General features: G+C 42.5%; 127 protein-coding genes, 1 other RNA gene, 1 pseudogene and 3 riboswitches (1 of these 132 only partly in view). Of the genes and pseudogenes, 15 read left to right on the forward strand and 114 right to left on the reverse strand.

Annotated features, from left to right (window positions below; all coding sequences use genetic code 11):
• Positions 1-242: 242 nt before the first annotated feature.
• The 44 genes from EUAN_RS05970 to EUAN_RS12670 form a co-directional block, all read right to left on the reverse strand.
• Positions 243-608, reverse strand: a complete 366-nt coding sequence (locus tag EUAN_RS05970) for a PH domain-containing protein (RefSeq protein WP_071062737.1) — start codon at positions 606-608, stop codon at positions 243-245.
• 140 nt (positions 609-748) lie between these two features.
• A complete protein-coding gene (locus tag EUAN_RS05975; protein ID WP_071062740.1) occupies positions 749-949 on the reverse strand; it encodes a hypothetical protein in 201 nt (66 codons plus the stop codon).
• A 119-nt stretch (positions 950-1,068) separates the two neighbouring features.
• Positions 1,069-1,860, reverse strand: coding sequence for a hypothetical protein (locus EUAN_RS05980; RefSeq protein WP_071062742.1), 792 nt, complete (start codon positions 1,858-1,860; stop codon positions 1,069-1,071).
• Between the two features lie 104 nt (positions 1,861-1,964).
• Positions 1,965-2,810 carry an N-acetylmuramoyl-L-alanine amidase family protein gene (locus tag EUAN_RS05985; RefSeq protein WP_071062743.1) on the reverse strand — a complete coding sequence of 282 codons (846 nt, stop codon included), beginning with the start codon at positions 2,808-2,810 and terminating at the stop codon, positions 1,965-1,967.
• Between the two features lie 2 nt (positions 2,811-2,812).
• Entirely contained in the window at positions 2,813-3,247 is a 435-nt protein-coding gene (locus EUAN_RS05990; protein ID WP_071062745.1) for a phage holin family protein, read from the reverse strand.
• 99 nt (positions 3,248-3,346) lie between these two features.
• Complete coding sequence (locus EUAN_RS05995; RefSeq protein WP_071062746.1) at positions 3,347-3,958, reverse strand: YkgJ family cysteine cluster protein; 612 nt, start codon at positions 3,956-3,958, stop codon at positions 3,347-3,349.
• 189 nt (positions 3,959-4,147) lie between these two features.
• Entirely contained in the window at positions 4,148-4,300 is a 153-nt protein-coding gene (locus EUAN_RS12655) for a CD1375 family protein (protein ID WP_169817349.1), read from the reverse strand.
• 12 nt (positions 4,301-4,312) lie between these two features.
• A complete protein-coding gene (locus EUAN_RS12660) occupies positions 4,313-4,489 on the reverse strand; it encodes a hypothetical protein (RefSeq protein ID WP_169817350.1) in 177 nt (58 codons plus the stop codon).
• Positions 4,489-5,808, reverse strand: coding sequence for a hypothetical protein (locus EUAN_RS12190; protein ID WP_084655778.1), 1,320 nt, complete (start codon positions 5,806-5,808; stop codon positions 4,489-4,491). Before EUAN_RS12190 ends, EUAN_RS12660 begins: the two co-directional genes overlap by 1 nt.
• A 2-nt stretch (positions 5,809-5,810) precedes the next feature.
• The gene (locus tag EUAN_RS06005) at positions 5,811-6,185 is read right to left on the reverse strand and encodes a hypothetical protein (RefSeq protein WP_084655780.1); all 375 of its coding nucleotides are present in this window, start codon (positions 6,183-6,185) and stop codon (positions 5,811-5,813) included.
• A 1-nt stretch (position 6,186) separates the two neighbouring features.
• Positions 6,187-6,480, reverse strand: coding sequence for a hypothetical protein (locus EUAN_RS06010; RefSeq protein ID WP_071062747.1), 294 nt, complete (start codon positions 6,478-6,480; stop codon positions 6,187-6,189).
• Positions 6,481-6,482: 2 nt separating this feature from the next.
• Entirely contained in the window at positions 6,483-7,133 is a 651-nt protein-coding gene (locus tag EUAN_RS06015) for a putative phage tail protein (protein ID WP_169817351.1), read from the reverse strand.
• On the reverse strand, positions 7,126-8,118 hold the full coding sequence (locus EUAN_RS06020; protein WP_071062749.1) for a baseplate J/gp47 family protein: 993 nt from the start codon (positions 8,116-8,118) through the stop codon (positions 7,126-7,128). The genes EUAN_RS06015 and EUAN_RS06020 overlap by 8 nt, the downstream gene beginning before the upstream one ends.
• A 67-nt stretch (positions 8,119-8,185) precedes the next feature.
• The gene (locus tag EUAN_RS06025; RefSeq protein WP_084655784.1) at positions 8,186-8,623 is read right to left on the reverse strand and encodes a DUF2634 domain-containing protein; all 438 of its coding nucleotides are present in this window, start codon (positions 8,621-8,623) and stop codon (positions 8,186-8,188) included.
• Positions 8,623-8,973, reverse strand: coding sequence for a hypothetical protein (locus EUAN_RS06030; protein WP_071062751.1), 351 nt, complete (start codon positions 8,971-8,973; stop codon positions 8,623-8,625). The genes EUAN_RS06025 and EUAN_RS06030 overlap by 1 nt, the downstream gene beginning before the upstream one ends.
• A 1-nt stretch (position 8,974) precedes the next feature.
• Positions 8,975-10,861: a phage tail tip lysozyme gene (locus tag EUAN_RS06035; protein ID WP_071062752.1), complete on the reverse strand. Its 1,887-nt coding sequence runs from the start codon at positions 10,859-10,861 to the stop codon at positions 8,975-8,977.
• On the reverse strand, positions 10,861-11,355 hold the full coding sequence (locus tag EUAN_RS06040; protein ID WP_071062753.1) for a hypothetical protein: 495 nt from the start codon (positions 11,353-11,355) through the stop codon (positions 10,861-10,863). The genes EUAN_RS06035 and EUAN_RS06040 overlap by 1 nt, the downstream gene beginning before the upstream one ends.
• Before the next feature lie 10 nt (positions 11,356-11,365).
• Positions 11,366-13,288, reverse strand: coding sequence for a phage tail protein (locus EUAN_RS06045; RefSeq protein WP_071062756.1), 1,923 nt, complete (start codon positions 13,286-13,288; stop codon positions 11,366-11,368).
• Positions 13,289-13,433: 145 nt separating this feature from the next.
• Positions 13,434-13,832 (reverse strand): phage tail assembly chaperone, encoded by a 399-nt coding sequence (locus EUAN_RS06050; protein WP_071062758.1) that lies wholly within the window; start codon positions 13,830-13,832, stop codon positions 13,434-13,436.
• A 13-nt stretch (positions 13,833-13,845) separates the two neighbouring features.
• Positions 13,846-14,286, reverse strand: coding sequence for a phage tail tube protein (locus EUAN_RS06055; RefSeq protein ID WP_071062760.1), 441 nt, complete (start codon positions 14,284-14,286; stop codon positions 13,846-13,848).
• Between the two features lie 13 nt (positions 14,287-14,299).
• The gene (locus tag EUAN_RS06060; RefSeq protein WP_071062765.1) at positions 14,300-15,370 is read right to left on the reverse strand and encodes a phage tail sheath subtilisin-like domain-containing protein; all 1,071 of its coding nucleotides are present in this window, start codon (positions 15,368-15,370) and stop codon (positions 14,300-14,302) included.
• A 10-nt stretch (positions 15,371-15,380) separates the two neighbouring features.
• Positions 15,381-15,881 (reverse strand): phage tail terminator family protein, encoded by a 501-nt coding sequence (locus tag EUAN_RS06065; protein ID WP_071062767.1) that lies wholly within the window; start codon positions 15,879-15,881, stop codon positions 15,381-15,383.
• A complete protein-coding gene (locus EUAN_RS06070; RefSeq protein WP_071062768.1) occupies positions 15,878-16,300 on the reverse strand; it encodes an HK97 gp10 family phage protein in 423 nt (140 codons plus the stop codon). Before EUAN_RS06070 ends, EUAN_RS06065 begins: the two co-directional genes overlap by 4 nt.
• Positions 16,300-16,647, reverse strand: a complete 348-nt coding sequence (locus EUAN_RS06075) for a hypothetical protein (protein ID WP_071062770.1) — start codon at positions 16,645-16,647, stop codon at positions 16,300-16,302. Before EUAN_RS06075 ends, EUAN_RS06070 begins: the two co-directional genes overlap by 1 nt.
• The gene (locus tag EUAN_RS06080; protein WP_071062772.1) at positions 16,644-17,027 is read right to left on the reverse strand and encodes a phage head-tail connector protein; all 384 of its coding nucleotides are present in this window, start codon (positions 17,025-17,027) and stop codon (positions 16,644-16,646) included. The genes EUAN_RS06075 and EUAN_RS06080 overlap by 4 nt, the downstream gene beginning before the upstream one ends.
• A gap of 14 nt (positions 17,028-17,041) precedes the next feature.
• Entirely contained in the window at positions 17,042-18,268 is a 1,227-nt protein-coding gene (locus EUAN_RS06085) for a phage coat protein (protein ID WP_071062773.1), read from the reverse strand.
• Between the two features lie 17 nt (positions 18,269-18,285).
• A complete protein-coding gene (locus EUAN_RS06090) occupies positions 18,286-18,870 on the reverse strand; it encodes a DUF4355 domain-containing protein (RefSeq protein WP_071062775.1) in 585 nt (194 codons plus the stop codon).
• Positions 18,871-19,115: 245 nt separating this feature from the next.
• On the reverse strand, positions 19,116-20,171 hold the full coding sequence (locus tag EUAN_RS06095) for a minor capsid protein (protein WP_071062777.1): 1,056 nt from the start codon (positions 20,169-20,171) through the stop codon (positions 19,116-19,118).
• Positions 20,158-21,537: a phage portal protein gene (locus tag EUAN_RS06100; protein ID WP_071062779.1), complete on the reverse strand. Its 1,380-nt coding sequence runs from the start codon at positions 21,535-21,537 to the stop codon at positions 20,158-20,160. The genes EUAN_RS06095 and EUAN_RS06100 overlap by 14 nt, the downstream gene beginning before the upstream one ends.
• Positions 21,538-21,551: 14 nt before the next feature.
• Positions 21,552-22,814: a PBSX family phage terminase large subunit gene (locus tag EUAN_RS06105; protein ID WP_211266296.1), complete on the reverse strand. Its 1,263-nt coding sequence runs from the start codon at positions 22,812-22,814 to the stop codon at positions 21,552-21,554.
• A gap of 1 nt (position 22,815) precedes the next feature.
• Positions 22,816-23,325, reverse strand: a complete 510-nt coding sequence (locus EUAN_RS06110) for a terminase small subunit (RefSeq protein ID WP_211266297.1) — start codon at positions 23,323-23,325, stop codon at positions 22,816-22,818.
• 121 nt (positions 23,326-23,446) lie between these two features.
• Positions 23,447-23,881, reverse strand: a complete 435-nt coding sequence (locus EUAN_RS06115; RefSeq protein ID WP_071062783.1) for an ArpU family phage packaging/lysis transcriptional regulator — start codon at positions 23,879-23,881, stop codon at positions 23,447-23,449.
• 268 nt (positions 23,882-24,149) lie between these two features.
• Positions 24,150-24,383 (reverse strand): hypothetical protein, encoded by a 234-nt coding sequence (locus EUAN_RS06125; protein ID WP_071062787.1) that lies wholly within the window; start codon positions 24,381-24,383, stop codon positions 24,150-24,152.
• Positions 24,384-24,386: 3 nt separating this feature from the next.
• Positions 24,387-24,977 carry a hypothetical protein gene (locus tag EUAN_RS06130; RefSeq protein WP_071062788.1) on the reverse strand — a complete coding sequence of 197 codons (591 nt, stop codon included), beginning with the start codon at positions 24,975-24,977 and terminating at the stop codon, positions 24,387-24,389.
• 14 nt (positions 24,978-24,991) lie between these two features.
• On the reverse strand, positions 24,992-25,144 hold the full coding sequence (locus EUAN_RS12665) for a DUF6906 family protein (protein WP_169817353.1): 153 nt from the start codon (positions 25,142-25,144) through the stop codon (positions 24,992-24,994).
• Positions 25,145-25,389: 245 nt separating this feature from the next.
• Positions 25,390-25,776, reverse strand: a complete 387-nt coding sequence (locus EUAN_RS06135) for a beta-sandwich lipoprotein (protein ID WP_071062790.1) — start codon at positions 25,774-25,776, stop codon at positions 25,390-25,392.
• A 3-nt stretch (positions 25,777-25,779) separates the two neighbouring features.
• Positions 25,780-26,193: a RusA family crossover junction endodeoxyribonuclease gene (locus EUAN_RS06140; protein WP_211266298.1), complete on the reverse strand. Its 414-nt coding sequence runs from the start codon at positions 26,191-26,193 to the stop codon at positions 25,780-25,782.
• Between the two features lie 20 nt (positions 26,194-26,213).
• Positions 26,214-27,068 carry a helix-turn-helix domain-containing protein gene (locus EUAN_RS06145; RefSeq protein WP_071062792.1) on the reverse strand — a complete coding sequence of 285 codons (855 nt, stop codon included), beginning with the start codon at positions 27,066-27,068 and terminating at the stop codon, positions 26,214-26,216.
• 53 nt (positions 27,069-27,121) lie between these two features.
• Positions 27,122-27,403, reverse strand: coding sequence for a hypothetical protein (locus EUAN_RS06150; RefSeq protein ID WP_071062794.1), 282 nt, complete (start codon positions 27,401-27,403; stop codon positions 27,122-27,124).
• 13 nt (positions 27,404-27,416) lie between these two features.
• Complete coding sequence (gene recT, locus EUAN_RS06155) at positions 27,417-28,238, reverse strand: recombination protein RecT (protein ID WP_071062796.1); 822 nt, start codon at positions 28,236-28,238, stop codon at positions 27,417-27,419.
• Between the two features lie 15 nt (positions 28,239-28,253).
• Positions 28,254-29,183, reverse strand: coding sequence for a YqaJ viral recombinase family nuclease (locus EUAN_RS06160; protein WP_071062798.1), 930 nt, complete (start codon positions 29,181-29,183; stop codon positions 28,254-28,256).
• Positions 29,184-29,220: 37 nt separating this feature from the next.
• Positions 29,221-29,403 (reverse strand): hypothetical protein, encoded by a 183-nt coding sequence (locus tag EUAN_RS06165; RefSeq protein WP_071062800.1) that lies wholly within the window; start codon positions 29,401-29,403, stop codon positions 29,221-29,223.
• Positions 29,404-29,407: 4 nt separating this feature from the next.
• Positions 29,408-29,677, reverse strand: a complete 270-nt coding sequence (locus tag EUAN_RS06170; protein WP_071062802.1) for a hypothetical protein — start codon at positions 29,675-29,677, stop codon at positions 29,408-29,410.
• A gap of 3 nt (positions 29,678-29,680) precedes the next feature.
• A complete protein-coding gene (locus EUAN_RS12670) occupies positions 29,681-29,848 on the reverse strand; it encodes a hypothetical protein (RefSeq protein WP_169817354.1) in 168 nt (55 codons plus the stop codon).
• Positions 29,849-29,924: 76 nt separating this feature from the next.
• On the opposite strand from EUAN_RS12670, the gene EUAN_RS06175 reads away from it, so the two are divergent.
• Entirely contained in the window at positions 29,925-30,164 is a 240-nt protein-coding gene (locus EUAN_RS06175) for a DUF1883 domain-containing protein (protein WP_071062804.1), read from the forward strand.
• 2 nt (positions 30,165-30,166) lie between these two features.
• Here the strand turns inward: EUAN_RS06175 and EUAN_RS06180 are convergent, their stop codons facing one another.
• From EUAN_RS06180 to EUAN_RS06195, 4 genes are read right to left on the reverse strand one after another with little or no spacing between them, the layout of a single operon-like run.
• Complete coding sequence (locus EUAN_RS06180) at positions 30,167-30,370, reverse strand: hypothetical protein (RefSeq protein WP_071062806.1); 204 nt, start codon at positions 30,368-30,370, stop codon at positions 30,167-30,169.
• A 4-nt stretch (positions 30,371-30,374) separates the two neighbouring features.
• The gene (locus tag EUAN_RS06185; protein ID WP_071062808.1) at positions 30,375-30,596 is read right to left on the reverse strand and encodes a hypothetical protein; all 222 of its coding nucleotides are present in this window, start codon (positions 30,594-30,596) and stop codon (positions 30,375-30,377) included.
• Positions 30,597-30,608: 12 nt separating this feature from the next.
• The gene (locus EUAN_RS06190) at positions 30,609-31,454 is read right to left on the reverse strand and encodes a phage antirepressor (RefSeq protein ID WP_071062810.1); all 846 of its coding nucleotides are present in this window, start codon (positions 31,452-31,454) and stop codon (positions 30,609-30,611) included.
• A gap of 1 nt (position 31,455) precedes the next feature.
• The gene (locus EUAN_RS06195) at positions 31,456-31,695 is read right to left on the reverse strand and encodes a helix-turn-helix domain-containing protein (protein ID WP_071062812.1); all 240 of its coding nucleotides are present in this window, start codon (positions 31,693-31,695) and stop codon (positions 31,456-31,458) included.
• Between the two features lie 182 nt (positions 31,696-31,877).
• On the opposite strand from EUAN_RS06195, the gene EUAN_RS06200 reads away from it, so the two are divergent.
• The 7 genes and pseudogenes from EUAN_RS06200 to EUAN_RS13055 form a co-directional block, all read left to right on the forward strand.
• Complete coding sequence (locus EUAN_RS06200) at positions 31,878-32,210, forward strand: helix-turn-helix domain-containing protein (protein ID WP_071062815.1); 333 nt, start codon at positions 31,878-31,880, stop codon at positions 32,208-32,210.
• Between the two features lie 20 nt (positions 32,211-32,230).
• Entirely contained in the window at positions 32,231-32,383 is a 153-nt protein-coding gene (locus tag EUAN_RS12195; RefSeq protein WP_084655790.1) for a (2Fe-2S)-binding protein, read from the forward strand.
• A 183-nt stretch (positions 32,384-32,566) separates the two neighbouring features.
• Positions 32,567-33,652 (forward strand): type I restriction endonuclease, encoded by a 1,086-nt coding sequence (locus tag EUAN_RS06205; protein ID WP_071062817.1) that lies wholly within the window; start codon positions 32,567-32,569, stop codon positions 33,650-33,652.
• A gap of 35 nt (positions 33,653-33,687) precedes the next feature.
• On the forward strand, positions 33,688-34,140 hold the full coding sequence (locus EUAN_RS06210) for an ImmA/IrrE family metallo-endopeptidase (RefSeq protein WP_071062818.1): 453 nt from the start codon (positions 33,688-33,690) through the stop codon (positions 34,138-34,140).
• Positions 34,141-34,172: 32 nt separating this feature from the next.
• Entirely contained in the window at positions 34,173-35,903 is a 1,731-nt protein-coding gene (locus tag EUAN_RS06215) for an ATP-dependent nuclease (RefSeq protein WP_084655792.1), read from the forward strand.
• A 27-nt stretch (positions 35,904-35,930) separates the two neighbouring features.
• Positions 35,931-36,785 (forward strand): DNA adenine methylase, encoded by an 855-nt coding sequence (locus tag EUAN_RS06220; protein WP_071062819.1) that lies wholly within the window; start codon positions 35,931-35,933, stop codon positions 36,783-36,785.
• Between the two features lie 169 nt (positions 36,786-36,954).
• Positions 36,955-37,938: pseudogene (locus EUAN_RS13055) on the forward strand (recombinase family protein); the annotation flags it as partial.
• Here the strand turns inward: EUAN_RS13055 and EUAN_RS12850 are convergent.
• The 31 genes from EUAN_RS12850 to queG all read right to left on the reverse strand — a co-directional run bounded on the left by EUAN_RS12850 (position 37,831) and on the right by queG (position 72,399).
• A complete protein-coding gene (locus tag EUAN_RS12850) occupies positions 37,831-38,070 on the reverse strand; it encodes a hypothetical protein (RefSeq protein ID WP_071062820.1) in 240 nt (79 codons plus the stop codon). The pseudogene EUAN_RS13055 and the gene EUAN_RS12850 sit on opposite strands and share 108 nt — an antisense overlap.
• Before the next feature lie 353 nt (positions 38,071-38,423).
• Positions 38,424-38,779: a transfer-messenger RNA gene (ssrA, locus tag EUAN_RS06235) on the reverse strand.
• Between the two features lie 9 nt (positions 38,780-38,788).
• Positions 38,789-39,256 (reverse strand): SsrA-binding protein SmpB, encoded by a 468-nt coding sequence (smpB, locus tag EUAN_RS06240; protein WP_097678058.1) that lies wholly within the window; start codon positions 39,254-39,256, stop codon positions 38,789-38,791.
• Between the two features lie 50 nt (positions 39,257-39,306).
• A complete protein-coding gene (rnr, locus tag EUAN_RS06245) occupies positions 39,307-41,448 on the reverse strand; it encodes a ribonuclease R (RefSeq protein WP_071062824.1) in 2,142 nt (713 codons plus the stop codon).
• Between the two features lie 87 nt (positions 41,449-41,535).
• On the reverse strand, positions 41,536-42,708 hold the full coding sequence (locus EUAN_RS06250; RefSeq protein ID WP_071062826.1) for a D-alanine--D-alanine ligase family protein: 1,173 nt from the start codon (positions 42,706-42,708) through the stop codon (positions 41,536-41,538).
• 14 nt (positions 42,709-42,722) lie between these two features.
• On the reverse strand, positions 42,723-44,369 hold the full coding sequence (locus EUAN_RS06255) for a UDP-N-acetylmuramoyl-tripeptide--D-alanyl-D-alanine ligase (RefSeq protein WP_071062827.1): 1,647 nt from the start codon (positions 44,367-44,369) through the stop codon (positions 42,723-42,725).
• 15 nt (positions 44,370-44,384) lie between these two features.
• Positions 44,385-45,155 (reverse strand): alpha/beta fold hydrolase, encoded by a 771-nt coding sequence (locus tag EUAN_RS06260; protein WP_071062828.1) that lies wholly within the window; start codon positions 45,153-45,155, stop codon positions 44,385-44,387.
• Positions 45,156-45,281: 126 nt separating this feature from the next.
• Positions 45,282-45,515, reverse strand: coding sequence for a preprotein translocase subunit SecG (gene secG, locus EUAN_RS06265; RefSeq protein WP_071062829.1), 234 nt, complete (start codon positions 45,513-45,515; stop codon positions 45,282-45,284).
• Positions 45,516-45,587: 72 nt separating this feature from the next.
• Positions 45,588-46,883 carry a phosphopyruvate hydratase gene (gene eno / locus EUAN_RS12420; protein ID WP_071062830.1) on the reverse strand — a complete coding sequence of 432 codons (1,296 nt, stop codon included), beginning with the start codon at positions 46,881-46,883 and terminating at the stop codon, positions 45,588-45,590.
• Between the two features lie 27 nt (positions 46,884-46,910).
• The gene (gpmI, locus tag EUAN_RS12425; protein ID WP_071062832.1) at positions 46,911-48,443 is read right to left on the reverse strand and encodes a 2,3-bisphosphoglycerate-independent phosphoglycerate mutase; all 1,533 of its coding nucleotides are present in this window, start codon (positions 48,441-48,443) and stop codon (positions 46,911-46,913) included.
• Position 48,444: 1 nt separating this feature from the next.
• Positions 48,445-49,197, reverse strand: a complete 753-nt coding sequence (gene tpiA / locus EUAN_RS12855; protein WP_071062834.1) for a triose-phosphate isomerase — start codon at positions 49,195-49,197, stop codon at positions 48,445-48,447.
• Between the two features lie 15 nt (positions 49,198-49,212).
• Positions 49,213-50,406 (reverse strand): phosphoglycerate kinase, encoded by a 1,194-nt coding sequence (locus EUAN_RS12860; RefSeq protein WP_071062836.1) that lies wholly within the window; start codon positions 50,404-50,406, stop codon positions 49,213-49,215.
• Positions 50,407-50,486: 80 nt separating this feature from the next.
• Positions 50,487-51,500, reverse strand: coding sequence for a type I glyceraldehyde-3-phosphate dehydrogenase (gene gap, locus EUAN_RS06290; protein ID WP_071062838.1), 1,014 nt, complete (start codon positions 51,498-51,500; stop codon positions 50,487-50,489).
• A 187-nt stretch (positions 51,501-51,687) separates the two neighbouring features.
• Positions 51,688-52,632 carry an ABC transporter permease gene (locus EUAN_RS06295; protein WP_071062840.1) on the reverse strand — a complete coding sequence of 315 codons (945 nt, stop codon included), beginning with the start codon at positions 52,630-52,632 and terminating at the stop codon, positions 51,688-51,690.
• Positions 52,629-53,705, reverse strand: coding sequence for an ABC transporter permease (locus tag EUAN_RS06300; RefSeq protein ID WP_071062842.1), 1,077 nt, complete (start codon positions 53,703-53,705; stop codon positions 52,629-52,631). The genes EUAN_RS06295 and EUAN_RS06300 overlap by 4 nt, the downstream gene beginning before the upstream one ends.
• On the reverse strand, positions 53,695-55,236 hold the full coding sequence (locus EUAN_RS06305; protein WP_071062845.1) for an ABC transporter ATP-binding protein: 1,542 nt from the start codon (positions 55,234-55,236) through the stop codon (positions 53,695-53,697). Before EUAN_RS06305 ends, EUAN_RS06300 begins: the two co-directional genes overlap by 11 nt.
• Before the next feature lie 60 nt (positions 55,237-55,296).
• Positions 55,297-56,349 carry a BMP family lipoprotein gene (locus EUAN_RS06310; RefSeq protein WP_071062850.1) on the reverse strand — a complete coding sequence of 351 codons (1,053 nt, stop codon included), beginning with the start codon at positions 56,347-56,349 and terminating at the stop codon, positions 55,297-55,299.
• Positions 56,350-56,478: 129 nt separating this feature from the next.
• Complete coding sequence (gene grdD, locus EUAN_RS06315) at positions 56,479-57,645, reverse strand: glycine/sarcosine/betaine reductase complex component C subunit alpha (RefSeq protein ID WP_071062852.1); 1,167 nt, start codon at positions 57,643-57,645, stop codon at positions 56,479-56,481.
• A gap of 11 nt (positions 57,646-57,656) precedes the next feature.
• A complete protein-coding gene (grdC, locus tag EUAN_RS06320; protein WP_071062855.1) occupies positions 57,657-59,198 on the reverse strand; it encodes a glycine/sarcosine/betaine reductase complex component C subunit beta in 1,542 nt (513 codons plus the stop codon).
• A gap of 101 nt (positions 59,199-59,299) precedes the next feature.
• On the reverse strand, positions 59,300-60,610 hold the full coding sequence (gene grdB, locus EUAN_RS06330) for a glycine reductase complex selenoprotein B (protein WP_084655794.1): 1,311 nt from the start codon (positions 60,608-60,610) through the stop codon (positions 59,300-59,302).
• Between the two features lie 41 nt (positions 60,611-60,651).
• Positions 60,652-61,122, reverse strand: a complete 471-nt coding sequence (grdA, locus tag EUAN_RS06335; RefSeq protein ID WP_084655796.1) for a glycine/sarcosine/betaine reductase complex selenoprotein A — start codon at positions 61,120-61,122, stop codon at positions 60,652-60,654.
• Between the two features lie 56 nt (positions 61,123-61,178).
• Positions 61,179-62,465: a glycine/sarcosine/betaine reductase component B subunit gene (locus EUAN_RS06340; protein ID WP_071062863.1), complete on the reverse strand. Its 1,287-nt coding sequence runs from the start codon at positions 62,463-62,465 to the stop codon at positions 61,179-61,181.
• A gap of 100 nt (positions 62,466-62,565) precedes the next feature.
• Positions 62,566-63,510 (reverse strand): thioredoxin-disulfide reductase, encoded by a 945-nt coding sequence (gene trxB / locus EUAN_RS06345; protein WP_071062865.1) that lies wholly within the window; start codon positions 63,508-63,510, stop codon positions 62,566-62,568.
• Positions 63,511-63,596: 86 nt separating this feature from the next.
• The gene (locus EUAN_RS06350) at positions 63,597-63,983 is read right to left on the reverse strand and encodes a GrdX family protein (RefSeq protein WP_071062867.1); all 387 of its coding nucleotides are present in this window, start codon (positions 63,981-63,983) and stop codon (positions 63,597-63,599) included.
• Positions 63,984-64,050: 67 nt separating this feature from the next.
• Positions 64,051-64,123, reverse strand: a riboswitch (glycine riboswitch).
• A 1-nt stretch (position 64,124) separates the two neighbouring features.
• A riboswitch (glycine riboswitch) is annotated at positions 64,125-64,225 on the reverse strand.
• 225 nt (positions 64,226-64,450) lie between these two features.
• A complete protein-coding gene (locus EUAN_RS06355; protein WP_071062869.1) occupies positions 64,451-66,064 on the reverse strand; it encodes a Na/Pi cotransporter family protein in 1,614 nt (537 codons plus the stop codon).
• A 118-nt stretch (positions 66,065-66,182) separates the two neighbouring features.
• Positions 66,183-66,647 carry a tRNA (uridine(34)/cytosine(34)/5-carboxymethylaminomethyluridine(34)-2'-O)-methyltransferase TrmL gene (gene trmL, locus EUAN_RS06360; RefSeq protein ID WP_211266300.1) on the reverse strand — a complete coding sequence of 155 codons (465 nt, stop codon included), beginning with the start codon at positions 66,645-66,647 and terminating at the stop codon, positions 66,183-66,185.
• Between the two features lie 64 nt (positions 66,648-66,711).
• Positions 66,712-67,434, reverse strand: a complete 723-nt coding sequence (locus tag EUAN_RS06365; protein WP_071062871.1) for a DUF2225 domain-containing protein — start codon at positions 67,432-67,434, stop codon at positions 66,712-66,714.
• Positions 67,435-67,443: 9 nt separating this feature from the next.
• On the reverse strand, positions 67,444-68,565 hold the full coding sequence (locus EUAN_RS06370) for a VanW family protein (protein ID WP_169817355.1): 1,122 nt from the start codon (positions 68,563-68,565) through the stop codon (positions 67,444-67,446).
• Positions 68,549-70,597 (reverse strand): cell division protein FtsA, encoded by a 2,049-nt coding sequence (locus EUAN_RS06375; RefSeq protein WP_071062873.1) that lies wholly within the window; start codon positions 70,595-70,597, stop codon positions 68,549-68,551. Before EUAN_RS06375 ends, EUAN_RS06370 begins: the two co-directional genes overlap by 17 nt.
• Before the next feature lie 30 nt (positions 70,598-70,627).
• On the reverse strand, positions 70,628-71,260 hold the full coding sequence (gene nth / locus EUAN_RS06380) for an endonuclease III (RefSeq protein ID WP_211266305.1): 633 nt from the start codon (positions 71,258-71,260) through the stop codon (positions 70,628-70,630).
• An 8-nt stretch (positions 71,261-71,268) separates the two neighbouring features.
• Entirely contained in the window at positions 71,269-72,399 is a 1,131-nt protein-coding gene (gene queG / locus EUAN_RS06385) for a tRNA epoxyqueuosine(34) reductase QueG (protein WP_071062877.1), read from the reverse strand.
• 151 nt (positions 72,400-72,550) lie between these two features.
• On the opposite strand from queG, the gene rodA reads away from it, so the two are divergent.
• Positions 72,551-73,663, forward strand: coding sequence for a rod shape-determining protein RodA (gene rodA / locus EUAN_RS06390; RefSeq protein ID WP_071062878.1), 1,113 nt, complete (start codon positions 72,551-72,553; stop codon positions 73,661-73,663).
• Between the two features lie 52 nt (positions 73,664-73,715).
• Here rodA and EUAN_RS06395 read toward each other — a convergent pair whose 3' ends face one another.
• From EUAN_RS06395 to EUAN_RS06405, 3 genes are read right to left on the reverse strand one after another with little or no spacing between them, the layout of a single operon-like run.
• Positions 73,716-74,327 (reverse strand): GerMN domain-containing protein, encoded by a 612-nt coding sequence (locus EUAN_RS06395; protein ID WP_071062880.1) that lies wholly within the window; start codon positions 74,325-74,327, stop codon positions 73,716-73,718.
• A 16-nt stretch (positions 74,328-74,343) separates the two neighbouring features.
• Positions 74,344-74,541 carry a hypothetical protein gene (locus EUAN_RS06400; RefSeq protein WP_071062882.1) on the reverse strand — a complete coding sequence of 66 codons (198 nt, stop codon included), beginning with the start codon at positions 74,539-74,541 and terminating at the stop codon, positions 74,344-74,346.
• Positions 74,538-75,509, reverse strand: a complete 972-nt coding sequence (locus EUAN_RS06405) for an RluA family pseudouridine synthase (RefSeq protein ID WP_071062884.1) — start codon at positions 75,507-75,509, stop codon at positions 74,538-74,540. The genes EUAN_RS06400 and EUAN_RS06405 overlap by 4 nt, the downstream gene beginning before the upstream one ends.
• A gap of 130 nt (positions 75,510-75,639) precedes the next feature.
• Here EUAN_RS06405 and EUAN_RS06410 point away from each other — a divergent pair, with 130 nt between their 5' ends.
• On the forward strand, positions 75,640-76,101 hold the full coding sequence (locus EUAN_RS06410) for an MltG/YceG/YrrL family protein (RefSeq protein ID WP_071062886.1): 462 nt from the start codon (positions 75,640-75,642) through the stop codon (positions 76,099-76,101).
• Between the two features lie 25 nt (positions 76,102-76,126).
• Here EUAN_RS06410 and EUAN_RS06415 read toward each other — a convergent pair whose 3' ends face one another.
• The 24 genes from EUAN_RS06415 to EUAN_RS06530 all read right to left on the reverse strand — a co-directional run bounded on the left by EUAN_RS06415 (position 76,127) and on the right by EUAN_RS06530 (position 95,073).
• Entirely contained in the window at positions 76,127-76,684 is a 558-nt protein-coding gene (locus tag EUAN_RS06415) for a DUF6648 family protein (protein ID WP_071062888.1), read from the reverse strand.
• Between the two features lie 36 nt (positions 76,685-76,720).
• Positions 76,721-77,236: a CDP-diacylglycerol--serine O-phosphatidyltransferase gene (gene pssA, locus EUAN_RS06420; protein ID WP_071062890.1), complete on the reverse strand. Its 516-nt coding sequence runs from the start codon at positions 77,234-77,236 to the stop codon at positions 76,721-76,723.
• Positions 77,237-77,302: 66 nt separating this feature from the next.
• Positions 77,303-78,025, reverse strand: a complete 723-nt coding sequence (locus EUAN_RS06425; RefSeq protein WP_071062892.1) for a pseudouridine synthase — start codon at positions 78,023-78,025, stop codon at positions 77,303-77,305.
• Positions 78,026-78,037: 12 nt separating this feature from the next.
• On the reverse strand, positions 78,038-78,991 hold the full coding sequence (gene mnmL / locus EUAN_RS06430) for a tRNA modification radical SAM protein MnmL/YtqA (protein ID WP_071063108.1): 954 nt from the start codon (positions 78,989-78,991) through the stop codon (positions 78,038-78,040).
• 91 nt (positions 78,992-79,082) lie between these two features.
• Positions 79,083-79,700 carry a bifunctional phosphoribosyl-AMP cyclohydrolase/phosphoribosyl-ATP diphosphatase HisIE gene (gene hisIE, locus EUAN_RS06435; RefSeq protein WP_071062894.1) on the reverse strand — a complete coding sequence of 206 codons (618 nt, stop codon included), beginning with the start codon at positions 79,698-79,700 and terminating at the stop codon, positions 79,083-79,085.
• 4 nt (positions 79,701-79,704) lie between these two features.
• Positions 79,705-80,466 carry an imidazole glycerol phosphate synthase subunit HisF gene (gene hisF / locus EUAN_RS06440; RefSeq protein WP_071062896.1) on the reverse strand — a complete coding sequence of 254 codons (762 nt, stop codon included), beginning with the start codon at positions 80,464-80,466 and terminating at the stop codon, positions 79,705-79,707.
• A 2-nt stretch (positions 80,467-80,468) separates the two neighbouring features.
• Positions 80,469-81,176, reverse strand: a complete 708-nt coding sequence (gene hisA, locus EUAN_RS06445) for a 1-(5-phosphoribosyl)-5-[(5-phosphoribosylamino)methylideneamino]imidazole-4-carboxamide isomerase (protein ID WP_071062898.1) — start codon at positions 81,174-81,176, stop codon at positions 80,469-80,471.
• The gene (gene hisH, locus EUAN_RS06450; protein WP_071062901.1) at positions 81,173-81,772 is read right to left on the reverse strand and encodes an imidazole glycerol phosphate synthase subunit HisH; all 600 of its coding nucleotides are present in this window, start codon (positions 81,770-81,772) and stop codon (positions 81,173-81,175) included. The genes hisA and hisH overlap by 4 nt, the downstream gene beginning before the upstream one ends.
• On the reverse strand, positions 81,772-82,356 hold the full coding sequence (hisB, locus tag EUAN_RS06455) for an imidazoleglycerol-phosphate dehydratase HisB (protein WP_071062903.1): 585 nt from the start codon (positions 82,354-82,356) through the stop codon (positions 81,772-81,774). Before hisB ends, hisH begins: the two co-directional genes overlap by 1 nt.
• Entirely contained in the window at positions 82,357-83,409 is a 1,053-nt protein-coding gene (gene hisC, locus EUAN_RS06460; RefSeq protein ID WP_071062904.1) for a histidinol-phosphate transaminase, read from the reverse strand.
• Between the two features lies 1 nt (position 83,410).
• Positions 83,411-84,703, reverse strand: coding sequence for a histidinol dehydrogenase (gene hisD, locus EUAN_RS06465; protein ID WP_071062907.1), 1,293 nt, complete (start codon positions 84,701-84,703; stop codon positions 83,411-83,413).
• 2 nt (positions 84,704-84,705) lie between these two features.
• Positions 84,706-85,353 carry an ATP phosphoribosyltransferase gene (gene hisG / locus EUAN_RS06470; RefSeq protein ID WP_245674454.1) on the reverse strand — a complete coding sequence of 216 codons (648 nt, stop codon included), beginning with the start codon at positions 85,351-85,353 and terminating at the stop codon, positions 84,706-84,708.
• A 3-nt stretch (positions 85,354-85,356) separates the two neighbouring features.
• Complete coding sequence (gene hisZ, locus EUAN_RS06475; RefSeq protein WP_071062911.1) at positions 85,357-86,595, reverse strand: ATP phosphoribosyltransferase regulatory subunit; 1,239 nt, start codon at positions 86,593-86,595, stop codon at positions 85,357-85,359.
• 368 nt (positions 86,596-86,963) lie between these two features.
• A complete protein-coding gene (locus EUAN_RS06480) occupies positions 86,964-87,803 on the reverse strand; it encodes a Cof-type HAD-IIB family hydrolase (protein ID WP_071062913.1) in 840 nt (279 codons plus the stop codon).
• Positions 87,804-87,840: 37 nt separating this feature from the next.
• Positions 87,841-88,464, reverse strand: a complete 624-nt coding sequence (locus EUAN_RS06485) for a RecX family transcriptional regulator (RefSeq protein WP_071062916.1) — start codon at positions 88,462-88,464, stop codon at positions 87,841-87,843.
• A 4-nt stretch (positions 88,465-88,468) separates the two neighbouring features.
• Positions 88,469-89,770, reverse strand: coding sequence for a M18 family aminopeptidase (locus EUAN_RS06490; RefSeq protein WP_071062918.1), 1,302 nt, complete (start codon positions 89,768-89,770; stop codon positions 88,469-88,471).
• 12 nt (positions 89,771-89,782) lie between these two features.
• Entirely contained in the window at positions 89,783-90,160 is a 378-nt protein-coding gene (locus EUAN_RS12785; protein WP_245674455.1) for a DUF1292 domain-containing protein, read from the reverse strand.
• Positions 90,161-90,282: 122 nt separating this feature from the next.
• On the reverse strand, positions 90,283-91,152 hold the full coding sequence (sdaAA, locus tag EUAN_RS06500) for an L-serine ammonia-lyase, iron-sulfur-dependent, subunit alpha (RefSeq protein ID WP_071062920.1): 870 nt from the start codon (positions 91,150-91,152) through the stop codon (positions 90,283-90,285).
• 16 nt (positions 91,153-91,168) lie between these two features.
• Positions 91,169-91,846, reverse strand: coding sequence for an L-serine ammonia-lyase, iron-sulfur-dependent subunit beta (gene sdaAB / locus EUAN_RS06505; RefSeq protein WP_245674456.1), 678 nt, complete (start codon positions 91,844-91,846; stop codon positions 91,169-91,171).
• Positions 91,847-91,995: 149 nt separating this feature from the next.
• On the reverse strand, positions 91,996-92,475 hold the full coding sequence (gene msrA / locus EUAN_RS06510; protein WP_071062922.1) for a peptide-methionine (S)-S-oxide reductase MsrA: 480 nt from the start codon (positions 92,473-92,475) through the stop codon (positions 91,996-91,998).
• A gap of 84 nt (positions 92,476-92,559) precedes the next feature.
• The gene (locus EUAN_RS06515; protein ID WP_071062923.1) at positions 92,560-93,351 is read right to left on the reverse strand and encodes a family 1 encapsulin nanocompartment shell protein; all 792 of its coding nucleotides are present in this window, start codon (positions 93,349-93,351) and stop codon (positions 92,560-92,562) included.
• A 34-nt stretch (positions 93,352-93,385) separates the two neighbouring features.
• Positions 93,386-93,748, reverse strand: coding sequence for an encapsulin-associated ferritin-like protein (locus EUAN_RS06520; RefSeq protein ID WP_071062926.1), 363 nt, complete (start codon positions 93,746-93,748; stop codon positions 93,386-93,388).
• 55 nt (positions 93,749-93,803) lie between these two features.
• On the reverse strand, positions 93,804-94,241 hold the full coding sequence (msrB, locus tag EUAN_RS06525) for a peptide-methionine (R)-S-oxide reductase MsrB (RefSeq protein WP_245674457.1): 438 nt from the start codon (positions 94,239-94,241) through the stop codon (positions 93,804-93,806).
• A 22-nt stretch (positions 94,242-94,263) separates the two neighbouring features.
• The gene (locus EUAN_RS06530; protein ID WP_169817356.1) at positions 94,264-95,073 is read right to left on the reverse strand and encodes a TspO/MBR family protein; all 810 of its coding nucleotides are present in this window, start codon (positions 95,071-95,073) and stop codon (positions 94,264-94,266) included.
• Between the two features lie 128 nt (positions 95,074-95,201).
• Between EUAN_RS06530 and mnmA the strand changes: the two genes are divergently transcribed.
• Both mnmA and EUAN_RS06540 read left to right on the forward strand, forming a co-directional pair.
• Positions 95,202-96,248 carry a tRNA 2-thiouridine(34) synthase MnmA gene (gene mnmA / locus EUAN_RS06535; RefSeq protein WP_071062929.1) on the forward strand — a complete coding sequence of 349 codons (1,047 nt, stop codon included), beginning with the start codon at positions 95,202-95,204 and terminating at the stop codon, positions 96,246-96,248.
• 233 nt (positions 96,249-96,481) lie between these two features.
• The gene (locus tag EUAN_RS06540; protein WP_071062931.1) at positions 96,482-99,094 is read left to right on the forward strand and encodes a cation-translocating P-type ATPase; all 2,613 of its coding nucleotides are present in this window, start codon (positions 96,482-96,484) and stop codon (positions 99,092-99,094) included.
• A 44-nt stretch (positions 99,095-99,138) separates the two neighbouring features.
• Here the strand turns inward: EUAN_RS06540 and ribH are convergent, their stop codons facing one another.
• The 4 genes from ribH to ribD are packed head-to-tail and all read right to left on the reverse strand — an operon-like array spanning position 99,139 to position 102,594.
• The gene (ribH, locus tag EUAN_RS06545; protein ID WP_071063116.1) at positions 99,139-99,600 is read right to left on the reverse strand and encodes a 6,7-dimethyl-8-ribityllumazine synthase; all 462 of its coding nucleotides are present in this window, start codon (positions 99,598-99,600) and stop codon (positions 99,139-99,141) included.
• Between the two features lie 2 nt (positions 99,601-99,602).
• A complete protein-coding gene (locus EUAN_RS06550) occupies positions 99,603-100,814 on the reverse strand; it encodes a bifunctional 3,4-dihydroxy-2-butanone-4-phosphate synthase/GTP cyclohydrolase II (RefSeq protein WP_071062932.1) in 1,212 nt (403 codons plus the stop codon).
• A 26-nt stretch (positions 100,815-100,840) separates the two neighbouring features.
• A complete protein-coding gene (locus EUAN_RS06555) occupies positions 100,841-101,488 on the reverse strand; it encodes a riboflavin synthase (protein ID WP_071062934.1) in 648 nt (215 codons plus the stop codon).
• Positions 101,470-102,594, reverse strand: coding sequence for a bifunctional diaminohydroxyphosphoribosylaminopyrimidine deaminase/5-amino-6-(5-phosphoribosylamino)uracil reductase RibD (ribD, locus tag EUAN_RS06560; RefSeq protein ID WP_071062936.1), 1,125 nt, complete (start codon positions 102,592-102,594; stop codon positions 101,470-101,472). The genes EUAN_RS06555 and ribD overlap by 19 nt, the downstream gene beginning before the upstream one ends.
• 103 nt (positions 102,595-102,697) lie before the next feature.
• Positions 102,698-102,814: riboswitch (FMN riboswitch) on the reverse strand.
• Between the two features lie 188 nt (positions 102,815-103,002).
• Between ribD and speD the strand changes: the two genes are divergently transcribed.
• From speD to speB, 3 genes are read left to right on the forward strand one after another with little or no spacing between them, the layout of a single operon-like run.
• Positions 103,003-103,839: an adenosylmethionine decarboxylase gene (gene speD, locus EUAN_RS06565; RefSeq protein ID WP_097678059.1), complete on the forward strand. Its 837-nt coding sequence runs from the start codon at positions 103,003-103,005 to the stop codon at positions 103,837-103,839.
• Positions 103,820-106,150 carry a polyamine aminopropyltransferase gene (gene speE, locus EUAN_RS12865; RefSeq protein WP_245674458.1) on the forward strand — a complete coding sequence of 777 codons (2,331 nt, stop codon included), beginning with the start codon at positions 103,820-103,822 and terminating at the stop codon, positions 106,148-106,150. Before speD ends, speE begins: the two co-directional genes overlap by 20 nt.
• A complete protein-coding gene (speB, locus tag EUAN_RS06575) occupies positions 106,131-106,997 on the forward strand; it encodes an agmatinase (protein WP_245674459.1) in 867 nt (288 codons plus the stop codon). The genes speE and speB overlap by 20 nt, the downstream gene beginning before the upstream one ends.
• A 113-nt stretch (positions 106,998-107,110) precedes the next feature.
• Here speB and EUAN_RS06580 read toward each other — a convergent pair whose 3' ends face one another.
• From EUAN_RS06580 to EUAN_RS06595, 4 genes are all read right to left on the reverse strand, one after another.
• Positions 107,111-107,545, reverse strand: coding sequence for a hypothetical protein (locus EUAN_RS06580; protein WP_071062942.1), 435 nt, complete (start codon positions 107,543-107,545; stop codon positions 107,111-107,113).
• Between the two features lie 66 nt (positions 107,546-107,611).
• Complete coding sequence (locus EUAN_RS06585; RefSeq protein WP_071062944.1) at positions 107,612-108,220, reverse strand: hypothetical protein; 609 nt, start codon at positions 108,218-108,220, stop codon at positions 107,612-107,614.
• Positions 108,221-108,228: 8 nt separating this feature from the next.
• Complete coding sequence (locus tag EUAN_RS06590) at positions 108,229-109,686, reverse strand: SEL1-like repeat protein (protein WP_071062946.1); 1,458 nt, start codon at positions 109,684-109,686, stop codon at positions 108,229-108,231.
• Between the two features lie 19 nt (positions 109,687-109,705).
• Positions 109,706-111,609 carry the 3' portion of a tetratricopeptide repeat protein gene (locus EUAN_RS06595; RefSeq protein ID WP_169817357.1) on the reverse strand. The gene runs 193 nt beyond the window's last position, so only the last 1,904 of its 2,097 coding nucleotides appear in the window; its start codon lies off the right edge, out of view; the stop codon is at positions 109,706-109,708.

Raw genomic sequence — 111,609 nt, forward strand, 5'->3', positions numbered from 1 at the left:
ATAATCTTCACATACTTTAATTTTAATCTCTTTGCTATATTTAGGTGTTCTGCTCATAAAAAAATACCTCCAAGTAGATTATCTAATTTTAATTAATTAGACTGTCCACTTTGGAGGTATCATATCATTTCAATCGTTCAGGCTTTTACGACTTTTTATGGTGGAGGCGGGGCGTACCAGTCAATAGTCACAATAGATATAACTCGATACAGACACAAATAATATCTGTGTCGAGTTTCTTCCTATAATATGTGCTTTCCAATTATCCTGTCTAGCTTGCGGATATCTACACCCTTGTTTAAATTCAGCTTGAACTTGCCTGCTCTAGTCCATAGTTCAAGCTCCGCATTAAAGTCCAGTAGCCCAGCATTTTCGCTTGAGTACATTACGATGGACTTGAAAGGTATCGTATATACCTCTACCTTCTTCCCGGTTATGCCTTGCTTGTCTGCTATTATGATTCTCTTGTTTGTTATTACTGCTACGTCTCTTATAGTCTTGTATGCTATTTCTGGAACTTCTCCATCTACAAGGATCTCTCCTATTTCATTCGGAATCCCTGTCTCCCCTGTAAAAGTCCATGTCATTATTGCTCCTAGTTCTGCCATTATGTTACCCCCTGATTTTAGTTTCTATTATCCTAATTTGATTATATCAGAATATTAGATTAAAGAGGACTCTACATAATCTAATTTATATAGCATGTCCTACGACTGTTTAGCTTTTCAAGAAGATTCTTCTATTTAATTTAATCCTTTACTAAAGTGTAGACTTCCGTATTGTTTACAACTTCTTTCTTAACTTTATGCATATCATTTTGATAACAAATTAAATATTCATCTGCACCTCTCACTTTCCACACTTCCCTTAATATCTGATTCTCACCTACACATATAACTTTTTTACCACCTTCTGCTCTTTGTATTTCTTTATTTTCTTCTCCACTCATTGTAATCGCTCCTTTCGTATAATATTGGCTATTTACTTATATCCTAATTGTTCAGCTTTATATTATCTAAAACAAAGTCTAAATCCAAGTTCAAGTTAGTATAGATTTTGTACTTGAATCTAAAGTTTCAAGTTTACAAGCGAGTACTCATCTTCATATGACTCTTCTATAAACTTTTTAATTTCACTGTAGTCTTTTCCCATACAGTCTATTCTAACGTAACTTTTACCTTTCTCGCCCAAAACACTTTCTAAAACTTCTTTAGCTTCATAATATTTGCACTCGACAACATGTTTTGAGTCTATATTTTTCTTATCTAAAATCATATTGTAAGGTTTTTCATACATCATCTTTGTTCTGATTTCTTCTAGTCCAATATTTTGAATACATTTATAATTATATATATCTTTAATTATTGGCTCTATATTTTCACCTTTTTTAAGCATAATTTCAATCATAATTAAAAATAAATCAATATCTCTTCCAACACTTTCTACAATTTCATATATGATGTCTATAGCTTTAAAAACAGATTTCAAGGTATCATATTCTTTATCATTAGCTAAAACTTTGTCGCCAAAGCATACTTCTATTAGTTTATAGTATTCTCTTTTTTCTAATAAACTTAATTCTTTCCTATTAACTTTTTTTTTCAGTATGCTTTGAATATTTTTATTATGATAGACTATATATATAGCCGTATATAATTTATTTATATCACTACTCATTTCAAATGTTAAACACGATTTTTTTAATAAGGTATTTATTCTTTTTATTTTTTGATATTCTGAGTCAAAATTTACGTCATCTCTACCTATCTTGAAATTACTTATTTTTTCAGTCATAAAAATTAGCTGATCCCTTTTAACTTTTTCGTTTTTATTATAATGAGTACCCTCTTTTCTATTCAAAACCAAACCCACCTTACGTTTACTTTTTATTAAATATAAATCATATACATAATATCATATTTTATCAAAAAATAAAAAAAGAACCAAGGTTTCCCCTGGCCAATTTACTTACTACAGCTACAATTCGACTTCTGACTATTCTCTACTGCCTTTCTTGTAAGATTATTTATCCTTACGACCTCTGCTCTCGTACACACATTATTATGAGCTCTACTCATTATGAATGGTACTCCATTAGCTTCCAGGTATCTATTCAATTCCTCGAAGTCAGGATTTACCCAATGCTCTCCTTTGACCTCTCCTGGAAACAATATCGAGCTTACCTCTTTAAGTACCTTGGTCGTGATTGCTCTGTCTCTCTCATCTAGTATCTTGTCTAGTTCTTCTCTAGTCATATCTATCTCATCCTTTCTATTTATGTTAGGCTTGATCTTTAAATATTTCAGTATCCCGATTGCTTGAAGCTCTGCTAATCTGTCCTGTTCGTTGGCCAAGTATGCCGAGTCTCCAACGTTAGATATAAAGCCCATCTCTACAAGTACGGCCACCATATTAGTCTCTCTCAAAACTGCAAAATCAGCATATTTCACTCCCCTGTCTACCGGATTTATCTTCTTCAACTCATCGAGAATACTTCTAGCAAGTGCTCCACCATCTCTGCTTCCCGGATAAGCAAAGGCCTCTATCCCTTCTGCAAACATATGAGCCGCATTGCAGTGCTTTGATACAAATATATCTGCTCCCCATGCGTTCGCTTTTCTCGCCCTTTCGGACAGAGAAAGGAACCTGTCATCTGTTCTCGAATAAGCTACTTCTACTCCATGCTGCTTAAGTATTTCACCAGTTTTCAGCGATACATTCAAAGCCACATCTTTCTCTTTGAGATTTCTTCTTCCAAGGGCTCCGGGGTCATGACCCCCGTGCCCTGCATCAATCCAAACTTTAGGCATTTCTATTCCTCCTCATTTTTGCTTTTCAAAATTTCAACGCCTCTTACAAGTACGCTCGGTGGATCAAGCCCCATTTGTCCAGCGTTTTCTATTATCGACAGTGTTTCATTTACTATGAATGCTATTATAACCCCATCCCTTATGAAGTCAGAGCCCACAACCGAATCAAGTCCATGAGCTACTAGGACAATTAGGAGCATTACACCCTTTTTACAAAGCCCCTTAAAACCTACCTTAGAAGATGCTCCTCCACTTTCTGTTTTGGGGCTCTTTTTAAATACTATTGCCAAAATAAAACCAGTTACATAGTCTACGGCCATAAATAGTGCTAATGTTGCTAACGCTTTGTCCCAGCCTCCTAATGAATGTGCAATAGCGCTTCCGATTATTCCTGCAATGTATAGTAATTCTGTTTTTACTAAGTTTATTTTCTCCATTCTACACCCCTTATTTTTGGCATAAAAAAGAGAGCCTGTTGGCTCTCGATTTGAATATTATTTACTGCAACTTTTGTTTCTATTACACTGTATATTCATTTATTCTTTAAACAAGCTTTTATATTCTCTTTTAAGAAAGTCTATAACCTCTATACCACTTTCTTGTAACACTTTCAAATGTGTTTTATCATTTTTTTTTAAATAGTCTGAATTAAGATATTTTCTTGTTTTACCATCATCGCTTATAGGTAAGTCAGCAAATATCTGACTCTTATATTGTTTTATAAGATCACTACCTTCTATATCCTGTTCATATGTTTTTAGCTGCATACAATCGCTACTATCTACCAGATATCCGATTTTATATTTATTGATTGAATTATTATTTAAACTTGAAGTATATGGAGTTATCCTACATATAAAAGGTCTGACGTCATGAATCATGCAACCTTTTTCATCTCTAAAAGGACATAATATGTCGTTATCTATATTATGTCTTAAAACTTCTTTTATATCTTCATCAAGTTTTTTTATATGACTTTTTATAATAGTAGACTCAGAATTTAAAATCATTGTGGTAGAGTTTATACAACACTGTCCTTTATTTTTACAGGGACTGCATTTTTCCCAGTAAGGATCTTGAATTCTTAGCTTCTCTTGATATTTATCTAGTGTACGATAAAGCTTTAACATCTCTTTCTTTTTAATCAATGAAATCATCCCTTTTACTTTATTGTAACACAAAACTGGTTACCACATAAATACATTTTTCAATATTCTAATTCAACTTATTCCTAGCTTTAAATATCGTCTCCTTAGCATAAAAACAACACCCTTCAAGCATATACTTATGCTACCATCAGTAATACCAATTTATTTTAGTCAACTAATCTTATCGGCCTAAGCTACTATCTCCCCTGTCAGCAGATACTCGGCCACTGCTATTCTATACTCTTCCTCTACTACAGACTTCGTACCTCCCTCTACAGGCTCCAGATCATATCTCTCTAGCCTAACCAATGTTGCATAAGCTTTTATCTTCCACGCTTTCATTTTTAATTCCTCCTATTTTTCAGTTGTATTTAGTGTTGCTAAGTTCGCAACGCCTTCTTCTATGGCCGCTATTCTCGAATCAAGACTCAGTAGAGCCTCCCAAATGTCAGCTTGTTTCTTGTCTTGATTGCTTATTTCTTCATCCTTTATATCAGATAATGATCTTTCGTTTATAATTTTCATAGCCATTACTCAAAAGCACCTCCAAATCCGTCAAGTATTATTTGACTTGTAGCTGATCCCTTCTCTATAGTAAATCTAACACTTATACCCCACTGTAACGCTGTCTTTATATCGTTGATGAAATTATAGTGTCTATTTATAAGAACTTGACTCGTTATATCCTCCCATGTCGGAACTGCATCAAAAGCATTGTTACAAGCTTCTACTTTTGCTGTTGCTCCTGTAGGTATGGTCCATGTTGGAGAAACCAGTATCTTTGTGGCTTTTATATCTGTAGCAAAAGGTGTTTTCAACTCAAACTTAATTTTGTCATCTGTCCTTGTGAAAGTGTAAATCCTAACTGATGAACCACCTCTGGCATCTACAGCTTCAATTCTAAGAGAGTGTGTTCCTACAGCTAGTTTAAACCACTCGCTTTCAGGAATGGTCAACGTATAATCCGTATTAGGTGTAGCTGTAAAAGTTCTTATTACTACATTGTCTATTTTTTCTGTAACTGTGACTGCATCACCCTCATTATCGCTTATCTGATACACTTGACTAGGTACTATGGACAAGACTCCTAAATCCTTGTCGATATCGGATATACTCGGGGCTGTATTAGTCTTTGTAAAGGTATAGTTTCTATATGCTACACCACCCGCTCCATCATTGACTTCAATGGTTATTGTATTTATAGAGTTTAAATTCAAAGAGTCAAATAGAGCTTTTGTTATATCAAGATTGATATCTGTGGCTTTAGGTGCATTACTTATAGTTCTTAGTATTGCTCCGTTAAGCTTTTCAGTTACAGTCAAATTATTTGTAGCATCAGTATCGCTAACTTGGTAAGCAAAAGAAAAAGGAGTATTCTTGTCTCCTAAAGTTGCATCGGTGCCACTAACTGTAGGTATTGTGTTTACCAATATTCCCTTTACGTACCAAAACCCATCCGTATGCCTACCATCTTCCGGATAGGTTCCATCTTCTGCGATTATGTTTGACGTAACCAGACCTGCTTTCACGTAACCAGTTGGGCATTCCCAAACGTCCGCACCAATATGAGGAGCCCCATAAAGAGACCTCTTGAAGCAAGTAGAAAAGTATGAGTTTGCTTCTATCCAAAATTTATTATAATTACTAGGGTCAGTAATCAGCCCGCTAATAGTAGTCGCTTTTGGTCCCGTTCCGATAATTTTTCTCAAGTTAGAATCATAAGTCCAACTATCATATACTGTTATTGCATAATTATTATCAGCAGTCCAACCCTCCTGTCTATTTTTGAATACTGGAGGTCCAATATTTACTAATACAGAGTTGTATTTATTGTAGTAATACTTAGCCATAACTATATCACCAACCTTTTATTATCATAATCAAACACACCATTAGACAGTATGATGTCATCTAGCGTATCAAAGTTCTCGACAAAAATATTGTGAAAAAATCCGTTTATATTAGCTCCCTTAAGTACAGCCACTTCCACAGCCAGACGACTGATTAAATCTCGATTCTCATTTGAAAATCTGCTATTAAAGAAAATACCTTCCTCCATATGATTTAAGTTCCTTGCATTTACAGGTGTTCCTTGTTGCAGTATATCTCCCTCTTCTGGAATATGAGTGACGGTTCCATCTTCGTTTTGAACTTCTTGAAAAGTTCCTGGGCGCTCCACAACATGGTCTTCCCATAAAGTTTTCTCATAGTAATACCTATCAGACATTTTATCCCTCCATTACTTTTAAGCTGAAAAACAGTAAAAGACCTTTCGATATATCCTTTTGAATATTCTCAGGTCTTTCAATCAAAACTTTATTTGACTTTGAAATCAGCTTTATATTACTTACGTCATTTATAAAAGTATCATCTAGAAGCACATATGCCTTTATAACCCCCTCTTGTGTCGAGAGTTTGTATATTTCAACCCTTTGCTCAGTGCTATTAGCTTCTATAGTCACATGGCTTATCAAATCCTTTATAGCCTGAGTTATTTCAGCCAGACCTTCTTGTGTTATCATCTCTAAACCTCGCTTTCTGCGGCGAATGTACCCGCCATTTTATACTTCTGAACATTTGTACTATCCTTAGATTGAACTCTCAAGTTTTCGCTTAATCTAGCTCCCTGTGTTGAATAATCTGGCTTAATTCCACATAGGAAAGTCCCGCACATATTGAATGGATATTCATAATCTCTTATTTCAGGCTGTATTCCAATTTTGGTTTCGTATTCAACGCTAACTATATAGTCAAGGTGTGCTGGCATGACTTCTTTCAACGCTCTGTCTAAAGCCTGTAGATACCGCACATCATTCCTCGTATCTTTAAAGATTATTGTAATGATATACGCACCCTCTGCATGTTCTGCTATGTCTACTTCTCCACCTGAAAAAGAAGCGGCGATACTTTCTAATCGCTTTGGTGTAATTGTGCCGACACCTCTGTATTTGCTTAGCAAGGCCCCTCTTCGCAGTTCTAAAGTTAGGTTAAGATTACTTATATCCAGTATTTTTTCATACCTTTCGATATTTGTATCAGACACATTATTTATAGTGAAATCATTCATAACCTGATTGGTCTTATTTTCAAGGTCAACCAAGCCTCTATCCAACGCTTGGAGTATATCCGATATTATACCTATCTCTGCAAACCGTTTCGGTATTTTTCTAGACAACTTCGCCATTTATCATCAACTCCCCGAGTATAGCTATTTGTTCTTCACCTATAGCTATGTTGTCAGAAGCTATGTTAAGCGTAAGGCCTGTATAGTCAGCCACATCTTCCACGATCAGAGTAAGGTATCCTATCTGAGCATAAGACACTACCTGCTTGTCAGAATATCCTATATTCCTGAGATACTCGACTAAATTCTCTTTTATGCCCCCATTCACCACAGACGCCACAGCGCCATCTTTATAAGTAATATTCATAGCTATATTCACAGAAACTTCTATAGCGGTGCTGATAGTCACCACCGCCCCAACAGGGGCCTTACCTTCTCCCATTCCATCTACGGGGTCTATCGTCTGTTTAAGCTCAGAGAGCACTTCAGGGCTTGCTGTTCCGTAGTCTCTATTCAGCACTGATACTTTTACAGTTCCAGGACCATTCCAAAGCGGATAAACCTTCACTTTCCCAACATTTACATTTTCCCTTGCCCACTCTTCATAGTGATACTTGTTTCCGGAAGTGATAGGCTTTCTGATATGGAAAAGGACTCTATCTCTAAGTGACTCGTCATCCTCAATATCCGCCCCACCTTCAAGTGCTGACAAGTTCGTCACACTCTTCAACCCTTCTTGGGCATTATCTATCTTTGTTATTGCTCCTATAGGTACATTGCCTTTAGTTCCCGAATCCATGCACCGAACTTTAATAGTAGCTTTTCCATCTTTAGCTATTATTCCAGTTCCAATAGTTGAGAATTTCAGGGTATCCGAACTCAAAACAACCCCAGAATCAATTAAAGCTCCCGGTGTTCCAGTAAATTCTACCTCTCCTTCGGATGACAGCGCATTTTTTCTTGTTATATTGTGATCTAAAGCCTTTCTGTCAAGACCATCATTTACCGCAGTATCTATATACGCCTGGTCCTCAATGTACTTAAGCTGACTATAGTAGATTTTGAACTCTCTTGAAACTGATTGTATAACATCCATGACGAACGTCCCCTCTATCAAGCTCGCTGGATTTTGTATATAGTTTTTAATCCTTTGTAGTATATCGCTATAGGTGTACATTTACCTCTATCACCTCATCTTTGTAGATTGATTTCACTCTGACATTTGCGATTACTTTACTGCCTTCAATCTCTATGTCTACTTTCTCTACATTGGTTACATATGGATTCACCATTATAGCCTCCACTATATATCGCCTTATCTCAGACTTTTTTATGTCTAAACTCATAACTTCTCCCATGAGCTCCCACACATCGCACCCAAACTGGGAACTATAGGCCTCATATCTATTTCTCTCTGTAACCAAGGCCTTGAAAAGCCATATCTTTAAAGCTTCATTCCTATAGACATATTTAGGTCTTCCATCTTGCAGAATCAGCTCGTTTTTTGAAAAGTCATAGGCATATTCACATAATACAGGCAATTCCTTGTCTAAGTTCAAATTTAAAACCTCAGCCTGCATAGAGCCTGGAAGATTGCTCATTAAGCCCCACCTCCTATTTTCTTGACTCTGTTGAACACTATAAAGTTGTCTCCTCTGTCTACTACAGATACCAAGTCTCCGAGCTTCAATTCTATGATTCTATCATCTGCTCTGTTCACCAAGTCGTAAGGTTCAACTATAGCCTCCACATGATTTACTACGCTTATTGTGCTTTCTTGAACTATTTTGAAATTCAAAGGGACAAAGATATTCCAGTGTTCACTTGAATACCTCTGCCCCTCTATCTCTATAGCAAGTGGACTAAGACTCACTATAACAGCTATTTCTATAATATTTCTGCTCGGCCTTGGCCTTGGTAGATTCTCAAATATTTGTTCTAAGCCTCTCATCCTAACCTCCTATATATCTTTTCACCATGAATATATCCTTCTGAAGATTGTCTTCTCTACAAGGTTTCCCCTCTATATTGGTATGATATATTCGGCCATTTCCTACATATAGCGCCACGTGGCGCCCACCATTTGAAAACACAAGATCCCCGGGCTTTAAGTCATTCTTGGAAACTTGAACAGTCGCTTTGCTACTTCTCTGCGCCCCTGTATATGATCCTATATCAACTCCATATGCTCTGTAGAACACAGCTCTCACATAAGAGCTACAGTCGTAGTAGGTTCCTCGTGCTGTACTTGTCCCAAGACCATTAGGACCTATATTTGCTGGTCTTAGCTTCATGCTATAAGGAAGGCCGAAGTACTCTCGAGCTATACTAAATAACTTATTATTGTCAGAGGATACCTGCCCATTAACTTCCTTGCCTCCAAGCCTATCAAAGTATCCCCTAGCAGGCACGATTCTTAATCTTTGTATCATGCTTGGAGTGTCCGCAGATGCTTCGTATATGTCGTGGAACTGCTTTGTCGCAGTATCTACGGATGTGCTATTCTTAAATCCTTGTAGGCCACCCTTGAATCTATTTGCATAGTAAGGCTTTTTCATCTCTAAGTCTATATATTCCGCCTGAGTCATAAGGTCCCATTCATTCTTTCCACTGGCCTTAGCCCAGGCAACCAACTCTGCCCATCTCTGGGTCAAGGTCCACTGAGCAAGACCTCTTCCGGCACCCCCACCTGATTGATGGCACTTCGGGTCCAACTTGGACTCCTGATACAAATTTCCCAGTATTCCAGCTGTAGCCTCCTTGCTATATCCTCTACCTCTAAAGAAGTTCCAAAGCTTAACTTCGTTAGAGCTTCCACTAAGTGGCGCGAAAGATCCATCGCCGCCCTTAGTTGCTTCTTCTTTCATTTCATGCTCGTCCATCACATTTTCATAGCTCAAGTCTAGATCCACTGTATGAATTCCATTCTCCAAGCTATGCTTGTCACTTTCTATATATAGCTGCTCTGCTTCAATCATGCTAGTCTTCAACTTTACTGAATAGCCAGTCCTCAACCTCCAGTCTCCGATACAAGAGCATGTAATGTATTTCTTTCCACTACATAGCTCTATATTTTCCTTAGCAGTCTCTCCACTGCTGGATTGCTGAATTTTCTGTATCAATCCATATTTGTTTATATCTTCACTGCTTGATCTATCGCTAACAACTGTACCTTCGTCATTTATCTCAACAACCTTATTTACAAGCGTTTCAGAACTGTCTTCATAAGACACAGAGTCTAGAGCTCCAGGGACTTGCTGTTCTGAGTATTTAAGGATTAGCCCATCTACCAAATCTCCCTTCTCTATCATGTCAACTTTCCCATTGTTTACAACCGGATAGTATACTTTTCCAGTCTCTTTTTTTGCCTCCGTATACGCAGACATCATTATTTCATAGCAAGTCTTTCCTCTGCCATTTAGCTTTACGGTGACTCCGGTAGGAACTAACTTCCCAGCTTTAAGCCCAATCTCTTCTATAACTTGCTTTGCTACAGACTCGGCTGTTTTTCCCACAAATACACTATCCTTGCTTTCGCACTTATTCATGTAAATCAAAGGATCGTAACAAGTAAGCTGTTGAACTGTACTAGTGTCATCTAGTTTTTTAATCCAAACAGTTCCCCTGTAGAACTCTTTTCCCTTATCATCGAGTACTCCTATGCTATCCCCTCGCTCTATATCTACATTCGGAGCATAATAGTCCACCCCCTTCCTGATTACACTTATATCTAGAACCCTAGCTACTTGACTCAGAGCTCCTGATATTATAGTTTGGCCATCCACTAAATCTGTAATATCCAGTGGAGATTTTTTGCGTCTATACAGAATATATCTCATTACTTTGTCACCCACTCTAGTTCTACAGGCCTTTCTCTAAGTCCAGTGTCCTTGTCTATTGTCCGACCAGAACCCCCTACCTCAGAAACGTTCAAGAATCTGTATTCCGAAAGCTCCAATGTATAGTAAATATCTCCTGTACCATCTCTTTGCTCATATGTGAAGTTCTCTATAGCAAAGGCATCATTTATATCTGTCTCAGTTATAATAAGCCTTATTGGGCGATTACTGCCCTTCCACTTCTTTATCATATGAACTAGAGACCAAGGATCTACATGTGGCTTATAGGTACAAAATGGATACGTCTGATTCGGAAAAAAGCTCTCAATCGTTATATGCTTCAGCCCTGTCCTACCTATCAGCTTCATGTCCCCTCTTTCAAAGTTACTGAATGTTTCATTGTTGTGCCCAGTACCCAGTCCCCAACCTTGAGGATTTACAGGCAATTGCATTACATCTTCTCTATTGTTATAGCTTAGTATATATTTTTGCATACCAAACCTCCTAAGCCATATTTACTCTAAGCTTTCTAAGCTCTCTAGCTATTTCTCTTCCTACATCTGGACCAGTTTTATTTGCCCCGTTTACGTGTATTGTTATATTCATCTCTACGTTATCCCTGCCACCATCTTTAGATGCTTCTCTCTCTAATATGGCCTTTGTAGTAGCGTGAGGATATATTCTAGTTCCGTTAGGGAGATCTGCAATCTCTCCTCCACGTTCATTTATCATGGTTAGTCCTCCCGACCAATGGTTCGTACCATTGGCGTTTTCTCCTATTCCAAGCTTATCCGCTACCCAGCCTCCAATATTGCTCAAACCATCTATAAAGCCTTTAACTTTGTCTGTTACGGTGACTACTGCATCTGAGAAGGAACCTAGTTTATCATTTAGCCACCCCAGTACTGAATTTATCTTATCTCCTATCCATTCAGCAAAGATAGTTATCACAGGAACGACATTGTCGCCTATGAATTTTGCCAGTGTTGAAAAAATAGGAACTACGATACCACCTATAAAAGTGGATAGCATTTCAAAGGCTGTAGCCAAAATAGGCCCAGCTACCGTAGCTATTGTTGTTATAACTGGTATAACTGTGTCAGCTATAATCCCCACCACTGTCTGAATGACTGGAACTACACTTTCTTGGACGAATGAGGCTATCGAGCCCATGACATCCTTAAATACTGGGAGAGCTGTTGAAGCTAGGTTCTGAAGTGGCGGTATAAGGGGCTCTAGGAAGGTCTTTACTTGACCAAAAGCAGGCCCAATAAATCCTATTACACCCTCTATTACTCCTGGAAGCTTTTCACCTATCTGTTCTGATATCGGTATAAGCTTTCCAAGTGCTGGAGATACTGCATCCAGTATTTTTAATCCCGCATCAGACATCCCTGATTTGACATTTCCCATTACTGTTGAGAACTTCCCACCAGTAGTCTGAGATAGCTTTTCAGCACCGCCACCGAATGTTTCTCCTACAGTTTTTCCAGTGTCTTTATTCTTAATTTTTGTCCAGTCTCCTCCGGCCGCCTTTAGGTCTTCTTGAGTAACTTTGAACCCAAACTCTTTAAGTCGCTCAAACTCACCAGATTGAGCGTCGGCTATTGCTTCCATACTATCTGACAAACTTTTTCCGGGTGTAAGAGCACTCATATCTTGACTCAGCTTGACCAAATCCATAGCTTTCTTGGTGTCCCCGCCTGCTATTCCTATAGCCCTAGTCCCTGCACTCACAACCTCTCCTGTTTCAAAAGGAGTCTTGTTAGCCTCGGTTCTAAGCTGTTTCATATAGCCATCAGCAGCCTTTTTATCTCCTCCAAGCCAGTGCTCCATACTAACTTTTTGCTGTTCTAGCTCCAAGCCACCCTTTACCATTCCTACAGCCCCACCAACTAATGCAGCTCCACCTGCTAATGCAGTCCCTGCAACACCAGCTTTAATGCCACCACCCAGTCCAGCCATTAGACCACCTTTGCCATCACTAGAGTCTTTAACCAAACCCTTGCCATTTACCTTTTGGCCGTCTCCCATATCTATGTCTATGACATGCTTCTTTCCAGTCATTTTCTTTAGTTCTTTTTCGAGAGTTCTAGCTTCTTTTTGAGCGGCTTTGATGTCAGAGTTGGATATCTTTGCAGTTACGTTGAATTTATAGTTTTTACCCGAAAGCTTATTAATAGCCTTCTCAGTTGTCTTTACTTTATCCTCTATTTTATTCCAGCCTACAGCTTCTCCTTTGACTTTGTGAGTCTTTGAAATCGCTTTGAGTGCTACCCCAAGCTTTCCACTTGCCCCCTCTGCTTTTCTAAAAGCATCAGTAGTTTCTTGCATAGATGATTTCATCTTTTTAAAGCTGCTCTGAACACTTTGAGCAGGCCTTGAAAAGTTATCTTTTAAGGATATCGCCGATTCAATAGCACTCATCCCCTCACCTCTTTTTGTTCGTATTCTAAGGTGATACTAGCTTCATATATCGCTTTTTCCCAAGGACTTAGATTTAGGGCATAATCAAGTGTATGCCCTTTCTTTAGTAGCTCGTGTATAATCACACAGTCCAAGTCCTTGCGCATTAGTTTTTTATATCATTTACCAACTTCGCCGATTCATCATTAAACCCTGCTGATGAGCTTAATAGCTCTGCTATATTGTGTATCTCTCCTGGAAGAAGCAGCTCCCGAACTATCTCTATTGGCGTTGCAACTCCGAAAGCCTCTTGCAATTCTTGATTCCTCAGATTAGGTTCTACCGAGCAGTTGAATACTAGAAAATCTTGGGCCCTTCCTGAGTACTCGTTTGCATCCATAAGATCTTCAGTTGTTGGTGTTTTAAAAATCATAACTCCAAGCTCTGAAACTTCTATACTTATATTCTTTGTCTTCTTTTTTTCTATAAGACCTTTCTTGGCAATAAGATCCTTAGCTGAAAGAACTGATCTCTTATTTAGTTCTGTTTGTAAGTTTTTGTCCATATTTAAATCCTCCTTAAAGTATCGCTTCTGCTATCTGTGCATCCGATGGTGTAAATCCGAAAGGAAACTCTTCTTTAGTTACTGCTCCGCGTTCGAACCCAGTAAGTGAAAACTCATTAAACCAGACATTAGAAAGATTAGTACGCTCTATCTGTCCCCCTACTGCATCTTTATCAGCATTGGCTACCGATAGGGTGCTTCTGAAGTCTTTTCCGTCCCTTACTGCCTCTAATAGCTTCTTCTTTCCTCTTGAGTAAACATGTTTAACTATAAGAGTTCCCTCTCCCTTGTAGCTATGGACCTTGGAGTCTACGTCCATTCCGAATATTATCTCCTCTCTATTTGCTATTACCTTTGCATTAACCGATTCAACTTCCATTATAGGTTCTCCGTCCCAATGCACTGTTCCATGGGCTCCACTTAGAACCCGGAGACCTCTTAACTTATCCGACATTGTTTAATCCTCCTTATATAGCTACATTCAAGAACAAGTCTTCCATAGCATCCACTAGCTTTATCTTTCCTGATACAAATACCTTAGAGCCACTAGGATACATTTTTATAGCCTGTTCTGTCATATCTATCACATTTTCACCTTTTGATATGCAGTACTTTCTCTGCTCTTCTAAGTCTATATCTACATAGTTGTTGTAACTGTTTTCTAGAACATTCCCCTCAAGCTCTTTGAAGTAGATGCCATTAATATTCGCTAGGAACAGCTGCTTATTCTCGTAGCTGTTTATTATCTTTCCTACATAATAGTCAAAGAACGTGTCTCTTATATCGTCCTTTATCATGTCCATCCCTTCGATGATCTTAATCTTGCTGAAATCCTCTCCGATATTGGCTGTATAGGTAGTAAGTGTGTTTACCGCCCTGGCTATCTTTATCTTCTCTCCGTCGTTTACGAGAATTAAAGAGCCTGCATTTATAGCTGCATCTGGATCTGAGTACTCCGATATTGAAGTCACCTCAGGTAGCACGTAAAAAGTGGCACTCCTTTCAAGGCTTAACCCCGCAAGTATACCTGCTATACGTCCTGTGTACTCTTGTCCTGTGTAGTCTATGTCTCCCACAGTAACTCTAGTCATGTCAAAACTTATAACTCCTCTGTCATCGGCTACTTGCTGATTCGTAACCAGCTTCACAGTCTTTTGCTTCACGTTTCTTTCACTCTTTATGAAACTGACTAGAGCAGCGTTGTCTATCGAAGCTCCTCCTGGGTAGCATATATAGTTGTATTTTTTGTTGGTTATCCTAGTGACTAAGTCCTGTAATGTTCCTGTTGTAGGGTCCATAGTTTCAACTATGAGTTTATATGGCGCTCCCATCATAACCTGAGATATATACTCATAGTTTTTTGCTGTAAAATCGCTTGAATTTACATCTATCAAGGACGAGTACTCGAAAGTCCTCTTTGACGCATTGGTACTGTCTTTCAGTATCATAAGTACAATACCTCTGGCACTTCTCTGTATAAGTGTAAGGCCTTTAGATGCAAAATTTATCTGCACCTGAGGCATACCTATTGTTGGCATTAAATCACTCCTATTCTATTTGTTCTTCTCCATCTACAAACAATCGCTCCATAAGCTCTAGTGTCTTTCCGCTTTCCCAGTCCACTTCGGGTTTACCTGTGTCTACCACAGTGATAGTTCCATCGTCATTTACTATTATTTTCTCAAAGGTGTCGAAGAAATCAAATGTCACCAGATAGTGAAGGTCTTTGTCTATGATCTTCACCTCAGGACTTTCATTCATAGTTATGTGTCTATCTTTTATCTTAAAAGATGGCATGAAAAGAGAGGTGAGCTTTTCAGCTGCCTCTAGAGACTCCCTTGTATTTGATTCAGACAAATATACTATGTCCAGTTTAGCTTTCCGATTTATCACTTTTTCTGAAAAGCCGACTGTATTATATACGACAAGCTGTATATTGAATGCTGGCACTACGAGACTCTCTATTGTGTCCCTGTATACTTTTGACATAGGGAATGTAACTTTCAAAACCCTCGCTATTTCTTTATATATATCATTCACTGTAATCATACATATTCAAGCCTCTCTTTAGCTCTTTTAATGGCTCTAACCATAGCCGGCTTTAGCTGCTTTTTCCCAGCTTCTTTGCCTTTTTGCATGAAATAGAAACCTTTTATATATCTCTTCACCAGAGTCTTTCCTAGAGCCGGAATATACTTCCCAACTTCCTGACGGTGACCGTACTCCACGTGCGGTGCATATTCAAGATTTGAATACAAGACCGCCTTGTAAGTTTCACCTTCTCTCTCAGTTCCATCAAATTTAATCGAACGCTTTAATGTCCCTGTAGCATAAGGCGCTTCATCTCTAGCGATATCCCTCATTTCAAAACCAACTTCATCCATACCTTTTCGTATCTCTTCATCAAACACTATGGCTATTTTAGCAAGTCGCTTTTCTTCCTCATCCCAGCCTTTAGAGCTGAACATTAGGCATTCCCCTCTCTTATTAGAGGTATCTGTCCATGAGATGCAAAGTATATTCCCTCCCCCGCTATGAACTTGTATGTTCTGTCTTGAACGGTAGCCACAACTTTATCTCCAGCCTTAATAGATATGTCTGGTTTGACATATAGCTCAGCTAGGTATGCTATGGGTTGGGTTAAGTCTTTGATCCCCTCTGTAGAGCCTCTAGTAAAGTCTACTCCACATTGAATTGAATCATAGACAACAGCCTCGGAAAAACTGTCAAATCCATCTGAATCAGCTCCCGATAAACTCCTGCTGATAGTACAAATGTCGGTGTAAAGGGTAGCTAAAACTTCTGCCTCTGTCATATGAATCTCACTCGCTTTTCTTTCGTTACCTTGAACCTGTCAAGCTGTATCTGGTAGTTGGCTATAAACTCCGCACCACCACCAGTAAGTTTGTTGTAGTTAGACTCACTCGAAGAAGATTCATAGTTTATCTGCATACCGCCACGCTTAATGCTAGAAACGGCTCCTGTCTCTTCTCCGCTTTCGATGGCGTTTTTTCTAGTCTTAGCCCTGAACTCATCTGCTGTTATCTCGACTATTATAAGCTCAAGTCCTGAAGGAATGTCCTCTCTATTGCAATAGTTCAAAACCTTTTGCTTAACTATGTCCAAATAAAGAGACAGTAGCTCGTCTTGGCTACTGTCTGTGATATTTAGCAGTGTCTTTATTTTATTAATCATATGGCATCAGCCTCCTATCCTCTAGTTATAATTCTCGCTATCGGTATAGCCTTATGGTCTATATAAGACTTTGTATCCGCACTGTCGTTTACAAGCTCCCAGTTTGCCCCCATTTCCAGTTCAGCATCTGTAGGAGACAGTGAAGCCATAGAAGATTTAGTGAAGGATATCCCATAAGGTGCATAGCAAACCCTCTGTCTGCTATAAAGAGTATCCTGACCTCCATTTATCTTAGGATCTCTATCCATCTCGTATGGAACTTTAACTCCCGCATCGGTAAACTCAAATGCGCCCTCGCCTAAAATATATGTTGTATATTTGTCGTATGCTTCTGTGCTCACTTCGTAGTAATTTCCTATTTCTCCTACTATAGGATTATCCACAGGAGTATATATATAAGAGCCGGCACTTCCACTTCTAGTGTAGTAAGTTTTTGCATCATCTATAGCTACATCTGCTGTCTTAGCCCCTATAGCATGTACGTGTTCCACTGGCATAGAATCGTCTATTAGAACTGTCCTCCCATTGAGAGTGGCCAGTGTAAGATCCCTCTGAACCCCACTGCTGTCAGTGTACTTAAGATACTCTAATAGCTGCAAGTTCTCTAGATTGGTAGCCACTTGAGAGTGCATTACAGCCACTGAAAACTTAGCTTTGTTTTGCCCTACAGCTCTTTGAAGCGCCGTATTCAATGTAGTCGGTGAAAATGTTCCAGTTGGACTTGAGGAGATGTCGAATGTATGTCCGTCAACGAATTTCTTGTTTTCAGTTCCAGTCATTCCAAATACACCTTTTAGTATAGACAATAACAGTGTCTGGTTTATCTCATCCCAGTAGCTTGATATCTGCTTCGCAACATTGTCCATGAAGTCCACTCCGCCAGTTATATCGTAGCTGAAATCCCTTTCTATCCATCCTTTAGCTCTCCCAACTACTACTCTCGAGTGCGAATATGTTTTGGAAGTATCAGCCGTTATGTCGGTAGATCCGTCATAGTTTAGGGCTTCCCCTCCTATAGTTCCAAACAGAGGGACAGTCATATAGTTCCCGCCTACTTGGTCGCTCATCATATCCTTGAATTGAGGAGCCGCTTTTATAGCTCCCGATTTCAGGAGCTCATTTCTTTTGAGCTTCGGTATCGTATCTACATACTTTCCGAATAACTCTGGATTAAAGTTTTTCGAATCAAATTGTGAAGCTGCGAATAGCTGTAAATTGAAGCCTAATTTTTTTATTTTCATATAGTTTCATCTCCTAATTATTTATTTTGTTTTGCCATCATCTGTGAATATGTCAAATTGTCGTTTGATGCTCCACCCCCGGCTTTCGGTGGTTCTCCAGCAAGCTTCTTCAGTACTTCAGACTCAACGGCTTTATTGAAAGCTTCTTTGAATTGATTTATGTTTTTTAAACTTGATTCAGCGTCTACCCCTATTAAGAATGTAGCAAAATCTTGATCAAGTCCATTATCAGATAACTGTTTTCTAACTTCTAGATTAAGCCTTTCTTTTTCAAAAGCCTCTCTCTCTGCTGCGAACTTCTGTTGCTCTTTTTCAAACTCAGCCTTAGCTCTTTGATCTGCACTCATTTTTGCCAGTTTTTCAGCTTCAGCCTTTTCTTTTTCAAGCTTCTCCTGATACTCCTTCTCCCACTTAGCCTGCTCCTCTGCCAATCTTTTTGAAGCTATAGCTTCCGCCTCTTCCTTAGTGAAAGTTTGTTTTGGCTCCGGTTCTATATCTGAGGTCGGTTCCGGATTCGGTGCAGGGTCCGATCCAGGCTCTCCTCCAGGTTCTGCAAATAGCTGTAGATTGATTTTTTCTATCTTAGCTTGATTGTATTTCATGTACACTCCCCCTATTCTACGCCCATAGGCTTATTTCCAAGTTGCTCTTTAAAGCCCACAACAGGTAAAAGGGCATAATAAAAACAACCCCTTTTAGGATTGCTTTAAATGTTTATATTCAGTACAGTTCTATACTATCCAGTTGCTCTATGAAAGGCTTCCCTCCCACTATCATTTTCTTGAAAAGGTCGTCTAAACTTTTATCTTGCTTTCTTTCGAACTCAACTCGCGAATTTTACGATTTTTCAATCTCCGCCGCCTGTAGGCTTATAGTACCTACTGTGCCACTCTCTGTATCCCATATTCCTGTCAATCTCGATGTACTTACCATCAGACTGCTTTGAAAGCTTCGTGCCCTCTGACTGCTCGCCACCCTTCACTGTATAGGACCTGCAATTTGGATGTGCTGGAGGGTAGTTCACTCCCGTCTTGGCCTCGGATATCTTGAACTCCTCTCCGTCTAGCCTTTTGCATATATCAGATGTCTTGCTATCGAGATTGGCCCTGTATATATAGGTTTTTATTCCTAATCTCCTATACGCTTCAAGGTCGCCCTGTGTGGATGCATTCGCTATCTCTGTAACAACTAATCTTTTGGCATCTCTATACCCCACGCCCATTCGTTCACTAAGTTGTTCCGAAAGAAAAGCCACGCTCTTCCCTTCCTGAAGACTCTGTCCTGTCAATATTCTAAGCTGTCTCAGCAGTTCTCTTTTGTTGTCCCATATGGAGTCTGAAAAGTTTCTCCCTTTCCAAGGGGTCAATATAGCCTGCCTTATATAGTCTTCGTTCAGCTTTGCATAGTTCGTCGCTAGTGTGGCGCCGGTCATCTTGGCATCGGTAAAGAGCACAGCTGAGTAACTTTCCTCGTACACTTTTTTCATGCCTTTGTACAGAAGCTCTTCCTCTTCTATACCCATATTTATTATATGGGCTTGAATTTGAGCCTTCAGAGCTTCCAGCCTTGTAATTCTTGATCTCGAAGCCAAGGTTTCCAGTTCAAGTATCAGAGACTCTCTTTGAGTTCCCTCCGCTTTGTCTATCAGTTTCAGATAACCATCTATATCTCTGCGCCACTGTCTGTACTCAGACCCTTTTATAAGTTTACTGGCTTCCTTGTAGCTTAGATTGACCTTGCCCGCATACTTGGCATACAGGTAGCTTATATCCTTTTCTATGTTCGAAAGTGAGTCGGAGTATATTTCCTTTAGGAGCTTATTCAGATTGCCGGCTTCTAACATAGACTCGTCTATCCTCTGTCTTGACCTCTCATCCCAGTATTGCTGACTATTCTTCGCCATCTATACCGTCTCCGCTATTTTGAAACGCCATATCTATAGATGATGGTATTTCATCATCCAGCTCTGCAGCTCTTTTTTCAAGTTCAGCTTTTGGGTTTTCCACGAAAGGTATTTGCCCGACCAGCGTTTCTTTCGATGCAAACGTCGATAAATTTAGCAGTGTCTGGCTCAACTCGAACACGTTTTGCGGAAGGGTATTGTTGAACCGGACATCTATGCCCGTATAGTCGTAGTTTGCTCTTTTGGTGAAATTCAAGTAATTGCATATAAGCTCCATGCGCCTCTGTAGCCCCACCTTGAATTTCCGAGCCTTGTTCTTTCTGGCATTCTCAAACGGCAGCAGCTTGTACGAAAGCGAAACACCCGACATATTTCCCCCAAACTCTGTATCTGAAAGATCTGGCGTACTTGAAAACTTGTGTATGTCCTGTCGTATCCGCATCTTGAAGTTCTCCACCCAGGTATCGTTGACTGACTTTATCAGCCATGAAGCATTCGCTCCTTCTGGAAGCAACAGCACTCTGTCTTTCTTCATTCTGGTTATATCTTCTGGATCAGTATTTTCAGCTCCATGAAGTGCCAAGTAGGAGTCTGTAAATTGGTCCATATCGTTCATAGTGTCACTCTGAGCTCTGTCATATGCATCTATCAAAGCCATTACAGGCTCGAAATCTCCCAGTCCACTTTTGTTATTTGAATAAACACTCACCGGAACGTCGTTGAAGGCGTGCGGCCTTCTCCCTATAGGAGTTAACTCTTCAGCTCCATCTATCTGCTTATAGCTTATTATTTCCTTAGCTGTATATACATCTATTAATACGTCTTTATCTATAGCATAGTACCTCATAAAAAACTTTATATTGTTCTCCAGTGTATTGTCATATACCACAAAACTTTCAAGCGGACTTATCTCAGTCAGCCTTATATTGTTGAGGCTGTCTATATACTGAAGCTCGTATGCTATTCCAAGCTTTCCGGCCGTTGTAGCCAGTTCGCTATTGAGGGACTGTTCGTCGTTATAGTCGTAAAGCTCTGTGAGCTCATTTAAGAGCATTTCAGTATCTCCACTACCGTTCGTGCCTTCGTTCAGAGATAAGCCACCTATAGAGGCTTCTGTGGCTTCTACAGCACTATATGATACAGGATTGCCCACTAGATACCCCACATGCATATCTACAATGTACTTAGGATATGAGTTGACGAGCCTGTTGTCCGGCTTTTCAGTGTCCTTGGTCCCTTCTGTTATCGAGTGCAGACCCTTATAGTAGTTTTCCAGTTTCTGAAGTCTTGAGAGCCCTTTTTTATGCGTCTCTATCAGCTTCAATATTTCTTTACTGTCCAGATCTTCCTTTTCTGTTCTTATCATTTCCTAACCTCCAATTACAATCCAAACGATGACTTGCTTATCGTCTTTACTTTGCTGTCTTTCATGTCGTCTTCAAGCCCATACCTTACGCTGTCAATATAGTGATTGTCTCTGTCTGGGAAATTCACTTTGACCATTCCTCTGCTGTCAATATCAAGAGAGTAGTTTATAAACTCTCTAGCCGCATTAGGACACCTGATATCATCTATAATTATTTCCTCTAAACCTTGTAAGAACTTTATGCCATGCTCGATACTTCCTGGTCCTTTCTTTGCCCCTCTGATTTTAATCCCTTGTCTCGCTAAATCAGCTATAGATTTAGGTTCTGCGGAGTCTGCTATTATGACTCTGTTGTTCCAACCCTTATCTTGAATCATAGAGGCCAACTTATCGTTAAAAAGATTTATCTTATATATCTCTCCAAATACATAAAGCCTCTTCCTAGTGCTGTCGTAATGCATTCTGCTTACTGAGCACGGATCCACAGAGTATCCCCAGTCAAGTCCTGTACGTATTTTATCGAAAGTCTGTATCTCTGCATCAGATATAGCCCTAATTGACACATTGTTAAATACCTCTAGACCTGTACCTGTTTCCTCCCCAAGATACTCGTGCCTGTATGCCATCTCATTGACTTTCTTCAAGTGTTCGGCTTCAGCTATAAAAGTTTCTCCTAGCCACTCAGGTGGAACATCCAGATAGGTGCTATGATGCACATATCGGTCCTCTCTTGAGAGCTTTACCTCTTGATTCACCCATGACCTAGAGGATTTTGGAGGGTTATAAGTAAAGAACACCGTTCTTTTATGATTCCCTTCTCCTCTAAGGAGTGACTGCATTATATTTCTAATCTCAGCATAGTTCCTGAATTGGTCACACTCCTCGAACCAGCCATATTTGATATAGCCTTTACCCAGGTTTATAGACTTCACCTTTCCTGGGCTATCCGCCGCCTTGAACACTATCTTCTGTCCTGTAGGCTTATAGACAATCTGCATTGGAGACACATTGCATGTAAAGTAGCTCTCAACTCCAAGCTTATTTATTGCCCACTCTACTTGCCCATAGACTGTATCTCTCAGCTCATTCTGATATCGCCTGAAAACTACCGCATTAGCATTAGGGTCTTTGATTATGCCAAGTACTATCTCAATACCTACAAAAGATGATTTAGTAGACCCTCTTCCTCCCTTAAGCCAGTACTGGTTATGCTCTTCTTTCTTTATGGATTTATGAACCCTTTGAAAAGGCTTAGCTATTATATTACTAAGTCTCATCCTATTCATCTTCTATATCATCCAATATCTGAACTCCTAGCTCTCCCGATACATCCAATTTATCTGTGAAAATTCCGTATCTTTTCCCTAGAAGCTCTGCGGCCTTTATTCTATCTTTAGCTGAAGCCTGCTTTTTTATTATGCGAGCTTTGCTTTCAAAGTCCCCAAGACTCTCAACTACAACTGCATCTTCTTGAATTTCACCTCTCATCATCAAAGATAGAAACTCCTCTATTTCTTTAGCTTCAGCTATATTTGATTCTCTTATTTCTTCGAGTAAATTATCAATTGCTGATTTTATCTCAACTTTCTTCAACAATCGTTGTCCTTGGCTATATGCAGTTTTTTCGCTATATCCAGCTCTTATAGCAGCCTGCGTCGCATTCTTATCCTTTAGATATTCCGTTATGAATGTCCTTTGCTTTTCGTTAAATTTTTGAGTTTTCACACCACCACCCCATTTTTCCACACGAAAAAAGACACCCTTTCGAGTGCCTTTTTCTCTATTCAACTTTTTCCATGATACTATAATAACACAGATTTTCAGACCCATCGGTCACAAATCGGTCAGGATTCGTACAGTAATCGGTGGTTTATGACTCAATCGTGACTCATTCCTGACTCATTTCAAATTAATCCCCATTTATGCTATAGAGGATTTTCTTTATGGCGTTATTTCTAGTAGACTTACACCATCCTTCTGAGTAGCATACTTTAGCTGCAACTTTCCACCACTCAAGACCGTTTATGTAGAACTCCTCCACTATGACTCTTTCCATATCATTAAGCCCCTCTAGTGCATTGTCTATCATCTTTATCTTATTCTCTTCAGTAGCTATCCTTCTTTTTAGCCTCTCCTCCATTTGGATATTCCTTTCGGCTACATTCTCAGTAGCACTACTGAACTTATTGGTTTTTGAAGTAGGCTCTGTGTCGTACGATATTCCTGTCAAGCCATCTTCATATCTCAGGCTCTCCAGCTTTATCTTGTTGTTCTTTATAGCTGCTTTTATAACCTCATACTCTGAAAGTGTTTTCTCTAGATCCTTAGTTGTCATGTTGTACATTCACATTCCCCTTTCAACGTAAATTCCGGGTCTAAGATACAGACCCGGTTTACCTACTTTAAGTTTATAATGATATCCTTAGATTTTCTTTGACTAGCCAACTCACTCCTTATCGAACTTAATAGTAAGACTACTAGCCATAGTAGAGCTCTCACAGATAAAAGATATTCACCCCTTATCAGTAAGATTGAATATGTCAAAAGACCAATCGATACGGCTATCTCGTACAGGTCTATATTTCTAATTAACCCAAGTACCTTTGCTACGCTCATTTCGCCGCCCTCTCTTTCAGTTTCTTTTCTTTGTATTCCTCGAACCTTATAGCTATCATTCTGTCATTTTCTTTATCTAGCGTGAGGTTTAGGAATGTTCCGCACTCCATGCAACTTCCGTGCCCTGCATCTAGCATTCCCATCTCTTGAAATAAGGATTTACAAGCCCACAGTATCTTTCCGCATTCTGGGCATTCGATTTCATATCTCTTCCTGTTGTCCTTTTCCATGTCCTACCCCCTAGCATCCATGCTAACTAGTTTTCTCTCTTTCTTGTGCATCTCCAGATCTATTGGGCTTTCGCACTTCTTGCACTTGTAAAAGTCCATCCAATCTCCCTTGACCTTAAAGTTGTAGGCGTGTCCGCAATTTGGGCACTTGGCGTATACCGGCACAAGGTCCCCTAGTAAAATTGCATTCTCGCACTCTCTGCATATAGCTACCTCACCCTCTGCCAATACTGCAAACCCTACTTTCCCACAGTCCTCGCATCTGAAGGCTATTAGCGTCTTTCGACCATCTCTGTTACTATCCTTGTTGCTCTCGAGCTCCTTTTGTTTTGGCTTCAGTGGAGCTTTTAAGCTATCCAGTGCACCTTCTAAAGCCTTTTTTGCCACGTCTCCGTTTACCTCAACTTGAAGATCATGTCTCTGCGGTGGAGTGTCCTCTCTCCTGGTAGGAGTTGCAGCTCTCAAACCTTTATCCAGGAACTGCGCTAGCGTTCTATTTATCGCTACATATGCGTCCTTTGCATTTTCCTCGCTCATAATCACAGTGTTCTTAGCTATTCCCTCTATCTTTATACTAACTTTTATATTTTTCATTTATGATTGCCTCCCTATTTTTGTATTTCTTTTACCAGGCCATTGTGCCTGTTCACTATCTCCATCAGATTAGGAGTGTCTTTTGTCACCAGCCACTGTTTGCAGTCTAGTCTTTCGTCTGTCATGAGCTGCTTTTGTCTCGACGTTGGTTTCTTTCCCTGTTTCATTCCACTTCCTCCTCTAGTTTTACTTTCTCCGACTTCGAACTGCAATGAGTATGGCGAGTATGACCCATAAAGCCTGAGCGATTAAGATCAGTATGAGCGTCTTTTCTGGTGTTATCACCTACTCCACCTCCTGCAACTCTTCTCTTGCTGACTCTATGAGTTCCACTAAATCTTCTCCTTTGAAGTACCCTTCTACTATTCTCTCAACCGCTTTTTCCATGGTTTTGCTCTCCCTCTTTTTGTCTCTAATCTATATTTTCCGGCTCAACTGGTATCCACATCTTAGGATTGTAGTTGAGCGTGTATTGATATTTGTCTACGTACACATCACTCTTCTGCTCCACTACATAAGTCACGTTATCACTTAGACCCACAAAGTGCTTTTTATAAGTCCCGTCGCCATCTTCTACTGTTATTTCAAGCTGATTCTCTATTTCTTCGATTGATAGCTTTCCCGTCATTTGAAACAGTACGTCGCCTTGTATGGCATTTACCACTGTTAGTTGTCGTACAACGTTGAAATTATCCGCTTGTTTTGAAAGGTTGTATGAAACTCTGTCTGACTCTCTACACCCTACTAATGAAACCATTAGTCCTGTTGCTATAATAGCTGCTGCTAATTTCTTTTTCATTTTTTATCCCTCATCTTTCTCTATAGACTTTATTTCAACTTCTGCCCTTGGCATGTCTGAGTAATATTTCTCTATAGTGGCGCTTACTATCTGGCTGTCATCTTTATAGGCCAGTCCGTTTAAAGCATCAGTGATTGACTTCATGCAGTTATCCAAGTCTGGTTTCTTGGTCGGCCTTAACTCTTGGTCCATCATAAGCTGCTTTTTCTTCTTGCTAGCCGACTTGGGTATCTGGAAATAAAGTTTAAGCCTTATTCCCAGTTCTCCCTCAAGCATTGTCTGTCCGTGATTAATTGCATACAGCTCCTTTACCAGCACTTCATAGTTCTTTGTCTTTTCCGGAGTATGTACTCCCCATTTGGTTACACGTGGGCGCGCTTTTGCTATGGGCTCTCCAGGTATCTCGAATACTATCATCATATCTCTCCTGTCTGCTTTTAGTTGCTTCTAATCATTCTCTCTAGTTCTTCGTTGGTGTACTTGGAGCTGCGCTGTTCGAAGTTATGAAAGCTACTTAAGTTAGAACCTTTGCTTTTATCAGGCATCTTCCAGTCTTCCTTAATCGCTTTTACCATCCATCCTCCTAAGTTTCTATATCCGGTAGCTTTAGCTATCTGGTATTTGTCTTTGACAATAGACAAATTATTGCTAGCTGCTTCTAAGATTACTTTTGCACTTTGATAATCAACTTTCTTGTCCAGTATTTCCATAACAGATTGAATTAGTTCTTTTTCAACAACAACAGGATCTTTTTCCGATTCGTCTTTTTCTTGTTGTTGTTCTTCTTCTTGTTCTTCTTCTTGTTCTTCTTCTTGTTCTTCTTCTTGTTCTTGCCCCCGACCCGTACCACGGCCCGTATTGCCTGTGGATAACTCGCCTTCGTCTAAAAATAAATTTCTTATAGTGTCTTTAGATATATTTTGGGCTATATAAAGCAATAACCTTCTGTCTTTCACTTTAGAAATCTCTGACCTTATACAGTCCATGACTGGCTTACTCTGATTATCTAGATTAAACTTAGCCCAGTTTAGTATACAGATTTCCCTAGTCTCTTTGTTATACTTTATTATTCTGTGATGGTTTTCAAATCTATCCATAAGTGCATTTACACTCTCTGTCGAGTATCCCATTTCGAAGGCCATCTGTTTTTTCGTAATTTCATATATACCTATCTGTGTTGTATTTGGATTAGTCAAAAGATACAGAAAGAAAAACTTATCCTCTGGTGTCATTTCTTCTATAACTTTTGAGTCATTCCAGAACTCTGTATATACCTGTCTAAACCTTGCCATTCTCTTTCTCCTTTCTAAAAAGCATCTTTCTTTAAGGGAGCCCTCGCAGGCCCCTATATCCTAACCGTCACATATCTAATAGGCTCTTCCCTGTAACCTTCCAGCTCACTCTCCAAGTCCTCGACTTTCTGCACCAGCGCGATAACCTCGTCCGCTAGATCGTCGTAAGTTGGCTCGCAATACAAGGTCCTTTCTAGGCCTATGCATAGCTCCCGTGCCTGCCCTTCTGTCAAAATCAAAGCTCCGTACTCGGTCTCTATCTTAATCCACTTACCTCCAAGCTTCACTTCCTCGCCTAGCAATGTCATTTTGTCCATCTCTTTTACCCTAATCATATTGCTCGCCTCCTTACTTCGTCTCAAATGGAGTCCCTTTCAGGTCCGCGTCCTCGGCCATTGTATTTTGCTCTACCACTTCATACTCAGCTTCCACCATTTCCTCAGGCACTTCCGTCATATCCTCCGCTATCTCTGTCTTTATAGTTGCGTCCTGAGCTATCTCTCTCTGGAACTCTACTTTTATTGGAGCGTATTTCAGCAGCTGCTTTAAAACAGTTTTCTTAGCCATAGCCTCAAAGTCTGTCTTCCAAGGCCCATTGTTGAATGTCTTCGACTTGGCTTTTCCGAACTCCTCGACCTCTCTCTGAGTCATAAATACGAAGTTTTCCCCGCCATTTGTAAGCTTATAGACCGCATAAAACCCGATTGGCTTTCCTCTGTCATCAAAGTTTGGTTTATGAACTATGTTTTGAGTCAGTCCATACTCAACCTCGAACTCATCATTTTCGTAGACTGTATGAGCATATATGCTCTTGAACTGTCCACTTCTCTGAGCCAACTCCATAAGGCCTTTGTAACCAACTTGAAACTGAACGCTCTTGCCGTAGGGTATCAAATAAGCCTGTCCCAATGGTGTATTTGGCTCGAGTCCCAGCTGCGCAGCATTCATCAGTGCCCCCATGAAGCTTTCAGGCGTACACTCTGCAAGCTTGGGGTTAGTACTTATAGCCGTCAGTGCCATCCTTGTAAATCTCTCTGCGGTAATTACGCTTGGCAGCGCCTTCTTTATCTGAGGCTCCATTACCTTTATCCAGTCCTGCATTGTCTGCGGCTGCTTCTTAGTAGCCGTACCCCCTGCTTTATTTGCTAATTGATTTTTAAGATTACTCATTTTATGCTCCCCCTCTTATTTGACTTTAAAACGTCTGTATTCGTTTTTATTTGTGTATTGGGCATATAGGTCTGGATGGTCTTTTTTGAATCGTTTTGAGTCGATTCTAGAGCTCTCAACAGACTTCCAAGTTATGAGCCGTTCTCCAACTGTAGCTTTTTCATTTTCACCCATCTCTAGTTGTATTTTCTGCTCTATTTCTTTCTTTTCGACTTCAAGCTTTTTTATCAGTCCAGCTATCTCGTCTCGCCTTTCTAGACTTTTTATAAAACTCTCTTCTAGGTCTATCGAGCTTTCTGGGACCGCTCTCGGGTACATCATCTTTATAATTTCCCCTGAGTCATCGGACCCATCTGGTGCTGGCATTTCTCTTTTGAGAACGTGATTCTCCCAGAAATTTTTCTCTATAGTTGTCAAGTAGTCGATTATGTCCTCGTCTCTGTCTATCTTCTTACAGACGAATTGCTCGTTCCCGATTAAGCAAGCTATCCACCAAGCTTTGTAGCCTGTGACTGCCATATAGTGGTGGCACTGGAGCTCGTAGTGCTGCGGTATGCCCTCTTCCCATTCCTTCTTGCTGTAAGAACCAGTGGTCTTGCATTCAAGCCCCTCATCAGTCCCGACTACCAGCCGGTCTACATTCGCCAGCATGAACTCGTGCTCCGGGTGGTATAGTATTGCGTTCCTTCTTCTTGTCTTAAGCCCTGTAGCCTCTTCAAATCTTGTAGCCACATAGTCTTCCAGATCTCTTCCTATCCTCATACGTTCATTGTCTGGTATAGGCTCTCCTTCTCCTATCTTGTCCCTGTAAGTCGATATTGGACTTTTCCATGGATTCATTCCCGCTATAGCTGCGCAGTCAGATCCTCCTATTCCTTTGGTTCTATATTTCAGCCACTCTTCATAACTCAAATCCGGTGTGTTAACCAATACTTTAGCTATCATTTTTCTTTTCCTCCCGCCCCCAGTGTGATATACTGGGTCATGAAATTTGTTTTTGATCTTTTATGAAGTCCTCGTGTCCTTGCACGTGGGCTTTTTTTCTTTTCTCCAGTTCTTCTTCTATAATTCTAATTTTTTTCTTTTTCTTGTTGTAGGCTAGGAGCCTTCTTGCAAAGAAGTCTCCAAAACCTATCGCTATCCCTACCGCTATCATTTCTTCCATATCACTAACCCCTTTCAAGACAATTCGCTAAAACACCTAGCAACTCTATATTTTCCGCAGCTCTAGCCTCGTAGCTCTTAGCCATATCACCACACGACTTTTCTAAAGTTTCAAAGTATTCAGCTTCATCGACATTACCGTTTTCTATTGCTTTTTTCTTTTTATACTTGTAGCTGTAGACTTCTAGTTCCATTTCTTTTGCCTTATGTTTTAGATCTGTAAGCCTATTCAAGAGCTCATTCTGTATTGCGTGTATCTGATTATTGCTTAGCATTTTTTATTTCAGCTCCCCTTTCTTCCATTTTTCTAGAAAGTCCTTCCCGAAAACTTCAACTATAGGTTTGTAGAACTCCTTCTCGTCCACATCCTTATGTTCCCGGACTTCTACACTTATTTGCTTACCTGAAGACCTGTCGTACTTTCTGCTTACTATGGCCGTCTTCATTTTCATCCTCCCTCTCTATTCTTGGTTATCTCCTTCCAGTTAAGGGTATTATTAGACCGGAAGGAGGTGACAATTTATGAGCAAAATTCCTTACGCAGATAGTAAAGGGACCCTGAGTGTAAAAGTCGAACTACAGCATGCCTCTGATGTCTTTTTGGTAGATTCATTGAATTTCCAAAAATTTCAGCGAGGTCAACGCTTCAAGTATCATGGCGGTCACTACAGAGAAACACCCGTTAACATTACTGTTTCTGGCACAGGTCGCTGGTATCTAGTAGTCCGTGGCGGCGGACAATACCGATACAGCTTTTACTAGTCCTACAAGAGAGACTCAGATTGCTCTGAGTCTTTTTCACTCAAAGTTGCATTTGACTCTAAATAACTAATCACTCTAGTGGTTACTTCCTCTACATTCAAAATTGTCATGCCATTCTTTCTTACTTGCTCTAATATGATATTTACTAAGGCCTCTTCTGCTTTTTCCGTCATAACTTTTTTGATTTTTAAGTTTCCGCCTTCCATTTTCTTACCTCCCTAAATTTTTATCCCAAGAAACACCAACCAGATAGATAAGACAATCATTCTTAACGTCTATTTCTTCAAATGCTTTTGGCTCAAACAGTATCCCAATGTTGCCTTGAGCCTTAAGCTTTTCAACCAACTCAGTATCATTTGTCAAAATAAGCTTCTCTAAATTGACCGTCCCATAATCAAACGTAAATATCTCTGGTTCTTTTTGATTTTCCATCCCCTCACCCCCTTAATTCCTCTCTATTGTTGGTACATAGCCCTCGGCCTTCAGCACTTCATACAGAAACAATCTCCCTTTCTGAGTCCACTTCGTAATCATACTTATGTCTGGTCTTCCATCACTCCTAGTTATATCTATAGTCTCTGAGTGAGTGTATCCCTTGCCACTGTGATTTCTGTATAACAACCATTGATCACTTTGCTTGTACTGTATCTTCAATTCGTTTAGAAGCTTGTTCATTGCCGTACCGCTCATTCCATAGTCTTTAGCTATTTGAGTTATGGTTACTAGCCCTCTGTTTTTAAGTATCCTGTCTGTATAATCAGCACTAGGCTTGAGTTCTCCTATGATCTGCTCCTGCTTCTTGGTTGTCAGCTCCAGTTCCTTTGCTCTTTGCCTTTCCTTTTTAAGCTCTGTCGCCAGTCCGATTATGAAGTCTGGATCTGTAAGCGTCTTCTCTATGGTCGCATCTGTCATATAAGCTCCATGCTTTCGGATTGTCCTAAGTATATTTTTGACCTCTTTCTTGAACTGCTTCGCTATTGGCTTCCTAGATTGCATAAGGACTTCGTACATTCCGTCCTCCGTTAGAAACCATTGCTCCTGATTACCTCCAAGGGTGTAAACATTCCTTACTACCTTTTCATCTTCGTCTACACCTTGTAGCATCATCCTTGAATTACTGTGCTCTATCCACTCTGCAACCTCTTTTGCTAAAAATAACGGATTTTCTACATCTCCATAAATTCTGAACTGCTTACCTAGTAATTCCCTTTCGTCTATTACTACTAATTGCTTCTTTTCTTCTGCTGCTGATTTACCATCCTCATTCTTGATGTTGATTAAATTATCCATGTTATGCCTCCTTTAATAACTGTTTTTTCTTAGTTTCTAAGACTCCATCTGTAAAAAAAGAAGGATTCACTCCAAATCCTTTCACAGCTATAAGTATAAAATCATCTGCTTTTAACTCTGTATTCCCATTCTCTATGCTACTAAGTTTAGCGTTGGATATGCCTGTCATCCTCGAAATATGGGTCTGAGTTATGCCTTTAGAGATTCTGTATTCTCTAAGTTTTTTATATAAAGGTTCCATTTCAAACCTCCTTTGTCAAAATTCACACCTTAGCAACTTCTTAATTACTAAGACCTTATGCATAGTATAGTTCTTATAATCTAAGAAGTCAATACATTTTTCAAAGTTTTTAAGAAAAAAATCTTTGTTTTAAAGAAATCGGGTATAATATTAGTATGATATCTAATGAAGGAGGGCTTGAAGTGGATATAGCAAAACGATTGAAAGAAGCTAGAGAATTGAAAGGAGCGACCCAAACGCAAGTCAGTAAAGATACCGGCATTAACAACAAGACTTTATCTGGATATGAAAGAAAAATTAGCGAGCCAGATTTAGAAACACTGAATACCTTAGCAAATTATTACGGTGTCACAACCGATTACCTCCTGTGCCGAACAGACGACCCGAACGGAGAAGAAGAAATCGTAACCATAGCAGCGCACCATGACGGTGAGGAGTTTACTGAAGAAGAAAAGAAGATGATCGAAGACTTCAAAGATATGGTCAGGAAGATGAAACAAAAAAAGGGGCAGTAAAAGGAAGAAGGACTGATTCTATGTCTAATTTAATATGCTACTGCTCCAATGTAACCGAGCAAGAGATAGTTGGCGCTATAGATAATGGAGCCAAGAGCCTTTCCGATATAAAGGATATGACAGGGGCTTGTACTCTAGGAAGGTGCAAAGAGCTTCATCCTAAAGGAACTTGATGTTCTAAGGACATTCTAAAGTTGTTAGAAGAGTATAACAAATAGTTTTAATAAGCTACTGATATGAGATATTCATATCAGCTTATTTATAGAAACAGGTGGAAATATACGTTATAAAAGTAATCCTAAGTATTATTGCATTAAAAATAGATATGCTACATATCAAATACAGGGGGAATAGAAATGGATTTTTCAGAAAAGTTAAAAGGTTTTTCTAAAAGAGCTGAGGCTCTTAAAAGCACTTTAGGAACAGAGGAGGCTACTAAGACATCGTTAGTTATGCCTTTTTTTCAAATGCTAGGATATGATGTTTTTAATCCAGGTGAATTTACACCTGAGTTCACAGCGGATGTAGGAATAAAAAAAGGAGAAAAAGTTGACTTTGCTATACTCAAAGATGGACTCCCTTCTATTCTTATCGAAGCCAAGTGGGTAGGAGAAAAGCTTGAAAAGCATGACTCTCAGCTATTCAGGTACTTCGGAACTACTCAAGCTAAGTTCGCAATACTCACTAACGGAGTAGTTTATAGGTTCTACACTGACCTTGACGAGCCAAATAAGATGGATGAAGACCCTTTCTTTGAATTTAACCTTTTAGACATTAAAGATAGCGACATCTCTGAGCTGAAAAAATTCCATAAAGAGAATTTCGACATGGAAGAAATAACTGATGCTGCGTCTGAACTTAAGTACTCAGGTATGATAAAAAGCTTTATTGGAGATCAATTTGACAATCCAACCGAAGATTTTATAAAGCACATACTTACAAACATATACTCTGGAGTAAGGACTCAAGGTGTTATCGATAAATTCAGACCTATAATTAAGAAGTCGCTAAACCAGTTCGTAAATGAACTCATAAGCGATAAAATCAAGCAAGTTATTGAAAACCACAGCTCTGATGATAAAAACAGCGTCAGTGAGCAAACTCTTGATTCAAGTACTGAAGAAGAGCCTGCTTCTAATCCTAGTGATGAAATAGTAACCACTCTCGAAGAGCTAGAAGCTTATACAATAATAAAGTCTGCACTTAGAGACTGTGTAGACTCTAGTAGAATTAGCTACAAAGATACTCGAAGCTATTTCGGAATACTTCTAGATAACAATACTAGAAAGTGGCTTTGCAGACTATACTTGAGAGAAAATGTTAAGTACATTGTGATTCCTGATGAAGATATGAATCAAGTTAGGTTCGACTTCGAAAATCTAGATCAACTATATGACTTTTCAACCGAACTCAAGTTAAGAGTGTCTGAATTGGATAAATAGATTTATCTTAAATAACTAGTTTCAGGGGGATTCCTATGTACGAAAAGCTGCTAATTGAATATGAAGAAGAAGTCGAAGTCATAGAGGCTCCCCTGTCTGACAATCTAAAGGGCCTCTATGCCGATGGAGTTGTTGTAGTAAATGATAAGCTCAGTACTACTGAAAAAGCCTGTGTAATAGCAGAGGAGCTAGGCCACCACTACACCACTGCTGGGGACATACTGGATCAGTCGGAAGTCATCAATAGAAAGCTTGAGAAAACAGCCCGCAACTGGGGCTATGAAAAGCTTGTAGGTCTTGCAGACCTAGTGAACGCCTATAAATCAGGGGTGAGAAATAGGCACGAACTTGCAGAGTTCTTGGGCGTGACTGAGGAGTTTATAGAAAGCGCTCTGAATTACTACAGGGAAAAGCATGGGTTGTTTGCTACAGTAGATGGCTATGTAGTTTATTTTGAGCCTCTGGGGGTGTTTGAGAAGTTTTTTTAATCATTTTTATTTTAGTCAATAGGAGGTTGTTTATGAGTCATTCTAATATGTTCGTTAAAAAGCTTTATATAGATAAATTTAGAAACTTAAATGATATAGAAATCCCCGTAGCTAAGCGTCTCACTATTATTTCAGGACACAATGGAATAGGAAAGTCAAATATACTCTCTCTTATTTCTTCTGGATCTGGAACTAAAAAGTTTAAAGCCCAAAATGGTCAGTCTTTTCATCCTGAGTTTTATGATTTTTTTCATATAAATGAATCTGAATTGAATGATGATTATAAATGTTTTTTAGAATATGTAAATAACCCTAAAGACCCTAGCGATAGTTCTTATCATTTTTGTAAGTCTTTGACATTAAAAGACGATAGCAATTCTAATAGGGCAATTAGAATTATTCCTCGGACTAGTAATTATCTTGATGACAGTAAAACTGTTAAGGAAACTCAAAGCGAAGTTAAAGAAAAATTAAATATTGGGCCCGATGCAAGAGTTCCTATGCCAACTATCTATCTGAGTCTTTCTAGACTATATCCTCTCGGAGAAAGCGATGCTAAAACTAGTGCTTTAAATAAATCTTCCCGTATAATATCAAACCAAGGGCACGAGGAGTATAGAACTTGGTATAATAGTGTTCTTAAAAAGTCTATTGCTAGTGATGTAGATTCTTTATCTATAATAAAAAAGCATAAGATTGAAAAAACTTCTTACTATATGGACATATCTAGTGCAACATCACTAACCCAGTCTATTGGTCAAGATAATTTAGGCAATATAATAAGTGCTTTAGTAGATTTTTTTGTAATTTCTAAAGATCCTGAATATCAGGGTGGTATCCTTTGTATTGATGAAGTTGATGTTTCTTTACACCCATATGCACAACTTAAATTAATGGAATTATTAGTTAAACTTTCAGACGAGCTCAACTTGCAAGTAATTGTAAGCACTCACTCCTTGACTATTTTAAAGGAAATTCTTAGACTTCAAAAAAGTAACCCCGAACTCTATAAACTAGTCTATCTAAAAGATCCTATAGCTCCATTTATAAGTGAAGTAGACAATTACAAATCTTTAAAGGCAGATTTATTTATAGAATCAAATCCTGTACTTCCTAAAGTTAAAATTTATTTTGAAGACCCTAGCACCAACCGACTTTTTTCTCTATTAATAGGTGCTGCTCAAAGACTAGGTATTCTGGAAAGTAGCTTTAACTTAAGTAAATATGATATAGTGGACGTTCAGCTTGGATGTGATAACCTCCTTAAATTGAACGAAAAAGATTCTTACTTCAATAATGTGTGTATAGTTTTAGATGGTGATGCCAGGAGCAAAACGAAAGTAAAGGTATCAGAAAACTTATCGTTTACTCCACTATTAAGAAGCTTAAGTACCAGAAATACTGAGCCCAACGTCGTATTTCTTCCTAACTATTTTCCTCCAGAGTCTTACCTTTATAGAATCCTATATGACTATTTCATTAGAGACAATCAGACTTTTTGGAGAAGCCTAGATAGAAATCCAGAAACTACTCATTATACCAAGAGATATGTTGAAGAGCACCTTATATTAGATTCTAAAAACTTTGATAATGATGACCTTAGGAACATTTCCGAAGACTTATTCACTTTTGCTGAGAAAACTGATATCATATATAGTTACTACTCTGAAGAAGATAAAAGCCAAGAGCTCTCTAAATTTATAACTTCATTTGTTGAAGGACTTAAAATTCTTGAAAAAAGACTTTACGCTGCTAGATATTAATTACTATTGCCAAAAGGAGGCTACTTTATGTCCAATATCCTAAGCAATTCCCCACTTAGATATCCTGGTGGGAAAAGCAAACTATACAGCTATACAAAAGATTTAATTTCAAAGAATAACCTGGATGGATGTACTTATGTAGAGCCATTCGCTGGTGGCTGTGGGCTGGCCATAACCCTTCTTTTGCAAGGTGTCGTTTCTAAGCTAGTTTTAAATGATATTGACAGGTCTATATATGCCTTTTGGTATAGTGTCCTTAATCATACTGATGAACTATGCAAACTTATTGTTGAAACACCTATCACCGTAGACCAATGGAATATACAAAAGAGAATTCAGAACAATAAAGAAATTGAATCTCTTCTTAGTCTAGGATTTTCAACTTTCTTCTTGAATAGAACTAATCGATCTGGAGTTATAGCTGCTGGTCCAATAGGAGGTAAATCTCAGAACGGAAATTATAAAATAGACTGTAGGTTTAACAAAAAAGATTTAATAGATAGAATTTTAGAAATATCAAAACATAAAAACAATATTTCATTCTATAATTACGATGCTTCCTACTTTCTTAAACGAGTAGTTTCACGTCAAAGAAAAGATACCTTTATATTCTTTGACCCCCCTTATTATGAGAAAGGACCTGGGCTATATCTAAACCATTTTAAACATGATGACCATGAAGCCCTGGCCAGAGTTATAGAAAAATCAAAACAGCTTAATTGGGTTGTTACTTATGATAATAATTCAAAAATCAAAGATATCTATTCTAAATTTGACAAGCAGGTATATAGCTTGAGACATACTGCTCATACAAGTAAACAAGGATCCGAAGTTATGATTTATAGTGATAAAATACAATCCGTACCTTTTAGGTCTGAGTAACAAGTATCTAAATATTTGCATTTATTTAGATTTAAGATATGCTATACTCATATTCAACATCTGAATATCAACAACCTTGAACCATAACTCAAAAGTTACTAGAGTATATCTAGTGACTTTTATTTTAAACTTTAATCGAACATACGTTCTCACGAAAGGAGTTTTATATATGAAAGCAGCAGTATATGCTAGATACTCTAGCGACAACCAGAGAGAAGAATCTATTGAAGCCCAGACCAGGGCCATTAAAGAATATGCCGAAAAGAATGGCATTCAAATAGTTAAAGTATATGCAGATGAAGCACGCTCTGCAACTACAGATAATAGGCCTCAGTTCCTTCAAATGATAAAGGACAGCGACCTTGGGCTGTTCAATGTATTAATAGTTCATAAGCTAGACAGGTTTGCCCGTAATAGGTACGACAGTGCCTTCTACAAGCGCCATTTGAAAAAGAATGGTGTACGCCTTGTCTCTGTTCTAGAGAACCTTGACGACAGCCCTGAAGCCATTATACTAGAGTCTGTGCTGGAGGGTATGGCCGAGTACTACTCTGCCAACCTTGCACGTGAAGTAATGAAGGGAATGAAAGAGACGGCTCTACAGTGCAAGCATACTGGTGGAATGGCCCCTCTAGGCTATGATGTAGCCCCTGATAAGACCTATGTCATAAATGAAGCTGAGGCTAAGTCTGTAAAGATTATATTCGATATGTACATCAACGGCTCTGGTTATGCACTAATTGGTGAAAAGCTGAATAGTGAAGGCTTCAGAACCAAGACTGGCAAGCTCTTCTCTAGAAGCAGTATGCATGACATATTGAAAAATGAAAAGTATACTGGAACCTATGTATTCAACAGAACTGCCCGAAAAACAGGAGACAAGAGGACTCACAGGAAGTCCAAAGACGAGAGCGAGATAATAAAGATCAAGGACGGTATGCCTCGTATAATAGATGATGAAACTTGGATAAAGGTATGTGAAAAAATGAGCGACAATAAAAGAGGTGCTAACTCTGCAAGAGAAATATATCTTTTAAGTGGACTTCTATTCTGTGGCAAGTGCGGCGGTGCTATGACAGGCAATAGAAAGAAAGCCGGAAGAAACAAGACTCTCTATAAGTCTTATGAGTGCTCTACTAGAAAGCGTACTAAGGGCTGCGATATGAAGTCTGTAGGCAAGGAGTATATAGAAGCCTTGGTCATAGATCAGCTTGTAGAAGATGTATTCTCCCCTTCTGCTATAGAGAATATCGTAAACCACGTGTCTGAGTATGCTGAAACTCAATCCAGTGAAATATCTAAAGACATAGCTCTAATAGAAAAAGAGCTTTCTAGCGTAAGTGCTGAAATAGATAATATAGTGAACGCCATAGCAAGCGGAATGTTCCATACTTCCATGAAAGAAAAGATGGATTCCCTGGAGCAGAAGAAGTCCGGACTTAGCTTAAGACTGGCCGAGGCCAAGCTACAGCTTGATATCCACCTCCCTACTGAAGCTATGATAAGAGGCTACCTTGAAAAAGATACGGATATAAAAAACAAAAGCCTGAACGATCAAAAGAAGATCATTCAGACTTATGTCAATAGGATAATCGTTTGTGACAATGATATAACTGTTGATACCATTGTGACCTTTGCTGGTGGAGGCGGTGGGAGTCGAACCCACGTCCGAAAATGCTTCACCAGGAACTTCTCCGAGTGCAGTCACTGTTTTAAAGTTTCGCCTAGCCAGACTCCCAATGACAGGATTCCAGTTCGGCTATCTCCAATTAGTCTACTAGAGGTCGGAGAGCCCCAATAGTAGTTCCCTGCTGATTATGGTGTTCATCCCCTAAGCGCAGGAACTTAAGAGAGAACAAGCCACGTTATTGCTACGCAGCTAAAGCGTAATTGTTATCTTTTGCGTTTACTTTAAATGTCTCTTTTAGCGTTGATAGACGTCAACGACTCGCTTATCCTGGATTCACATCCCCGTCGAAACCATTTTCGCCCCCGGATGTTTTTTAATGCTTTTCGCTCATATGCTGCTTTATCCTTCTCTCAGCATCTTTCTTGGCGATATCGGCTCTCTTGTCGTAGTTTTTCTTACCTCTCGCCACTCCAAGCTCTATCTTCACCTTGCCTTGTTTCAGGTATACACTAAGCGGTATAAGAGCATAGCCTTTCTGCTTTATATAGCCCAGCAGTTTAGTTATCTCCCTCTTGTTGAGAAGGAGCTTTCTCTTTCTCACGGGATCCACGTTGTAGATATTGCCTTGCTCATACGGACTTATATGCATATTGTTTATATAGACTTCGCCGTCGTCTATGGAAGCATAGCTGTCCTTGAGGTTCAGCTTGCCCTGTCTTATAGACTTGACCTCTGTTCCCTTCAGAACTATCCCGACCTCTAGCTTGTCTTCTATAAAATAATCGTATGTCGCTTTTCTATTCTTGGCTAATATCTTTCCAACTGCCATGTCGATCACCATTTCCTCTTTAGTGTATACCTAATACTAGCAAATTTTTGGTTCTAAGTCAACTACTCTTCGTCTAATTCCGACGATTCCACTATGATAAAGTCCACCTGTCTGCTGTCTATGTTTACATTTGTGACTCTGACTCTCTGTTCGTCCCCTATCCTGTACATTCTCTTTGTTCTTTCACCCATAAGCGCGTAAGACCTTTCATCGTACTTGTAGTAGTCATCTTTAAGAGTGTTCACATGCACAAACCCCTCGACAGTGTTTGGAAGCTCTATGAAAAGCCCAGAAGATATCACTCCGGAAATCACTCCGTCGAACTCCTCGCCTATCTTGTCCAGCATGAACTCGGCTTTCTTGAGGTCATCTGTCTCTCTTTCAGCCTCGTCCGCCCTCTTCTCTGCATCAGAACTGAGCTCGGCTATCTCAGGCAGCTTGGCCTTTAACTTGCTCGCCTTCTTCTCGTCGAGCTCGCCGTTTATAAACCACTTTATTATCCTGTGTATCTGAAGGTCAGGATACCTTCTGATAGGGGACGTGAAGTGGGTGTAGTACTCCGCAGCCAGTCCGAAGTGACTGTCTATCTCGGCGCTATACCTGGCTTTTTTCAGAGACCTCAACATTATGGTGTTTATTAGGTGCTCTTCCTTTTTGCCCTCTATCTTGCCCAGCAGTTCCTGAAGCTCTCTAGGGTGTACTTCCTGCGAACCTTTGAACTTGTAGCCGAAGTTATATATAAACTTCGAGAACTCCTGTATCTTGTCAAGGTCCGGGTCCTCGTGTATCCTGTAGAGGAATGGAGCCTGGCTCCAGTGCATATACTCCGCCACTGTCTCGTTTGTGACAAGCATAAACTCCTCTATTATCCTGTTGGCTATTCGCCTCTCATACTCCGAAATCTCTATAGGCTTGCCTTTCTCGTCCAGTATGACCTTCGTCTCCGGGAAGTCGAAGTCTATGCTCCCCCTTCTCCTTCTCTTTTCCATAAGGATTTTGCAGAGTTCCTCCATAGTGTAGAAGTCATCCAGTATATGTGAGTATTTCTCTTTTAACTCGGTATCATCTTTTTCCAGTATGTCTGATACGTCCTCGTATATGAGCCTTTCCTTGCTGTTTATCACACTTTCAACTATCTCATGGCTTTTGACTCTTCCCTGCTTGTCTATCTCCATGATCACGCTGAGCGCAAGCCTGTCCACCTTGGGATTCAAACTACATACTCCATTTGAAAGCTTCTTAGGCAGCATAGGTATAACCCGGTCTACAAGATAGATGCTCGTACCCCTCTCTATTGCCTCTTTGTCTAGAGGCTTGTTCTCTTTTACGTAGTACGTCACGTCCGCTATATGAACCCCTAGCTTATAGTTTCCGTTTTCAAGCTTCTCTATGGAGACTCCGTCGTCGAAGTCCATGGCGTCTGCCCCGTCTATAGTGAATATCATCTTGTCTCTAAAATCCGCTCTTCTCTTGATCTCTGAAGCCGGGATCTCCTCTGTAATAGACTCCGCCTCATGTTCCACAGCTTCTGGGAAATGCTCTGGGAGTCCGTATTTCTTGACTATGGTTATTATGTCTATTCCAGCATCGCCCTTGTTTCCAAGTATGTCTATAACTCTTCCCTCTGGACTTCTCCTCGAATCACCCCAGCTTGTTATCTCCACTTCCACTATCTGCTTGTCCTGCGCTCCCATGGAGTCGTTCTTAGGTATGAATATATCCTCTGTTATCCTGTTGTCTGAAGGCACTACAAAGCCAAAGCTCTTGCTCTTCTCGTATACTCCGACTATTTTCTCGTTGGCTCTCTTGAGTATCTTTCTTATTTCACCCTCGCGTTTCTTCCCGTCTCCACTTGAAAGTGTTATCTTGGCGATTACCCTGTCTCCGTTCATCGCTCCATTTAAATCCCTAGGAGATATAAACACGTCTGTTACGCCTTCGCTCTTGTTGTCCGGAACTAAAAAACCGTAGCCCCTCTGGTTCACTATCAGCTTTCCGACTGCCAGATTCATATTGTGCGGAATTCCGTACTTGTCTTTTCTGTTTCTGTAGATGCGCCCCTCTGCTTCCATCTCGGAAAGTATCTTGTAAAGCTCGTCTTTGCCTTCTTTTCCTATCTGGAGACGTTTGGCTATCTCCTCTCTCTTCATAGGTATATACTCTTCGCTCTCCATATACTCTATTATCTTGTCTTTTATATTCATAGTCTTCACCATCCTCTGTTTTATCTGATTTTATCTATATACCCAAGTATCTCTTTTTCAAAAAGAAAAAGGCATGTTTCCATGCCCTTACATCTTTCCTGCTTTTGAACTCTTTCCTAGGTTGACCTTGTCAAAAAGGTCCACGTCGTAAGAGTACATATTCTTGTTTTTCTCCTCGTGAACGGCGTATGCTATATCTAGAAGCTCGTCCACTAGCTGAGTGAAGTTTATCCCCATAGGTTCCCATAGGTAGTATCCCACAGAACCTGGCTGAGTGTTTATCTCGTTTACATATATCTTCTCGTCTTCGTCCATCAGGAAGTCTATTCTGGCATTTCCCTTGCAGTCTATCGCCATGAAAGAGGCCATCGCAGTCTCCTGTATCTCTTTGGCTTTCTCCGAGCTCAAGTCTGCCGGTATGTTTCTGCCTCCGTTTTTAGATCCCTTCGAGTTGCTGTTTACATACTTGTCCTCGTAAGTCAAAAGCTCTTTCCAGCCTATAGGCTCCTCGCATAGAGACGCCTTAACTTTGTTGTCGTATCCCATTACTGCGCAGTTTATCTCTCTAGGATTTTCCACTGCCGCCTCGACTATTATCTTCCTGTCGTATCTTATAGCCACTTCTATAGACTCTTCAAGGCTTTCTCTGTCCTTGGCTCTAGTTATGCCTACAGAAGATCCTAAATTCGAAGGCTTTACAAATACAGGGTACTTCAGCTTGCTCTCTATTTTGTCCAGTACGGCGTTCTTGTCGTCTTCCCAGGCTTTTCTGAAGAACCAAGTGTAGTCCACTATAGGAAGTCCGTGAGATTTGTAGACGTCCTTCATAAGTATCTTGTCCATTCCGACTGAAGAACCTATTACTCCGGCGCTCACATACGGTATGTTCATAAGCTCGAAAACTCCCTGTACAGTCCCGTCCTCTCCGTTAGTTCCGTGAAGCGCTATAAAGGCCGCGTCTATCTTCTCCGAGAACTTCTTGCTGAAAAGCCCAACTTTGTCAGGATGCGAAAAAATTCTGTTCTCGTTGTAGGTAGGAGTCACAACTATCTCTTTTATGTTCTTGAGGTTCTTCTCCTTGAAGTTCTTGAACTCTAAAAGCTCATCTCCTGTGAACCATCTTCCCTCTTTGTCTATAAACACAGGCACTACGTTGTACTTCGACTTGTCTATATTCTCCATCACCTGCATTCCGGTTATAACCGAAACCTCGTGCTCAACACTTTTTCCACCAAATAATACCGCTATATTTTTTTTCATCTTTCAACCGTCCTTTATTCGTTAAAATTATCTGGCAAATCATTTTCAAATAGAACTATGTCCTTTGGCCTCACTATCGTCTGAAGCTTAGCCGTGGCCTCGTCCAGCTTTGCAACTACAAATACGCTTTTCGGGTCAAATCCAGACTCTATGACGCCCTCGTATATTGGCTTTGTCCTGTTCTTTCCGACGAGTATGGCGTAGTCGCAGTGCTTTCCTATGTTCCTTCCGAACTCCTTGTTGGCCTCGTACTCTTCATCTCCAAGCTCTATCATGCCGGGAGTTATCACTATCTTTCTGCCCTCTTCAAACTGTGACATAACCTCAAGAGCCGCCTTGGCACCTACAGGGTTTGAGTTGAAGGCATCGTCTATTATTATCACGCCTGTCCCAGGGTTCATAAGCTGAAGTCTGTGAGGCACAGGTTCTACCTTTGAAATACCTCTAGCTATCTCCTCCATAGTCATGCCGAGGGCAAGCCCTACAGTGGCTCCGGCCAAAAGGTTTAGTATATTGTGCTCGCCAAGCAGATTGGTCTTGCAGCTTATCTCTTCTCCGCTTTTGCTTCCCAGCACAAACTCCGAACCTGTGGCATTCACTTTTATATCTCTGGCGTATACGTCCAGCTTCTCTCTGTCGCTTATACCGTAGACCATCTTTCTTCTGTCTTTGGTGTTGTCGGCAAGCTCTCTTACGTATTCGTTTTCATAGTTGAAGACCGCAAGGCCATCAGTCGGCAGCGAGTCTATTATCTCGTACTTTGTCTTCATTATATTCCCTATAGACTTGAAAGTCTCAAGGTGCGCAGGACCTACAGAAGTGAGCACCCCTATCTTATGCCCTACAAGCTCTCCCATCTCGGCTATGTCTCCTACGTTTCTGGCGCCCATCTCGGCCACAAAGGCCTCGTATGAGTCGTCAAGCGTCTCGTTTATCACCTTGCTGACACCCATAGGAGTGTTGTAGCTTTCAGGAGTCTTAAGTGTCTTGTACTTCTCTGAAAGTATTGTAGCCATAAGGAACTTGGTGCTTGTCTTTCCAAAGCTTCCCGTTATTCCAACCACCTTTAGATCCTTCATACCTCTTATCTTTTGCTGTGCAGCTACAAAGAACTGCCTGTTTATAGCCTCTTCTATCGGCTTCGCTACTATGTTTGAAATCATCAGGATGTAAGGCTCAAAGTAGAGCATTATAGCTCCGACTACAAGCATCAAAGAAACCGACAGCGTCTTTTCCTCTACCAAAGTTCCAAGCAGCGCCACAAATGCGACCGCTATGACCAAGTTAACCGCCATCTGTATCGTAAAGAGCCTCTTCACTCTCTGGGTGAATACAAGGTCTTTCTTCAGCTTCTCTTTTTTAGTCTTCATCCCGAACACTGTAAAAGCACACCAGGCAAGTATGACTCCGCCTATCACAGTCGGCACTTGATGCTTGCCCATAACCACTGCAAGTAGCACCACAGCTATAGAGGCGACTGTGCTGAGCTTGAGCTTCATATAGAATGCCCTATACCCGAATTCGTCTAGCCATTTTGTAAAGTTTTCGTTCTTGTATCCTTCCAGCTGCATCATATGTATAAGATATCTGCTTCTGGTAAAAGACGCTGCAATCCATATTGCGACTGCTGCAAATATCAGCGGCAAAAATAAGCGCTCCATCTTCCACTCTCCTCTTTATTTTTTATTTATTCCAAAAAAGCTCTCTAAAACAGCCTTAAACTGGCCGTACTGGTCTATATACGAGTAATGCCCGGCGTCTTCAAAGACTACAAGGCCGCTGTCTGGAATTTCCGCATTCATTATCTCAGCCATGTATACAGGGGTCGCATCGTCATCTCTGCCCCACACCAGTAGCGTAGAGGCTTTTATGCCTTTAAGCAGAGGCCTAAGGTCCTCATTGACTGTCTTTACTAGTATCTGCCTCATGACTCCACCAGCATCTCTGTAGTCCTGGGAGCCGAATTTCTCGTAAAATCGCTTCAGCCTCTTTTCCTTTGGAATCCAGAAAAACAGCGTATTGTAAAGTTTTTTCATGGCCTTGAAGGAGTAGACCTTGAAGTAGTACTTGGCCCCTCTCTTCGGGATAAGCCCTGCGGCGTCCACCAGCACCATTCTGTCCACAAGCTCTGGGTACTTGTTTGAGAGTATTATGGATATCCTTCCTCCGAAGGAATGACCTATTAGAGTCACCTTCTCCATCTTCATCTCGTCTATAAATCGCTTTATATAGTCTGCATATTCATACACTCCCCATGGCTCAGGAGGCTCTGGCGACTCCCCGAAGCCCGGAAAGTCCACGGTGTAGACTTTAAAGCTGTCTTTAAGTATATTGTGTACCGGCATCATGGTCTGTATATTTGTTCCCCAACCGTGGAGTATGAGCACGTTCTCCCCCTCTCCCTCGGCTATGTAGTTCATCTTCAATCCGTCTATATCTATATTCAAGTCGATCTGTCCTCTCAATTATGTAATGTCCTCATCTATATGATTATAGCAAAATTTTTTAATTTATACTATAGAGATGCATTCTTTTAAGCAAAACAAAGGCGATTCGGAAGAATCGCCTTTGATCTATTTTTGAATAGCCGCCAATGCTATAGATGAAATCATTATCACAACAGACGAAGCGATTATCAGCTTGTCCGATATAGCGTCTAGTCCTTTTCCCTTGTTTTTAGACCAGACGTTTTCACTTCCTCCACCGAAGCTTCCAGAAAGTCCGCCAGTCTTGTCTTCTTGCATCATGACATTTACTATCAGTATTATGCTTGAAACGACTATAAGCACCATAAGTAGTGTATTCACCAAAACACCTCCATTTCTACAATCAACAATATTATATCACAGCGTCAACGATCTATCAATCCGCCGGATTTATTAAAGATTTTTAAGGTTGTAGAAAGTCTTCTTGCCTTCATACTTGCTTACAGGCCCTATCATGTCCTCTATTCTCAGAAGCTGATTGTACTTTGCAACTCTGTCGCTTCTCGAAGGAGCTCCTGTCTTTATCTGACCTGCATTTGTAGCAACTGCAAGGTCTGCTATAGTGGAGTCCTCTGTTTCTCCAGATCTATGAGAGATTACAGCAGTGTACCCTGCTCTCTTCGCCATCTCTATGGCGTCTAGAGTCTCTGTTATAGTTCCTATCTGGTTTAGCTTTATAAGTATAGAGTTGGCTATTCCGCCCTCTATTCCTCTCTCTAGCCTCTCTGTGTTTGTAACGAAAAGGTCGTCTCCCACTAGCTGAACTTTAGCTCCAAGCTTTTCAGTAAGCGCCTTCCAGCCTTCCCAATCTTCCTCGTCTAGTCCGTCTTCTATTGAAACTATAGGGTATTTGTCTGCAAGCTCTGCGTAGAAAGCTATAAGCTCTTCTGCTGTAAGCTCTTTTCCTTCTCCGGCCAACTTGTAAGTCTTGCTCTCTTTGTCGTACAGCTCTGTAGCCGCCACGTCTAGTGCAAGCATTATGTCTTTCCCTGGCTCGTATCCTGCGCTTTTTATAGCCTCAACTATAGTCGAAAGGGCTTCCTCATTTGAAGTTAGGTTAGGTGCAAATCCACCTTCGTCTCCTACTGCTGTGTTTAGTCCCTTTGACTGAAGCACTTTCTTAAGGCTGTGGAAAACCTCTGCTCCCATTCTAAGCCCCTCTTTGAAAGTCTCAGCTCCAACAGGCATTACCATGAACTCCTGTATGTCCACGTTGTTGTCTGCATGCTCCCCGCCGTTCAGTATGTTCATCATAGGCACTGGAAGTGTCTTGCTGTTAGTTCCTCCAAGGTACTGGTATAGAGGCACTTCTAGGAAGTTGGCCCCTGCCTTTGCAACTGCCATAGAAACTCCAAGTATTGCGTTGGCTCCTAGCTTGCCCTTGTTGTCAGTTCCGTCAAGCTCAAGAAGAGTCTCGTCTATATAGACCTGCTCTAGCACATCCATCCCTATAAGCTCAGGCGCTATTATGTCGTTTACATTCTCAACTGCCTTCTCTACACCTTTTCCAAGGTATCTAGAGCTGTCTCCGTCTCTAAGCTCTACAGCCTCGAAAGCTCCTGTAGAAGCTCCCGATGGAACAGCTGCTCTTCCGTATCCTCCGTTTTCAGTCCAGATCTCCACCTCTACCGTTGGATTTCCTCTTGAATCTAGTATCTCTCTTGCATAAATATCTACTATAAGTGACATGTGCATTCCTCCTATTTATCTTTATATTTATCTTTTTATCAAGCTCTTTCCTGTCATCTCCGCTGGAACGTCCAGCTTCATTATATACAGCACCGTAGGCGCCAGATCGGCAAGTATCCCCGGGTTCAGTGACACACCTTTTATGCCTGCAAGTATAAGGGGCACTTCGTTTGTGCTATGGGCTGTAAGAGTCGCTCCTGTCTTGCAGTCCTTCATCTCTTCTGCGTTTCCATGGTCGGCTGTTATAAGCGCAGAACCTCCTACAGATTCTATGGCCTCCACTACATTTCCAAGGCATGTGTCTACCGTCTCTAAAGCTTTTATAGCGGCCTCCATATTGCCTGTATGCCCTACCATATCAGGGTTTGCAAAGTTGAGCACCATAAAGTCGTACTCGCCAGACTTAATCCTCTTCACAGCCTCTTCAGCCAGCTCATATGCGCTCATCTCAGGCTTCAAGTCGTAAGTCGCAACTTTAGGCGAAGGTATAAGCACCCTTGTTTCCCCAGGGTTTTCAGCCTCCACTCCTCCGTTGAAGAAGAAGGTCACATGGGCATACTTCTCTGTTTCAGCTATTCTAAGCTGTGTCTTTCCATTCTTGCTCAAGTACTCACCCAGAGTGTTCACATGCGACTGCGGCTTAAATGCAATCTCCATGTTCTCTATGGTGGCGTCATACTGAGTCATGCCCACAAAGTAGGTTTCCACAGTCTTGGCTCTTTCGAAACCGTCGAAATCTCTGTCCACTATGGCCCTTGTGATCTGTCTGGCCCTGTCCGGCCTAAAGTTGTAGAATATCACAGAGTCTCCGCTGTCTATAGCGCCTGTAGGAGCGCCTTTTTCAGTTATAACTGTAGGCAGTATGAACTCGTCTGTGACTCCGCCTGTGTAGGACTGCTCTACAAGCTCGGACGGGCTTGTGGCACTCTCGCCTTCTCCAAGCACCATGGCGTTGTAGGCTTTCTCTGTCCTGTCCCATCGCTTGTCTCTGTCCATGGCGTAGTACCTTCCAGACACAGTGGCTATCTTGCCTATGCCTATCTCCTTAAGCTTTTCCTCAAGCGCCACCACATCGGCCTTTCCGCTTGAAGGAGGCACGTCTCTTCCGTCTAGGAAGCAGTGGATGTATACATCCTCTAGTCCCTCTCTCTTTGCATAGTCTAGCAGTGCATAGAGGTGTGAATTGTGGCTGTGAACTCCTCCTGGAGACAGCAGCCCTATAAGGTGAAGCTTTGAATTCTTCGACTTGCAGTTTTCAACTGCGCGCTTGAACTCCTCTTTTTCAAAGAAGTCCTGATTCTCTATGCTCTTGCTTATCCTTGTGAACTCCTGGTACACTATCCTGCCTGCTCCTATGTTCAGATGACCTACTTCCGAGTTTCCCATCTGTCCTTCAGGAAGTCCCACGTCAAGGCCACTGGCCTTTAACGTGGTGTGCGGTTTTTCAGACATCAGCTTGTCGAAGACAGGGGTGTTGGCCTTTATCACTGCATTCCCAGGATAGTCGCATCCCATTCCCCAGCCGTCTAGTATTATTATGGCCGTAAGCTGCTTGTCCATCTTACTTTACCTCTCCGTAGTTTATGAGCTTGGCAAACTCTTCTGAGTCAAGGCTCGCTCCGCCAACCAATGCTCCGTCTATATCGCTCTGACCCATTATCTCAGCCACGTTTGAAGACTTCACACTACCACCATACTGTATTCTGACAGAGTCTGCCACTTCTCCAGCTATATCTCTGACCACGTTTCTTATAAAGGATATTATCTCGTTCGCCTGCTCGCTTGTAGCGGTTTTTCCTGTTCCTATGGCCCATATAGGCTCGTAGGCTATTACTATCTTCTCTATATCTGAACTCGAAAGCCCCTTTAATCCGGCTTTCACCTGAGCTTCTACTTTCTTTTTCTCAGCTCCCGCTTCTCTTTCCTCTAGCGACTCCCCAACACACATTATAGGTGTTAATCCATGAGAAAGTGCGCTCACCATCTTCTTGTTCACTGTTTCATCTGATTCTGCGAAATACTCTCTTCTTTCAGAGTGGCCCAGCACTACATAGTCCACGCCTATCTCAGAAAGCATAAGCGGAGAAATCTCTCCTGTAAATGCTCCGTTCTCTTCCCAGTGCATATTCTGCGCTCCAAGCTTTAAATCGCTTCCGGCTATGGCCTTTTTAACCTCGCTAAGCGCAGTGAAAGGAACGCAGACTACTCCCTCTACTTCAGGCCTTGTGCTGCCCTTCAAAGAGTTGACCAGCTCAAGCGCCTCTGCTATAGTCTTATGCATTTTCCAGTTTCCTGCTATAATAGGTTTTCTCAAACTAAATCCTCCTTCTTACTTGTCCTGTATCGAATCTATTCCCGGAAGTACTTTCCCCTCGAAAAACTCTAGGGATGCTCCTCCTCCTGTAGATATATGGCTCATCTCCTTGTCGAATCCAAACTGCTCTACAGCAGCCGCAGAGTCTCCTCCACCGACTATAGTCATTCCGTCGCATTCAGCCATGGCCTTTGCAACCCCTATAGTTCCGTTTGCATAGTTAGACATCTCGAACACTCCCATAGGTCCGTTCCAGACAACTGTCTTAGCAGCTCTTATCTCGTCTGCAAAAAGCGCCGTAGTTTTAGAGCCTATGTCTAGCCCCATCTTGTCGGCTGGTATGCTCTTTACATCCACTTCTTCGAATGCCACGTCGTTCTTGAACTCAGATGCCACCACAGTGTCAACAGGCAGCATCAGCTTTACGCCTTTAGCCTCTGCCTTAGCTATAAGCTCTTTTGCAAGCTCCAGCTTGTCTTCTTCCACAAGCGACTTTCCTATCTCGCATCCTTCTGCCTTTAGGAAAGTGAACATCATTCCCCCGCCTATTATAAGCGAGTCCACTTTGTCTAGGAGATTCTCTATTACACCTATCTTGTCTGAAACCTTGGCACCTCCAAGTATCGCCACGAAAGGTCTTTCAGGATTAGACATCGCCTTGCCCATAAACTCAACTTCCTTCTCCACAAGGTATCCCATGGCTGAAGGCAGTATGCTGCTTACCCCTACATTTGAAGCATGAGCCCTGTGAGCCGTTCCAAATGCGTCGTTTACATATAAGTCCCCTAGTGAAGCCAGCTCTTTTGAGAACTCTTCTCCATTTTTCTCTTCTTCCTTTCTATACCTTGTGTTCTGTAGCAGAACCACATCGCCGACTTTCATATTCTCTACGGCTGACTTTGCATTCTCTCCAACTACATTGTCGTCAGCGGCAAAAACCACTTCTTTTCCAAGCAGCTCTCCAAGTCTCACAGCAATTGGTGCAAGTGAATACTCCGGCTTAGGCTCTCCCTTAGGTCTTCCAAAGTGAGACATCACCACTGCCTTTCCTCCGTTTTCTATCACGTACTTTATAGTAGGAAGTGCGCTTGCTATTCTTATATCGTCTGTTATCTCTCCGTTTTCGTTCATAGGAACGTTGAAATCACATCTTATGAGTACTCTCTTTCCATTTACATCTAGGTCTTTTATGCTCTTCTTGTTTAACATCTATATACCTCCCTTATTTCTATGTACTTCGAAATAGAGCCCTTAGGCTCTATTTCGAATCTCTATTCTGTTTTGGATTATTAAAGTCCTTTAGTAGCTACGTGCTTAACTAGGTCTACAACTCTCTCTGAGTATCCCCACTCGTTGTCATACCAAGACACAACTTTAACCATGTTTCCTATGACCATAGTTGAAAGTCCGTCAACTATAGAAGATCTCTTGTCTTTTCTGTAGTCTATAGATACAAGTGGCTCTTCCGAGAATCCAAGTATCCCTTTAAGCTCGCCTTCAGCGGCAGCCTTAAGCGCAGCGTTTACTTCTTCTGCTGTAGTCTCTTTTTCAACTTCGAAAACAACGTCAACTACTGACACTGTAGGAGTTGGGACTCTCATGGCGAATCCGTTAAGCTTTCCTTTAAGCTCTGGTATTACAAGCGCAACTGCCTTGGCAGCTCCTGTAGTAGTCGGTATTATAGACTCTGCAGCCGCTCTCGCTCTTCTAAGGTCCTTGTGGTCTCCGTCTAGGATTCTCTGGTCGTTAGTGTAAGCGTGAACTGTAGTCATAAGACCTTTGTTTATTCCGAACTTGTCTAGTATAACCTTTGCAACTGGAGCCAGACAGTTAGTCGTACAAGAAGCGTTTGAAAGTATATGGTCAGTCTCTGGATTGTACTCGCCTTCGTTTACTCCCATAACTATAGTTCTATGGCACTCTTTAGCTGGTGCAGTTATTATAGCTTTCTTAGCTCCTGCCTTTATGTGCTTTCCTAGTCCCTCTATATCCTTGAAAGCCCCTGTAGCGTCTACAACTATCTCAACACCGAACTCTTTCCAAGGTATCTCTTCTGGGTTTCTATGAGATACAACTTTTATTTCTCTTCCGTTTACTACCATTGCATCTTCTTTGACTTCCACTGTTCCAGGGAATATGCCGTATAGCGAGTCGTATTTGAACATATGTGCAAGGTTAGCCACATCTCCTGATCCGTTGTTTATAGCCACAACTTCGAACTCTTTTACGTCTCCCTCTATACTGGCTCTAAGTACGTCTCTTCCTATTCTTCCAAAACCACTTATTCCAACTTTAACTGTCATAAATAATTCCTCCTTGTTATATGTTTAGATAAATTACATATCTTTAATATTATATACCACTTTTGGCTAAAACTACTCATATTTAAACGCTTGATTAGCCCTCTAAATTATAGTTTATTATAGAACAAAATTCAAGCTAAACCGAAACAAAGGGCCCAACTTTGAGTCTGGCCCTTTTCTGTACAATCTATAAATTTAAATCCTGCTTCATATAGGGCTCTCCGTTCGCCTTCGGTCCATTTGACTTTCCCACGAACCCCATAAGCACTAAAAGCGTTATCACATAAGGGATCATCGACAGCAGCTGGTTCGATATATTCACCCCTGTACCTCCGAAGTAAATTATAAAGCCCTGCGCTCCGCCGAAAAGAAGGCATGCCCACATAGCTCCCTGTGGCTTCCACTTTCCAAATATCATGGCCGCAAGCGCTATGAATCCCTGTCCTGATATAAGGGTCGGCCTGAAGTTAGATACTACAGCTATGCTCATGGCGGCTCCTCCGAATCCTGAAAGTATTCCTGAGCAGACTACCGAGAAATATCTAAGCCTGTGTACATTTATGCCGAGTGTATCTGCGGCCTTAGGATGTTCTCCCACCGACCTTATCCTGAGTCCAAGCCTTGTCTTGTAAAGCACAAACCAGATCAGCAAAACCATCAGAAAAGCTATATATACAGTCGCATACTGGTTCAGTACAAGGTCTAGGACAGAGTTTCTTTCAAAGATTCCATTGAATGGCCTCGGCATTTTATCGTCCAGATTTATCGGCCTTGTGAGCGTAGCCCCGTCAAAGAAAATCCTGCTCAGGAAAAGCGAAAGCCCTCCTCCTAGAAAGTTCATCGCTATTCCAGATACAACCTGGTCTGCCCCGAATGTAATAGAGGCTACTGCGTGAAGAAGTGCCAGCAGACCGCCTGATACCCCGGCGGCCAAGAAAGCCAGCCAAGGGTTCCCCGTGAAGTATCCAACTGTCGCCCCTGTAAAGGCCCCTATGGTCATCATGCCTTCAAGCCCTATGTTTATAACCCCTGAATTCTCAGACATAACTCCCCCAAGCGCGGTATACATCAGTGGTGCAGCATACATAAGTGTAGTTCCAAGTATAAAGGCAATCTCTGTTAGTGAAATCATTCTGCTTCACCTCTCTTTTTCTTTAGCTTGTGTGCGATTACCTTTATGAAATTAGGCATCGCAGTGAAGAAAACTATAGATCCTATCATTATGTCTATTACCTCTGAAGGTGCTCCAAGCGCAGGCTGAATCTTAGGCCCTCCGTACTTGAGTCCTCCGAAGAGCAGTCCTGCAAGCACAGACCCCAGTGGAGTGGTGTTTCCTAGAAGCGCCACGGCTATACCGTCGAACCCGTTCCCCTCCATAGCTGCAAGTACGGATATCTCCTTTGTAACCCCAAGCACCTGAGTAGCGCCTCCAAGACCTGCCAGAGCCCCACTTATAACCATAGAGATAACTATGCTTCTATTTACGTTTATTCCGCCGTACTCTGAAGCGTCTCTATTGTACCCGACAGCTCTAAGCTCATACCCAAGGGTGGTCTTGTTCAGCGTATACCATACAAACAGCGCTGCCAATACAGCAAAGGCTATCCCCAGGTTTACAGGTGTGGAGAAAATCCCTCTTATAAACTCGTTTCCGCTAGTTCTAAGACCCCCCAATATGCTTATCTGAGCCGTCTCCAGTATCTTCTGCGAAGCCTCGCTCTGCGGCCTTCTGAACTTGTCCCAGAAGACTATATAGTTGTTTAAGTATAGCGCTATCCAGTTGAGCATTATAGTGGATATTACCTCGTGGACTCCGAACTTGGACTTTAGCAGCCCAGCTATTCCACCCCAAACTCCCGCTGCAACCATCGCTATTATGATTACAACTACTGCATGTATTCCAGCTGGAAGCTCCAAGAAATAGCCTGCCAGAGCTGCCGTAGCGGCTCCCACTATATACTGCCCTTCTGCCCCTATGTTGAAAAGCCCCGTTCTGAAGGCAAACGCCACGGAAAGCCCAGTCAGTATTATAGGCACAGACCTTATGAATGTCCATGAGATATACCTAGGCCTGCTGAAAACACCCTCTATCATTATCCCGTAGGCCTCTAGCGGGTTGTACCCTGAAACTGCAAGCGCTATCCCTCCGACTACAAGCCCTAGCAACACAGAGAAGATAGTCAGGAAAATCTGTTTATTCTTCATCGTGAACACCTCCTCCTGCCATCATGTAGCCTAGTTCTTTTTCGTCTGTATCTTTAGGGTTCACTATCCCCACTATCTTCCCGTCGTATATTACAGCTATCCTGTCCGACACGTTCAACACCTCGTCTAGTTCAAACGAAATAAGCAGTACAGCCTTGTCCTGGTCTCTCTGCTCTACAAGCGACTTGTGCACAAACTCTATAGCCCCCACATCTAACCCTCTTGTTGGCTGTGCTGCTATCAGCACGTCAGGGTTGTTTGTGACTTCCCTTGCTATTATGACTTTCTGCTGATTTCCACCTGAAAGCTCCTTGGCGTAGGCCTCCTCGTTGGCTGGCCTTACGTCGAACTTCGCTATGAGGGTGTTGGCAAAATCAGATATGGCCTTCTTGTTGAGCTTTCCCTTCTTGGAGAAAGGCTCTTTGTTGTAGTTTTCAAGTATCATGTTTTCGCTTATCTTGAAGTCCATCACCAGTCCACGCTTTTGCCTGTCCTCTGGAATATTGGAAAGCCCAGCTCCGATTATCTCTTTTGGCGATCTGTTTGTGATATCCACTCCGTTTAAAATCACCTTGCCAGACTCTATCTTTCTAAGTCCTGTCATGCCCTCTATAAGCTGGCTCTGACCGTTTCCATCTACTCCGGCTATCCCGAGGATTTCACCTCTCCTCAGCTCTAGCGAAAGACCCCTTACCTTTTCTATGTTTCTGTTGTCCTTGACAGTCAAGTTTTCCAGCTTTAGCACGACTTCTCCAGCCTCTTTTTCTTTCTTTTCGACGTCGAAGTTGACTTCTCTTCCCACCATCTTTCCAGCAAGCTCTTCTTCCGACACTTCAGATACCTTTACTGTGTCTATGTACTTGCCTCTCCTTATGATGGTACAGTTATCTGCCATAGCCTTTATCTCTCTTAGCTTGTGTGTGATTATTATTATGGATTTGCCCTGATGCGTGAGCTCCTCTACTATTTTTATAAAGTCCTCTATCTCCTGCGGTGTAAGCACCGCTGTAGGCTCGTCAAATATGATTATGTCGGCGCCTCTGTATAGCGCCTTTATGATTTCCACTCTCTGCTGCATTCCTACACTTATATCTTCAACTTTCTCGTCTAGTTTCACCTTAAGCCCGTATTTCTCCATTATCTCTTCTGCCTTTTCCTTGGCAGACTCGCTGTCCAGCACTCCAAGTCCCTTGACGCTCTCTGTCCCAAGCATTATATTCTCTACAACTGTAAATGGCTCTACAAGCATGAAGTGCTGATGGACCATTCCCACACCTTTCTCTATAGCTATGCTCGGGTTGGCTGAAGTCAGCTTTTCTCCCTTTACGTAGACCTCCCCTTCATTTGCGGCGTAGAGCCCGTAGAGCACATTCATAAGCGTGGTCTTCCCAGCTCCATTTTCGCCTAGAAGGGCATGGACTTCTCCCTTGTGAAGTGTCAGGTTTACTCCGTCTAGCGCTTTGAAACTCCCAAACTTCTTGGTTATATTCTTCATCTCTATTACTTTCTGGCTGTAGTCGGCGTTGTTCAAGGTAATCCCCCCTTTTTCAAATTTAGCCCAGATCTCAAGAGATCCAGGCTAAATCGTCATTTACTTAAGTGTCTCTGTATAAGCTTCAAATGTCTCTTTGTTTAGAGGCACTTCTATTTCTCCAGCTACTATTTTTTCCTTTATACCGTCTACTTTATCTAGTATCTCTTTAGGCACATTGTCTGATGAAGTAGGTGCTATGTCTACAGCGCCTTCCTCTAGTCCGTATACTTTAGTGCTTCCACCTTCGAACTTCCCGTCTTTAAGCTCTTCTACGAGATTGTAAACTCCCATGTCGACTCTCTTCATCGCTGAAGTTATGACGTTTTCAGGAGCTAGGTAGTTCTGGTCTCTGTCCACACCTATGGCATACTTGTTCTGCTCTTTAGCCGCCTCTATTACACCGTCTCCAGTTCCTCCTGATGCATGGAACACTATGTCTGCACCTTGCTGGTACATTGAGTTAGCTATGGCTTTACCTTTGGCTGGATTGTCGAAAGCCTCCGCATATTGAACCAGCACTTCCACATTCTTCCCTAGCTCTTTGTTTGCATAAGCCACGCCTGCTCTATATCCGTATTCAAAGCCATCGATTACGTCTCCAGCTATCCCGCCTACGAAACCTACCTTGTCTGTCTCTGTCATGCTAGCAGCTATATATCCAACTAGGAAAGACGGCTGCTCTGCCTTGAACACAACTCCAACTACGTTTTCAGGTGTCTCCTCACCATAAGAGTAGTCGACTATGGCGTACTTCTGATCAGGATTGTTCTCCGCCGAAGTCTTTATGGCCTCTGAAAGCTTGTATCCTATCCCCCAGATAAGCTCGTTGTTTGAATCGAGAAGAGTCTCTAAATTCGGGACATAGTCTGCGTCCTGAGTAGACTCTACATAAGAAGCCCCTATACCAAAGTCCTTCTCAGCCTTCTGGAGCCCTTCCCAAGCCGATTGGTTGAAGGACTGGTCGTTCACTCCTCCTACGTCAGTAACCATAGCAACTCTTATGGATTTCTCACCGCTTTCGCCGCCTTCATCTCCTCCGCCGGAGCACCCTACAGCCCCAAGCGCAAGCAGTCCTGAAATAGATAGTGCCAATGCCTTTTTAAGTAACATCTTTACTCCTCCTTTTTTTATGTATTTAATAACCTTATACCCTACTAAACCAATTGCTAACTTTAAATAAAAAAAGAAACCTTTATCATTTTTGTAATAATAAAGGTTTCTTTTATATGATTTAAACTTCTACTGAACGTATCCTTCTTTAGAAAGAACTTCTGTAGCTTTTTCAACTTTGGCTTCGTTTACCATTACGATAGGACCTGTACATCCCATACCGCTCTCAGCGTAGATTCCATTTTTCCAAAGAGCTTGAACAGCGTCCTCTAGATCCATTATGTCTACTCCTGAAATCGATCCTGTAACTACTTCCGCCTCAGGTGCAACTACTTCTGCTTCTTCTTCAGCTGGCTTCTTGCTGTCTTTCTTTGTAAGGGCAGCAGTCACGTCGCAAAGTTTAGCCTTTTGAACAGCATCAAACTCAGCTTCGCTTATCTTGCTCACCTTTCCTCTTACAAGGTCTCCAGCATACTGTATAGCGTTGGCTATTACTGTAGCTCCTGAAGCTCTTGAAACTATAAGCACAGTCTTGTCGTATCCCTGGCCGATTCCAGGTCCGTATCCGTATCCCATAGCCTCTATGCTTCCACCTGTAGTGTAAGAAGAGAACATCTTCATAAGGATATTTCCTGTAAGCGAGTCTGTAACCATTACGTCAGGTGTAGCAGTGAGAAGGTCATTTCCTCTCATCACGCATCCTCCGTCTGATCTCATAGACTCAGCGAACTCTATTCCATATCCGTTTTCTTTAAGTTCGTTTAGTGCTCTTTCTACCTGTCTAGCTCCGTCTACATTCAGTATTCCAACTGTAGGCTTAGCTATACCCATAGCTTTTGCAGTTATGATTCCGTGAACAGCATTTCTTATCATACCCTCAACTCTGTGAGCTGATGAAGTACCTGTAGTTGTAGCTATGAACATCTCTTTTCCGCCTGCTGGAGTTATAACTCTACCTACTGTAGAAACTCCTATAGGGAAGTTGTAGTGCATAGTCACAACACTTGAGATCTCTCCGCTTGAAAGAAGGCTCTCCATAACGCTGTGCTGCTCGTCTTCAGTATTGGCTTCATATACTGTCAGTTCTGTATCTACTTTAGGTCCTATAGCGATAACTTCGATATTAGGATTGTTTTTCTGAGCCAGTTCAGCACCTTTAAGTGTATTGTCTACTCCGTGCTCACTTCCTAGAAGTGTAACTCCAACTCTTACTCTCTCTCCAAATGCTCCAGTCTCTATAGCGTCTGCTATATCGCTAAACACCTTTCCTATCATATTCTTAACATTTTCTGACATTTAAATCACCTCTAATTTCCTAATAGATGTGATGCAAAATCTCTCATTGCTTCTGCTACTAGTTTTTTCACTTCTTCTTCTGATACTCCTTGATCAGCTCCTACTTTACCGTCGTTCTTCTCGATAACTATAGAAACTCCGTCGAATAGGTTAGTCATACGTCCTAGGAACAGACTTCCCTTTCCAACTATCATGGCTCTCTTTATTTCGTCGTTTAGCATAGCGTCTCTACAGAATCCGATGTAAGGAACTCCTGATGGTATATGCCCTTGAGTAGGTGCCCATCCTGGAAGACCGTGCTTAGATCCGAAAGTAGCCACGTCAGCTTTTTGAAGCTCGCCTCTCTTAACTCCAAGAGCTGCTATCATCTTGTAGTTAGCTGCTGGAACGTCTCCTGCTCCTGCTGGCTTAGTTATATCTGGGTTCTGCATCTCTACAGAGTACTTGTCTATATCAGTTATCTTAAGGTTTCCTTTGTCAAGTGGCGCTGTTATAAGTGAAGTTATAACTGCCTGTGGCGAAGAACCTGTAGCAACTGTATGTCTTCCAACTAGGTCAGTTCTAAGGATTGGGTTTACTCCGTCGTTTTCGCTAACTAGTACAGCGAATCCGCCTAGTACGTCCTCTAGTATAGGAAGTTCTTTCTTAAGGTGATCTTTACCGTTCATTCCAAGCTTAGCTGAAGCTCCTCCAGCTACTATTGCAACATTCTTGTATACACCTGACTTTACTAGGGCAGCTGCCTCTATAAGTGCATGTGTAGGTGCTGCACAGAATCCTCTTGTGTCTGAACCTGTAGCGTTTATACATCCAGTAGCTTCCGCTATGGCCTTAGCGAAGTTTCCTCCACCTCTCTGGTTCATGTCTCCACAAGCTTCCTCTGAACACTCTATAACGTACTCTATTTCAGTAGCGTCTATGTTGTTCTTAGCTATAAGGTTTAGCATAGAAAGTATTCCAGAAGCCTTTACAACTAGGTTCTCGAATATAACGTGAGCGTTTAGGTTTACGTCTATCTCGTGTGCTCTCTTAACGCATCCAACTACTTTGCCATCATGGTAAAGTGCTTCAGCGTGGTGGTTTGCTATAAGGTCTTCTATTACAGAAAGCTCTTCTCCTTCTTTTATCTTAGAAGTTATATATTCTGTAACTAGTGGATGAGCCTCTAGCTGTGCTTTCGCCTCTGCTGCAAAAGCAGACTCTAGCTTAACTAGGTCGAAAGCGTCAGATGCCTGCATAAGTCCTATGAACTCAGCTTGTGGCATTATCTCTCCGTACTTTGCGAATCTCTCAGCACCTTCAACTGACTTTCCAGCCCAAGGCATTTCGTAGTTGGCGTTTAGCTCTTCTGGAGTTATACCCCCTATATAAGTCTGGTTTGGTGGGTAGCTAACTACTTCCTCGTATGAACGTATATTATTTGGCACTGCTTTTAGATACTCTGACTCAGGGTTCATTATTCTCTCTGATGTTTGAGTTGTTCCATTGTGGATTATCATGTCTGGAGTATGTACAAGTACATATCCTGCACCTTTAATAACTGGGTATGACATATTTCAATTCACCTCCGAAATTTTTAAAACGGCTTTATTTATAAAAAGGGTGATGTATACATCACCCGTTTTATCTTACCATTAATTAGCCTTCAAAGCAATTAGTCTTCGAATACTGTTTGTCCATCTACTTCAGTTGTAAGAGCCTCAAGAGCCTTCTCAACTATTTTCTTTCTTAACTCGTACTCTTCTTCCATAGTTAAGTTAGGATTTCCAAGTGGATGAGGTATTGCTATAGCTGGTACTATTCTGTTAGCTCCAACTGTAAGTGATATAGGTACCACTGTACAGATATGAACTACAGGTATTCCAGTTTTCTCTATTTCTTTTACCATTGTTGCACCGCAACGTGTACAAGTACCTCAAGTAGAAGTTAAGATAACTGCGTCTACTCCATCAGCTATAAGCTCTTTAGCTATTTCAGCTGCGAAAGCTTTAGAACTTGCAACAGCAGTTCCGTTTCCTGTTGTTGAGTAGAAATATCTGTGAAGAGATCCTATCTTTCCTTCTTTCTCCATGTTTCTTAGAACGTCTACAGGTATAACTCTGTCAGCGTCTTGGTTGGCATAAACTGGGTCATGTCCACCGTGAGCTGTTTCGAATTCACCTTCAACTAGATCGTCTATTCCATCTATGTCGTACTTACCGTACTTAGATGCACTAGAAGACTCTATTCTGTCAGGGTTTCCTGCAGGAACGATTCCTCCAGAAGTAACTATAGCTATTTTAGCCTTAGAAAGGTCTTTTATAGCAGCTCCTGGCTCAACTCTGTCGAAGTCTGGCATTGGGAACTCAGTCTCAAAAGCCTCTCCCTTAAGTTTCTTGACAATCATATCTACAGCTCTCTCAGATCCTCTCTTTTCAGCGAAAAGATTCTTTCTGATTCCTCTAGGGATATAGTTGTCTTCAGCTGGAGTTCCTATTTCTTCACCCTTTACCATCTTAAGAGCAAGAGCTGACATTTTCTTAACAGCATCTCTCATTCCAGCGGCACTGTTCTTAGTAGAAACTATATAAGCTTCTTTCTTGAACATGTCTGCTCCTGGGTTCTCTATATACATTCCTGTAAGCGCTGGGATTCCTAGCTCTTTTTGTACAGCTGCTGTGATAGCACCACAAGCAACCCCGTATCTACCTGCATTGAAAGCTGGTCCTGCTATGAATAGATCTGGATTGTATTTCTTTACCATCTCTAGTATAGTAGCCTTAGCTTCTTCTATATTTTCATTAAAAAATGAGTCACCACAAATTACAGTTGCAACTATTTCAACTTCGTCTTTTAAGCTTTGTGTGAAAGCCAGTCCTGGTCCTATTATTTCTTCTCTGACCTCAGGAGCTATATCAGCTTTTTCCTCTCCACCTATACCTGCGAAGAACTGGTTGATATATTGCACAACTTTTATCTTACTCATTTATTTCCCCCCTCTCTTATTTTTGGGTTCGTTCTCCAAAATTAGAACTTTGTGAACTCTTCTCTTATTTCTTTCATTGCTTCGATTATTTCGTCTACTTCTAGTACCATCTCCATCATTCCTACTTGGTCTTCGTAAACGTCTTCGTCTACTTCTGACTTGAATTCTGGCTCTACTGCGTGGAATACTCTGAGTCCTAACTGAACTCCTGTTAATGGACCTGCGAAAGTTGGGTCTCCGTTTGTAACTGTTTCAGCAGCTAGTGCAGCAGATTCTGCTTCTGCAGCTCCTACTATAACTACTACGTTTTCAGCACCGTGCTTCTCAGTTAAATCTTTTACCCTCTGTTGGTTTTCTAAGTCCATTGATCCTGCAGCCGTTCAGACAAAACATTCTGTTGACGAGAATACTACTTCAGCACCAGTTGATTTAAGACATTCTTCAACCGCTGGTCCTGGGATTCCGTCTCTATCGCCTATGATTATTACTTTACTGTTATCGAATAATCCCATGTCGACACTTCCTTTCATATTTTTTTATTTTTATTTTAATCTATTTTCTATACTAATTAGAATCCTCTAGCTGTTAACTTGTTGAAGCCCATCTCATTTGTAGCTCCTGTTATAGCTTGAAGCTCAACTGTTATACTTCCGTCAGCCTTAAGACTTCCGTCGAATCCACCAGCTATTATGTCTACTGGATCTAGGTATCCTATTACTCTGTCTAGCTTAGGAAGCTCTATAACTTCGTTTGCATTTCCACCAGTAACAACTGCATTTGCAAGTGGGTCAGCGTCAGCTAGTGATTGAGAAGCTCCGTCTCTTCCAGCGTACTCGTCAGTTATTATAACTGTCTTAACACCCTTTTGCTCTATCTTCTTGCAGTTCATTATAAGGTCTGTATCTGGATTTCCGAATCCCTCTTGAGAAACGATAGCTCCGTCTAGTCCAAGATACTCAGTAAGTCTAGCTGTCCAGTTTGAAGATCTCTCTTTGTCAGCAAGGTATACGTTCTCGTTAGTTATTATCATTCCAACGAAGTTGATCTCTTTACCATGCTTAGCAAACATGTCTTGTATAACTGGGTTGTTTAGGTGATGATAAGTTGTGTTTTTGTCACATGCAGAAACACAGTTACCGCTTATTATAGCTCCATCCATTATCTCAGTTGGGTTTATTATAGTCGGTATTATCTGCTTAGCATCTACTCCGTAAACATAAGTGTCATGCATTAGACCTTGAGTCTGAAGCATTTGTACATAAGCTACCTTAGGTAGTTCTGGGTACTTAGCAACGCTCTCTAGTATTGGTAGAGTCTCGAATGAGTTAACCTCATCTGCAGCAACCTCTTTACCAGCTTTTCCTAGGTAAGCAGCTGCCTTAAGTCCAGCCATTCTTAGGGCCTTCTCATGCTCATGTTGCTTCAATCCTTCAACTGGCTCCATTATTAAGACAACGTTGTTTGTCTTTGAAAATGGAGTGTAATCAGCTCCTGGTCCTGTCATGTCTATTATACCCTCTTGGAAAGCTACAACCTTTCCTGTAGTAACCACTGCAGCACCTTTTAATACATGCGTTCTTCCTGATCCAACAGTTTCTACCTTAGATAGAACTCCTGGGAACAGTCCTCCTGGTCCTTCAACCTTAGTTCTTGGCTCTATTACGTCCTTAACTGGAGTTATTCTAACGCTCTCTCCTGGTCTAGCTAGATCTACGTCTACGCTAGCTAGGTTTTCATCGCCAGACACCTCAGCTATAAGCTCTTCCTTGTTAACGTAAAGAACTCCATTTTCTACTTTAGTTTCTGCACCAAACTGTACATCTTTTATAAAGATATTACCTATTTCTAGGCGCATGTACTTCACCTCCTCTTAGTATTTAGAAATTTTATTTTTTGTAAAATTTATATATTATCTCAGGGGTCAAGTCTTCTAGACCCGTGAGTAAATATCCCATCTATGAGTTGAACTTTGACTCTATATACTTGTCCGCCTGAACTGCGGCTATCGCTCCATCTGCGGCGGCCGTTATGACCTGCCTCAGCGGTGTAACTCTACAGTCTCCAGCCACATAGACTCCATCTGCACTTGTCTTCATTCCGGAATCTGCGACTATATAGTCTCTGTCCATCTCAAGCTTTCCTTTGAAGAGTTCTGTATTTGGGATATATCCTACGAATACGAATATTCCAAAAGTCATGTCCTCTTCTGAAGCCGATATCTCTGTCTCTTCACCTGTCTCGATATTCCTTATGACCATGGCATTCACTACACCTTCACCCTTGATTTCAACGACCTCTGAATTCCATACGAAGTCTATCTTAGGATTTTTGAAAGCCTTGTCCTGGATCGACTTAGCTGCTCTTAAGCTGTCTCTCCTGTGAATTATCGTTACTTTTCTAGCAAACTTAGTCAGATGTATCGCCTCTTCCACCGCGGCATCCCCGCCGCCCACTACATATACTTCCAGTCCAGTGAAGAAATCTCCATCGCAAGTTGCGCAGTAGGAAACGCCTCTCCCTGTGAACTCCACTTCTCCAGGACATCCTATAAGCCTAGGGTAAGCTCCGGTAGCGACTATAACTGCTCTAGCCTTGTACTCACCTTTTTCTCCCCTCAGAACTTTTATGTCTGAATCAAAGTCCACATCTGTTATGTTGTCTGTAGTCAGCTCCGACCCAAACTCCAAGGCCTGCTCCAGCATCCTCTCTGTGAGAGTCATCCCTGAGGCTTCCTTTATAGATCCTGGGTAGTTTGCCACATCTTCAGTGCCTGTTATCAGGCCCCCTGGTCTTTCCTTCTCTATGACCAGCGTATCCAGTTTTGCTCTTGAAGCGTAAAGCCCTGCTGAAAGCCCTGCCGGCCCCGCCCCAATAATTACTACATCATATATTTTATCCATTTAAACCACTCCTAGAATAATCACTTTTCACATTCAATTTATACCCAATTCCAAAGCATTTATTCTTAATAGAAGCGTCAAATGTGCTACATATGCTTTTTCATGTCTACCGCCTGTTCTATAACCGAGCTGTCTATGACTTGAAAGTCCTCTAGACAGTTTGGACTCCAGTTTGGGGTCTTCTTGTCTCTTTGAAACTTCTTAGTCGACTCTATGCTGCTCTCTATTATAGATAGTGATTCAAAGTCCACGCTTCCAAAGCTTTTTGCACTGAGTATAGCGCTCTTGTAAGGCGTCTCATTCGGCTTCAAGCTACTTGAAAGAGGATGTGTCAGGAGTTTATGCCCGCTGTGAATCCTGTCTCTCATAACTTCCAGTATTCCCAGAAAATCTACTTCTCTATACTCAACATCCATGACTGCGTTAAATTTTTCATTAACTAAGGGATTATTTGTAACTATAAGTTCCTTCACACATTCACTTCCTTTTGACTTTTAAAGTCGCTTAGCGACAAAAAAACAGAGTAAAGACATCTGCCTTTACTCTGTTGCTTTTACCTGAGAGTTTCTCTAAAGTAGATTGCTCCTTCGGTGCCATTAGGCTTTCCAGAGTACTGTCCAAACACGGTCCTTTTACCTGAGAGTTTATATCATGATCGGCAAAACCATGATTTGCTCCTTCGGTGCCACCTAGTGGGCTCTCCCGCATTCTTCATCCAGTTGAAGATTATTTCGTTAATAAAAAATCAATATCTTCTTGAATTCATTATAATATATAATTTATCTATACACAATAGTTTTTCATATCTTTTTTCTATATTGTCGTTATTTTATTTTGTACAATTTCCACCTTGACTTGATGCATGTTTTGTGATTGAAAAACGGCGTGAAAAAGCGAGGTCTGAACCTCAAACCTCGCTCTGAATTACGTTCTTTTTTGCTTAAGCGCTCTCTTCTTCTAGAGCGTCTATTATATACTGAGCCATGTTAGACGAGTGATCTCCCACTCTCTCTAGGTTGCTTATTATGTCCAGGTAAACTATACCTGAGCTTGGCTGGCACTCCTGTGCATTCAGCCTCTCTATATGGCTTGCTCTGTACTTCTTCTCAAGTCTGTCTATTTCGTCTTCTCTTATTATTACCTCTTTAGCTAGATTCATATCTGCAAGCTTAAAGGCAGTCAGTGTGTTCTTGTAAAGATCTAGTGTCTTGTCGAACATCAGCTTGAGCTCATCTATGGCGCCTTCGCTGAACCATAGGTTGTTGTCTATCCTGTACTGAGTCTGCTCCGCTATATTGTCCGCATGGTCGCCTATTCTCTCTATGTCGTTTATGGCATGGAACAATGTTGTAACTGTCTTGTGCTCCTTGTTAGTAAGCGTAAGCCCGCCTAGGTTTACAAGGAACTTGGTTATTTCAGCTTCAAGTTCGTTTATCCTTCTCTCGTTCTCAAAGACTTCCTGTGTGAGCTTCTCATCTTTCTTATAGAATGATTCCAGTGATCTGTCGAGATTTTCAAGCACCATCTTGCCCATCCTGAGCACTTCTTTTGAAGCCTGTCCTACTGCTACAGAAGGTGTCTCAAGTATCCTGTCGTCTATATACTTGAGCAGCTGCTCTTCCTCTTTCCCGCCTTTTATAAAGGTCTCTGCGGCCTTAACTAGAAGCCCTGCAAACGGGAACTGTATTACCACATTTATTAGATTGAAGAATGTGTGCGCATTTGCTATCTGTCTCTCCACAGAGTTTGGCGATATGTTGTAGACCAAAGTCTGCACAGGTTTCCTGAGCACTACCATGAATATAATTGTTCCAATCAGATTGAAAAGCAAGTGCATAAACGCAGCCTGCTTGGCAGCTCTGCTGGCCCCTATACTTGAGAGCATAGCTGTTGTAGTAGTCCCTATATTGTCTCCGAACAGAATCGGAAGGGCCATCTCTATCGTAAGCAGTCCCTGGCTCGAAATCGCAAGTAAAAGCCCTATCGAAGCACTGCTGCTCTGAAGTATAGTAGTTATTCCAAATCCGACCAGTATTCCAACCACAGGGTTGTCTAGTCCGCTTAGCAGCGACTTGAAAGCCTCTGACTTGCTGAGCGGCTTTAGAGCGCCTGACATTGTGTCCATACCTATGAAGAGTATACCGAATCCTATAAGTATTTCAGCTATGTCTTTCGTCTTTTTCTTGGAGGCAAAAAGCCACATTGCAACACCTATTCCTATTATAAGCGGTGCAACATCTGAAAGCTTGAAAGCGATCAGCTGGGCTGTCACGGTCGTACCTATGTTCGCCCCCATCAATACTCCTACGGCCTGACGTAAGTTCATCAGCCCTGCATTTACAAATCCAACCATCATTACAGTTGTAGCGGAACTGCTCTGTATTACCATAGTAACGGCTCCACCTACTAGGACTGCCATGAATCTGTTGCTAGTGAGTACTTCTATCAGCCTTTTAAGCTTTTCTCCCGCTGATTTCTGAAGTCCTGCTCCCATCAGATTCATCCCATAAAGGAACAATCCCAGTCCTCCTATAACTCCTATAGCTATTTCCATTTCTCTCCTCCTCTAATTCGTGTTGATAAAATATGCTTATCGCAACATTTAACATAATAATATAAAAGAATATTCTCTTTGTTAAATCCATGTTAAGTTTCTTAAGTTTTTTAACATATCACCTTAAGTCTTTAAATCCAACTTGCCTAAGCGCTTCGTAAACCACTATGGCGACTGCGTTTGAAAGATTTAGGGATCTGGCCTTTTCGACGTCGACCATAGGTATCCTCATAAGCCTTTCGCTGTACTTCTCCATTATCCAGTCTGGAAGGCCTGAAGTCTCTCTCCCAAACACGATGTAGCTGTCGTCTTGAAAGCTGAAGTCTGTGTAGTTTTTTTGAGCCTTGGTGCTTGAAAAGTAAAACACCCCGTCTGCATTTTTTTCAAAAAACTCCTCTGCGCTCTCGTAGACATTTATGTCTAGCAGCTCCCAGTAGTCAAGCCCTGCCCGCTTTACAGCCTTTTCGTCTATCGAGAAGCCCAGTGGCTTTATAAGGTGTAGTCTGCTTCCTGTTGCCGCACAAGTCCTGGCTATATTCCCGGTGTTCTGGGGTATCTCTGGCTGAAAAAGTACTATGTTCATCTGTATTCCTCCTATTTTTCTAAAGTATTCTAAAGTAAAAGAAGGATTCTCATTGAATCCTTCTTTAGTTTGCCTGCGCTTGAAGCTCATCTTCCTGCTCGACATCTTCCGACTTAAGTGTCTCTATTTTTTCACGAGCCAACTTCTCTATAGTTCTGTTCTGGCTTATGCTTCTGTCGAACACTATCTTGTTCATCCACCTCAAGGCCTCTTTTTTATTCCCAAGCCTTTCGTTTATGTCTCCGATAAGATAGCCTATGGTTATTTCATCTGCTCCCTCTTTCATCAGGTCTTCTTCCATATAGGCCTTGTCGTAGAGCTTGAGTGTCATGTCCAGATACTTGTACTCGTTTTCGATATCCCCGTAGAGCCTATTAACCCACGCCATTCTAAGACATATGCCACCTAGCTCCACCTTGGACTTCTTCATAAGTTCGGCCTCGTAAAGAGCAAATTTATACGCTTTGATTGCATCCTGTTTATCTCTCACGTCTGTATAATCCTGTTTTATCCATTTATACATGATATTTTCTTTTATAATTGCTATTCCTCTTTTGCTTATGTTTTCAAAATGTTTTTCTATAGCGGAGTATCCGCAGTTAGGGCACATTATCACCTCGTACTTTATGGGATGCTCTTCTACGTCTTTAAATCTCTTGAATAAATCTGTATCCATCGTTTCCACTCTCAGCTTGGAGCTTTTCACTTTCGTAGTCTCAAACTTAGACTTGCAGACAGGACACTCTAGTTTTTTCTTGTATATGCACATCTTATCACCTTTCAACATTTGTATAGTCTATTTTCCGTATATCCTTACCTGTACTGTATTTCCAACTATGTCTGATTTTATGAATACCGGATAGTCAAAGCTGTTTCTGAATCTAAAGTCAAGCGTGTTGTCAGAAACAGTCGCATCCATACCTCTAGGTACGTAGCCAACTGGCAGAGAGTGGTTGTGTCTTTCCACCACTTCCAAGCCTGTGTTGGCTATGGCGTTGTAAAGCGTGCTCGAAGTCTGGCAGACTCCTCCTCCTACTCCTGGAACAGGCTTTTTGTTGACTATTATTATAGACTCCTTGTAGCCGTTCGCCCTGTCTCTAAGGCCTGTAGAATCGTTAAACGAAAATATCTCTCCAGGCATGATTATCTTTCCATCTATAGACTCCGAAGAAAGCAGTATGTTGTGGTTTCTTCCAGCGTCGCTAGAGGAAAAGCTAGTAGAGTAATGACCTATCTGACTCTTTATCTCCCTAAGCTCTTCAGACTTTATCTTTGGTTGCTCCAGTTTCACAGGTATTTCAACCTCCGCTTCCGACCCCAAGCCCTCTTTTACCTTCTTGTCCAGCAGCTTTATGTCCACAGTCTGCCCGTTTTGCTCTTCCACCACGGCTATTTCTCCTGAAGACGCATCTATAGTGGCATCAACCGGATCTCTGTCCAGCTCTGACTTTACGCTCTGAAGTATCTTGTCTATGCGCCCTCTATCTGTCTTCATAGTCATGGAGAGTTCAAAATCTCCACTTTTCGCCTTCAACACGCTTCCCAGATTCCCGAAGAAGCCGTCGCTCCTGCCTATTTCAAAGGCTTTTTCCACTGCTTCGTCGTAGTCGTACTCGGCGCCTATGTCGCTGTAGCTTATTTCTTTCATGTAGTCATCGTATCTCAGCACAAGCTTTTTCTCCGACAGCGGTCGGCTGTACAGCTCCTCTAGCTCTGCTTTGGCCTGCTCTTTTGTCATGTTTCCCACATCGATTCCGCCTATAGATACTCCATCGTATATAACTTCTTTTTCAAGCAGCTTACTTGCATATATATATCCCGTGGCCGAAAGAGTTATTGTAGATAGGATAATCACAATAGCCATAGTTCGAAGCGCCTTCTGCCTTCTTCGCTTGGCTCTTTCAACTCTTGTCCTCATTTCCTCCCCCCTCTTCATCAGCACTCCCCCAGTATATCTCAACCACGTCTCCATTTTTTATATCTTTGAGATACTCGGCATTTTGTCCATTTAACTTGAGATTCAAGCTTCCCTTGGGCCTTGAAGTGTCGAAGTCTATATATTCGAATATGTCCACAAACTTAAAGCTCTCTCTACCGTGAGCTATAGTTTTTTGATTGCCGTTTAAGACTATGCTCACGCTCTTTCCATCCTCTTGTTTGCCATCTTGCACGATGTTCTCCTCGGCAATCTCCTCTATCACATCGCTATCGTCAAAAGTTTCTCGCTTTATGTCGTAAAATACACTCTCGCCAGACACGAATTCATGGTCAAGGCTCAGTATCCCATCCTCGTTGTAAAACTCGCACTTTTCAGCTGAAAGCCCCAGCTCCAATGCCAACTCCAAAACAGTGTTCAGCCTTTCAAACGATATACTGTCACCATCCTTTATTTCGCAGTCTCCATGCTTTGTCTCCCCGTTTAAAGATACCGACTTTAAAAGCGGCATTTTATCTCCGTTTAGCACTATATGCTTTTCAAGGTCTACGGCCTCTGAAAGCTTCAACACTTTGTCAGTGCCTCTTGTGGCTTCTTTTATTATGACCTGCTCTTTGTCCTTCAGCACATGCTCCATATCTACAGGCTTGCCGTCTGAATATATCTCGGCATTTTCTCCCGGCTCTCCAAGCGCAGTCTGCTTTACTCCGTTTAGATAGTAGCTTACAGACTTGCCTCTCTCTGGGACAAGATTTCTCGGATTATACCCTATTGTAAACATAAGGTCCAGTATCTTAGGCGATCCAGAGTTGAACATCTTCACATTCTGGCAGTTCACGCTTACCTCTATGAAGTTCTTGTAGCTGCTCTTGGCAGAGTTCACGGCTATACCTATCGGAGTTATCCCGTCTGAGTGTTTCAGATTTTCGTCTATCCCCTCTATGTCATCTATTATGCTTGTGTCCCTGACTGCGACCCTTTCCTTCGGCAGTTCCAGCTTTTCAGCTATATAGATATCTAGATTGGGAACTTGAGCCCCTCCACCGATTAGAAATACGGCTGATGGGGATTTGCCGTTTATGCTGAGTATCCTGCTGGCTATTTCATCTGCAAGCGTCTCTATGCTGTCTCTTATGTCTTCTAGTATCTCGGATTTCTCTTTTTGATAACCTATCCCCATTATGTCACTGTAGCTTATAGTCTCTTCCCCTCTTAGCTTCAGCTTAAGTTTTTCAGCCTCGTCGTAGTCGAGCAGGTATTTGTTGATTATAGCCTCTGTTATCTCGTCTCCAGCTATGGGGACCATGTCGTATGAAAAAACAGTTCCCTCTCTAGTTATGGCTATGTCCGAAGTCCCTGCCCCCACATCCACAAGAGCCAAGTTGAGAAGCCTTAGATTCTGCTTTATGGCCACTTCCATAGCCGCTATAGGCTCTAGCGTTATATTTTCAACTTCTAGCCCTATTCTGTCCATCACCGAGTAGAGGCTGTTCATGACTGTATATGGCAGAAACGTGGCAATAAGTTCAAGAGTTATATTGTCGCCTCTATGCCCTTCTAGATTCTCTATCAGCACATCGTCTAAATAGCTCTTTATCACAGAGTAACCCACGCAGTGGTACTTGTTCTTGTCTTGACTGTCTTCGTCTAAGGTTTTCTGCGCCACCTGTATGGCTTCAAGCTCTGCGCTCTTTATGTCCCTCTTCTCTATCTCTTTGGATATGTCTGTAGGGACTGTGACCTTGGACTTCACAGTCTTTAGGGAACGTCCCGCAGCCGCTATGGAAACATGCTTGAGCTCTATTCCAGTCTTCTCCTCTAGCGAACTCTTGACCTGGCTGGCGATTTCTGCAACGCTGTTTATGTCGTGTATCTGGCCGTCATACATGGCCCTTTTCCTGTGCTCAAGCTTATCGCTTCCAAGTATCTTCAGGACTCCGTCTTCGTACTTCCCAACTAACCCTATCACAGTCCTAGTCCCTATGTCGAGCGAAAAAACATATTCTCCATTCATATCGTAAGTCTCACATCCCTCTTCTACATTCTATACAGTTCCATTATAATACAAGCAGTATTTTTTTACATCACATTCTTCGCAAAGCGGGTTTCTGGCTTTGCAGACCCTTCTCCCGTGAAGTACAAGGAGATTGTGCGAAAGGCTCCAGCTTGACTCGTCTATCTGCTCCATAAGGGAGAGCTCTGTCTTAAACACATCGCTTTCATTGACTATGCCTATTCTGTTTGAGACCCTGAACACATGTGTATCTACAGCTATGGCGTTTTTCTTAAAGGCATTGCTGAGTATCACATTTGCAGTCTTCCTTCCGACTCCTGGAAGCTTCATAAGCTCTTCCCTTGTCTGCGGAAGTTCGGAACCATACTCGTTGTAGAGTATCCTGGCGCTCTCTAGTATATGTCTACTCTTGTTCCTGTAGAAACCTGTGCTCCTTATCTTCTCGCCCAGCTCCGACTCACTCAAGCTTAAGTAGTCCTCCGGCTTGTTGTACTCTTTGAAGAGCTCTGCTGTAACTTTGTTCACCCTCACATCGGTGCACTGCGCCGAAAGTATAGTCGCCACCATAAGCTCAAATGGCGTGCTGTAGTTTAGCTCGCACTCCGCATCCGGGTAGTTCTGGTGTAGTATCTCCAGCACCTTTTTCACCTGTTTTTTGTCCATCATATGCATTACCTCTCTTCTAAATAGTTGTGTATATCCCTGTATTCACCTTCAAGCTCCTTGTCCAAAAGCTCTCTGTTTTCCTCTATATAATTTGCTGTGCCCTCAAAGTCCAGCTTCATAAGAGACCATAGGGCGTACTCTTTTATAATTTTGCTCTGATCCTTTAATAGTGGTCTTATAACCTCGACATAGCTTCTGTCCCCTGAATTTCCAAGCGCTATTATGGCATTTCGCTTGAGTATGTTTTTGCCTCTCCAGCCCGACGATGTCTTGCCGTATGTCTCTTTGAACTCCCTGTTTGTCATGGACAGAAGCTTTTGAATATCCACTCTAGTAGAGTGCTCAAGCCCTAGGCCTTCAGCTGACATGAAGTTTTCAGCTCTGCAATGCTTGGCTTTTTTGTTTTTAGGGCAGGCGTTTTGGCATACGTCGCAGCCGTAGATTTTAAATCCCATCTTCTCTCTCAGCTCAAAAGGTATCTTCAGCTTTGTCTGAGTTAGATAGGCTATGCAGCGCCTGGGATTCATGGTGTAGTCGCCCTGAATCGCATTTGTCGGGCAGGCCTTCACGCATATCTCGCAGCTTCCGCATCCGTCTTCCAGCTTTGTTCCACACTCAAGCTCAAGCGTAGTCAAGATATAGCCCAGAAAAATGCGAGATCCTAGCTCCGGGTTTATTATGCTGGTGTTTTTTCCAAAAAAGCCTATCCCAGCCGCGGCCGCTATTTCCCTGTCGAGCAACGGAGATGTGTCGACTCCTATATAGTATTTTGAAGGGTGTTCCGCCACTATGCTCTCCATGAGCTTTTCGGCCTTTTCCCTGACCACTCTGTGGTAGTCTTCTCCAACTGCTGACACAGACATCACACCACGCAGTATTCCGCCACTGTCCCTGCCAGAAGCTCTCTTTAGATTGTATGAAACAGCTACGGCTATTATGGAGCTGTAGTCTTCAAGCAGTTTTTCCGGCCTTGTCCTGTCCTCTATATCGCTGTGCTCAAACTCGAGCTCCCAGCCTATTCGCCTTCTCTCTGCAAGAATGTCCAGTATCCGCATTCTGTCGTAGCCTCGGGCGATCCCCAAATCGTCTATCCCAATGCGCTCCGCCTCCGCTCTTATCTTGTCTTCTATCCTCAAATTGCACACACTCCTTTGGTCCTATATACCATTATACTCCAAAACACCGCCCTCACCAAACCCTTAGTTGTCATAAAAGCTATACCTTTCACGTTGAACTGTATGTTATAATATTTCTATCTTAAAAGACGAAAGAAACGAGGTTTAATAAATGGAAAATAGAAAAAAAAGGTTTTTTAAGCAATTTGACTCGACTCTTTTTTTCACTGTCATCTTGCTCTCTATATTCGGAATAATAGCCATAGGTTCCGCAACTGCGTCTAACAGTTCGGGAAGTCTTCCCTATATAAGGACTCAGCTTGTATCTACAATTCTGGGGCTTTTAGCTGTTTTTCTGATAATGAAAATAGACTATGAGATACTGGGCAAATTCTACATCCCAATATACGTCGTCTCCATAGTGCTGCTGTCTCTTACTTTTTTCTTCGGTACAGGCGGAGAGGAGTGGGGTGGCGAAAGCTGGGTCAGAATAGGTCCTGTAGGATTCCAGCCAGCCGAGATAGTTAAGATAGGTGTCATAGTATCTATCGCGAAGCTGATAGAGGTCAATCAGTACAGATTGAGCGAACCTCTAGTTTTTTTGAAGATAGTGGCATTTGCTGGGTTGCCTATCTTTTTGATACTGCTTCAGCCCGACTTCGGAACAGCCATGGTCTACGTTTTCTTCACAGGCGTTATGCTGTTTATAGCGGGACTCGACCTCAAGTACTTTCTGGTGTCGATAGGGGCGCTTGTGCTGAGTTCGCCTCTGCTCTGGCTTTCTCTAGGCGATTATCAGAAGAACAGGATACTCAACTTGCTAGACCCTTCAAGGGACTCTCAAGGTTCTGGATATCAGGTTCTTCAGTCCAAGATAGCCATAGGCTCTGGAAAGATTTTCGGCATGGGCTTCTTAAACGGAAACCAAACACAGTACGGCTTTCTGCCTGAGAAACACACAGACTTTATATTCGCAGTTATAGGGGAGGAGTTCGGCCTCCTTATAGGTCTAGTGGTCATAGGGCTTATGTTTCTGCTGCTATACAGGCTTGTGATAATCTCTAAGAGTTCTAGGGATATGTTCGGATCTCTTATAGTTGTAGGAGTTGCAGCCATGATGTTCGTGCATATAGTGGAGAACATAGGCATGACCATGGGGATAATGCCTGTTACAGGTATACCTCTTCCTTTCCTTAGCTACGGTGGTACTTTTCAGCTTACAAATATGATCGCCATAGGACTAGTGCTCAACATAAGCTTGAAGCGAGACAACTTAAGTTTTTAGTTTTTAAATTAAATAAGCAATTAAAAAGAGGAGATCGATTGATCTCCTCTTTTTAATTATCTACATTGTTTCCCACGTCTTCCGCAGTCAACGGATATCCTATTTCAATATGCCCCATAAGCGAGTCCCTTTTCTCTCCATCTACAAGAAACTGAACCCTCTCTATTCCGTCTAGAGCAGTGAGCGACATGACTACAGAGTCTATCAGGAAGCTCTCCTCCATTCCAGATCCCATCAGGTTTTCACTTGAGATGTCTACGATGGCCATATCGCCTTCTACAGTCACGCTGTGAACCACTATATCTTCCCTTATGGCTTTTCTGTACTCTTGATTTCCAGTTTCCTGCTCTTTAAGCTTGTCTATGACTATCTCTTCTGGATTTTTGTCTGCATTTTCTTCCACTGGAACCTCTACAAGAGCCGTGGCATCCTGATTTGGAACATATACCTTTATAGGCTTCTCCGCTTCTGCTTGTCCGTCTTCAGTTTCTTTAGTTTCTTCAGGCTCTGCGCTCTCCGCTTTCTCTTCAGAGCTTTCTTCGGAGCTATCTGCAACTACGCTCTCTTCAGCTTTTCCAGTGCCTTTCTCCTCGCTTCCCGAACAGCCTGAAAGTACCGCTCCCAAAGTCAGAAGCCCTATCACCAATGCCGCCAGTCTTTTCATAAAATCGATCCCCTTTCTAGTCTTCGCTTTCGTCTTCCTCTTCGTCATTGTTTTCTTCGCCGTCGTCTGAGTTTTCCTCGTCTTCCTCGCCACCGTTTTCCTCTACAGGGCTTTCCTCGCCCCCTATTATCTCGTTCACGGTGCCTCCTGCACATCCTGAAAGCAGTACTCCGGTCGTCAAAGCTATTGCTGCCAAAGCTTTAAATCTCTTCATATCAGAAGTTCCTCCTCTATTCTCTTCATATTTCCCTTAAGCTCAGATACGAACTCCTTTCCATTTAGATACTCTAAACTTCCAGAGAGTCCATCTAGCCTAAGCCTGTATGCGTGCAGATACTGGCTGTCCAGCCCGTACCTCTGCCTGAGCTTCTTGTTTTCCTCGCTGTTGCCGTACTTTCTGTCCCCTATTATCGGGTTCCCCTTTGAGGCAAGGTGCGCCCTTATCTGATGCGTCCTTCCAGTTATAAGCTCCACCTCTAGAAGGCTGTACCTGCCGTTCGACTTCACCGGCCTTATGACCGTGACTATCTCTTTCTTGCTATCCCCAGGCCCTCTGCTGACTGAAACCATGTTTCGAGACTCGTCTTTTTCTAGGTAGTCCCTCAGCTCCATTTCCCGGTCCACTCTTCCAACAACTATGCACCTATAGAACTTGTCTATCTTCCTATTTTTTATAGCTTCGTTCACGCACTTCAGCGTCTCGTAGTTTTTAGCCCCTATCAAGATGCCGCTTGTGTTTCTGTCGAGCCTGTTGCATATGGACGGTGTAAAAGCCTTCTCTAGCCTAGGCACGTATTCTCCCTTGTGGTAGAGATAGCTCACCAGCTGGCTGACTATGTTCTCTTCCTTGTAGTCTCCTTCGGCGCTGTGTGAAAGCACGCCTTTGGGCTTGTCTATCATTATGATGTTCTCGTCTTCGTAGATTATGTCAAGCTTCACATTCTCTAGGACCTCTTTTTCATCTCGCTTGAACTTATCTATAGTCTCGTCTGCAAGGTACATAGTCACTATGTCGCCCTCTGATATCATGTCCTCCGGGTTTGCCCTCTTGCCGTTTAGTTTTATCCTCTTCTTGCGGAGCATCTTGTATATATAGCCCTTTGTAGCATTGGCCATGTATTTTTTTAAAAACCTGTCTATCCTCTGTTCGCTTTCGTTTTTTCCAACCTTTATCTCTTTCAAAATCTTCAACCTTCCTTTTATGTCTCTAGACTCAATTATAGCATATCATAACTCCAGTATCTAAAAAAGTTGAAACTTGCGTCTATCTTGTGGTATCATTTATCTGTACAACGAACTGGAGGCGAAATAAATGAGTAAATTCAGTGAAAAGGTAAAGGACTTTCTGTACGATGCAACCGACTACGTTCTAATAGTAGCCATAGTGCTGGTTGTCTTCGTGGTCATAACTTGGAGGCTTGACGTCCTTTTTGCCAAAAACACAGATAAAACTGACAGCAACAAAGCAGCCGTAGAAGAAGACGTAGACAAGAACTCAGACAATAAAGAGGATGCAGATAAAGACAGCGCTGCAGACAGCCCTGAAAAAGAGCCAGCTGCACCTGAAAAAATCACTTTTGAAATACCGGAAGGCTCGCTTCCACCTACAGTCGCAAATATACTGTTTGAAAAAGGGCTTATCGAAGACAAGGTGACTTTCCTTCAAAAGTCAAGAGAGATGGAGCTCGACACAGCTTTTAGATCGGGAACTTATGAAGTTGACGCTGATATAAAAGACGAGGATTTGATCAAAACTATAGCTAGACAAAATTAAAAATCCGGCAGATGCCGGATTTTTTCTATTCGTCCCAGTATTTTTCGTTTATATACTCGTCTATCACAGACTTTCTCGTCTCGTTCTTGAATATCTTGGCCTTTTCAAGCTCCATCAGCAGCCATTTGCTCTTGGAGTGAAACACGGCGAATTCGTAGTCGTTCAAGACTATTTCATACAGCTTGTCTTTCAAGAAAGGAGAGTTCACTTCGATGTAGTATGCCTCAGTATTTTGAAAATTGAGGTGTTCCAACAGTTTCAGCACGGTATTGTCTTTCTTGTGATAATACTGATTTGTCTTTTCCACATAGTATCTCTTCTTGCTGTAGCTCTTTCCGCCACCCTTTATCTCCGACGCCATCATCTTGTAGTACTTGGCTATGGAGTTATAGTACTGATAGTTATAAATTCCCTTTTCATAGCTGTTTATCTCGAAGAATGGCTTTACTTCAGATTTCTTGACATAGTTGAAATTTTTCTTTAAAAACTCTTTCTTGCTTATCACTCCGTCTCTGTAGTCCACTATAAGAGAATCTCTGTTCTCAAAAAACTCGTCAAAAATATCTTTTTCTACAGTTTCCATAATTTAAAAACACCCTATCTAAATCTAATTTTAATATTACCTTTTCTTTAACCTTATCTTTGTACTTACCATCGAATAAGCCAAAAACAGCACCATCGCAATTATAACTGTCGAGTTAATCTCATACTTCAGCAAGTAAAGCGATATTATAGAAACTATCCCTCCGGCAAGCGTTATAGGTATTCCCACGTACACCCCTTCGAATGAAGTCACGTTGTACCTCGCAAGCCTATAAGCGCCTGAAACAGCATATACAACTGTAAGCGCAGTTCCTATCATGCCTAAATCATACAGACGTATATTCCATATGAGCATTGCAGGAGCAATGCCGAAAGATATAAGATCACACAGTGAATCCAATTCCTTGCCTATACTACTAGTCGCATTGAACCTTCTAGCCAGCATGCCGTCAAACCTGTCAAACAGACCAGCTGCCAGAATCAGCAGTGCCGATATATAGAATTCCCCATGGAACATATTTATGATGGCTAGGACTCCAAGCCCTAAATTCGACATGGTAAACAGGTTTGGAATTTTGCTCTTGATAGTCATTTTCCAACTCCTCATCTCACTTCTCTTTTCTACCAAACTCATTATACCCTAAACATCCCTTTTTTTCTAGTCTCTTATCTCCAGCAGCTCCACTTCCTCGTCGGTAAGCTCCCTGTACTCTCCTAGCTCCAGGCTTTCGTCAAGCGCAAGTCCGCCCATATATATCCTTTTTAGGTAGACCACCCGCTTCCCTACAGACTCGAACATCCTCTTGACCTGATGGTACTTGCCCTCGTATATCTCGAGCTCTATCTTGGAAATCTCACCCGACTCCAGAATCTTTAGCTTGGCCGGCATTGTGATGTAGCCATCTTCAAGCTCCACCCCTTCTGCAAAGTCCTCTATGTCCTCCTCGGTCACCACACCCTCGACCTCGGCGTAGTAGCCTTTTTTCACATGCTTTTTAGGTGATAGTATCCTGTGCGCCAGCTGTCCGTCGTTTGAAAGCACCAGAAGCCCCTCTGTGTCCTTGTCCAGCCTTCCAAGCGGAAACGGCTCGAACACTCTGTCCTCCGGCTCCAGCAGGTCTAGCACAGTCTCGTGCATACAGTCCTCTGTGGAGGATATATAGCCGTCTGGCTTGTTCATCATAAGGTATATATACTTTCTGTACCTTACTACTTCCTCCCCCACCTCTATTACCGAACTCTCCGGATCGAACTTATGCGAAGAGTCCTTCACTATCTCTCCGTCTATCTTTATTATCCCAGTCTTTGCAAGCGACTTTATCTCTTTTCTGCTGCCGTAGCCTAAGTTTGCAAGTACCTTGTCTAGCCTCTCTTTTTTCAAATCCTTCTCTCCTTATCTAAAGCGACTAAGCGCCTTTCCATTCAAATAGTCAAATCTCTTGCCCTGGTATGAATTCCTGCTCTCCATAGTCTCCAGTATCTCGTCTTTCACCTTCCACCAGCTTGTGTTCCAGTTTACAAACAGAGTGTTCTCCTCCGGGGCCCTGCCTATAAGCCTCTGCATAGCTATTTCCGGGTCAAGATGCTCCAGAAAAGCCATGACACGCTCTATATACTCTGTCTTTGAGATCATCTCAAATTCTCCTCTCTCGTACATATGTCCAAGCGCAGTTCCCTTGACTATGTAGAGGGCGTGGAGCTTTATCTCTTTTACGCCAAGCGCAGAGACTATCTTGGCCCCTTCTACAATGTCCACCATCTCATCCCATGGGAAGTTGAGTATCATATGGACGCAGGAGTTGAAACCGTACCTGTTTATCCTCACCATGGCGTCTATAAACTCAGCAAGGCCGTGACCCCTGTTTATCTTTGCAAGCGTGCGGTAGTTTATCGACTGAAGGCCCAGCTCTATAGTTATGTCCACGCCGTACATTTCCTCCACAGTTTTAAGGTAGTCCAGGTATTCGTCGCTCACACAGTCCGGCCTAGTGGATATGGATATCCCCACTATGTCTTCTCCGATGGCTTGCTCCACGCAGCGCTTAAAGTCCTCCAGACTCATATATGTGTTGGTGAAGTTCTGGAAAAAGGCTATGTACTTTTTCGCCTTGTACTTTTTCGCTATATGCGCCTTATTTTTAGAAAGCTGCTCTCTTATCTCCATGTAGTTTGGCCTGTTTTCAAAACTGCCTCCCTCTTCTCCGCAGAATATGCAGCCTCCCGTACCTACGCATCCATCTCTGTTCGGGCAGGTCAGCTCCAAGCTTACAGGCAGCTTGTAGACCTTCTCTCCGTACTTATCTCTTAGATATTCAGAGTAGACTCTGTAGTATTTGCTCTCTTCCATAAAACGCCCCTCGCTTATCTTTTCTCTGTATATACTACCACAGTTTAAGCACAAATTCACTTTTAAAGACAAAAAAAGAGGCCTAGGCCTCCTATTTGTATCTGCTGCTCAGCTCTTTTTTTATGTCCGATATAGAGATTCCCATCTGAACGAGAAGCACCACCATATGGTATACAAGGTCGCTCGACTCGTAGATTACCTCTTCCGCACTGTCGTTCTTGGCCCCTATTATGACCTCTGCGCTCTCTTCTCCGACTTTCTTGAGTATCTTGTCTACACCTTTGTCGAAAAGATAGTTTGTGTAAGACTCCTCTACAGGGTTCTCTTTTCTGTCTTTCACAAGGGCGTAGAGCCTATCAAGCACATCGTAGCTTGCACCGCTCTCGCTCTCCACTATCTTGTTGAAGAAGCATGAGTACTCGCCTGTATGACAGGCAACTCCCTTTTGAATTACCTTTACAAGGATGGTGTCCCCGTCACAGTCGTAGCTCATCTCTACAACGGCCTGAGTGTTGCCTGAAGTGGCCCCCTTGTTCCAGAACTCGTTTCTACTTCTAGAGAAGAACCATGTCTCCTTCGTCTCCACAGTCTTCAAAAGCGACTCCTCGTTCATGTATGCCATCATAAGCACTGCGCCAGTCTCAGCATCTTGAACTACTGCCGGCACAAGCCCTTTTTCGTCGAATTTTATATTTTTAATGAAGTCCATCTAATCAGTCCTTTCTCATTGGGATTCCCTCGGCTATAAGGTAGTCCTTAAGCTCTGGAATCATTATCTCTTTAAAGTGGAATACAGATGCCGCAAGTGCAGCGTCCGCTCCGCCGTCTGAAAGCACTTCAGCGAAATGCTCTCTAGTGCCTGCTCCGCCAGAAGCTATTATAGGCACGTTCACTTTTTCAGCCACTGCCTTCATAAGGGCTACGTCGTATCCGCCCTTTACTCCGTCCGTGTTTATGCTGTTAAGCACAAGCTCCCCTGCTCCAAGCTCCACACCTTTTACAGCCCACTCCACAGCGTCAAGCCCAGTGTCAAGCCTTCCTCCGTTTATAAACACGTTCCACTTGTTTTCGGCCACTTCCTTTGCGTCTATCGAGAGCACTACGCACTGCGCCCCGAATTTAAGGGCGGCCTCTCTTATAAGCTCCGGGTTCTTTACAGCCGAAGAGTTTACAGATATCTTGTCCGCTCCTGCTCTGAGTATCGCTGTGAAGTCCTCCACGCTGTTGACTCCGCCTCCAACTGTGAAGGGGATGAAAACCTCTTTCGCCGTTCTCTCCACTATGTCCAGCATTATCCCGCGCTTTTCATGTGACGCAGTTATATCGTAGAATACAAGCTCGTCTGCACCCTGCTCGTTGTAGTACTTGGCAAGTTCCACAGGGTCGTCTACTTCTCTTATGTCCTTGAATTTAGTTCCCTTAACCACTTTTCCGTCTCTGACGTCAAGGCAAGGCACTATTCTCTTTGTAAGCATCTCTAAACCTCCAGTGCGTCTTCTAGCTTTATATTCTCTATATAGAGGGCCTTTCCTATTATGGCTCCGTACATGTCCATCTCTGAAAGCTTCGCCACGTCTTCTAGAGTGCTGACGCCTCCAGACGCGATTATGTCTATGCTGTTCTTCTCCATAAGCTCTCTGTATATCTCGAAATTAGGTCCTTCCATCATGCCGTCCTTGGCTATGTCTGTGTAGACTATGGTCTGGACACCTATCTCCTCTAGCTCTTTTACGAAGTCCACAGAGTTCAAGCTGCTTAGGTTCACCCAGCCGTCTATGGCCACTATGCCGTCTTTTGCATCTATCGACACAACTATCTGCTTACCGTACTCGTCTACAAGGCTCTTTAAGAGCTCTTTTTCATTTACGGCTGCTGTCCCAAGTATCACCCTGTTTACGCCTGCGTCTAGCAGTGTCTGTACAGCCTCTCTTGTCCTGATTCCGCCGCCTACCTGTATAGGTATGTTCACAGTTCTAGCTATCTCCGAGATTATCTCGAAGTTCTTGCTCTTTCCGTCCTTGGCTCCGTCAAGGTCAACTATGTGTATAAACTCTGCGCCTTTGGCCTCCCAAGTCTTGGCCACCTCTACAGGGTTGTCGAAGTATACGTCCATATCTTCGAACTTCCCCTGCTTCAGCCTTACGCAGTTCCCGTCTTTTATATCTATCGCTGGAAATATTATCATTTAATCAACTCCCCGAATGCTTTTAGTAGTTTAAGTCCGACTTCCCCGCTTTTCTCTGGATGGAACTGCATACCGTACACGCTTCCTTTTCCGACTATCGCAGGCACTTTCACTCCGTACTCTGTGTAGGCTATTGCGTCTTCAAGCGTGTCCACGTAGTACGAGTGCACAAAGTAGATGTAGTCGTCCTCTTTTATATATTTAAGTATAGGGTCTTCTCTCTTGAAGCTTATGTTGTTCCAGCCCATATGAGGCACCTTCAGGCTGTCGTCGAACTTCACCACGTTGCCCTTTAGTATCCCCAGTCCTTCCCACTCTCCATCCTCGTAGCTCTTCTCGTATAGAAGCTGCATCCCGAGGCAGATTCCAAGCAGCGGCTTCTTAGCTTCCACGCATTTCAGTATGTCGTCTACAAGCCCTGTCGCCCTAAGGCTCTTTATGGCGTCGTTAAACGCACCTACTCCAGGGAGTATTATTCCGTCTGCAGCGTATAGGTCTTCGCTCTTGTGGGTTATCATGCTCTCATGCCCCAGCTTTTCAAGCGCATTCTGTATGCTGTTCAAGTTTCCAACTCCGTAGTCTATTATAGCTATCATTAGATCACTCCCTTTGTAGACATGACGCCTTTGATTCTCTCGTCTTTCTTTGTAGCCGTGTCAAGCGCCCTTCCGAACCCCTTGAATATAGACTCCACCACATGGTGGGCATTTCCGCCTGTCATGACCTTTATATGCAGATTTATCCCGGCAGAGTTTACAAAACCTCTGAAGAACTCCTCCACAAGCTCTGTGTCGAATTCGCCTATATAGTCTCTGCTGTATTCAGCGTCTATGGACAAATATGGCCTTCCGCCAAGGTCCACAGCCACAAGCGTCAGCACTTCGTCCATCGGGGTGAAGGTGTGGGCGTATCTCACTATGCCTTCTTTTCCACCCAGCGCCTCCTTGAACACAGAGCCCATAGTTATCCCTATGTCCTCTACAGTGTGGTGGCCGTCTATGTACAAATCGCCTGCACACTTGACTTTGAGGTCGAACAGCCCGTGCTTCGAGAATAGGATCAGCATATGGTCGAAAAAGCCTATGCCTGTCTCTATCTCGCTAGCTCCGGCGCCGTCTAAGTTGATCGATACTTCTATATCTGTTTCAAAAGTCTTTCTGCTAGACTCCGCAGTTCTCATCTAAATCACTTCCTTTAGCACTTTTAAGAAGGCCTCGTTTTCTTCCCTAGTTCCTACCGAGACCCTAAGGTGGTTTTCCAGCACTCCGCCGCTGAAATACCTTATCATGATTCCATCTTCAAGCAGCCTGTCGAACACAGCCTTGGCGTCTTTAACTTTAAACATTATAAAGTTGGCTCCAGTCTTGTAGACCTTTATGTTTGAAAGTTTTAGCATTTCAGCGTTAAGCCAGTCTCTTTCAGCCTTTATTATCTTTATATTCTCCATTATCACATCGCTGTTTTTCATAAGCTCCGAGGCTATTATCTGGGATACAGAGTTGAGATTGTATGGAGGCTTTACAGCCGCTATCTTCTCCACTATCTCGTCTGAAGATAGTAGATATCCCGTTCTTATTCCAGCAGCCCCAAAGGCCTTTGAGAAAGTCCTTAAGACTATAAGTCTGTCATACTTCGAGAGCATGTCCACCACGGACTCCCCGCCAAACTCTATATAGGCCTCGTCCACTACCACTATACTGTCTGTGCTGTCAAGCACCTTCAGTATGTCATCCTTTGGGATTAGATTTCCAGTAGGGTTGTTCGGATTGCAGAGTATTATGACCTTGGCCCCGAAGTCATTTGAAACAGCTATAAGCTTGTCTATCTCTATGTCAAACTCCTCGTCTGTAGGTATCTCCATATACCTGCCCCCAAGCACCTTGGTGTTTATGCCGTACATGGAAAAAGTAGGCTCATGAGAGACCACTACTTCGTCCTGCCCTACGAAAGTGTTTAAAAGCACGTGTATCATCTCGTCAGAGCCGTTTCCCACCACTATGTTCTTGTAGTCCACTTTTATAAACTCAGAGATGCTCTTTCTAAGCTTCATACTGTTTGTATCGGGATATCTGTTTATATCTGTAGCTAAAAGCCTAGAGACTATGCTCTGCATAATCTCCGGCTCTATGTTGAAAGGACTCTCGTTTGCGTCCATCTTGTATTTGTAGTCGTAGTCATGAGGCACGTAGGGCTTTAAGCTCTTTACCTCTTCCTTTAGGTACTTCTCTATCATCTTACTTGAACCTCACTTTTATAGAATTAGCGTGTGCCGTTAATCCCTCTGCCTCCGCTATCTTTATTATCTGGTCTTTCTTCTCCTCTAGCCTCTCTCTGTCGTAGAATATAAGGCTTGATTTCTTCACAAAGTCGTCAACTCCAAGCGGAGAGTAGAACTTAGCTGTAGAGCTTGTAGGAAGAGTGTGGTTCGGTCCTGCAAAGTAGTCTCCTAGAGGCTCTGGCGAGTACGCTCCAAGGAATATAGCTCCTGCGTTCTTTATAGAGCTTATCATCTCAAACGGGCTCTTTACTATAAGCTCAAGGTGCTCAGGCGCTATTTCATTTGTGTAGCTTATCGCCTCGTCCATGTCTTTTGCGATTATTATAGCTCCAAAGTCGGCAAGCGACTTCTCTATTATGTCTTTTCTCGAAAGCGAAGCTGTCTGAACTGCAAGCTCCTCCTTCACTTTGTACGCAAGCTCTTCTGAAGTAGTCACAAGTATAGATGAAGCAAGCGTGTCGTGCTCTGCCTGTGAAAGCATGTCAGCCGCCACATACTCAGGGTTTGCAGTCTCGTCTGCAAGCACAAGTATCTCGCTAGGCCCTGCTATCATGTCTATGTCCACGTATCCGTATACTATTCTCTTCGCTATCGCAACGTATATATTTCCAGGTCCAACTATCTTGTAAACCTTAGGCACAGACTCAGTTCCGAATGCAAGCGCCGCTATTCCCTGTGCTCCTCCGGCCTTAAATATCCTGTCAACTCCAGCTATCTTGGCAGCCGCAAGTATGTTCTTGTTTACAGATCCATCTTTAGAAGGAGGTGTCACCATTATTATCTCGCTTACTCCTGCAACTTTTGCCGGCACTGCGTTCATAAGCACTGTAGATGGGTAAGGCGCAGTTCCTCCAGGTACGTATATTCCCACTTTCTCTACTGGGTTGTATATCTGTCCAAGCATTATGCCCTTCTTGTCGTTCTGTATCCAAGAGTTGCTAAGCTGTTTTTGGTGGTATTCTCTTACGTTCTCCGCAGCCTCTTCCAGCGCCGCTATAAGCTCTGGGTCGCAGCTGTTGTAAGCGTCCTCTATCTCCTGCTCTGTAACCTCTATGCTGTCTAGCTTTACGCCGTCGAACTTCTCTGTGAACTCTATTATGGCCTTGTCTTTTTCGTCTCTGACCTTAGTTATGATGTCCTCTACAGATCTGTTTACCTCTCCAAACTCCAGCTGACTTCTGTTTAGCAGGGCTTCTATCTCCTTTTGAACCTCTTCTGTTCCGTTTGTAGTGTTTATTATCTTTATCATGTTTACATCTCCTCTCCTACTATAGCGTTTATGTCTCTTATTATATTCTTTATCCTGCTGTTCTTAAATTTAAAGCTCACCTTGTTGGCTATGAGTCTGGCGCTCACAGGATACATGTCCTCTAGCACCACAAGCCCGTTTTCCTTGAGCGTCCTTCCAGTCTCAACTATGTCGACTATGACGTCTGAAAGCCCTATAAGCGGCGCAAGCTCCACCGATCCGTTCAGCTTTATGGTGTCTATATGCCTGCCCGTGCTTAAAAAGTACTTCTTGGCCACATGCGGATACTTGGTCCCCACTCTTATCTGCTTTGTAGGGTCTATGCTGTATCCTTCCATGGCTGCAACTGCAAATTTGCACTTTCCAAATCCAAGGTCTGCTATCTCGTAGAAATCCCTGTCTTCTTCCATTATGGTGTCTTTCCCCACTATGCCCAGATCTACAGCGCCTCTCTCCACGTATATAGGCACGTCCACGGCTTTTACAAGCACGTATCTGACCTTGTTCTCTTCGCTTGTGAGGATAAGCTTTCTCGACTCCTCCTCAAGCTCTTTGCACTCAAGTCCTATCTGCTTGAGGATTTCGTAGCCCTTCTCCCCTAGTCTTCCTTTGGCTATGGCTATATTCAAGTAATCCAAGTTAATCCCCACTTTCTATATTTTCTCTTTAAACTCAGAGACGCTCAGCCTCTCTGCCTTTCCCGTCTCCATGTCTTCAAGCTCAATGCTCTCGCTCTCTCCAAGGCTTATCAGCTTTGAAACTCCCAGCTCTTCCCCCAGCTTTTCAAAAGAGTCCTTTCTCTCAAGCTCCACCACATATCCCGAGCTTCTCAGAGACTCGGCAAGCTCTATGGCGCTTTTTCTGACGTCTTTCTTGTAGTTTATCTTGTAGTCTATATATTTGTCGCTCGCATCGCATCCGGCTTCTTGCACTGTGATGGCGTTTATCAGGTCGTCTACATTAAGTCCAAACCCGGTGGCTGGAATGTACTGCCCATAGTACTTTGTAAGCGTGTCGTATCTTCCTCCGCTCAGCACTGTCTCGCCGTATCCCTTTACATAGCCTTTGAACACCATCCCCGTATAGTAGTCGAGGTCGTTTATAAGTCCTAGGTCAAGCGATATATGGTCTTCGTAGCCGTAGTCTGAAAGCACGTCGTATATTTCCTTTAAGTCCTCCACCGCATTTCTCATATTGTCGTTTAGACAGTACTCCTCCGCTTCCTCAAGCGTCTGCGTAAAGTCTCCGTACAGGTCAGGTATCTTCGCAAGTATCTCCCTGTGCTCCTCGCTTATATCCAGCGACTCTACAAACTTCTTTATCTCGGCGAAGTTCTTGCTCTCCACCAGCTCCTTGAGCTTGCTTTCCAGCACGTCTGAAAGCTGCACTTCCTCAAGTAGACCCTTGTAGTAGCCTGCATTTCCTATCTCTATGTGGAATTCTGCCCCGTTTTCTATAAGTGTCTTTATCGCTATAGATATGACCTCTGCGTCGGCTTCAGGGTTTATATTCCCGAAGTACTCCACCCCTGTCTGTGTAACTTCCCTCTTCTTCTCGTTGCTCATCTTGAACACCTGTGTGTTGTAGAAGAGCTTGTAGTTCTTCTTGGAGCTCTTGTAGTTGTTGGCAACTATCCTGGCTATAGGTATAGTAGCATCCGGCCTAAGTGCCAGCAGCTCTCCTGACTTGTCTATAAGCTTGAATATCTCGTTCTTTATTATGCTGCTCTTTATAGATGAAAACACCTCGTAGTACTCTATAGTAGGCGTTGCAACTTCCCTGTAACCAAAAGACTTGAATATACCCGATATTCCCTTCAGCATATTCTGCTTTTCTTCGTATTCTCTAAACAATTCATCTCTCACTCCCTGTGGAGTCTGAAATCCTATCATTGGCGTTACCCCCGCTCTCACTTTATTGCTTTACCTATCTAAAGTGGTAATGTCTTAAATATAATTTACTATCTTTTTATCCATATGTCAACTAGAAATACAGACTTTTTAATAGACAAATTCTACAGACTAGCATGTAGTTTTAGTAAAGTCATAAAAACGATAAGCATCGTGAAGATTTGACAAAATACAGAGCAAGCGAAAGTGTGCTTTAATCTGGTGTTTGAGCGATAGCGAGTTCCAGATTTTACACTTGAGTGGCTCTATTGTATTTTCCAAATTGGAGCGTGTCTTAGAGTTTATGATTTTAGCTAAAATCTAAATCAGAAACAGTGTTAAGTGATATTGGAATATTCAGACTTCTATTTTTATATATTGAAAATCTCTCTCAGAGTCTTTCCAAGCCCCGAGTCATTGTTGTCGTATTTTGTTATTATGTCTGCTGCGGCTTTCACCTCTTCAGAGGCGTTTTTCATGCCTATCCCAAGGCCCGACTTCTCTATCATCTCGAGGTCGTTGTTGTCGTCGCCTACAGCTATTATATGCTCTGTGCTTATGCCCCTCTGGTTTGCATAGTCTCTAAGCGCTATCCACTTAGATCCTCTGGAGTTTATTATCTCCAGTATAGGGCTTACGCCCACCAGCTTCTGCATAAGGTAGAGATTGAACTTGCCGTCGAACTTCTGCTCTACTTCAGCCTTGAACCTTGAAAGCTCTTCAAGTTCTCCAGGGTAGACTACGGCCAGCGTGTTGGGCTTTTCGTACTCCAGCAAATTCTTCACCTTCTTGTACCTGTTCCCTGCTTCATGCAGGTAGTTGCAGTACCTCTGGTCCAGCGAAGCGTATTCCCCCACCATGTCATAGCCTTCCAAATACTTATTTACATGGGTCACAGCGTGAAGTCTATTTCGCTTGCCCTCCTCTATAAGGCTGTAGAAATCGTACTCGTCAAAGTATTTGTGCACCAGCAGCTCGTCGTTGGACATATTCCTCACTATAGTTCCATTGTTGGCCAGTATAGTTATATTCTCAAGCCCGGTCTTTTTCACAAACTGCTTGGCCGAGTAGTACCTTCTTCCTGTGGCTATGACTATGTCCACGCCCCTGTGTGAAAGCGCATTCAGCACCTCTATGTTCTCGTTGGTGACCTCTTTTGAATCTGTAAGCAGCGTTCCGTCTAAATCTATTGCAACTATCTTGTATTTCACTCAATCACCCTTTCATTATTTTTATGTAGGCGAGAGGCTAAAGCACCTCTCTAAGCACAGCGTTTATTATGTCCGAAGAATAACCTTTCCGATACAGATACGATGATGTCTTTCTGTACCTGTTCTCCTCGCTGTCGTTTCTGTAGCTTCCATTCAGCTTCTTCACTGCAAGCTCTTTGGCGGCTTCCTTCTCCGACTCAGAGTCGAACACTTCCTCTATTGCTGTTTCTATGTCTCTATTATCTATACCCTTTTTTACAAGCTCCATTCTGATTCTGTGCTTTCCAAAACCGTTAAGCCCAAACTTGTCTCTTGCAAAGCAGACCGCAAACTCCAAATCATCTAGATACCTGTTCTCTTCAAGGTATTCCATCACAGCTTCCGTGAATTCAGCGTAGCCTTTTTCGCGTAGCTTGTCTTCTACTTCCTTTTTAGACCTCATCCTGTAGCCTAGATACCTAAGAGCCACACTTATGGCCTTGGCCTTTTCCTCGGCCAAGAGAACTTCCTCCACAAAGCTCTCCTCAAGCTCTGTCCCCTTTAAAAGCGAGTACTTCACGAGCACGTCTTCCCCTACGCCGAAGCTGTACTCGCCGTCTAGGTATATGGAGTACCTGCGATCATTGTGCTTTTGCACTTCCACTTTCGTTATTACAGCCATATCACTATCTCGCCTTGTAGAACTCTACAAACGACCTGTAGATGTCGTAGTGGTCTTTCACTCCGGCAGTCTCCCTTATGGAGTGCATGGCCAGAAGCGGGTTCCCTATGTCTACAGACTTTATGGCAAGCTGGGTGGAGCTTATAGGCCCTATAGTGCTTCCGCCTCTTTCGTCAGAGTGGTTTACATACCTCTGCACATTCACTCCTATGGAGTCGCAGATGGACTTGTAAACAGAGTATGTCTCCGCATCGCTTGTATAGGACTTTCTTGCGCTCGTCTTCACTGCAGGCCCTCCGTTTATGACAGGCCTGTTCGTAGGGTCCTGCTTTTCTGTGTTGTTTGGATGTACCGCATGCACCATGTCGCACGAGAGCATAAAGGAGTTCTCAAGGGCTCTCAAATACTCCTCCCTCTGTTTCCCAAGGCCAAGCGCTATCCTCTCTAGTATGTTCTGAAGCGCAGGTGACCCAGCCCCTTCAGCCGTGGTGCTTCCAATCTCCTCGTGGTTGAAAGATACAAATACAGAGGTGGCAAAGCTCGTCTCGGAGTCCAAAATGGCCTCTGCGCTGCTGTGAGCCATGGCCAAATTGTCCAGCTTTCCGCAGGAAATAAATTCCCTGTTTATCCCGAATATGCAGCCTCTTCCGTGCTCGTAAAAACACAGCTCGAAGTCCAGTATCTCGCCGCTGTCCACTCCTAGTTCTGAGGCCAGCTGATTTATCAAGTAGCTCTCTTTTTCAAAATTCTTCTCCACTGTCTTCAGAAACGGCAACATGTCTTTCTGTCCACTCAGCTTCAATCCTTCGTTCACTTTTCTATTTTGATGTATCGCCAGATTAGGAATCAAGGCCACAGGCTTTTTAAAGTCTATAAGCTCTGTCTTAGGTGACATAGGACTGTCTCCCTTGAGCACTACTCTTCCGGCAAGCCCAAGCGGCCTGTCGAGCCAGGTGTTCATTATAGGTCCTCCGTAGAGCTCGCAGTTGAGCTTTAGATAGCCGTCGCTTGAAATCTCTGGATCAGGCTTTACAACTATCCCCGGGGAATCTGTATGCGAAGCCACAACTCTGAACCCGCATTCCTCCAGCTCCCCACTTCCCACTATAAATCCAACCGACATGCTCTCCCCTACAGATAGATAGCATCTGTCGCCAGACTTAAACTCCCAATTAGAAGAGAGCTCGAGTTTTTGAAATCCTCGAGCTCTGAATCTGTCTTCTAGAGTTTTTACGACATGGTACTGAGAAGGGCTGTTTTCAACAAAATCCAGCAGTTCATCTGCAAAATCGTACACTCTGTCCATATCTATACCTCTCTATTCTTCTTCTTCGTAGTCTTCTTCGTCCATAAAGAGAGTCTCGAAAACCTCTGAAACCATCTCAAACTCCGAGTCGTCCTCTATGTTCAGAAGCTCTATCTCTTCGCCGTCTTCCTCGTATCCGTACAGAAGCACGTTTTCTTCGCCTTCTGGCAGAAGAGCTATATACTCCTTGTCCTCCACTCCGAATACGCCTAGCACAAAGCATGAAAGGCTAGTTCCATCATCTAGCTCTATATTCATCTTCTCGTACTCGTCTTCTTCGCATCCACATCCGTTATCTCCACAGCCACACTCGTGGTCTTCATCGTGGTGCCCGTTGCATCCGCATCCGTTCTTTTCCTCTTCTAGTTCCATTTTTTCTTTGTCTGTCATATCCAACAACTCCTCTTTCTTAATTTTACTTCTAATTACATTTTAACTCATTTCAGACCTAAATCAAACAAAATAAAAGGCATAGCCCTAATTTAGCCATGCCTTTTAGTATTCATATTTTTCTATCCAAATACTCTCTTCATTATCTCTTTGCCTGTCTTGGTTGCAGCCACCCCTCCAAGAGCAGTTTCTCTAAGCTCAAATGGAAGCGACTTTCCTACCTCGTACATCGCCTCAACCACTTCGTCAAACGGAATTATAGACTTGACTCCGGCAAGCGCAAGGTCTGTAGAGATCATTGCGTTTACAGCCCCTGATGCGTTTCTCTTCGCACAAGGCGCTTCCACAAGCCCAGCTATAGGGTCGCACACAAGCCCCATTATATTCTTAAGGCAGATAGATGCAGCCTCAAGCGACATCTCTGGAGTTCCGCCAGACATCTCGACCATTCCAGCGGCAGCCATAGCAGCTGCAGCACCACACTCGGCCTGGCATCCACCTTCTGCTCCTGAAACAGTGGCATTTGTCTGAATTATAACACCTATTCCGGCAGCCACAAGCAGTCCATCTATTACAGTCTCCTTGTCTGCGTTCAGGGCTTCAGCCGCAGTAGTTATAGTGGCTGGCACTATCCCGCAAGAACCCGCTGTAGGCGCAGCACAGATTCTTCCCATAGAGGCGTTGACCTCCGAGCAAGAAAGCGCTCTGGCCGCCGCCAGCATAACTGTGCTTCCGCAAAGCGAGTTGGCGTTTTGAGAGTACTGGTTCACTCTCTGGGCGTCTCCACCTATAAGCCCTCCTACAGACTTGACTTCTTTATTCATAGCCTCATTTGCCGAAGCCTTCATCACTTCAAAGCTCTGATAAAGTCTCTCTCTTATCTCCTCTGCGCTGGCCCCTGTAAGTTCAATCTCCCTCTCAAGCACTATCTCTGACAGCTTTTTGTTCTGGCTATTTGCCAGTTCCAGCAATTCGTATCCAAATCTAAACATGTATTTACCTCCCGTCCTATAGTGGATTTATAGCTCTAGTCAAGATAACACCTTCTACTTCTGATATATCTCTTAGAACATTCGAACCTATATTCGACTCCACCTCTATTATCATAACCGCTTCATCTCTATGCGTAGATCTCTCGACTTTCATGATGTCTACTGTTATATCGTCTTCTCCTAGAACTTTCGTCACTTTAGTCACGATACCCTCTAGCTTCTTGTGCTTTACGACTAGAGTAGGACGGTTTCCTGTAAGGCTTACGTCTGTGCCCTCTATATTGGTGATCACTATACTTCCTCCACCTATAGAAGACCCTGTTATGTCCACTTCTCTGCCACCCTTTGTCTCGAACACAAGTTTAACCGTGTTGGGATGCTGATAGCTTCCAAGGTCGGCTTCTATAAACTCTATGCCTATGCCTTTTTCTTCTGCCATTTCCAGCGCATGCCTTAGGTTTTCATCCCCAGGATCCATGCCCAGCACACCTGCTACAAGCGCCCTGTCAGTTCCGTGGCCTTTGTACGTCTTTGCAAAAGACCCATGTAGATAGAATTTTACAGAGTCAAAATCCACTCCGACTATTCCCTTGGCTACTTTTCCAAGTCTAGCCGCTCCAGCTGTATGCGAGCTGGAAGGACCTATCATTATAGGACCTAATATATCAAAAATTCCATATTGTTTGATAGCCATAAAATCGCCCCTTAACATTTTCTCTTTTCATTTTAAGATTTTATCATAACAAGCTTTTTTTTTCAATAACCGTTAAATATAATTACTTTAAAGCATATAAGACCTTTATACCTATTTTAGTTTAAGATAGTCGTTCTCGCTTTTATTTTCTATAGATTACTCAAATCTATATGGCAATATCCATTTGGATTCTTCTTCAGATACTTCTGATGATACTCCTCTGCCAAGTGGTATTTTGCCAGTGGCTCAACTTCTGTAACTATAGGCTTTTCATGCTTTAGAGCTTCAGCCCTAAGAGACTCCATTATGAGTCTGTAGTCTGCATCGTCCACATAGTAAATCCCCGTTCTGTACTGGCTTCCCCTGTCGTTTCCCTGCTTGTTCAGAGAAGTTGGGTCCACTATGTTCCAGTACTTTGAAAGCAGCCCAGCTAAAGATATCTTCTCTTCGTCGTAGACTATTCGGGCCGTCTCAGCATAGCCGGAAGCTCCTGTGCACACGTCTTCGTATGTCGGGCTTTCCCAGTCGCCGTTGGCATAGCCCACGCTAGTCTCTATAACCCCGTCTATCCTGCTGAAATACTCCTCCACTCCCCAGAAGCAACCCCCTGCCAAATATATCTCCTTCATCGCAAACACCCCTTTGTTATTTGTTATGTATTTGTCAATAACTATAGAAAAAAGGCCAGCCCAAAAGACTGGCCCTTAACTTATTTACTTGAACTTAACTATTATAGACGGATCTAGTATCCTGAAAGTGAAAGACTCTGTTATAAAAAGCCTTACAGTCTTGCTGTCATGAGACTCGTATCCTATAGAGAGATCCTGACCTATAGTCATCTCAAGATCCGAGTGATTTGCCGGGATCAAGACTGCGCCTTCTATGCTAGGGCTTACAACTATCTCTCCGCCTATTATATCTTCCAGCTGCTTTGCAAGAGGATATCCTCCTGTCTGCTTGTTTATAACCCTGTAGGCCTCGGTGCCAACCACCAGTGTGAAAGGCTTTGAGGCATATGACGACTGAAGCTTTAGAACCCCTCTGCTTATGTTGTCCAGTATATCTTCCCTGTTCGCTCCAAGCGATAGCTCCTCTATGCCCTCAGCCTTAAGCAGTCCTACTATTCCGGCCTTCTCGTTTCCTTCAAATATCACCTTGTCCTCGTACTTGGCTATCCTCTTTGCAGCCTCTTCAAGCGACTCTAGGTTTATGTCCTTGGCCCCTCTGACTATGTTGTCCATTTCCCATCTGTTTAGTTCAAAGCTAGACCTGACCTCCATAAGGGGCTTCACTCTGTAAGTTCCAGCTGAGACACCTTCCTTGCTTTCCTCTATCACGTCAAGTCTTCCCTCTACCACTACGTTTGAGTCCCATCCCTTAGGACCTTCTACATGCACCACTTTTCTAGCTGAAAGGTAGCTCTCAAGCACCTCTTTAGCCCTTCCGTCTATTTCATCCCAAACTTCGCTTGTAAGCGGAGCTAGATCTCTTTTAAGTATGTCCATAACTCATACCTCCCTGTATTTTGAATTTTACGGTTTACTTTCTCATGCTTCCTATTCCTAAGTCTGAAAGCGACACCCTGTTCGCTGACTTAGACTCTCCACCAGTTGCAGCTTCTTCTGCGCCAGCTATAGATCCCTCTGTGTATAGGTATGTCTTAAGCTCTTCGTCCCAAGTCGGCATATTCCTTCTAAGCCACTCTATTATCATGCAGGCATGCTCTATCTCCTCGTCCCTGTTGTGGGCAAGTATTGCCTGTGCATCAGGATCACTGCTTGCCGCTACTCTCTGATGGTATAAATCTATGGCCTCTAGCTCTTCCCTAAGGCTTGTTATCATTCTAGTTATAAGCCTAGTCTTTTCGTCTAGAAGCTCTATTGGCTCTTTAAAATTACTCATATCTCAATTCCTCCTTTTTTTCTCTTTAATGTTTTTTTACCCTACAGGCTTTGCTTTATTCAAATAATTTCAGGTACTTTCCATACCCTTCCTGTTCCATCTCTTCTTTAGGTATGAATCTAAGCGAAGCCGAATTTATACAGTACCTAAGCCCGCCCTTGTCCGAAGGGCCATCCTCGAACACATGTCCAAGGTGCGAATCGCCAGCTTTCGACCTGACCTCTGTCCTTGTCATTCCAAGTGAGCTGTCTTTTTTCTCTACAATCCCAGATTCTTCTACTGGCTTTGTAAAAGAAGGCCAACCACTTCCTGAGTCAAACTTGTCTTTCGAACTAAACAGTACTTCTCCAGACACTACATCTACGTATATGCCCTCTCTCTTGTTGTCCCAGTACTCGTTATCGAAAGGCCTCTCTGTACCACTTTCCTGAGTAACCCTGTACTGAAGCTCTGTAAGCTTTGATTTGAGTTCACTCTTGTCTCTGTTTCCCACATCAATCACTCCTTGCATTTCTCTAGTATTTAAACATGGTGTTTTTTCTCTTGTCCAAAATCAGAACCTTCAGCATCATAAGCACTATGGCTATCATGGACACTATAGCCCCCCAGTATACTAGCTTGTGCTGAAGATCAAATACCTCTAGGTGCTTGTAGGCTATCCCGAAAAGTCCCCACAAGAACACTGCATTGTAGGCTATGTCTCGTCTGAGCTTAAGCGAAATAAAGCTTATCACAAGGATCGCTCCGAATATCACTACGCTCCAGATCTCTTCCGATATCCCAAAGCCGTCCCATCCTCTGTCCACCAGTAGAGCCGTTACGTTCAGTATAGTGGCTAGAGTTATCCAGCCTAGGTATATGCTGAAAGGATAGTTCACAAACAGCTTGTCGCTGCTGTTTGGGCTTGTCTCGCTGTTCACCCTTATATACACAGCTATAAGGCTTATCAGTATCACTAGCATCGCCAAAAGCGAGTATCCAGGCATCTCGTAATGCCATAGCACTATCCAGGCCATGTTCCCTATGCACGAAACGATGAAGAATATGCCAACTTTCTCGGAAGCGCTCTGTCCTGACAGACTTCCATTTCTGGAGTCTAGAATCTGATATATCACAAACGCTGCAAGGCCTATGTATATAAGTCCCCAGATGGAGAATGTGAACCCCGAAGGCACTATGAGATTCGGATAGCTGTCTGAGAGATCTCCTGTAGTGTTATTGTTAAGCGGTAAATAATTCGCTAGAAAATTAAGCGCCAGTACTCCTATAAATGCTATTAGATTGGCTATTTTCAATACTCTTTTACTCTTTTTTTCTTTAAACAAATGTTCCACCCTCTTCTATAAAGTCTTTCTATCCCTATTCATACCAATAAAGAATGCCTTTTAAACTATCAGTTTGCATACAATGATATAATATAAGTGAATAATAATTTTAATTTGGCGGTGATATTTTGAACAAGAAAAAAGTAGGCGTGGGACTCAGCGGTGGCGTAGATAGCGGAACCACTGCCCTTATACTAAAAGAGCGAGGATACGAAGTAGTCGGCATGACCATGAAGCTTTTCGACCACCACGATGCTGAGATATCTGTGGCAAGAGAAGTGGCCGACAGGATCGGAATAGAGCATATAGTGCTGGACTACAGCTCCAGTTTTGAATCCAGTGTTGTAGAGTATACAGTAAAATCCTACGAGCTAGGTCTGACCCCTAATCCCTGTGTATTCTGCAATCGCCATTTCAAATACGGCAAACTGCTAGACTACTGCATGGAAAACGGAATAGACTACTTTGCCACAGGGCACTACGCCAGGATTTCATACGATGAAGACAGAGGTATATACAGAATCTTCAAAGCCAAGGACTCCAGGAAAGACCAGTCCTACAATCTGTTCCAGCTCTCACAAGAACAGCTAAAGCATCTTATATTTCCGCTAGGCGACTTTTCTTCGAAAGCCGAAGTGCGGGAAAAATCATCAGGCACTCTTTCCGAGCTCTCCTCTAAAAAAGACAGCACCGGAATATGCTTTTTGAACAAGATATCCCTCTACTCTTTCCTCAAGAAAAGAAACAGCTCTTCCACCGTGCCTGGAGCATTTGTGGACAGAGCTGGAAACTTCCTTGGAAGACATGTGGGGTTATCCTCTTATACACTTGGTCAGAAAAAAAATCTGCCTAAACCGAATGGAGAATCGTTTGTAGTCTGCGGAATAGACTCTTCTGAAAACAAAGTCATACTTGGATCCGAAGCAGATCTTTTAAAGACAGAAATAAGTCTTGCCGATGTCAATTTGCTTGACCCGCTTATGATCTTCCCTGCCATAGTGGAGGTCAAGCTAAGCCAGTGGTCAGTAGTCTACAGCGGAGAGCTTTCAAGTGTAGGCGGAGAGTTCAAGCTCTCTTTTAAATCCCCTGTGCGCGCCCCTGCGCCTGGGCAAAGCGTTGTCTTCTACAGCGGTGATGAACTGCTCGGTGGAGGGACTATATGCTCTGCCGTGTAGTTCCCAAACTTTCTTGTTGACTTTAGCTTTGTTTTATATTAAAATCCACTGTACAGACAATTCTATAAGGAATTAAGAGGGAGTAGTTATAAATGTGATGTCAACAATCTCGATTTCTATAAATCTGGTGTCACATACCTTGTGTTGTAGGTAACGAGACTTTTAATGCAGTTTGTTCAATCACAAGCTGCGTTAAAGGTCTCTTTTATTTTAAATAAAAGGAGGCATTCAAAATGAATCACTATTCAAAACCGATTCCAGAGCTTATGAGTGAGCTAAACAGCTCTGAGTCAGGACTTTCCAACGAGGCGTATGAAAAGTCCAAATCCGTACACGGTCTTAATAGACTGGATCAGGCTGAAAAAGAGACTATACTTCAGATCTTTCTAAGCCAGTTCAAAGACGTGCTGGTAATAATACTGCTTATAGCAAACTTCATATCACTGGCCACAGACAATATAGAGAGTTCTATAGTCATAATGGCAGTCATACTTCTGAACGCCATACTGGGAACTGTACAGTATGTAAAAGCTCAGAAGTCGCTTGAAAGCCTTCAGGCTCTTACAGCGCCGTATTCTGTAGTCATAAGAAACGGTGAAAAGATAGAGGTCTCTTCTGTTGAAATAGTGCCTGGAGACATACTCCTCTTGGAGGCTGGAAACTACGTTCCAGCAGATGGAAGGATAATAGAGAACTTCTCGCTTCAGGTAAACGAGAGCTCTCTTACAGGAGAGTCTGAGCCTATAACAAAGACCTCGGAACTACTCCCCGACGAGAGCATCCCTATAGGAGACAGAGTGAACATGGTCTTTTCTGGAGGTCTTGCCACTTACGGGCGTGCCAAGGTGCTTGTGACTTCCACTGGAATGAACACAGAGCTTGGAAACATAGCTCACCTGCTGAATACAACTGCCGAGAAGACTACACCTCTTCAAGTCAGTCTAGATGACTTCAGCAAAAAGCTAGCCGCTGTAATACTGTTTATATCTGTGCTTGTATTCGGGCTCAATATATACAGAGGTGCTGAAATTGTAGACTCGCTCATGTTCGCTGTTGCCCTGGCTGTTGCGGCAATTCCTGAAGCGCTGAGCTCTATCGTCACCATAGTGCTTGCAATAGGAACTCAGAAAATGGCCAAGGAAAATGCTGTTGTAAAAGAGCTTAAAGCCGTGGAAGGACTTGGGTCAGTTTCGGTAATATGTTCAGACAAGACAGGTACTCTTACCCAAAACAAGATGAAGGTCTTGAAGGCATTTGTGGACCTTGAAACAGTAGATATATCGGACTTAGATACAAATGACAGGCTTGTCAGAGAGCTTGTATACACATCGGTGCTGTGCAACGACTCATCTGTTTCAAGCGAAGGCGAGATAGGGGATCCTACTGAGGTAGCCCTGCTTAATCTGGCTTCCTACTTGGCTCTAGACCATGAGAAAATAAGAGCTGGTCATCCTAGAGTGGATGAAATACCTTTCGACTCCGACAGAAAGCTTATGACTACTTGCAATCAGCTTGAAGGCAAAGAGTATATTCTGACAAAAGGAGCTGTAGATGTACTGCTCGACAGAATGCTGAGCGTCAAGACTTCTGCTGGAATAGTCTCGATGACTTCTGAAATAAAGGCTCAGATAGAGGAGGCCAACCAGTATTTCTCTGAAAACGGACTTAGAGTGTTGGCATTTGCAGCAAAGCAGAGAACTTCTAGCGACATGCTTACCCTAGATGACGAATCGGATTATGTATTCTTAGGTCTTCTGGCCATGATAGACCCTCCGAGAGAGGAAGCCAAGAAGGCAGTTGAGGACTGTATATCTGCCGGAATAAAACCTGTAATGATCACAGGAGACCACAGGGTCACGGCTTCAGCTATAGCAAAAGAGATAGGAATCCTTCGTGAAGGAGATATCGCCGTAAACGGTGCAGAACTTGACTCGCTGTCCGATGACGACCTAAAGCGAAAAGTAGAGCATATATCTGTATATGCAAGGGTTTCTCCTGAGCATAAGATCAGGATAGTCAGAGCTTGGCAGAGCAAGAATAGAATAGTGGCCATGACGGGAGACGGCGTAAATGACGCCCCAGCGCTTAAGCAGGCCGACATAGGTATAGCGATGGGTATAACTGGAACTGACGTCTCGAAAGACGCAGCTTCAATAGTGCTTTCAGACGACAACTTCGCCACTATAGTAAAGGCCATCTCAAGCGGTAGAAGCATCTTCAGAAATATAAAGAACTCCATAAAGTTCCTGCTGTCTGGAAATACGGCCGGAATAATCGTGGTAATATACTCTACGCTTGCAAGTCTGCCTGTTCCGTTTGCAGCTGTTCATCTGCTGTTTATAAACCTGCTTACAGACAGTCTTCCAGCTATAGCAATAGGGATGGAAGCTGAAAGCGGCGATCTGCTGAAAGAGAAGCCGAGAAAGTCAAACGCTTCTATACTGGACTCTGTTTTCCTCAGAAAGATATTTGTAGAGGGATCGCTTATAGGTATAGCCACAATACTGGCTTTCCACTTCGGGCTTGAGAACGGAAGTGATGCGTATGCTAGGACACTTGCCTTCTCGACTCTATGTCTTGCAAGACTGTTCCACGGATTCAACAGCAGAGGCGACAAGTCTCTTGTAAAGCTAGGCTTCTTCTCCAACAAGTACAACTGGATGTCTTTCTTCGCTGGAAACATCTTCTTGCTGGCCGTGATATTTATAGGGCCTCTAAGAGAGCTTTTCGAAGTGTCTAAAGTTGGAACAAGCGACCTTGCGCTTATATACGGATTCGCCATAGCTCCAACTATATTGATACAGCTTTTCAGAATATTCTTTATAGATAGAAGTGAAACGAAGTAAAAAAGAAATTTAAAAGGGGATGCCGGCCGGCATCCCCTTTATCATTAAAACTCTCCTATCAAGTTGACCATCTCTATAGCTGTAACAGCAGCTTCGTATCCCTTGTTTCCAGCCTTAGTTCCTGCTCTCTCTATGGCCTGCTCTATGCTGTCTGTAGTCAGCACTCCGAAGACCACCGGCACTTCAGTCTCAAGCGACACAGAAGCTATCCCCTTTGTGACTTCGCTCGAAACGTAGTCGAAATGCGGAGTAGACCCCCTTATAACAGCGCCAAGGCATATCACAGCATCGTATCTTCCAGACTTGGCCATCTTCTTGGCTACAAGCGGTATCTCGAAAGCCCCAGGGACCCAAGCCACCTCTATCTCGTTTTCCTCAACCCCATGTCTCTTGAGTGCGTCGAAAGCGCCCGTCATCAGCTTTCCACCTATAAACTCGTTGAACCTTCCAACTATTATCCCGTACTTCTTGCCTTTTGAAATCAGATTTCCCTCGTAAGTCTTCATCATTATTTTTCCTCCTTCATATTTAGCATATGTCCCATCTTGTCTTTCTTGGTCTTCAGATAGAACTCGTTTTTCACATTGCATGTTATCTCGATAGGAACCCTCTCCACTATCTCTATGCCGTAGCCGGAAAGGCTCTGTATCTTGTCCGGGTTGTTGGTCATAAGCCTTATCTTGCTTATGCCAAGCAAGTAGAGTATCTGGGCCCCGATTCCATAATCCCTCATGTCCTCTGGGAATCCTAGAGCCAAATTGGCCTCCACCGTGTCCATACCCTGATCCTGTAGATTGTAGGCCTTTATCTTGTTTATAAGCCCTATGCCTCTGCCCTCTTCTCTCATGTACAGAAGCACGCCTCTACCTTCCTTCTCTATCTGCTCCATGGCGTGGGCGAACTGGTCTCCGCAGTCGCATCTGATAGACCCGAAGGCGTCACCTGTAAGGCATTCCGAGTGGACCCTCACAAGTACAGGCTCGTCTCCCGAGATATCTCCCTTTACAAGTGCCACGTGATGCTCTCCATTTAGCTTGTTCACAAAGCCTATCATTCTGAACTCGCCATACTTTGTAGGCATATTGGCCTCGGCCACACGCTCCACCAGTTTGTCGGACTTAAGCCTGTAGGCTATGAGGTCGGCTATAGTTATAAGCTTAAGATCGTGCTCTTTCGAGTACTCCACAAGCTCTGGTACTCTGGCCATGGTCCCGTCCTCATTCATGATTTCGCAGATAACTCCGGCAGGCTTAAGCCCGGCGAGCCTTGCAAGGTCAACAGCCGCCTCAGTATGCCCCGCACGTTTCAGTGTTCCTCCCTCTTTAGCCACAAGCGGGAATATATGCCCAGGCCTAGTGAAGTCCGAAGGCTTGGCACTAGAGTCCATCAGCTTGAGTATGGTATTGGCCCTCTCCTCGGCTGAAATCCCGGTCTTGCATGTAGTGCAGTCCACCGATACCGTAAATGCTGTCTCTTTTGGGTCTGTGTTGTCCGTGACCATCTGGCCTATCTTGAGCTCGTCTAGCCTGGATTTCTCCATAGGAGCACAGATAAGCCCCCTTCCATACTTGGCCATGAAGTTTATGGACTCTGTAGTCACCTTTTCAGCCGCCATCAGCAGATCGCCCTCGTTCTCCCTGTCCTCGTCGTCTACTACTACCACCATCTTGCCATTCCTTATATCCTCTATAGCTTCCTCTATAGTGTTGAATCTAGTCATCTTTACACCGCCTTTTCTCTATCTATTTATGCAAATCCATTTTCCCTTAGGAAATCTATATCTATCCTGCTCTTAGGCGCTTCCTCTCTGTAGGAAAGCAACCTCTCCACGTACTTGCCTATGAGGTCGCACTCCAGATTTACAACGTCTCCAATTTTCTTTCTGAGAAGCGTAGTCTCGTCCTTTGTAGTGGGAATTATGGAGACTTTGAAGCTCCTCTCCCCTAATTCTGCAACAGTAAGGCTTGTGCCATCTATGGCTATGGAGCCTTTGTATATCACGTACTTGAGCACGTCTCCGCCTGTCTCTATCTCAAGCCAGGTGGCGTTGTCCTCCTCTTTTACAGAGGCAATCTTGCCCATGCCGTCTATATGGCCTGAGACCATATGACCTCCAAGCCTGTCTCCAAGCCTAAGCGCTCTCTCTAAATTCACCTCTGTGCCCTTAGTGATATCCTTGAGATTTGTAAGCCTTATGCTCTCAGGCATCACGTCCACCGTAAAGCTGGTATCTGTATAGTCCACTACTGTGAGGCAGACTCCATTGGTCGCTATGCTGTCCCCGTGCTTTACACCTTCAAGCACTTTCACAGCCTCTATCTCTATCACAGCTGAGCTTCCCGAAGTGTCCACCTTCTTTATCTTTCCAATCTCCTCTACAAGTCCTGTAAACATTGCTGGCGCCTCCTTATATAGCCTTCCAAGAGCATGTCTCCGTCATAATTTGAAACCTCCAGATCCGAGACCGCTATGCCTTCTCGTACGTAGTCGAAGCCCTCGCCCTCCACTGGAGTCTTGCTTTCGCTTCCGCCTATTATAAGCGGCGCTATAAAGCACTGGACCTTGTCGACTATGTTCTCTCTAAGCGCTCCGAAGTTGAGGCAACCTCCACCTTCCAAGAGCACGCTGTCTATTCCAAGCTTCCCGAGCTCCGCCATAAGGCGTGGAAGGTCAACTCTGCCGCATTTTTCAGGTGTGACTATCACTCTGGCCCCCTTGGCCTCTATGGCTTTTAACTTCTCGTCTGGAATTCTATCTGTAGTTGCAACTATCGTCTCTTTTTCAAACTCCATATTCAAGAGCTTGCAGTCTAGCGGTATCCTGCCGGCGCTGTCCACCACTATTTTCACACTGTCTGAAGCTGTTCTGCCTTCAAGTCTGGTGTTTAGCATTGGGTCGTCTGCTATAACGGTGTTCACTCCCACCATCACAGCTGAGACTCTGTGCCTTGTCTCGTGCACATGCACCCTGGACTTCTCGTTTGTGATCCACTTGGAGTCCCCAGTACGCGTGCAGATCTTCCCGTCTAGCGTCATGGCTGTCTTCATTATGCAGAACGGCTTTTTCTCTGTTATATAGTGAAGGAATATCTCGTTCTGGCGTTTAAGCTGCTCTTCCAGCACACCTGTCACGACTTCTATCCCCGCAGCTTCAAGCTTTGCAACTCCCCTTCCCGACACAAGCGGATTGGGGTCTAGCAGTCCGACCACGACTTTTCCTATTTTCTTCTCAACTATTGCATCTGCGCACGGCGGGGTCTTGCCGTAGTGGGAGCAAGGCTCAAGCGTCACATACATAGTGGCTCCTGAGACATCTTCCCCTCTTCTCTCTGCATCCTCGAACGTATTTATCTCGGCGTGGTTCTCGCCACATCTTTCGTGGTATCCTTCGCCTATAATCCTTCCAGCTTTAACTATCACAGCTCCCACAAGCGGGTTGGGGTTTACAAACCCAGCTCCTCGCTCTGCAAGCTCCATGGCTCTTGACATGTATTTTTCCATTTCAACCTCCATACAAAAAAGCCCTGAAGATATATCTCCAGGGCTCTTGGTTCCAAGTTCTCAAATGTGATACAACTGTAGCTGTATCTTTTGAATCTGCTTTAATCACTTTCTTTCATCCAGACTTTACTGTCGGTCTTGGAATTTCACCAAGTCAACTGCAACGCAGCTCGCGGACTCTACCGCCGGTCGGGAATCTCACCCTGCCCTGAAAGCTATTCTCATATTCACTTTACGTAAATTTATCATAAAAAAAAACATAAGTCAATATCTATCTCGACATAGAGTCCATTCCCATTATTTTCACCTTATATCCTTAATAATTTACCGTTTTCGATTGCAAATAGAGGTATTAAAACTTATAATTAGTTTAGTAAATACCAACATGAGGAGGCCATTCGAAAAAGAATGAAAGAAAAACTACAATTACACGAATTCAACAATTTGACTAAGTCGCTTAGCTTTAATATGTACGACATCTGCTACACAAAGACAGAGGCAGATAGAAAAGCGTATTTAGAGTATATAGACGAGCAGTATAACGCTGACAGGCTTACAAGCATACTGAAAGTTGTTACTGAAATCATAGGTGCCAACATATTGAATATTGCAAAGCAGGACTACGATCCTCAGGGTGCAAGCGTTACTATTCTCGTGTGTGAAGGCCCTCTAGACAAAAATTCAAAGGACATGGCCATAGGCCAATCCCAGACTCCTGGACCTGTTCCAAACATAGCGCTTGGACATCTGGACAAGAGCCATATAACTGTGCACACTTACCCTGAATACCACCCATTTGAAGGCATAAGCACTTTCAGAGCGGATATAGACGTATCTACTTGCGGAGAGATCTCGCCACTTAAAGCGCTTAACTACCTTGTGCACTGCTTCGACACAGACATAATGACTATAGACTACAGAGTAAGAGGCTTTACTAGAGACATCGGCGGAAGAAAGCTGTTTATAGACCACAAGATAGACTCTATACAGAACTACATCCCTAAAAAAGTCAAAGACCTCTTCAACATGATAGACGTAAACGTATACCAGTCGAATATATTCCACACAAAGTGCAAGCTAAAGAACTTCGACCTAGACGACTACCTCTTCGGCTACACAAAGAAAGATCTTCACCCTGGAGACGCTCAGATGATAACAAAGAAAATCAGAAGAGAAATGGATGAAATCTTCTACGGAACTAATGTGGAAGAGGCAATAGTGGAAGATGAAGATGGATCATACTAAGACCCCTATTCTCTCTGCACTGCTAGACTACGCCAAAAAAGACGTAGTCTGTTTTGATGTTCCGGGGCATAAGAGGGGCAACTACCTTGAAGAGCTGAAAGACGCCTTAGGAGAGATGACACTTAGGCTGGATGTAAATGCATCCAAGACCATGGACAACCTCTCCTACCCTACTGGGGTGATAAAAGAAGCCGAAGAGCTGATTGCAGACGCCTTCCATTCGGACAATTCGTTTATACTTGTAAACGGCTCCACTTCTGGAGTTCAGTACATGATAATGAGCGCCATAGAAAACGGAGACAAGATACTGCTCCCTAGAAATGTGCACAAATCCGCCATAAACGCCCTTATACTTGCTGGCGGAAAGCCTGTGTTTATGGAGCCTGAGATAGACCTTGAGTACGGAATAGCAAACGGCGTAAGCCTGAAGTCAGTAAAACAAGCGCTTGACTTAAACGACGACATCAAGGCCATATTCCTGATAAACCCGACCTACTTCGGGGCCGTTTCAGATCTCGAGCAGATAATAGAGCTTGCCCATTCGAGAGGAATACCTGTGCTGGTGGACCAGGCCCATGGAGCCCATTTTTCGTTCCATCCAGAACTTCCTGTAAATGCTTCTCTATATGGAGCTGATTTAGTTACACTCAGTATGCATAAAACAGGAGGCTCTCTTACACAGTCGTCTGTGCTGCTTCACAACGAAGGGCTTATCTCTAAAAACAAGATAAGATCCACAGTGAATTTGCTGCAGACCACTTCCGCCTCGTACCTTCTGATGTGCTCTGTGGACCTTGCCAGAAAGCAACTTGTGCTGGAAGGCGAAGCGAGATTGGAAAAGCTGCTTAAGCTCACTCGAGCCGCAAAAAGAGAGATAAACGAAATCCCAGGGCTTAGCTGCATCTCAAGAGACAGCTACGTAGCTTCCGGCAAGTCTTTCGACTACGACGAGCTGAAAGTAGTTGTGAACGTGAGCGAGCTTGGGGTTTCAGGATTCTACATCTACGACCTGCTCTTCTCCGACTACGACATACAGGTGGAGCTGGCGGAGCCGAACGTGATAATGGCCATCATCTCCTTTGGAGACAATGAAGTGAGCATTAACACTTTGGTGGAATCACTCAGAGATATAAGCAGCAGATTTTACAGAAAGTCTGAAAAGCGGGATACAAACATACTCTCTGGGCTTAAAAACCCGAAGCTGATGCTCTCCCCTAGAGACGCCTACTACCACAGCAAGAATATAGTCCACATAAAGGACGCCGCTGGGCTTATAAGCGGAGAGTCCATAATGATCTATCCGCCAGGGATACCACTTGTGATTCCAGGAGAGATGATCACAGAGGACATGATAGAGCACTACCTCTACCTAAGGGACGAGGGCAGCATCACACTTAACGACGATGACGACCCATATATGATAAAAATACTAGACAAGAGCAAGGAGGAAAATGCAATGGATTTATGGTACACAGAGAATCACCAAGAAGACGTGAAGTTCTCTATAAAGGTCAAGGAGCATCTTCACTCGGAGAAGAGCGAGTTCCAGCAGCTTGACTTCTTTACAAGCGACACTTTCGGAAAGTTCTTCACACTTGACGGGCTTATGATGGTCACAGAGAAAGACGAGTTCATCTACCACGACATGATAACTCATGTGTCTATGGCAGTTAACCCTAACATAAAGAGAGTGCTTGTAATAGGCGGCGGAGACGGCGGAACTGCAAGAGAGGTGCTTAGATACCCTGGAGTTGAAAAAGTGGACATGGTGGAGATAGACGAAAGAGTCGTAAGGCTTTGCCAGAAGTTCCTGCCTCTAACTGCGGAAAAACTGGACAACGACGAAAGGCTTACACTCTACTTTGAAGACGGGCTTAAGTTCGTGCAGGATGCAGACTCAGAGTCTTACGACCTTATACTTGTAGACTCCACAGACCCTATAGGGCCTGGAGAAGGACTTTTCACTTACGAGTTCTACAACAACTGCAAGAGAGTTCTAAGTGAAGACGGAATACTGATAAACCAGCACGAAAGCCCTTACTACAGTAGCTACAGCCATGAGATGAAGAGATCTCATTCGAAAATAAAAGAGACTTTCCCTATAGCTAAAGTCTACCAGTTCCACATGCCGACTTATCCGTCAGGACATTGGCTGTTCGGCTTCGCTTCTAAGAAGTACGACCCTATAGCGGACCTCAAGGCGGATGAATGGAACGCGCTTGGACTTAAGACTAAGTACTACAATACAGATATTCACGTAGGCGCATTTATGCTCCCTACTTATGTAAAGGATGAACTGGAAAATGTTTAATACCTACAAGACAGATAGATTTATAGGCTTCGAATCAGACTATGAAAATTCGGATGTGGTGCTCCTAGGAGCCCCTTTCGACGGAACTGTAAGCTACAGGCCTGGAACTCGTTTTGCGCCTATGGCAGTCAGGACTGAGTCTTACGGGCTTGAGACCTACTCGCCTTATCTGGACTTAGACCTGGAAGACTACAAACTTTCGGATATAGGAGACGTGGAGTTCCCTTTCGGAAATAAGGAGGCCACGCTTTCGGCCATAAAGTCCGAGATATCCAAGGTGGTTGCAGACGGGAAAAAGCCGCTTATGGTGGGAGGAGAGCACCTTGTGACTCTTCCCGCTGTTGAAGCACTGTACGAGAAGTACCCTGACCTCCATATAATCCACTTCGACGCGCATACAGACCTCAGAGAAGACTATATGGGCGAAGTGCTGTCGCATGCCACAGTCTTAAGACGTGCGTGGGACGTAGTCGGAGACGGGAGGATATACCAATTTGGAATAAGGTCAGGAATGAAAGAGGAGTTCGAGTGGGCCAAGTCCCATACGTATCTAGAGAAGTTCTCGACCTCCACTCTTGCTTCCAAGCTTGAGGAACTGAAAGACGTGCCGGTCTACCTGACTATAGACCTTGACGTGCTGGACCCTTCTGTCTTCCCTGGAACTGGAACGCCGGAGCCAGGCGGGATAGATATGAAAGAGATGCTAGCAGCTCTAGTCTCTATGAAGGGTATCAACTTTGTAGGAGCGGACGTGGTGGAGCTTTCGCCTCACTACGATGCAAGCGGAGCTTCCACAGCCGTTGCCTGCAAGGTGGTAAGAGAAGTGACATTGTTGTTGGCGGAGTAAATTTAAGCCCCCCTGAAAAAGCTGAATGGCTTTTTAGGGGGGCTTTGTCTGTGCTTTTCAAAGTGAATATTGCATTCATTTTAGCATCTGTTTTGACAACAGTGAACATGCAATTAAAACTCCCAAGTTGATTGAAGCTTTACTAGCTTTCGCTCCATACTCATCATTTCACTTAGATAATCCATTTCTTGTTTGGACTTATGCTTTTTTTGCTCAAGTTCACTTATATGCGTTTCATACTCGTAAAGCAATTTTTCATATTCGGCTTTTTCTTCTTTGAAATCATTGCTCTGACTTAAGAACACTTCAGCTTGCTTTAATAATTTATCTTTGTATTCACAAGAAGCTCTTTCATAGCCTTCCTTTTTTCCTTTGTTCTTTCCTTCTTCATATATGTCACTAACTATAGAAGTTTTTTTAAGTGCATCTTTAATTATTTTCTTAGGAGTTACTGGAGTTGCTATCGACAATGAGGAATTCAAAACTAGCTTTTCATTCTTGTGTTGCTCGTAAAATATCCAATTGGGCTTATAGTCAGTCTTATCCATTTAAAAAACTCCTTTCAATTCTGACTTAAACTATAATTATGTCACTTACATGGCAATACTAAAAGATTATCTTGATAGCTTTCGAACATATGACTTATAATCAGAAATTAGCTCTTCGTATTTATTTCTTTCTACTATTGAAGTTTTTTCCTGCTTCAAAAAGCTTTCAGCTTGCTTCAAGAGCTTATTCTCATACTCAATCGAAGCCCACATATAGCCCTCTTTTCTACCTTCTTCTCGAACATTCTCAATTAAAGGATGAGGCTTGTTGTATAAAATAATGCTCTCTAACATTCCTCCATACAAGGCTCCTAGTTTGGCTAAATCTAGTGATTTAGTTAAGTTCAACTCTTCTTCACAGCTCAAGATATCTTCTATTCGTAATTCATATTCGCTGATAAGAGCTTCATACCTTCTTTGCTCAGCTCTATATTCCTGTTGTTTTTCTGAGAATTTTCTTGATTGTTCTAAAAGCTTTTTTTCATATTCAATCGAAGCCCTTTCATAGCCTTCTTTCTTTCCTACAACTCTAATTTCATCAATAAGTTCTTTCGTAACAGGTACGAAAGGACTCGGAACGACCAATGCGGCTATTAATAAATTACGCCTACTCGGAATAGAACGCTTTACAATAAGCTTTCCATCGCTGTTTTCGACAATATTATAGGTTTCCATGACTTCAATCACTCCTTTGAATTTAAATATATGCCAAATGTTTCATCTAGAGCTTGGCTTAAAGTAAAGTTTGATTTTTTAATATTCTTTTCTATAAATAAAAGCGTTTGAATATAATCTTTTCCGTTTGCTTTGTAGTATTTGAGAACATCTGATTTTGAAAGCTTTGTCTTTTTCGCTAGCTTTAAAATAGAATCTTTGTCATAGCTACTCAAATTAGTGGTTTTTCTAGGAGGTTCAGCAGTAGTTTCAATGCAAAGATTGTGACTTTCCCTTGATTCAAGTAAATCCGTCTTTTTCAAAAAGCTCCTAGACTCTTCGTGACCTTGATTAGCAGCCTTCTCTAGCCAGTAGAGTGCACTATCATAGTCTTTTTCAGTGCCCTGTCCATAGTAATAAATAGTACCTAGTAAGCCTTGAGCATCTTCACTTCCTTGCTTCGCTGCTTTCATGAACCAGTACCTAGCTTTTTTAAAATCTTTTTCAACGCCATTTCCTAAATAATAAGCTGTGCCTAATATAGATTGAGCTTCCAAGTCACCTTGCTTTGCCATATTTTTGCAATATTCAATATCAAATATTTTAGAATCAGTATTTTCAATCTCTATCAATGTATTAAATAAGTTTTGAGCATCAATATGTCCTTGCTCAGCAGCCTTCTCTAGCCAGTAGAGTGCATTTTCTTTATTTTTTTCGACACCACTTCCTGTTTCATAATATACACCTACATAATACTGGGCATCCATTAACCCTTGTCGTGCTGCCTTGAGATGCCACTTAAAGGATTTGTGATAATCTGTTGAAGAATAGATTGAACCTAGTAAAAGTTGAGATACCATGTGTCCTTGATTTGCAGAACGTTCAAGCCACTTGAGCGATTTATTAAAATCATTAATACCAAGTTCTCCAGTAAAGTAGAATAGTCCAACCATATACTGAGATCCTATATGCCCTTGTTCCGCAGCTTTTTCTAACCAGTAGAGAGCTTTTTCAATATCATTTGTTGTGCTATTTCCTCTACTATAATATATTATTCCAAGATAATACTGAAAGTCAGGGTTTCCGGACTCAGCTTTGTTGAAGATTGACTCTTCACTCATATAGAGTTCGGATTCATTGCTGCAAGCTTCTCTCGATGACTTAAGTATTTCATACTCTCGCTTTGTACCACTTAATTCATCGTATTCTTCTACAGTCAAATCTGCACTCTTGCCTTCTAGCTCCATAATTTTTTTCTCATGCTCTAGCAATAAGAAGTCATACTCTTCTTTTTCCAAAGCAACCTTGTTCTTAAACTTTTCAAAACTTTCTACTTGAAGATTGAATTTTTCTCCATATTTTCGAGATGCTCTTGAATACCCTTCTTTTTTTCCATCAAATTTCCCATTTTCGTATCCTTTAGACTTGCCCATTTCATATAAGATAATGGCTTGTCCAACTGCTATTATTGCTGGTATAAAAAACATAGCTGCTTACACTCCCTCCCTATATTAAGCTTCTTAGTGCTTCTTTAGCTTCATGAAGTCCTTGACTCGCCGAAAGTCGAAGCCATTTTTGAGCTTCTTCTAGATTTTTTTCAACAATTTTTCCTTCAACATATATTTCTCCCAGTTTATACTGGGCTTCTGAATCTCCTCCTATTGCGGACTTTTCATAGTATTCAAACGATTTATTTAAATTGAAAAATTCACTTTCAGGATTTTCATAAATCTCACCTATCATGAACTGGGCTTCAGCATGCCCTTGTTCCGCAGCCTTCATGTACCACTCGATTGCTGCCTTTTCATCTTTTTCGTATTCTGAATATAGCCCCAATACAAACTGGGCTTTCGGATGATTTTTCTTAGCTCCAAGCTTGTACCACTTCACGGCATTGTCAATATCAATATCCATTCTGTACTTATCAGCTAATCTAATTAGAGCCTCCTTGTGACCTTGTTCAATAGCTTTTTTATACCATTCGGCGGCTTTGTCAGAATCCTCATCCTTTCCGATGCCATAGTCATACATAAGACCAAGCTTGTACTGTGATTCAGTATCTCCTTTCTCTGCGTCTGATTGATATCTTGATAGAGTACTAGAATCGAAGGAACCTATAGTGGATAATAGCTCTAATTTGTCTAGTGCTTCTAAAAAACCTTTTTCATAAGCACTAGAATAAATCTCCAATGCTTTTTCATAGTTATTATCCATGCTTTTTTTATGGTAATAGATATTTCCTAATTCAAATAAAGCTAACAAATCGCCATTATTTGCAGCTAGTCTATATGAATTTAAGAAGTTTTCAAAATTATCAGCTAAATCCTGTTCCACTGCAATAATTTCTTCCTGTTTAATTATATCTAGCATATTTTGAGCATCAATATCTCCTTGGCTTGCTAAACGATTATACCACTTCTTAGACTCTTCTATGTCTTTTTCCACAATAACTCCTTCATGATATATATGTGCAAGATCGTACTGAGCTTCAATATGCCCTTGTTCTGCAGCAGAGTAATACCACTTCATAGCTTCTCCATAGTTTACATGAACACCTTTTCCTGTATGATATATCGTTGCAGTAGCGTATTGGGCATTTGCATTTCCATGGTTGGCAGCATTAATGAAGTGTGCTGCTGCTTCTTTATAATTTACGGGTACTCCTTGACCCAATAAATTCATTAGTCCTATGCTGTATCTGGAATAAATATCTCCTTGCTTATGAGCTTTTTCATACCAATAAAGAGCCTCTTCATAGTCTTGTTCAACGCCTTCACCCCTATAAAACATATGTCCTAATAACGCTTGAGAGAATATATCTCCCTCTTTTGCAGCAACATAAAACCAATCTTTCGCTTTCTCATAATTGGATTCAACCCCATATCCTAGATAGTACATATTCCCAAGATTGGATGCTGCAATAACATCTCCATTATTTGCAGCTTTTTTATACCACATAAATGACTCTGTATAGTCTTGTTCAACGCCCTCTCCTTCGCTGGACATATTGCCAAGTCTGACTTGAGCTGAAATATTTCCTTGCCTAGCAGCTTTTTCGAACCAATGGAACGCTTCACTATAGTTTTGTTCAACAGTCTCTCCAAGATAGTATATATTCCCAAGATAGTACTGAAAATCAGGGTCACCTAATTCAGCTTTTTCGACTATATCGTCTATACTCATATATAGCTCACCTTCATTGCTATAAGCTTCTCTTGACGATTCAAGAATTTCATATTCTCGCTTTGCATAGCTTAATTTATCTGATTCTTCCATAGTCAAGTTTTCTCCTCTGCCTTCTAGTTCCATGATTTTTTTCTCATACTCTAGCATTAGATAATCAAACTCTTCCCTTTCGGAAATATACCGACCTCTTTCTTCTTCAAACTTGCTTTCTTGACTTATAATCT

The organism is Andreesenia angusta (genome assembly GCF_001855385.1).
GTDB lineage: Bacteria > Bacillota > Clostridia > Tissierellales > Gottschalkiaceae > Andreesenia > Andreesenia angusta.

What these genes read in the sequence shown, in the direction of transcription:
- EUAN_RS06165 (WP_071062800.1), bottom strand. Translation starts at nt 29,403, where the DNA reads ATGGAAGAAATGATAGCGGTAGGGATAGCGATAGGTTTTGGAGACTTC.
- EUAN_RS06125 (WP_071062787.1), bottom strand. Translation starts at nt 24,383, where the DNA reads ATGGAAAAGGACAACAGGAAGAGATATGAAATCGAATGCCCAGAATGC.
- EUAN_RS12660 (WP_169817350.1), bottom strand. Translation starts at nt 4,489, where the DNA reads ATGGCTATGAAAATTATAAACGAAAGATCATTATCTGATATAAAGGAT.
- EUAN_RS06195 (WP_071062812.1), bottom strand. Translation starts at nt 31,695, where the DNA reads ATGGAACCTTTATATAAAAAACTTAGAGAATACAGAATCTCTAAAGGC.
- EUAN_RS06485 (WP_071062916.1), bottom strand. Translation starts at nt 88,464, where the DNA reads ATGGCTGTAATAACGAAAGTGGAAGTGCAAAAGCACAATGATCGCAGG.
- recT (WP_071062796.1), bottom strand. Translation starts at nt 28,238, where the DNA reads ATGAGTAATCTTAAAAATCAATTAGCAAATAAAGCAGGGGGTACGGCT.
- EUAN_RS06075 (WP_071062770.1), bottom strand. Translation starts at nt 16,647, where the DNA reads ATGACAGAGGCAGAAGTTTTAGCTACCCTTTACACCGACATTTGTACT.
- EUAN_RS06055 (WP_071062760.1), bottom strand. Translation starts at nt 14,286, where the DNA reads ATGTCGGATAAGTTAAGAGGTCTCCGGGTTCTAAGTGGAGCCCATGGA.
- EUAN_RS06585 (WP_071062944.1), bottom strand. Translation starts at nt 108,220, where the DNA reads ATGGAAACCTATAATATTGTCGAAAACAGCGATGGAAAGCTTATTGTA.
- EUAN_RS06085 (WP_071062773.1), bottom strand. Translation starts at nt 18,268, where the DNA reads ATGAAAATAAAAAAATTAGGCTTCAATTTACAGCTATTCGCAGCTTCA.
- EUAN_RS06115 (WP_071062783.1), bottom strand. Translation starts at nt 23,881, where the DNA reads ATGTACAACATGACAACTAAGGATCTAGAGAAAACACTTTCAGAGTAT.
- EUAN_RS12665 (WP_169817353.1), bottom strand. Translation starts at nt 25,144, where the DNA reads ATGAAACAGGGAAAGAAACCAACGTCGAGACAAAAGCAGCTCATGACA.
- EUAN_RS06065 (WP_071062767.1), bottom strand. Translation starts at nt 15,881, where the DNA reads ATGATTACAGTGAATGATATATATAAAGAAATAGCGAGGGTTTTGAAA.
- EUAN_RS06395 (WP_071062880.1), bottom strand. Translation starts at nt 74,327, where the DNA reads ATGAAAAGACTGGCGGCATTGGTGATAGGGCTTCTGACTTTGGGAGCG.
- EUAN_RS06050 (WP_071062758.1), bottom strand. Translation starts at nt 13,832, where the DNA reads ATGGACAAAAACTTACAAACAGAACTAAATAAGAGATCAGTTCTTTCA.
- grdC (WP_071062855.1), bottom strand. Translation starts at nt 59,198, where the DNA reads ATGTCATACCCAGTTATTAAAGGTGCAGGATATGTACTTGTACATACT.
- EUAN_RS12655 (WP_169817349.1), bottom strand. Translation starts at nt 4,300, where the DNA reads ATGAAAGCGTGGAAGATAAAAGCTTATGCAACATTGGTTAGGCTAGAG.
- EUAN_RS06400 (WP_071062882.1), bottom strand. Translation starts at nt 74,541, where the DNA reads ATGAAGAGATTTAAAGCTTTGGCAGCAATAGCTTTGACGACCGGAGTA.
- eno (WP_071062830.1), bottom strand. Translation starts at nt 46,883, where the DNA reads ATGTCACTTATAGTAGATATTTATGCAAGAGAGATACTAGATTCAAGA.
- smpB (WP_097678058.1), bottom strand. Translation starts at nt 39,256, where the DNA reads ATGGTGATCGACATGGCAGTTGGAAAGATATTAGCCAAGAATAGAAAA.
- EUAN_RS06175 (WP_071062804.1), top strand. Translation starts at nt 29,925, where the DNA reads ATGAGCAAAATTCCTTACGCAGATAGTAAAGGGACCCTGAGTGTAAAA.
- EUAN_RS05970 (WP_071062737.1), bottom strand. Translation starts at nt 608, where the DNA reads ATGGCAGAACTAGGAGCAATAATGACATGGACTTTTACAGGGGAGACA.
- EUAN_RS06310 (WP_071062850.1), bottom strand. Translation starts at nt 56,349, where the DNA reads ATGTTACTTAAAAAGGCATTGGCACTATCTATTTCAGGACTGCTTGCG.
- hisD (WP_071062907.1), bottom strand. Translation starts at nt 84,703, where the DNA reads ATGATAAAGATAATAAACACTACAAACGGAACAGAAGAGGTTCAAAAG.
- EUAN_RS06580 (WP_071062942.1), bottom strand. Translation starts at nt 107,545, where the DNA reads ATGGATAAGACTGACTATAAGCCCAATTGGATATTTTACGAGCAACAC.
- EUAN_RS06070 (WP_071062768.1), bottom strand. Translation starts at nt 16,300, where the DNA reads ATGTTCAGCTCTAAAGGCTGGGATGAGGAAGAAAAGCGACTTGCTAAA.
- rodA (WP_071062878.1), top strand. Translation starts at nt 72,551, where the DNA reads ATGGAAAATAGAAAAAAAAGGTTTTTTAAGCAATTTGACTCGACTCTT.
- EUAN_RS06210 (WP_071062818.1), top strand. Translation starts at nt 33,688, where the DNA reads ATGTACGAAAAGCTGCTAATTGAATATGAAGAAGAAGTCGAAGTCATA.
- msrA (WP_071062922.1), bottom strand. Translation starts at nt 92,475, where the DNA reads ATGAAGGAGATATATTTGGCAGGGGGTTGCTTCTGGGGAGTGGAGGAG.
- EUAN_RS06140 (WP_211266298.1), bottom strand. Translation starts at nt 26,193, where the DNA reads ATGATAGTATTCGAGATACCTGGAGAGCCCATAGCAAAAGCGCGCCCA.
- EUAN_RS06095 (WP_071062777.1), bottom strand. Translation starts at nt 20,171, where the DNA reads ATGGCGAAGAATAGTCAGCAATACTGGGATGAGAGGTCAAGACAGAGG.
- nth (WP_211266305.1), bottom strand. Translation starts at nt 71,260, where the DNA reads ATGGACAAAAAACAGGTGAAAAAGGTGCTGGAGATACTACACCAGAAC.
- EUAN_RS06025 (WP_084655784.1), bottom strand. Translation starts at nt 8,623, where the DNA reads ATGAGCAATCTTCCAGGCTCTATGCAGGCTGAGGTTTTAAATTTGAAC.
- EUAN_RS06250 (WP_071062826.1), bottom strand. Translation starts at nt 42,708, where the DNA reads ATGAAAAAAAATATAGCGGTATTATTTGGTGGAAAAAGTGTTGAGCAC.
- EUAN_RS12670 (WP_169817354.1), bottom strand. Translation starts at nt 29,848, where the DNA reads ATGAAGACGGCCATAGTAAGCAGAAAGTACGACAGGTCTTCAGGTAAG.
- EUAN_RS12195 (WP_084655790.1), top strand. Translation starts at nt 32,231, where the DNA reads ATGTCTAATTTAATATGCTACTGCTCCAATGTAACCGAGCAAGAGATA.
- EUAN_RS06370 (WP_169817355.1), bottom strand. Translation starts at nt 68,565, where the DNA reads ATGAGGACAAGAGTTGAAAGAGCCAAGCGAAGAAGGCAGAAGGCGCTT.
- hisIE (WP_071062894.1), bottom strand. Translation starts at nt 79,700, where the DNA reads ATGGACTTCATTAAAAATATAAAATTCGACGAAAAAGGGCTTGTGCCG.
- EUAN_RS06295 (WP_071062840.1), bottom strand. Translation starts at nt 52,632, where the DNA reads ATGATTTCACTAACAGAGATTGCCTTTATACTTGGAACTACACTTATG.
- EUAN_RS06550 (WP_071062932.1), bottom strand. Translation starts at nt 100,814, where the DNA reads ATGACTAGATTCAACACTATAGAGGAAGCTATAGAGGATATAAGGAAT.
- ribH (WP_071063116.1), bottom strand. Translation starts at nt 99,600, where the DNA reads ATGAAGACTTACGAGGGAAATCTGATTTCAAAAGGCAAGAAGTACGGG.
- grdD (WP_071062852.1), bottom strand. Translation starts at nt 57,645, where the DNA reads ATGTCAGAAAATGTTAAGAATATGATAGGAAAGGTGTTTAGCGATATA.
- EUAN_RS06080 (WP_071062772.1), bottom strand. Translation starts at nt 17,027, where the DNA reads ATGATTAATAAAATAAAGACACTGCTAAATATCACAGACAGTAGCCAA.
- EUAN_RS06540 (WP_071062931.1), top strand. Translation starts at nt 96,482, where the DNA reads ATGAATCACTATTCAAAACCGATTCCAGAGCTTATGAGTGAGCTAAAC.
- speD (WP_097678059.1), top strand. Translation starts at nt 103,003, where the DNA reads ATGAAAGAAAAACTACAATTACACGAATTCAACAATTTGACTAAGTCG.
- EUAN_RS06375 (WP_071062873.1), bottom strand. Translation starts at nt 70,597, where the DNA reads ATGAATGGAGAATATGTTTTTTCGCTCGACATAGGGACTAGGACTGTG.
- EUAN_RS06105 (WP_211266296.1), bottom strand. Translation starts at nt 22,814, where the DNA reads ATGAGACTTAGTAATATAATAGCTAAGCCTTTTCAAAGGGTTCATAAA.
- EUAN_RS06515 (WP_071062923.1), bottom strand. Translation starts at nt 93,351, where the DNA reads ATGGACATACTTAAAAGAGATCTAGCTCCGCTTACAAGCGAAGTTTGG.
- hisZ (WP_071062911.1), bottom strand. Translation starts at nt 86,595, where the DNA reads ATGATAGGATTTCAGACTCCACAGGGAGTGAGAGATGAATTGTTTAGA.
- EUAN_RS06355 (WP_071062869.1), bottom strand. Translation starts at nt 66,064, where the DNA reads ATGGAAATAGCTATAGGAGTTATAGGAGGACTGGGATTGTTCCTTTAT.
- EUAN_RS06180 (WP_071062806.1), bottom strand. Translation starts at nt 30,370, where the DNA reads ATGGAAGGCGGAAACTTAAAAATCAAAAAAGTTATGACGGAAAAAGCA.
- speE (WP_245674458.1), top strand. Translation starts at nt 103,820, where the DNA reads ATGAAGATGGATCATACTAAGACCCCTATTCTCTCTGCACTGCTAGAC.
- EUAN_RS06160 (WP_071062798.1), bottom strand. Translation starts at nt 29,183, where the DNA reads ATGATAGCTAAAGTATTGGTTAACACACCGGATTTGAGTTATGAAGAG.
- EUAN_RS06220 (WP_071062819.1), top strand. Translation starts at nt 35,931, where the DNA reads ATGTCCAATATCCTAAGCAATTCCCCACTTAGATATCCTGGTGGGAAA.
- EUAN_RS06130 (WP_071062788.1), bottom strand. Translation starts at nt 24,977, where the DNA reads ATGAAAAATATAAAAGTTAGTATAAAGATAGAGGGAATAGCTAAGAAC.
- EUAN_RS06190 (WP_071062810.1), bottom strand. Translation starts at nt 31,454, where the DNA reads ATGGATAATTTAATCAACATCAAGAATGAGGATGGTAAATCAGCAGCA.
- EUAN_RS12785 (WP_245674455.1), bottom strand. Translation starts at nt 90,160, where the DNA reads ATGACAGACAAAGAAAAAATGGAACTAGAAGAGGAAAAGAACGGATGC.
- EUAN_RS06010 (WP_071062747.1), bottom strand. Translation starts at nt 6,480, where the DNA reads ATGATAACACAAGAAGGTCTGGCTGAAATAACTCAGGCTATAAAGGAT.
- EUAN_RS06490 (WP_071062918.1), bottom strand. Translation starts at nt 89,770, where the DNA reads ATGGACAGAGTGTACGATTTTGCAGATGAACTGCTGGATTTTGTTGAA.
- trxB (WP_071062865.1), bottom strand. Translation starts at nt 63,510, where the DNA reads ATGGATAAAATATATGATGTAGTAATTATTGGGGCGGGGCCGGCAGGG.
- EUAN_RS06150 (WP_071062794.1), bottom strand. Translation starts at nt 27,403, where the DNA reads ATGATTAGGGTAAAAGAGATGGACAAAATGACATTGCTAGGCGAGGAA.
- EUAN_RS12190 (WP_084655778.1), bottom strand. Translation starts at nt 5,808, where the DNA reads ATGGCTAAGTATTACTACAATAAATACAACTCTGTATTAGTAAATATT.
- EUAN_RS06020 (WP_071062749.1), bottom strand. Translation starts at nt 8,118, where the DNA reads ATGGATGTTATACAATCAGTTTCAAGAGAGTTCAAAATCTACTATAGT.
- sdaAB (WP_245674456.1), bottom strand. Translation starts at nt 91,846, where the DNA reads ATGGCTATCAAACAATATGGAATTTTTGATATATTAGGTCCTATAATG.
- EUAN_RS06090 (WP_071062775.1), bottom strand. Translation starts at nt 18,870, where the DNA reads ATGAAATACAATCAAGCTAAGATAGAAAAAATCAATCTACAGCTATTT.
- EUAN_RS06005 (WP_084655780.1), bottom strand. Translation starts at nt 6,185, where the DNA reads ATGTCTGATAGGTATTACTATGAGAAAACTTTATGGGAAGACCATGTT.
- EUAN_RS12860 (WP_071062836.1), bottom strand. Translation starts at nt 50,406, where the DNA reads ATGTTAAACAAGAAGAGCATAAAAGACCTAGATGTAAATGGAAAGAGA.
- ribD (WP_071062936.1), bottom strand. Translation starts at nt 102,594, where the DNA reads ATGGAAAAATACATGTCAAGAGCCATGGAGCTTGCAGAGCGAGGAGCT.
- EUAN_RS06520 (WP_071062926.1), bottom strand. Translation starts at nt 93,748, where the DNA reads ATGAGTAATTTTAAAGAGCCAATAGAGCTTCTAGACGAAAAGACTAGG.
- EUAN_RS06590 (WP_071062946.1), bottom strand. Translation starts at nt 109,686, where the DNA reads ATGTTTTTTATACCAGCAATAATAGCAGTTGGACAAGCCATTATCTTA.
- EUAN_RS06045 (WP_071062756.1), bottom strand. Translation starts at nt 13,288, where the DNA reads ATGAGTGCTATTGAATCGGCGATATCCTTAAAAGATAACTTTTCAAGG.
- hisC (WP_071062904.1), bottom strand. Translation starts at nt 83,409, where the DNA reads ATGATAGAGAAGTACCTAAAGGAAGAGGTAAAGAGCTTAAAGCCCTAC.
- EUAN_RS06040 (WP_071062753.1), bottom strand. Translation starts at nt 11,355, where the DNA reads ATGCAAAAATATATACTAAGCTATAACAATAGAGAAGATGTAATGCAA.
- EUAN_RS06365 (WP_071062871.1), bottom strand. Translation starts at nt 67,434, where the DNA reads ATGTTGAAAGGTGATAAGATGTGCATATACAAGAAAAAACTAGAGTGT.
- trmL (WP_211266300.1), bottom strand. Translation starts at nt 66,647, where the DNA reads ATGAACATAGTACTTTTTCAGCCAGAGATACCCCAGAACACCGGGAAT.
- gpmI (WP_071062832.1), bottom strand. Translation starts at nt 48,443, where the DNA reads ATGGACAAGCAGCTTACGGCCATAATAATACTAGACGGCTGGGGAATG.
- EUAN_RS06030 (WP_071062751.1), bottom strand. Translation starts at nt 8,973, where the DNA reads ATGAGAGGCTTAGAACAAATATTTGAGAATCTACCAAGGCCAAGGCCG.
- EUAN_RS06410 (WP_071062886.1), top strand. Translation starts at nt 75,640, where the DNA reads ATGAGTAAATTCAGTGAAAAGGTAAAGGACTTTCTGTACGATGCAACC.
- EUAN_RS06145 (WP_071062792.1), bottom strand. Translation starts at nt 27,068, where the DNA reads ATGGCAAGGTTTAGACAGGTATATACAGAGTTCTGGAATGACTCAAAA.
- EUAN_RS05985 (WP_071062743.1), bottom strand. Translation starts at nt 2,810, where the DNA reads ATGCCTAAAGTTTGGATTGATGCAGGGCACGGGGGTCATGACCCCGGA.
- EUAN_RS06035 (WP_071062752.1), bottom strand. Translation starts at nt 10,861, where the DNA reads ATGAGATATATTCTGTATAGACGCAAAAAATCTCCACTGGATATTACA.
- EUAN_RS06255 (WP_071062827.1), bottom strand. Translation starts at nt 44,369, where the DNA reads ATGGAGCGCTTATTTTTGCCGCTGATATTTGCAGCAGTCGCAATATGG.
- EUAN_RS06555 (WP_071062934.1), bottom strand. Translation starts at nt 101,488, where the DNA reads ATGTTTACAGGACTTGTAGAGGAGATTGGAAAGATAAAGAAGGTGGAC.
- EUAN_RS06205 (WP_071062817.1), top strand. Translation starts at nt 32,567, where the DNA reads ATGGATTTTTCAGAAAAGTTAAAAGGTTTTTCTAAAAGAGCTGAGGCT.
- mnmL (WP_071063108.1), bottom strand. Translation starts at nt 78,991, where the DNA reads ATGGAAGAGAGCAAATACTACAGAGTCTACTCTGAATATCTAAGAGAT.
- EUAN_RS06170 (WP_071062802.1), bottom strand. Translation starts at nt 29,677, where the DNA reads ATGCTAAGCAATAATCAGATACACGCAATACAGAATGAGCTCTTGAAT.
- EUAN_RS05990 (WP_071062745.1), bottom strand. Translation starts at nt 3,247, where the DNA reads ATGGAGAAAATAAACTTAGTAAAAACAGAATTACTATACATTGCAGGA.
- EUAN_RS06340 (WP_071062863.1), bottom strand. Translation starts at nt 62,465, where the DNA reads ATGCGCCTAGAAATAGGTAATATCTTTATAAAAGATGTACAGTTTGGT.
- EUAN_RS06100 (WP_071062779.1), bottom strand. Translation starts at nt 21,537, where the DNA reads ATGATAAGAACAGAAAAGGAAGATCTGGACAGTAAAGAAATATTGAAG.
- speB (WP_245674459.1), top strand. Translation starts at nt 106,131, where the DNA reads ATGAACTGGAAAATGTTTAATACCTACAAGACAGATAGATTTATAGGC.
- sdaAA (WP_071062920.1), bottom strand. Translation starts at nt 91,152, where the DNA reads ATGTTTAGATTTGGATACGAATTGCTGGAACTGGCAAATAGCCAGAAC.
- hisA (WP_071062898.1), bottom strand. Translation starts at nt 81,176, where the DNA reads ATGATAATATTTCCAGCGATAGATATAAAAGACGGGAACTGCGTAAGG.
- EUAN_RS06185 (WP_071062808.1), bottom strand. Translation starts at nt 30,596, where the DNA reads ATGGAAAATCAAAAAGAACCAGAGATATTTACGTTTGATTATGGGACG.
- hisF (WP_071062896.1), bottom strand. Translation starts at nt 80,466, where the DNA reads ATGCTTACAAAGAGAATAGTGCCTTGCCTTGACGTCAGAGACGGAAAA.
- EUAN_RS06215 (WP_084655792.1), top strand. Translation starts at nt 34,173, where the DNA reads ATGAGTCATTCTAATATGTTCGTTAAAAAGCTTTATATAGATAAATTT.
- EUAN_RS06415 (WP_071062888.1), bottom strand. Translation starts at nt 76,684, where the DNA reads ATGGAAACTGTAGAAAAAGATATTTTTGACGAGTTTTTTGAGAACAGA.
- hisB (WP_071062903.1), bottom strand. Translation starts at nt 82,356, where the DNA reads ATGAGAACTGCGGAGTCTAGCAGAAAGACTTTTGAAACAGATATAGAA.
- rnr (WP_071062824.1), bottom strand. Translation starts at nt 41,448, where the DNA reads ATGAATATAAAAGACAAGATAATAGAGTATATGGAGAGCGAAGAGTAT.
- gap (WP_071062838.1), bottom strand. Translation starts at nt 51,500, where the DNA reads ATGACAGTTAAAGTTGGAATAAGTGGTTTTGGAAGAATAGGAAGAGAC.
- pssA (WP_071062890.1), bottom strand. Translation starts at nt 77,236, where the DNA reads ATGACTATCAAGAGCAAAATTCCAAACCTGTTTACCATGTCGAATTTA.
- EUAN_RS05975 (WP_071062740.1), bottom strand. Translation starts at nt 949, where the DNA reads ATGAGTGGAGAAGAAAATAAAGAAATACAAAGAGCAGAAGGTGGTAAA.
- EUAN_RS06300 (WP_071062842.1), bottom strand. Translation starts at nt 53,705, where the DNA reads ATGAAGAATAAACAGATTTTCCTGACTATCTTCTCTGTGTTGCTAGGG.
- EUAN_RS06135 (WP_071062790.1), bottom strand. Translation starts at nt 25,776, where the DNA reads ATGAAAAAGAAATTAGCAGCAGCTATTATAGCAACAGGACTAATGGTT.
- hisH (WP_071062901.1), bottom strand. Translation starts at nt 81,772, where the DNA reads ATGATAGCTATAATAGACTACGGAGTTGGAAACTTGAACAGCATACAG.
- EUAN_RS06060 (WP_071062765.1), bottom strand. Translation starts at nt 15,370, where the DNA reads ATGCCAACAATAGGTATGCCTCAGGTGCAGATAAATTTTGCATCTAAA.